This window comes from Idiomarina rhizosphaerae (assembly GCF_024159085.1).
Classification (GTDB): Bacteria; Pseudomonadota; Gammaproteobacteria; order Enterobacterales; family Alteromonadaceae; genus Idiomarina; species Idiomarina rhizosphaerae.
The window spans coordinates 398,010-513,352 of the sequence record NZ_JAMZDE010000001.1 but is presented as its reverse complement, the minus strand read 5'-3'; the positions used below and the strand labels follow the sequence as shown (position 1 = coordinate 513,352).

General features: G+C 46.8%; 106 protein-coding genes (2 of these 106 cut by a window edge). 43 read left to right on the top strand and 63 right to left on the bottom strand.

The annotated features are described in order from the left end of the window. The 3 genes in view from NJR55_RS02430 to NJR55_RS02420 are tightly spaced (each overlapping or abutting the next) and all read right to left on the bottom strand, a layout consistent with a single transcriptional unit that may run on beyond the window. Positions 1-2,243, bottom strand: the 5' portion of a protein-coding gene (locus NJR55_RS02430; protein WP_253617512.1) for an error-prone DNA polymerase. 877 nt of this gene lie to the left of the window's left edge; only the first 2,243 of its 3,120 coding nucleotides appear in the window; the start codon lies at positions 2,241-2,243; the stop codon falls past the left edge of the window. Then, the gene (locus NJR55_RS02425; RefSeq protein ID WP_253617510.1) at positions 2,227-3,630 is read right to left on the bottom strand and encodes a Y-family DNA polymerase; all 1,404 of its coding nucleotides are present in this window, start codon (positions 3,628-3,630) and stop codon (positions 2,227-2,229) included. Before NJR55_RS02425 ends, NJR55_RS02430 begins: the two co-directional genes overlap by 17 nt. Beyond that, positions 3,630-4,229, bottom strand: coding sequence for an ImuA family protein (locus NJR55_RS02420; RefSeq protein ID WP_253617509.1), 600 nt, complete (start codon positions 4,227-4,229; stop codon positions 3,630-3,632). Before NJR55_RS02420 ends, NJR55_RS02425 begins: the two co-directional genes overlap by 1 nt. A gap of 117 nt (positions 4,230-4,346) precedes the next feature. Between NJR55_RS02420 and NJR55_RS02415 the strand changes: the two genes are divergently transcribed. Further along, positions 4,347-5,258 carry an acyltransferase gene (locus NJR55_RS02415; RefSeq protein ID WP_253617507.1) on the top strand — a complete coding sequence of 304 codons (912 nt, stop codon included), beginning with the start codon at positions 4,347-4,349 and terminating at the stop codon, positions 5,256-5,258. Between the two features lie 12 nt (positions 5,259-5,270). After that, a complete protein-coding gene (locus NJR55_RS02410) occupies positions 5,271-6,509 on the top strand; it encodes a mechanosensitive ion channel family protein (RefSeq protein ID WP_253617505.1) in 1,239 nt (412 codons plus the stop codon). A 1-nt stretch (position 6,510) separates the two neighbouring features. Here NJR55_RS02410 and NJR55_RS02405 read toward each other — a convergent pair whose 3' ends face one another. From NJR55_RS02405 to NJR55_RS02380, 6 genes are all read right to left on the bottom strand, one after another. After that, positions 6,511-7,125 (bottom strand): thiol:disulfide interchange protein DsbA/DsbL, encoded by a 615-nt coding sequence (locus tag NJR55_RS02405; RefSeq protein WP_253617503.1) that lies wholly within the window; start codon positions 7,123-7,125, stop codon positions 6,511-6,513. Positions 7,126-7,137: 12 nt separating this feature from the next. Next, positions 7,138-8,142, bottom strand: coding sequence for a serine/threonine protein kinase (locus NJR55_RS02400; RefSeq protein ID WP_253617501.1), 1,005 nt, complete (start codon positions 8,140-8,142; stop codon positions 7,138-7,140). After that, on the bottom strand, positions 8,135-9,565 hold the full coding sequence (ccoG, locus tag NJR55_RS02395; protein ID WP_253617499.1) for a cytochrome c oxidase accessory protein CcoG: 1,431 nt from the start codon (positions 9,563-9,565) through the stop codon (positions 8,135-8,137). The genes NJR55_RS02400 and ccoG overlap by 8 nt, the downstream gene beginning before the upstream one ends. 66 nt (positions 9,566-9,631) lie before the next feature. Next, complete coding sequence (locus tag NJR55_RS02390; protein WP_253617497.1) at positions 9,632-10,864, bottom strand: Zn-dependent hydrolase; 1,233 nt, start codon at positions 10,862-10,864, stop codon at positions 9,632-9,634. A 128-nt stretch (positions 10,865-10,992) separates the two neighbouring features. Next, on the bottom strand, positions 10,993-11,520 hold the full coding sequence (locus NJR55_RS02385; protein WP_253617495.1) for a carboxymuconolactone decarboxylase family protein: 528 nt from the start codon (positions 11,518-11,520) through the stop codon (positions 10,993-10,995). An 85-nt stretch (positions 11,521-11,605) separates the two neighbouring features. Next, positions 11,606-12,151, bottom strand: a complete 546-nt coding sequence (locus tag NJR55_RS02380; RefSeq protein ID WP_011235799.1) for a peroxiredoxin — start codon at positions 12,149-12,151, stop codon at positions 11,606-11,608. 149 nt (positions 12,152-12,300) lie between these two features. Here NJR55_RS02380 and NJR55_RS02375 point away from each other — a divergent pair, with 149 nt between their 5' ends. After that, on the top strand, positions 12,301-13,215 hold the full coding sequence (locus NJR55_RS02375) for a hydrogen peroxide-inducible genes activator (RefSeq protein ID WP_253617493.1): 915 nt from the start codon (positions 12,301-12,303) through the stop codon (positions 13,213-13,215). On the opposite strand, the gene NJR55_RS02370 is transcribed toward NJR55_RS02375, so the two are convergent. Then, positions 13,212-14,723: an FMN-binding glutamate synthase family protein gene (locus NJR55_RS02370; protein WP_253617491.1), complete on the bottom strand. Its 1,512-nt coding sequence runs from the start codon at positions 14,721-14,723 to the stop codon at positions 13,212-13,214. The two genes, NJR55_RS02375 and NJR55_RS02370, sit on opposite strands and share 4 nt — an antisense overlap. Before the next feature lie 131 nt (positions 14,724-14,854). On the opposite strand from NJR55_RS02370, the gene NJR55_RS02365 reads away from it, so the two are divergent. Both NJR55_RS02365 and NJR55_RS02360 read left to right on the top strand, forming a co-directional pair. Then, a complete protein-coding gene (locus NJR55_RS02365) occupies positions 14,855-15,988 on the top strand; it encodes a PQQ-dependent sugar dehydrogenase (RefSeq protein ID WP_253617490.1) in 1,134 nt (377 codons plus the stop codon). Positions 15,989-15,990: 2 nt separating this feature from the next. Then, on the top strand, positions 15,991-18,024 hold the full coding sequence (locus tag NJR55_RS02360) for a TonB-dependent receptor family protein (RefSeq protein ID WP_253617488.1): 2,034 nt from the start codon (positions 15,991-15,993) through the stop codon (positions 18,022-18,024). Between the two features lie 6 nt (positions 18,025-18,030). Here the strand turns inward: NJR55_RS02360 and NJR55_RS02355 are convergent, their stop codons facing one another. The 3 genes from NJR55_RS02355 to NJR55_RS02345 all read right to left on the bottom strand — a co-directional run bounded on the left by NJR55_RS02355 (position 18,031) and on the right by NJR55_RS02345 (position 21,605). Beyond that, positions 18,031-18,717, bottom strand: a complete 687-nt coding sequence (locus NJR55_RS02355; protein ID WP_253617487.1) for a type 1 glutamine amidotransferase domain-containing protein — start codon at positions 18,715-18,717, stop codon at positions 18,031-18,033. A gap of 63 nt (positions 18,718-18,780) precedes the next feature. After that, on the bottom strand, positions 18,781-20,121 hold the full coding sequence (locus NJR55_RS02350; protein ID WP_253617485.1) for a sigma-54-dependent transcriptional regulator: 1,341 nt from the start codon (positions 20,119-20,121) through the stop codon (positions 18,781-18,783). Then, a complete protein-coding gene (locus NJR55_RS02345) occupies positions 20,118-21,605 on the bottom strand; it encodes a sensor histidine kinase (protein WP_253617483.1) in 1,488 nt (495 codons plus the stop codon). Before NJR55_RS02345 ends, NJR55_RS02350 begins: the two co-directional genes overlap by 4 nt. Positions 21,606-21,773: 168 nt before the next feature. Here NJR55_RS02345 and NJR55_RS02340 point away from each other — a divergent pair, with 168 nt between their 5' ends. Together NJR55_RS02340 and NJR55_RS02335 are read left to right on the top strand one after the other, a co-directional pair. Further along, positions 21,774-22,151, top strand: coding sequence for a DUF4168 domain-containing protein (locus NJR55_RS02340; RefSeq protein WP_253617482.1), 378 nt, complete (start codon positions 21,774-21,776; stop codon positions 22,149-22,151). A gap of 119 nt (positions 22,152-22,270) precedes the next feature. After that, on the top strand, positions 22,271-23,929 hold the full coding sequence (locus tag NJR55_RS02335) for an acetolactate synthase large subunit (protein WP_253617480.1): 1,659 nt from the start codon (positions 22,271-22,273) through the stop codon (positions 23,927-23,929). On the opposite strand, the gene NJR55_RS02330 is transcribed toward NJR55_RS02335, so the two are convergent. After that, complete coding sequence (locus NJR55_RS02330; RefSeq protein WP_253617479.1) at positions 23,926-24,498, bottom strand: glutathione S-transferase family protein; 573 nt, start codon at positions 24,496-24,498, stop codon at positions 23,926-23,928. The genes NJR55_RS02335 and NJR55_RS02330 overlap by 4 nt on opposite strands. Positions 24,499-24,510: 12 nt before the next feature. Further along, positions 24,511-25,389, bottom strand: a complete 879-nt coding sequence (locus NJR55_RS02325; RefSeq protein ID WP_253617477.1) for a cation diffusion facilitator family transporter — start codon at positions 25,387-25,389, stop codon at positions 24,511-24,513. Between the two features lie 190 nt (positions 25,390-25,579). Between NJR55_RS02325 and NJR55_RS02320 the strand changes: the two genes are divergently transcribed. Both NJR55_RS02320 and NJR55_RS02315 read left to right on the top strand, forming a co-directional pair. Further along, a complete protein-coding gene (locus NJR55_RS02320; protein ID WP_253617476.1) occupies positions 25,580-26,719 on the top strand; it encodes a hypothetical protein in 1,140 nt (379 codons plus the stop codon). Between the two features lie 6 nt (positions 26,720-26,725). After that, positions 26,726-27,124, top strand: coding sequence for a type 2 periplasmic-binding domain-containing protein (locus NJR55_RS02315; RefSeq protein WP_253617473.1), 399 nt, complete (start codon positions 26,726-26,728; stop codon positions 27,122-27,124). A gap of 31 nt (positions 27,125-27,155) precedes the next feature. Here NJR55_RS02315 and NJR55_RS02310 read toward each other — a convergent pair whose 3' ends face one another. Both NJR55_RS02310 and NJR55_RS02305 read right to left on the bottom strand, forming a co-directional pair. Then, positions 27,156-28,097, bottom strand: a complete 942-nt coding sequence (locus NJR55_RS02310; RefSeq protein WP_253617472.1) for a GGDEF domain-containing protein — start codon at positions 28,095-28,097, stop codon at positions 27,156-27,158. Next, entirely contained in the window at positions 28,090-29,082 is a 993-nt protein-coding gene (locus tag NJR55_RS02305) for a response regulator (protein WP_253617471.1), read from the bottom strand. The genes NJR55_RS02310 and NJR55_RS02305 overlap by 8 nt, the downstream gene beginning before the upstream one ends. A 209-nt stretch (positions 29,083-29,291) precedes the next feature. Here NJR55_RS02305 and NJR55_RS02300 point away from each other — a divergent pair, with 209 nt between their 5' ends. From NJR55_RS02300 to NJR55_RS02290, 3 genes are read left to right on the top strand one after another with little or no spacing between them, the layout of a single operon-like run. Beyond that, a complete protein-coding gene (locus NJR55_RS02300; protein ID WP_253617470.1) occupies positions 29,292-31,334 on the top strand; it encodes a TonB-dependent siderophore receptor in 2,043 nt (680 codons plus the stop codon). Then, complete coding sequence (locus NJR55_RS02295) at positions 31,324-32,469, top strand: acetyltransferase domain-containing protein (protein WP_253617469.1); 1,146 nt, start codon at positions 31,324-31,326, stop codon at positions 32,467-32,469. Before NJR55_RS02300 ends, NJR55_RS02295 begins: the two co-directional genes overlap by 11 nt. A 17-nt stretch (positions 32,470-32,486) precedes the next feature. Next, entirely contained in the window at positions 32,487-32,846 is a 360-nt protein-coding gene (locus NJR55_RS02290) for a MerC domain-containing protein (RefSeq protein ID WP_253617468.1), read from the top strand. On the opposite strand, the gene NJR55_RS02285 is transcribed toward NJR55_RS02290, so the two are convergent. Then, positions 32,843-34,069, bottom strand: a complete 1,227-nt coding sequence (locus NJR55_RS02285; protein WP_253617466.1) for a permease — start codon at positions 34,067-34,069, stop codon at positions 32,843-32,845. The two genes, NJR55_RS02290 and NJR55_RS02285, sit on opposite strands and share 4 nt — an antisense overlap. A gap of 281 nt (positions 34,070-34,350) precedes the next feature. On the opposite strand from NJR55_RS02285, the gene NJR55_RS02280 reads away from it, so the two are divergent. Further along, positions 34,351-37,116: a TonB-dependent receptor gene (locus tag NJR55_RS02280; RefSeq protein WP_253617464.1), complete on the top strand. Its 2,766-nt coding sequence runs from the start codon at positions 34,351-34,353 to the stop codon at positions 37,114-37,116. Between the two features lie 58 nt (positions 37,117-37,174). Here NJR55_RS02280 and NJR55_RS02275 read toward each other — a convergent pair whose 3' ends face one another. From NJR55_RS02275 to NJR55_RS02265, 3 genes are read right to left on the bottom strand one after another with little or no spacing between them, the layout of a single operon-like run. Beyond that, on the bottom strand, positions 37,175-40,045 hold the full coding sequence (locus NJR55_RS02275; protein ID WP_253617461.1) for a TonB-dependent receptor: 2,871 nt from the start codon (positions 40,043-40,045) through the stop codon (positions 37,175-37,177). 19 nt (positions 40,046-40,064) lie between these two features. Further along, the gene (locus tag NJR55_RS02270; RefSeq protein ID WP_253617458.1) at positions 40,065-41,054 is read right to left on the bottom strand and encodes a FecR family protein; all 990 of its coding nucleotides are present in this window, start codon (positions 41,052-41,054) and stop codon (positions 40,065-40,067) included. Then, complete coding sequence (locus tag NJR55_RS02265; RefSeq protein WP_253617457.1) at positions 41,047-41,559, bottom strand: RNA polymerase sigma factor; 513 nt, start codon at positions 41,557-41,559, stop codon at positions 41,047-41,049. The genes NJR55_RS02270 and NJR55_RS02265 overlap by 8 nt, the downstream gene beginning before the upstream one ends. Before the next feature lie 166 nt (positions 41,560-41,725). Between NJR55_RS02265 and NJR55_RS02260 the strand changes: the two genes are divergently transcribed. Then, a complete protein-coding gene (locus NJR55_RS02260; RefSeq protein WP_253617455.1) occupies positions 41,726-42,520 on the top strand; it encodes an NPP1 family protein in 795 nt (264 codons plus the stop codon). A gap of 115 nt (positions 42,521-42,635) precedes the next feature. Continuing rightward, positions 42,636-43,400: an NPP1 family protein gene (locus NJR55_RS02255; RefSeq protein ID WP_253617454.1), complete on the top strand. Its 765-nt coding sequence runs from the start codon at positions 42,636-42,638 to the stop codon at positions 43,398-43,400. A 50-nt stretch (positions 43,401-43,450) separates the two neighbouring features. Here the strand turns inward: NJR55_RS02255 and NJR55_RS02250 are convergent, their stop codons facing one another. After that, complete coding sequence (locus NJR55_RS02250) at positions 43,451-44,635, bottom strand: DUF5690 family protein (RefSeq protein ID WP_253617452.1); 1,185 nt, start codon at positions 44,633-44,635, stop codon at positions 43,451-43,453. 210 nt (positions 44,636-44,845) lie between these two features. Beyond that, positions 44,846-45,640 carry a DeoR/GlpR family DNA-binding transcription regulator gene (locus tag NJR55_RS02245; protein ID WP_253617450.1) on the bottom strand — a complete coding sequence of 265 codons (795 nt, stop codon included), beginning with the start codon at positions 45,638-45,640 and terminating at the stop codon, positions 44,846-44,848. Between the two features lie 226 nt (positions 45,641-45,866). On the opposite strand from NJR55_RS02245, the gene NJR55_RS02240 reads away from it, so the two are divergent. The 3 genes from NJR55_RS02240 (at position 45,867) to NJR55_RS02230 (ending at position 51,010) form a co-directional block, all read left to right on the top strand. Beyond that, positions 45,867-48,212 carry a TonB-dependent receptor gene (locus NJR55_RS02240; RefSeq protein ID WP_253617448.1) on the top strand — a complete coding sequence of 782 codons (2,346 nt, stop codon included), beginning with the start codon at positions 45,867-45,869 and terminating at the stop codon, positions 48,210-48,212. Positions 48,213-48,274: 62 nt separating this feature from the next. Continuing rightward, positions 48,275-50,314, top strand: coding sequence for a phosphocholine-specific phospholipase C (locus NJR55_RS02235; protein ID WP_253617446.1), 2,040 nt, complete (start codon positions 48,275-48,277; stop codon positions 50,312-50,314). 27 nt (positions 50,315-50,341) lie between these two features. After that, positions 50,342-51,010 carry an HAD family hydrolase gene (locus NJR55_RS02230; protein ID WP_253617444.1) on the top strand — a complete coding sequence of 223 codons (669 nt, stop codon included), beginning with the start codon at positions 50,342-50,344 and terminating at the stop codon, positions 51,008-51,010. Between the two features lie 58 nt (positions 51,011-51,068). Here NJR55_RS02230 and NJR55_RS02225 read toward each other — a convergent pair whose 3' ends face one another. After that, positions 51,069-51,971: an endo alpha-1,4 polygalactosaminidase gene (locus tag NJR55_RS02225; protein WP_253617442.1), complete on the bottom strand. Its 903-nt coding sequence runs from the start codon at positions 51,969-51,971 to the stop codon at positions 51,069-51,071. 213 nt (positions 51,972-52,184) lie between these two features. On the opposite strand from NJR55_RS02225, the gene NJR55_RS02220 reads away from it, so the two are divergent. Continuing rightward, positions 52,185-52,733 carry a hypothetical protein gene (locus NJR55_RS02220; RefSeq protein ID WP_253617440.1) on the top strand — a complete coding sequence of 183 codons (549 nt, stop codon included), beginning with the start codon at positions 52,185-52,187 and terminating at the stop codon, positions 52,731-52,733. Between the two features lie 331 nt (positions 52,734-53,064). Here the strand turns inward: NJR55_RS02220 and glmS are convergent, their stop codons facing one another. From glmS to NJR55_RS02140, 16 genes are all read right to left on the bottom strand, one after another. After that, positions 53,065-54,897: a glutamine--fructose-6-phosphate transaminase (isomerizing) gene (glmS, locus tag NJR55_RS02215; RefSeq protein ID WP_253617438.1), complete on the bottom strand. Its 1,833-nt coding sequence runs from the start codon at positions 54,895-54,897 to the stop codon at positions 53,065-53,067. A 3-nt stretch (positions 54,898-54,900) separates the two neighbouring features. Beyond that, on the bottom strand, positions 54,901-56,271 hold the full coding sequence (gene glmU, locus NJR55_RS02210) for a bifunctional UDP-N-acetylglucosamine diphosphorylase/glucosamine-1-phosphate N-acetyltransferase GlmU (RefSeq protein ID WP_253617436.1): 1,371 nt from the start codon (positions 56,269-56,271) through the stop codon (positions 54,901-54,903). A gap of 121 nt (positions 56,272-56,392) precedes the next feature. Beyond that, on the bottom strand, positions 56,393-56,809 hold the full coding sequence (locus NJR55_RS02205; RefSeq protein WP_011235841.1) for a F0F1 ATP synthase subunit epsilon: 417 nt from the start codon (positions 56,807-56,809) through the stop codon (positions 56,393-56,395). 17 nt (positions 56,810-56,826) lie between these two features. Next, a complete protein-coding gene (atpD, locus tag NJR55_RS02200) occupies positions 56,827-58,212 on the bottom strand; it encodes a F0F1 ATP synthase subunit beta (protein ID WP_253617434.1) in 1,386 nt (461 codons plus the stop codon). Positions 58,213-58,254: 42 nt separating this feature from the next. After that, positions 58,255-59,118, bottom strand: coding sequence for a F0F1 ATP synthase subunit gamma (gene atpG / locus NJR55_RS02195; RefSeq protein WP_011235843.1), 864 nt, complete (start codon positions 59,116-59,118; stop codon positions 58,255-58,257). Positions 59,119-59,172: 54 nt separating this feature from the next. Next, the gene (atpA, locus tag NJR55_RS02190) at positions 59,173-60,714 is read right to left on the bottom strand and encodes a F0F1 ATP synthase subunit alpha (protein WP_011235844.1); all 1,542 of its coding nucleotides are present in this window, start codon (positions 60,712-60,714) and stop codon (positions 59,173-59,175) included. A gap of 14 nt (positions 60,715-60,728) precedes the next feature. After that, complete coding sequence (atpH, locus tag NJR55_RS02185; RefSeq protein ID WP_011235845.1) at positions 60,729-61,262, bottom strand: F0F1 ATP synthase subunit delta; 534 nt, start codon at positions 61,260-61,262, stop codon at positions 60,729-60,731. 17 nt (positions 61,263-61,279) lie between these two features. After that, positions 61,280-61,750 carry a F0F1 ATP synthase subunit B gene (atpF, locus tag NJR55_RS02180; RefSeq protein WP_253617432.1) on the bottom strand — a complete coding sequence of 157 codons (471 nt, stop codon included), beginning with the start codon at positions 61,748-61,750 and terminating at the stop codon, positions 61,280-61,282. Between the two features lie 37 nt (positions 61,751-61,787). Further along, positions 61,788-62,045, bottom strand: a complete 258-nt coding sequence (gene atpE, locus NJR55_RS02175) for a F0F1 ATP synthase subunit C (RefSeq protein WP_011235847.1) — start codon at positions 62,043-62,045, stop codon at positions 61,788-61,790. Positions 62,046-62,109: 64 nt separating this feature from the next. Next, positions 62,110-62,907 carry a F0F1 ATP synthase subunit A gene (atpB, locus tag NJR55_RS02170; RefSeq protein WP_153849330.1) on the bottom strand — a complete coding sequence of 266 codons (798 nt, stop codon included), beginning with the start codon at positions 62,905-62,907 and terminating at the stop codon, positions 62,110-62,112. 12 nt (positions 62,908-62,919) lie between these two features. Then, positions 62,920-63,306, bottom strand: coding sequence for an ATP synthase subunit I (locus NJR55_RS02165; RefSeq protein ID WP_253617430.1), 387 nt, complete (start codon positions 63,304-63,306; stop codon positions 62,920-62,922). 169 nt (positions 63,307-63,475) lie between these two features. Next, positions 63,476-64,351, bottom strand: coding sequence for a ParB/RepB/Spo0J family partition protein (locus NJR55_RS02160; protein ID WP_253617428.1), 876 nt, complete (start codon positions 64,349-64,351; stop codon positions 63,476-63,478). 19 nt (positions 64,352-64,370) lie between these two features. Next, positions 64,371-65,162, bottom strand: coding sequence for a ParA family protein (locus NJR55_RS02155; protein ID WP_253617427.1), 792 nt, complete (start codon positions 65,160-65,162; stop codon positions 64,371-64,373). A 48-nt stretch (positions 65,163-65,210) separates the two neighbouring features. Further along, positions 65,211-65,831, bottom strand: coding sequence for a 16S rRNA (guanine(527)-N(7))-methyltransferase RsmG (gene rsmG / locus NJR55_RS02150; protein ID WP_253617425.1), 621 nt, complete (start codon positions 65,829-65,831; stop codon positions 65,211-65,213). Between the two features lie 9 nt (positions 65,832-65,840). Continuing rightward, entirely contained in the window at positions 65,841-67,736 is a 1,896-nt protein-coding gene (gene mnmG / locus NJR55_RS02145; protein ID WP_253617423.1) for a tRNA uridine-5-carboxymethylaminomethyl(34) synthesis enzyme MnmG, read from the bottom strand. Between the two features lie 393 nt (positions 67,737-68,129). After that, positions 68,130-68,579 (bottom strand): flavodoxin domain-containing protein, encoded by a 450-nt coding sequence (locus tag NJR55_RS02140; RefSeq protein WP_253617421.1) that lies wholly within the window; start codon positions 68,577-68,579, stop codon positions 68,130-68,132. 58 nt (positions 68,580-68,637) lie between these two features. Between NJR55_RS02140 and NJR55_RS02135 the strand changes: the two genes are divergently transcribed. Further along, positions 68,638-69,132, top strand: a complete 495-nt coding sequence (locus NJR55_RS02135) for a protein tyrosine phosphatase family protein (RefSeq protein WP_253617419.1) — start codon at positions 68,638-68,640, stop codon at positions 69,130-69,132. Positions 69,133-69,178: 46 nt separating this feature from the next. Here NJR55_RS02135 and gloA read toward each other — a convergent pair whose 3' ends face one another. Then, a complete protein-coding gene (gene gloA, locus NJR55_RS02130; protein WP_253617417.1) occupies positions 69,179-69,733 on the bottom strand; it encodes a lactoylglutathione lyase in 555 nt (184 codons plus the stop codon). 76 nt (positions 69,734-69,809) lie between these two features. On the opposite strand from gloA, the gene NJR55_RS02125 reads away from it, so the two are divergent. Then, complete coding sequence (locus NJR55_RS02125; RefSeq protein WP_253617415.1) at positions 69,810-70,055, top strand: GIY-YIG nuclease family protein; 246 nt, start codon at positions 69,810-69,812, stop codon at positions 70,053-70,055. Here the strand turns inward: NJR55_RS02125 and NJR55_RS02120 are convergent. From NJR55_RS02120 to rpmH, 7 genes are all read right to left on the bottom strand, one after another. Continuing rightward, complete coding sequence (locus NJR55_RS02120) at positions 70,044-71,723, bottom strand: FUSC family protein (protein WP_253617413.1); 1,680 nt, start codon at positions 71,721-71,723, stop codon at positions 70,044-70,046. The two genes, NJR55_RS02125 and NJR55_RS02120, sit on opposite strands and share 12 nt — an antisense overlap. A gap of 249 nt (positions 71,724-71,972) precedes the next feature. Next, a complete protein-coding gene (locus NJR55_RS02115) occupies positions 71,973-72,344 on the bottom strand; it encodes an Interleukin family protein (RefSeq protein ID WP_253617411.1) in 372 nt (123 codons plus the stop codon). A 315-nt stretch (positions 72,345-72,659) separates the two neighbouring features. After that, a complete protein-coding gene (mnmE, locus tag NJR55_RS02110) occupies positions 72,660-74,036 on the bottom strand; it encodes a tRNA uridine-5-carboxymethylaminomethyl(34) synthesis GTPase MnmE (RefSeq protein ID WP_253617410.1) in 1,377 nt (458 codons plus the stop codon). Between the two features lie 55 nt (positions 74,037-74,091). Further along, a complete protein-coding gene (yidC, locus tag NJR55_RS02105; protein ID WP_253617408.1) occupies positions 74,092-75,753 on the bottom strand; it encodes a membrane protein insertase YidC in 1,662 nt (553 codons plus the stop codon). Beyond that, positions 75,750-76,061, bottom strand: coding sequence for a membrane protein insertion efficiency factor YidD (yidD, locus tag NJR55_RS02100; protein WP_011235861.1), 312 nt, complete (start codon positions 76,059-76,061; stop codon positions 75,750-75,752). Before yidD ends, yidC begins: the two co-directional genes overlap by 4 nt. Beyond that, complete coding sequence (rnpA, locus tag NJR55_RS02095; RefSeq protein WP_253617406.1) at positions 76,013-76,390, bottom strand: ribonuclease P protein component; 378 nt, start codon at positions 76,388-76,390, stop codon at positions 76,013-76,015. The genes yidD and rnpA overlap by 49 nt, the downstream gene beginning before the upstream one ends. Next, positions 76,383-76,517, bottom strand: a complete 135-nt coding sequence (gene rpmH / locus NJR55_RS02090) for a 50S ribosomal protein L34 (RefSeq protein WP_011235863.1) — start codon at positions 76,515-76,517, stop codon at positions 76,383-76,385. Before rpmH ends, rnpA begins: the two co-directional genes overlap by 8 nt. A gap of 405 nt (positions 76,518-76,922) precedes the next feature. Between rpmH and dnaA the strand changes: the two genes are divergently transcribed. From dnaA to gyrB, 4 genes are read left to right on the top strand one after another with little or no spacing between them, the layout of a single operon-like run. Next, positions 76,923-78,287, top strand: a complete 1,365-nt coding sequence (dnaA, locus tag NJR55_RS02085) for a chromosomal replication initiator protein DnaA (protein ID WP_011233265.1) — start codon at positions 76,923-76,925, stop codon at positions 78,285-78,287. Between the two features lie 31 nt (positions 78,288-78,318). After that, positions 78,319-79,422, top strand: a complete 1,104-nt coding sequence (dnaN, locus tag NJR55_RS02080) for a DNA polymerase III subunit beta (RefSeq protein ID WP_011233266.1) — start codon at positions 78,319-78,321, stop codon at positions 79,420-79,422. A gap of 13 nt (positions 79,423-79,435) precedes the next feature. Then, positions 79,436-80,500, top strand: a complete 1,065-nt coding sequence (gene recF / locus NJR55_RS02075; RefSeq protein WP_253617404.1) for a DNA replication/repair protein RecF — start codon at positions 79,436-79,438, stop codon at positions 80,498-80,500. 15 nt (positions 80,501-80,515) lie between these two features. Then, positions 80,516-82,933 (top strand): DNA topoisomerase (ATP-hydrolyzing) subunit B, encoded by a 2,418-nt coding sequence (gene gyrB, locus NJR55_RS02070; RefSeq protein WP_253617403.1) that lies wholly within the window; start codon positions 80,516-80,518, stop codon positions 82,931-82,933. Between the two features lie 91 nt (positions 82,934-83,024). On the opposite strand, the gene glyS is transcribed toward gyrB, so the two are convergent. Next, positions 83,025-85,091: a glycine--tRNA ligase subunit beta gene (gene glyS, locus NJR55_RS02065; protein WP_253617401.1), complete on the bottom strand. Its 2,067-nt coding sequence runs from the start codon at positions 85,089-85,091 to the stop codon at positions 83,025-83,027. Positions 85,092-85,103: 12 nt separating this feature from the next. Then, a complete protein-coding gene (glyQ, locus tag NJR55_RS02060) occupies positions 85,104-86,024 on the bottom strand; it encodes a glycine--tRNA ligase subunit alpha (RefSeq protein ID WP_253617400.1) in 921 nt (306 codons plus the stop codon). A 93-nt stretch (positions 86,025-86,117) separates the two neighbouring features. Here glyQ and NJR55_RS02055 point away from each other — a divergent pair, with 93 nt between their 5' ends. Both NJR55_RS02055 and NJR55_RS02050 read left to right on the top strand, forming a co-directional pair. Further along, the gene (locus NJR55_RS02055) at positions 86,118-86,717 is read left to right on the top strand and encodes a DNA-3-methyladenine glycosylase I (RefSeq protein WP_253617398.1); all 600 of its coding nucleotides are present in this window, start codon (positions 86,118-86,120) and stop codon (positions 86,715-86,717) included. Positions 86,718-86,733: 16 nt separating this feature from the next. Further along, positions 86,734-87,225, top strand: coding sequence for a GNAT family N-acetyltransferase (locus NJR55_RS02050; protein ID WP_253617528.1), 492 nt, complete (start codon positions 86,734-86,736; stop codon positions 87,223-87,225). 18 nt (positions 87,226-87,243) lie between these two features. On the opposite strand, the gene tusA is transcribed toward NJR55_RS02050, so the two are convergent. The 3 genes from tusA to fadB all read right to left on the bottom strand — a co-directional run bounded on the left by tusA (position 87,244) and on the right by fadB (position 91,091). Then, on the bottom strand, positions 87,244-87,483 hold the full coding sequence (gene tusA, locus NJR55_RS02045) for a sulfurtransferase TusA (protein WP_253617397.1): 240 nt from the start codon (positions 87,481-87,483) through the stop codon (positions 87,244-87,246). Between the two features lie 267 nt (positions 87,484-87,750). Continuing rightward, the gene (gene fadA / locus NJR55_RS02040) at positions 87,751-88,914 is read right to left on the bottom strand and encodes an acetyl-CoA C-acyltransferase FadA (protein WP_253617395.1); all 1,164 of its coding nucleotides are present in this window, start codon (positions 88,912-88,914) and stop codon (positions 87,751-87,753) included. A gap of 20 nt (positions 88,915-88,934) precedes the next feature. Beyond that, a complete protein-coding gene (fadB, locus tag NJR55_RS02035) occupies positions 88,935-91,091 on the bottom strand; it encodes a fatty acid oxidation complex subunit alpha FadB (RefSeq protein ID WP_253617393.1) in 2,157 nt (718 codons plus the stop codon). 135 nt (positions 91,092-91,226) lie between these two features. Here fadB and NJR55_RS02030 point away from each other — a divergent pair, with 135 nt between their 5' ends. From NJR55_RS02030 to NJR55_RS02020, 3 genes are read left to right on the top strand one after another with little or no spacing between them, the layout of a single operon-like run. Further along, a complete protein-coding gene (locus tag NJR55_RS02030) occupies positions 91,227-93,176 on the top strand; it encodes a transglycosylase SLT domain-containing protein (RefSeq protein WP_253617391.1) in 1,950 nt (649 codons plus the stop codon). Positions 93,177-93,187: 11 nt separating this feature from the next. Further along, positions 93,188-94,546 carry a Xaa-Pro dipeptidase gene (gene pepQ / locus NJR55_RS02025; protein ID WP_253617390.1) on the top strand — a complete coding sequence of 453 codons (1,359 nt, stop codon included), beginning with the start codon at positions 93,188-93,190 and terminating at the stop codon, positions 94,544-94,546. After that, a complete protein-coding gene (locus tag NJR55_RS02020) occupies positions 94,539-95,156 on the top strand; it encodes a YigZ family protein (protein ID WP_253617388.1) in 618 nt (205 codons plus the stop codon). Before pepQ ends, NJR55_RS02020 begins: the two co-directional genes overlap by 8 nt. On the opposite strand, the gene trkA is transcribed toward NJR55_RS02020, so the two are convergent. From trkA to def, 4 genes are read right to left on the bottom strand one after another with little or no spacing between them, the layout of a single operon-like run. Then, a complete protein-coding gene (gene trkA / locus NJR55_RS02015) occupies positions 95,153-96,529 on the bottom strand; it encodes a Trk system potassium transporter TrkA (RefSeq protein ID WP_011233279.1) in 1,377 nt (458 codons plus the stop codon). The two genes, NJR55_RS02020 and trkA, sit on opposite strands and share 4 nt — an antisense overlap. Next, on the bottom strand, positions 96,526-97,854 hold the full coding sequence (rsmB, locus tag NJR55_RS02010; RefSeq protein WP_253617386.1) for a 16S rRNA (cytosine(967)-C(5))-methyltransferase RsmB: 1,329 nt from the start codon (positions 97,852-97,854) through the stop codon (positions 96,526-96,528). Before rsmB ends, trkA begins: the two co-directional genes overlap by 4 nt. Beyond that, positions 97,851-98,801 (bottom strand): methionyl-tRNA formyltransferase, encoded by a 951-nt coding sequence (gene fmt / locus NJR55_RS02005; protein ID WP_253617383.1) that lies wholly within the window; start codon positions 98,799-98,801, stop codon positions 97,851-97,853. Before fmt ends, rsmB begins: the two co-directional genes overlap by 4 nt. Continuing rightward, positions 98,801-99,325, bottom strand: coding sequence for a peptide deformylase (gene def, locus NJR55_RS02000; protein WP_253617382.1), 525 nt, complete (start codon positions 99,323-99,325; stop codon positions 98,801-98,803). Before def ends, fmt begins: the two co-directional genes overlap by 1 nt. A gap of 62 nt (positions 99,326-99,387) precedes the next feature. Between def and dprA the strand changes: the two genes are divergently transcribed. The 7 genes from dprA (at position 99,388) to polA (ending at position 106,910) form a co-directional block, all read left to right on the top strand. Beyond that, a complete protein-coding gene (dprA, locus tag NJR55_RS01995) occupies positions 99,388-100,425 on the top strand; it encodes a DNA-processing protein DprA (RefSeq protein WP_253617381.1) in 1,038 nt (345 codons plus the stop codon). Positions 100,426-100,428: 3 nt separating this feature from the next. Next, positions 100,429-100,902, top strand: a complete 474-nt coding sequence (locus NJR55_RS01990; RefSeq protein ID WP_011233284.1) for a DUF494 family protein — start codon at positions 100,429-100,431, stop codon at positions 100,900-100,902. Then, positions 100,902-101,414 (top strand): DNA topoisomerase family protein, encoded by a 513-nt coding sequence (locus NJR55_RS01985; RefSeq protein ID WP_253617379.1) that lies wholly within the window; start codon positions 100,902-100,904, stop codon positions 101,412-101,414. Before NJR55_RS01990 ends, NJR55_RS01985 begins: the two co-directional genes overlap by 1 nt. 27 nt (positions 101,415-101,441) lie before the next feature. Continuing rightward, positions 101,442-102,002 (top strand): L-threonylcarbamoyladenylate synthase type 1 TsaC, encoded by a 561-nt coding sequence (gene tsaC, locus NJR55_RS01980; protein WP_110012860.1) that lies wholly within the window; start codon positions 101,442-101,444, stop codon positions 102,000-102,002. Beyond that, positions 101,995-102,909: an oxygen-dependent coproporphyrinogen oxidase gene (gene hemF / locus NJR55_RS01975; protein ID WP_253617377.1), complete on the top strand. Its 915-nt coding sequence runs from the start codon at positions 101,995-101,997 to the stop codon at positions 102,907-102,909. Before tsaC ends, hemF begins: the two co-directional genes overlap by 8 nt. Next, a complete protein-coding gene (gene aroE, locus NJR55_RS01970; protein WP_253617376.1) occupies positions 102,906-103,745 on the top strand; it encodes a shikimate dehydrogenase in 840 nt (279 codons plus the stop codon). Before hemF ends, aroE begins: the two co-directional genes overlap by 4 nt. Positions 103,746-104,144: 399 nt before the next feature. After that, on the top strand, positions 104,145-106,910 hold the full coding sequence (polA, locus tag NJR55_RS01965; RefSeq protein ID WP_253617374.1) for a DNA polymerase I: 2,766 nt from the start codon (positions 104,145-104,147) through the stop codon (positions 106,908-106,910). 127 nt (positions 106,911-107,037) lie between these two features. Here the strand turns inward: polA and NJR55_RS01960 are convergent, their stop codons facing one another. Continuing rightward, on the bottom strand, positions 107,038-107,949 hold the full coding sequence (locus tag NJR55_RS01960; protein WP_253617373.1) for a DMT family transporter: 912 nt from the start codon (positions 107,947-107,949) through the stop codon (positions 107,038-107,040). Continuing rightward, entirely contained in the window at positions 107,936-108,556 is a 621-nt protein-coding gene (gene yihA / locus NJR55_RS01955; RefSeq protein ID WP_011233291.1) for a ribosome biogenesis GTP-binding protein YihA/YsxC, read from the bottom strand. Before yihA ends, NJR55_RS01960 begins: the two co-directional genes overlap by 14 nt. Before the next feature lie 195 nt (positions 108,557-108,751). Between yihA and NJR55_RS01950 the strand changes: the two genes are divergently transcribed. Further along, on the top strand, positions 108,752-109,378 hold the full coding sequence (locus NJR55_RS01950) for a c-type cytochrome (RefSeq protein ID WP_253617372.1): 627 nt from the start codon (positions 108,752-108,754) through the stop codon (positions 109,376-109,378). Between the two features lie 314 nt (positions 109,379-109,692). Here NJR55_RS01950 and NJR55_RS13695 read toward each other — a convergent pair whose 3' ends face one another. After that, the gene (locus tag NJR55_RS13695; protein WP_275978005.1) at positions 109,693-109,818 is read right to left on the bottom strand and encodes a hypothetical protein; all 126 of its coding nucleotides are present in this window, start codon (positions 109,816-109,818) and stop codon (positions 109,693-109,695) included. Between the two features lie 171 nt (positions 109,819-109,989). Here NJR55_RS13695 and NJR55_RS01945 point away from each other — a divergent pair, with 171 nt between their 5' ends. Genes NJR55_RS01945 through cysE form a run of 3 tightly spaced genes read left to right on the top strand, consistent with a single transcriptional unit; the run spans position 109,990 to position 111,698 of the window. Next, positions 109,990-110,403, top strand: a complete 414-nt coding sequence (locus NJR55_RS01945; protein WP_253617371.1) for a GTPase-activating protein — start codon at positions 109,990-109,992, stop codon at positions 110,401-110,403. After that, a complete protein-coding gene (locus NJR55_RS01940) occupies positions 110,403-110,861 on the top strand; it encodes a DUF2489 domain-containing protein (protein WP_253617370.1) in 459 nt (152 codons plus the stop codon). The genes NJR55_RS01945 and NJR55_RS01940 overlap by 1 nt, the downstream gene beginning before the upstream one ends. A gap of 9 nt (positions 110,862-110,870) precedes the next feature. After that, entirely contained in the window at positions 110,871-111,698 is an 828-nt protein-coding gene (cysE, locus tag NJR55_RS01935; RefSeq protein ID WP_253617369.1) for a serine O-acetyltransferase, read from the top strand. Here the strand turns inward: cysE and NJR55_RS01930 are convergent. The 3 genes from NJR55_RS01930 to NJR55_RS01920 all read right to left on the bottom strand — a co-directional run bounded on the left by NJR55_RS01930 (position 111,695) and on the right by NJR55_RS01920 (position 114,371). Next, a complete protein-coding gene (locus NJR55_RS01930; protein WP_253617368.1) occupies positions 111,695-113,266 on the bottom strand; it encodes a methyl-accepting chemotaxis protein in 1,572 nt (523 codons plus the stop codon). The genes cysE and NJR55_RS01930 overlap by 4 nt on opposite strands. Before the next feature lie 169 nt (positions 113,267-113,435). Further along, positions 113,436-113,642, bottom strand: a complete 207-nt coding sequence (locus tag NJR55_RS01925) for a cold-shock protein (protein ID WP_011233297.1) — start codon at positions 113,640-113,642, stop codon at positions 113,436-113,438. A 183-nt stretch (positions 113,643-113,825) separates the two neighbouring features. Further along, a complete protein-coding gene (locus NJR55_RS01920) occupies positions 113,826-114,371 on the bottom strand; it encodes a hydrolase (protein WP_034819335.1) in 546 nt (181 codons plus the stop codon). A gap of 199 nt (positions 114,372-114,570) precedes the next feature. Between NJR55_RS01920 and purE the strand changes: the two genes are divergently transcribed. Both purE and NJR55_RS01910 read left to right on the top strand, forming a co-directional pair. Then, positions 114,571-115,062 carry a 5-(carboxyamino)imidazole ribonucleotide mutase gene (purE, locus tag NJR55_RS01915; protein ID WP_253617366.1) on the top strand — a complete coding sequence of 164 codons (492 nt, stop codon included), beginning with the start codon at positions 114,571-114,573 and terminating at the stop codon, positions 115,060-115,062. Beyond that, positions 115,059-115,343, top strand: the 5' portion of a protein-coding gene (locus NJR55_RS01910) for an ATP-grasp domain-containing protein (RefSeq protein WP_253617364.1). It continues 804 nt past the right edge of the window; 285 of the gene's 1,089 nt are visible here — the first part of the coding sequence; its start codon is at positions 115,059-115,061; the stop codon falls past the right edge of the window. The genes purE and NJR55_RS01910 overlap by 4 nt, the downstream gene beginning before the upstream one ends.

Below are 115,343 nucleotides of genomic sequence, written 5' to 3'. Positions count from 1 at the left end.
GTCTTAAACCAGGACGACACATAAGCTAAATTTGCAAAGCTGGCAGAATGCGACTCAGGAAAGCCATATTGCCCAAAACCACAAATTTGCCGAAACAACCGTTCAGCAAACTCCTGCTTATAACCCCGCTCCAGCATGCCGTTAATAAGCTTGTCTTCAAAGCGGGTTAAATGCCCGTTTTGCCCCCACGACGCCATTGCCCGACGAAGCTGGTCCGCCTCGCCACCGCTAAAGCCAGCCGCGACCATAGCCAGCTTAATAACCTGCTCCTGAAAAATAGGTACGCCCAGCGTTCTTTCTAATACCGACTTTACTTCGTCGCTAGGGTAATCAACCTCTTCCAGACCTGCGCGACGACGTAAAAAGGGATGTACCATGTCGCCTTGTATGGGTCCGGGGCGGACTATCGCAATTTGAATAACCAAGTCATAAAAAGTTTTGGGTTTTAATCGCGGCAACATATTCATTTGCGCACGCGACTCTATCTGAAAAATCCCCATGGAATCGGCGGTTTGCAGCTGCTGATAAACCCGGCGGTCTTCCTGCGGAATGGTAGCCATGGTCAGTTGCTGGTCATAACGCGAATTGATAAGTGCCAGCATTTTCCGCAAGGCCGTCAGCATGCCCAGCGCCAGCACGTCCACTTTTAATAAGCCCAGACTTTCGAGATCGGTTTTGTCCCACTGAATAACGGTTCTGTCCGTCATCGAGGCATTTTCTACCGGAACCAACCGTGACAAATCATCGGCAGCAATAACAAAACCCCCGACATGCTGCGACAAATGCCGGGGAGTGCCCATCAATTGCTCAGTAAATTGCAAAAGGTGCTGCCCCCGCACTGAGTTTGTGACTTCGGGGTGCTGTTGCGCTAGCTGTTGCTGCCAGTTTTGCTCTTTGTCCCGCCGGTCTAAATTGCGACGAAAATACTGCAGTTGCTGCTCACTAAAGCCCAGAGCTTTGCCAACATCACGAAATGCACTTTTAAAACGGTAGGTAATAACCGTTGCAGCCAACGCCGCGCGCTGCCGACCATACTTGCGGTAAATATACTGAATGACTTCTTCGCGGCGCTCGTGCTCAAAATCCACATCGATATCTGGAGGTTCGTTCCGTTCTTTAGAAATAAAGCGTTCAAACAACACCTGAATTTGCGCCGGGTTAACCGCGGTAATGCCCAGGCAATAGCAGACCACCGAGTTTGCTGCTGAACCGCGTCCTTGAAATAAGATCCCCTGCTCACGGGCAAAACGAACTAAGTCATGAATGGTTAAAAAGAAAGGCTCGTAGCTTTGCTCTTTTATCAGGCTAAGTTCTTTTAAGTAAAGTGCTTTTACCGACTCTGGCACACCTTGCGGATAACGCCAGCGGGCGCCTTGCTCAGTTAACAGCTTTAAGTAGCCGGAGGCACTCATACCTTCAGGAACCAGTTCGGCCGGATATTCGTAACGAAGTTCAGATAGACAAAACTGACACTGCTGAGCAATAACCAGCGTTTCGGCTAGCCACTTTTGCGGATAGCACTGTTGCAGTTCACTTAAGCTTCGCAGGTGATGCTCTGCGTTGTTACTGGCTAAGCCGGGCTGATTTGCTAAAGAGCCACCATGTTGAATCGCGTTCAGAATGTCATATAGCGGCTGTTGTTCCGTGGTTGCCATACGAACGCCACCAGCGCAGGTAACTTTCACTTTAACAGCCTGTTGCAGCTCAACCATAGCCTGAAAAGCCCTTTCGTCGTCAGCCTGATAGTGCCGCTCGTATAGTAACCAAAAGCGCTGCTGCCATACCGATTTCAACTTTTCACCAATGGCCAGAAGCTGAGCCTGAGAAAAGTCTGGCTGCCACAATAAAAGACACTGAGAGAACCCTTCGAAAAAATCATCGATGTTGGCCTGATAATGACCTTTCTCGCTGCGACTACGGAACAAAGTGATTTTTTTACAAAGCTCCGCATAGGCTTCCCGGGTTGGCGCCAGCACAACCAGCGTACCTACCTCACTTACCCTGAATTCACTACCCACAATGAGTTTAATATCCCGCGTCTTTGACTCCTGATAAGCTTTTACAATACCGGCCACTGAACATTCATCGGTTATTGCTATGGCGTTATAGCCCAGCTCATCGGCGCACATCACTAACTCATCCGGTGAAGCGGCTGAGCGCAAAAAACTGTAGTGGCTTAAACTGTGTAGCTCAGCAAAAAGGGAGGCACTTAAACCTTTGGACATATCAGCTGAACCAGCCATGTAAATACCATTGCCCGGACTCAAAGTAGAGCCAGCCCACACGCTGAAACTTGTCCCGTGCAATCCAGTAATCGCGGGCTATGTTTCCGGCGTCCCACCAACCACAAACTTTACGCTCTGGCCCGTGCCGTAGCTGCCATAAATCAATTGAAGTTAGCTGCGGAGGCTGTAACAGCCAAAGAGGCCGCTTAGGTGCCGCAGATAAAACCTGAGGTTTTTCTCCTGCAGGGCGACGAAATTCATTATAACCGGGGCGAGGGTCATCATTCATAGCCGGCGAGAACACTGCATTGTTGCCGAGCTTTGCCTGTAACCGGCCAATAAGCTGCAGTGTTTCATGCCTGTGTTGCTGCACGCCAAAAAAATGAGCATTGTACTGCTCAGACTGCAATAGCTCGTTAGCCACCAGCGTAATTTCCATAACTGCTTCAGGCAAAGGTATGGATTCCATTTTTAACTGCAGTAACGACAAAAAACTCTGACCCCGCCAGCCTGGCTCAGCTAAAGCTACGGGAACAACAGAAGGAGGTTCATTGCGATGATGCAGTTCAATACTAACCTGCTGGGTTACTTTTTGCCGCTGGTAGAGAAAATCTTCCAGCTCACTGAACAGCCTTTTTAGCGGGAACAACAACCCTTGCCAGTGAGGAATTTCTGTGACCAGATCCAGGCTTTGCCGGAAACGTTCCGGTGGAGTGAAAAAATGATAGCTTTGCTGCTGCCGCCCCTGAATTTGCTCCAGGTATAACTGTGTTTCCAGGCCCAACTGCCGGCCGACTTCATCTCCCGATAACTGTATGAGCTCTCCCAGCTGCCGAAAACCTGCGGCTTTACAATGCTTCTGTATTTTGGTTCCCAAACCGGCAGCACTAATAGGTAGCTGAGCCAGCAGCTGTGCAGACTCTTGGAGGTTTAATGAAACCGGACAGTCATATTCTGCTAATAATTGAGCTGCTAAAGGGTTGTCTGCGACTGCCAGCTGAGCCTTAATCGGCAGCGCATCAACCTCGCGGGATAAAGTATTCAATACCGCATCCATCCCGCCATACAACTGCACCAGGCTGCTCAACTCAATTGCCAGACCTTTGGGTGGATACAAAACTAACTTAGCTGCCCACTGGTAAAGTCGGGTGGCTAATTGCTGCAATACCTGCTGTTCACGCTCCGGGATATATTCAACAAGCTGTAGTTGCTCACAAAGCGATATTGCCATAACCGTCTGGATAGAAGGTTTAACCCCAACCTCCCGAGCCAGAGTATTGCATTGCACTATAACCGACTGACTACCCAGTAGCTGGTAAAGTGCCAGCGGCAGGATATTGCTGTCAGGCTGTAAGCGCACCCGGTTATCCAGTAGCAGTTGGGGGAAATGACAATATAACCACATTAGTTCAGAACAACGTTTTCCAGTGGCCAGCCCACTTTGCGTTTTAGTATGTCGAGCGTGACACCCGCTTCACAAAGCTTTAACCGTACGCGGTTAGAATAAGCCCGCGCTTCTTCATTTAAAGCGGGCTCACTCAATACCACGCCCATCTGCCCGGTTTGGGCAGCTTTATACCAACGGCGAACAGATTGAGCTGTCGTTTCTTTTTGCGCAAACCAGCCTAAAGCCAGCGCATTTTTTGTCTGCAATATCTGCTCAAACGCCCAGGCAGCTTTCTCTGCATTGGTCTGAATAACCACCTGCATAGACTCATTAAGACCATAATGGTGTAAGCCAGCAGCCGACAACCAGGCCGGAGGATTTACCCAGAAAACTGACTGCTTTTGTTGTACCGCTCGCTGTATTAATGGCAGCAATAGTGCCTGCTCCGAAAACGGAGTTTGCAACTGCCACTCATGCAACCCCGGGTATTGCCAGCCACCGCCCAGCGCTGTATCTAATGACCAAAAACCGGAGCTTAAAGTTGTTGCCTGACTATCGGTAACCTGACCATGCCAAACAAGCCCTTGCTGAATAAGAGTCTGAAGCTTTGTCTGCATAAAACCTCCAAATACTGTACATATATACAGTATCATTAATTTTTACTCGTTACCAACAGACATCATTACTGGCTTCAGTTATTATTTATCTCATTGTTTCTAATTAGGATAGGCAGCATGCTGACATCAATACTCATTCCCTTCAGAGTCGTTATTAACTTTTCATGGGGATTAATCACCACCGCTATTATTGGTGTTTCGATTATTAGTATTGGTATTTTTAAAGTGTTACTGCCTTTTAAAACACCTCAGCGAATTTGTTCTTTTTTGGGTAACGCTTTATTCAGAGTCTGGGCATACTGTATGTCAATGATGTTTCAGCTGACTCAGCGTATGGAATGGCACATTAAAGGTGACCTCGATATCCACGAAAAAGGCTGGTACATGGTTATGGCAAATCATCGCAGTTGGGTCGATGTGCTGGTGTTAATGCATTTGACTCGTCGCCACATGCCTATGCCTCGCTTCTTTTTAAAATCACAGCTTATGTGGATACCCATTATTGGCTGGGGTTGCTGGGTACTGGATATGCCTTTTATGAAACGCTACTCAAAAGAATTGCTGGAGAAAAAGCCGCACTTAAAAGGCAAAGACATTACAACAACAACGCGCTCCTGTGCCAAATTCCGCCACATTCCTACAACTGTGGTGAATTTTTGTGAAGGCACGCGCTTTACCCCGGAAAAGCACGCGAAAAAACAGAGCCCTTTTCGCAACCTGCTGCCACCTAAGGCAGGCGGTACGGCTTTCTCTTTGCAAATTATGGGCGGTCAGTTTGAAGCCATTCTGGACATTACTATTGTCTATCCGGGAACCTATAAACGCCCGGTAGTCTGGCATTTATTAAGCGGACAGCTGAAAAACGTCTATGTTGATATAAAGACACGGCCTATTACGGAAGATTTAATCGGCGATTACGCCAGTGATGAAGCTTTCAGAGCTCATTTTCAGCAATGGCTGAATCAGCGCTGGCAGGAAAAAGACCAAACCATCGACGAAATGCGTAAGGAAATTCACAGCACCCGCTAAGGGAGTTTTATAATGAACTTTGAGTTCGTAAAAGAATGGCTGGCAAAGCTCGGCATTGAAGGCAAACTACCAGAGCTTGATCTGATTGTTAGTTCGTTACTGGTTTTAATTGGCTGCTATATTTCCTATGTTGTCGCTCGTTGGCTTATCAATCACGCCATCGACCGAGTACTAAGCAAAGCACCGGAACGGTGGTACAACTCCCTGGTTAACAGCGGATTCTTCAAGCGCTGTGCTAATCTAGCTCCAATTATTGTCATTCACAATTTCATCCCGGTTCTGTTTATCGATGACTTTGAGAGCTGGCAATCGCCGCTGCGCACCGTTGTTGGTGTTTACCTCACCTGGGTTATTACGAGTATTCTCACGGCTTTAGCTAACGTCGTTTCCATTGCCTATGGCTACTCTTATAAAGCCCGTGAAGTGCCTATTACCGGTGTAATACAGGTGGCAAAATTGGTTTTGGTGCTGATGGCTATTATCATTACCGTTGCCATTGTTATGAACAAATCACCCATGTATCTGTTAAGTGGTTTTGGTGCTATGACCGCCATTTTAATGGTGATTTTCAGGGACACCTTAATGGGCTTTGTCGCCGGGGTACAACTGGCAACGAACCGTATGGTCGCGATTGGCGACTGGATAGAGCTATCCGACCATGGCGTTGATGGCACTGTGCAGGAAGTTGGCCTGATTTCGGTAAAAGTTCAGAACTGGGATAAAACCATTGTTTTCTTACCAACCTATATATTGATTCACGAGTCATTTAAAAACTGGCAGGGCATGGTTAATACCGGTGGACGCCGCATGCGTCGATCATTAATGATTGACCTGGACAGCTCCAGAATTCTGTCTGATGAGGAACTGGAAGAGGTTGCCGAAAAACACTTTAATCAATCGGCAGAGGACTGGTTGAGCGAAAACGAACTGCAAAAGCCCGTCAGTAATTTAACGGTATTTCGTGTATTTGCTAATAACTACCTGAGAAACCACAAACAGGTAAGAGAAGACCTTCTGCACATGACGCGCCTGATGCAACCAACCGCCGCCGGCATACCACTGGAAATTTATGCGTTCGCTAAAGAAACCGAATGGACAAAATATGAGGCGATACAAAGCTCTATTCTCGAGTATTTATACAGTGTTATGGCGGACTTTGGACTGAAAAATTATCAATATATGAACAATAATCAGGCCTTCTCCCAACAAAGCGAAGAAGGCGCTTATAACCCGAACAAGCCGGAATCCTGAGTTATTTCTCTAACAGGTAACCGGCTAAATCAGAAAAGTCTTCCTGGAAGTTGTCGCTGTCACGGAAACCCTGTGGCAGCATTTTGTACTTACCGTTAACAATAAAAGTTGGCGTAGCATTAACTCCTAAGTTGCTTGCCCGACGATCCATTTTAGAAGCACCCGCGCGGACAGTGAAGCTCGCCATAGCTTTATCAAACTCATCACCGGAAACACCGTTAACAATAAACACATTACGAATGTCCTGCTTGCTGGTCAGCATGCTATTTTTATTAAAGTTGTAATCAAAAATAGCCGCAGCAATTTCTTCTTCCTTATTCAGCTTTTGTGCAACCACAAAAGCCTGAGTCATGGTCTCACCCATATTACGAGGCCCCAGGAACGACACGTGAGCCTTCTTAAAAGCATCCGGGTATTCAGATTTCATTTCTTTTGCAATAGGTTCAAAGCGGTAGCAGTGCACGCAGTAAAACGAGAAAAACTCTGCAATTTCCGGCTTACTGGTTGCTTCGTCGGCTATCACTTCGTAGTGAACACCTTCTTCAAAATCCTGTGCCTGTGCGAAACCGGCGGCTACCATTAAAGCTGCCGCAAAACCCATTAACCACTTTTTCATTGTCATTTCCTGTTATCCGTTAAAACCAAGGTTCAGCGGCGCTTCATCCAGCCCCGCTAATTGTTCTTTCAGTGCCAGAATCTGCTGTTCCCAATATCGGCTTTCTGCAAACCAGGGAAACGCTCGCTGAAAGGCACTATCTTGCCACCGGCGTGATAACCATGCCATATATTGAATGATTCTGAAACTGCGCAAAGGTTCAATTAATATCAATTGCGCCATATCGAATTCGCAGAAATCTTCGTAACCAGTCAAGAGGGCATCCATCTGTAAGGTTTGCTCCTGATGCGGCCCGTTTAGCATCATCCATAAGTCCTGAACCGCAGGCCCGGAGCGACAATCATCAAAATCGACAAAAGTCAGTTGCTCTTCATACTGCAGAATATTACCAATATGGCAGTCACCATGCAGACGCTGATATTCAAAGTCCTGCAAAGGTGTAGAACGTAAGCGCTCACTTAAGGGATCAAGAATGGCAAAAAAGGCGTCTTTTAATTCCACGGGTAATAAGGCTGACCGCCGTAACTCGGCAACGGACTGTTCCACAAAACCTTCGTAATCAATGGTTTCCCGGACTTTGAACTTGCCCGCCTGAGCCACTGCGTGCATACGGCCTATTTGACGTCCCAGCCGCTCCAGTTCGTCCAGGTCGTTAGGTTCAAAGGCTCTGCCGCCAATGCTTGAATACACACAAAAGCGATAGCCTTCAAATTCGTGCAGACGTTTTCCCTGTAGCTCCAGAGCCGAAACCGCCGGAACCTCGGCTTGCGCCAGTTCCTCAACAAACTCAAGTTCTTCGTTAATTTGCTCTGTGCGCCAGCGCTGCGGCCGATAGAATTTTGCCACGTAACGTTTGCGGTCATCGTCAGCAAACTGATAAACCCGGTTTTCGTAGCTGTTAAGTGCCAGCAAGCCCGATGCAGGATACAAACCGACACTTTCTAAGGCATTAACAACCAGATCCGGCGTCAGTCCCTGAAAAGCAAAGTCCGACGCGTTCTCTGTAGAATCATTCATATAAAAAGCGGCTCTGATGCGTATTAGTTATATCCGCATTATCAACCGCTGTGACCACGAAGTAAAACTCTGTGACCTGACCTTCTAATAATGATGGTGGAACTGCTACCGTTACCGGTAATGTTCCGACTTCACCCGCAGAAACCTGTTTCGTAGAATCGCCAATTAACTCGAACTCATCAAAGCCTTTAACTTCCACGCGGTAAGTCATGTCCTGTTGCGATTTATTGACCAGCTTTAAGGTAAAGACGTTTTCAATTTGCCCTTCAATGTTTTCTCTGAACAGTTGGTTGCGATCACGTAATACATCGACTTCCAGAGGCACACGAGTTGCGACGTCCCATACCAGTACACTACTCACCACCAGAACCATAATAAAGTAGCCGATGCTCTTCATCCGCCACGGATTGGTTTTCTCTTTTTTGTTTTTCGCCGCTAAGTTACGTTCGGTGGTAAAGCGGATAAGTCCTTTTGGATAATTCATTTTATCCATAACGTCATTACAGGCATCAATACAGGCGCCACAGTCGATGCACTCGTATTGCAGACCGTTTCGGATATCGATACCGGTAGGGCATACCTGCACACACATATAGCAGTCAATGCAGTGACCTAAGCCTTTTTCAGCAGGGTCGGCCTTACGCGAGCGTGGGCCTCGGGGCTCGCCTCGTTCAGCATCATAAGACACGGTGTAAGTGTCTTTATCGAACATGGCCGACTGGAAACGTGCGTAAGGGCACATATGCGTACACATAATCTCTCGCATATAACCTGCGTTACCATAGGTGCAGAAGGCAAAGAAAAGCACGCTGAAGGTTGCCCAGAAACCAGCATCCAGAGTGAAGAAATTCAGGAAAAGTTCGCGTATGTCAGTAAAGTAACCAACAAAGGTCATTGCGGTTAATAAAGACACCAGGATCCAGCCGGTCTGTTTACCGGTTTTGCGCCAGAACTTGTCAAAGTCCATTTTGCGTTCATCCAGTTTTATACGTTTATTGCGCGGGCCTTCGAACTTTTTCTCAAACCACATGAAAATAAAGGTCCAGGTGGTTTGCGGGCACATAAACCCACACCAGACCCGACCAAAAACGGTTGTCACAAAAAATAACGCAACGGCGGCCACAATGGCGAACCAGGCAACAACAGTGAAGTCCTGCGGCCATAAAGTTAAGCCGTAAATACGGAAGCGCTGATCCATAATATCGAGCAGAACCGCTTGTTCGCCCTGGTAAGTCAGCCAGGGAATGAGAGCAAAGACGGCCAGCAGCAGAAAACCAAACCCACGTCTAAAATACTCCATGGCACCTTTGGTATCACGCACGTAAATTCGGCTGCGGGGGGAATAATTATCGTTGTGTTTCTGTCCGTCTGGACGTTGAATTTTGACTTTATCGGCAGACTGAACCGTTATTTTTTGTTCCATGAGCAATACCACATAGTGTCACGGCGAGGTGCGCACAGTATAACGGATCTTAACTGTTTGCGCAGCTCACTGGGCTGAATTAATGATGCAATCAAAAAGTATGTTACAACCAGCTTCCACGTCATGCCAGTGCGACCACTCATCGGGTGCGTGACTGACCCCATTTACAGACGGGATAAATATTAGCCCGGACTCCGTAATCTCTGTAAAAAATTGAGCATCGTGTCCTGCGCCACTGGGCATTTTCAGACACGAATAATTTCTAGCTTTGGCTTTATCTTCTATTTGTTTTGTCAGCTTTTCTGAACAGGCCTGAGGGTTCAGCCAACTCACTTGTTCGTATTCAAACTTCAAACGATGCTTACGAGCTATTGCTGACAACGCCTTGTTGCAGGAGTCTGCCAGCTCTTTCATCACATCGTTGCTCATGTCACGCCCGACAATAGTAAACACGGCTTCACCCGGCACGGTATGCGGGCTACCCGGTTTCAAATCCACCTTGCCCACGGTAATACGCGTTTTATCGGTGCCATCTTCGGCAATAATGCGCTCAATTTCGTGAGCAAAATCAGCCAGCCCCATAAAAGCGTCACTGCGCATATTCATAGGAGCAGTACCGGCGTGGTCGGCTTTACCTTTTAAGTGAACTATCCATTTAAACACCCCGGAAATGCCTTCCACTGCGCCAATGGTTATCTCTTTCTGGAACAGCACCGGCCCTTGTTCAATGTGCAGCTCGTAAAAGGCTTTTAGCCGCTCCGGAGGCCAGGCAGCGTCTAGTGCATCCATAACGTCCATGCCATGGGCGGCCATTGCGTCCTTTAAGTACACATTATCGGCATCGTGAGCCGACATAAGCCAGTCCGGATTCAGCACACCAGCAATAGCCTGAGAACCCATCATGCCACCGAATCGACCTTCTTCTTCGGCTGTACCAACCACCCATACAGGATGCGCTAATTTCACGTCATTTTCTTTGATCGAGCGCAAAACTTCGAAGCCCGCTAACACTCCGAGTGCGCCATCGAAGATCCCCCCGGCGGGAACGGTATCGAGGTGCGAGCCAGTGAGAACAGCCGGTTTTTTGCTGTAGTCGCCAATACCAAAAAACACATTACCTGCACCATCCATAAAGGTCTTGAAACCTTCGGCTTTAGCTTGCTCCATCATCCAGCGGCGGGCTTCCATATCGGCATCGGTAAAACCCCAACGGTACATACCATGGTCGGTTTCGTTATAACCAATTTTGGACAGCTCCAGCACGGATTTTTTTAAACGGTCAGCATTAATGCTCAGCATAGTCACCTCCTTTGCTTTTATTATTAAGCGTAGGACATAAACTAAGGAGCACCAAAAGCGCAAAAAAAAGCCCGCACCAAAAGGCGCGGGCAAAGGTTGCACGGGGCAAAGGGGAGCCCCTAGAGGGTTTACGACAGTTTGCGTGCAGTTAAGGCTGCATTAAGTACCGCCGCCAACTTAATTGACGATTGAATCGCTTGCGCTGAAACCTCGTGTTTCAGCAAGGTTTGTACGTGCGAGTCAATGCACATACCACAACCATTCAGTGCCGATACCGCCAGTGAGAACAACTCAAAGTCGGCTTTATCCACACCCGGGTTAGCCATTGCGTTCATGCGGAGTCCCGCAGGAAGCTTAGAAAATTGTTTATCGCTCGATAAATGCAGGAAGCGATAGTAGATGTTGTTCATTGCCATTAATGACGCTGCCGTTTTTGCGGCGGTCTTAACGTTTTCTTCAATTTTGCCTTCGGCTTCTTCTTCCACTGCCTGAGTCAACTCGTCGTCCGACAAAGTGTAAACCAGCGAAAGTGCTGTACCGTAGAACTGGTCGTTGGTTAAACCTGACTGCTCGACGTTTGAGAACAAGCTCGACAGGTTAAGTTTGGTGTCTTTACTGTGATCACCCAGTAACTGTTTGTAGTCTGCAATTGCCATACTTTACTCCTGAAATCCTTTGAAAGTGCGGAACAGGCGCCGATGGCATTGCCATCAGCGCTTAGTTTTGGGAAATAAACACCGATTAAAGGGTGTCGCCGCCCAGTGCACGGTTACAAGGACACAGTTCATCAGTCTGTAAGCCGTCTAAAATACGGACGATTTCTGCCGGGTTACGACCCACGTTCAGGTTGTTTACCGATACGTGCTGGATAACGTTATGCGGGTCAACAATGAAGGTCGCACGTAAAGCAACATTCTCAGCTTTGTCACGAACACCTAATCCGTCGACCAAAGAACCGTCGTCAGCAAAAGAATACTGGTTCAAACGGTCTAGGTCAGGGTGCTCACGGCGCCATGCCAGTTTTACAAATTCATTATCAGTACTGCCACCCATAACAACGGCGTCGCGGTCGGCGAAGTCTTCGTTCAGTTTTGCGAACTCAACAATTTCAGTTGGGCAAACGAAGGTGAAGTCTTTCGGGTAGAAGAAAATGATTTTCCACTTACCTTCAAAGCTATTGTTGTCGATAGTTTCAAAAGCGCTTTCGCCGTTTTCTTCCGGCATGTTGAACTTAGGTTTTGCCGCAATTACGCTGAATTCTGGTAATTTATCGCCTACTGTTAACATAAAATGTCTCCTTGATTGGGATTTAAAATGTATTCGTTCCTTAACGAGTCGAGAGCTAGTGTACGGACGGAGACAGATTGGATAAAACGAATAAAACGGATTATGATAATCGAAAATACCAATTAAACAGATAACGCGACGGATAATCTATGAGTAAATTGCCGAGCCTGAAAAACCTGAGTTACTTACTGGCACTGCACCAGGAACAAAACTTTAATCGTGCGGCGGCCGAATGCAATGTCAGCCAGTCGACACTAAGCAGTGGCATTCAAAATTTGGAAGAACAACTCGACTGCCAACTTATTGAGCGTGACCATAAATCCTTCCTCTTTACTGCCTTAGGCGAGGAAATTGTGGAGAAAGCACGGGACATTATCAGCGCCTCAGAAGAGCTGCTTCACTACGCGCAGGGGCAGGGCAATATTATGGAAGGGCCGTTAAGACTCGGCATTATTCCGACCATAGCCCCCTTTGTGATTGGTGAGCTCAGTAAAAACTTACAGAACAAGTTCCCTAAACTGCTGCTGCAACTTTCTGAAGATACCACACAAAACTTGCTGCACCGCCTGCGTAACGGCGAACTGGATATTCTTTTGCTGGCGCTGCCGATGGATATTCAAGGGAATCAGAAGTGGATACTGGGTCGTGACCCGTTCAAGTTAGTAGTGCATAAAGAACTGGCAGAAACCGTCGGCGAACCGGTTGACTACGATAAATTGCCTGATCGCAGTATTTTCCTGCTGGAAAAAGAACACTGCATGACCGGCCATGCGGTCGCAGCCTGCCAGCTAACAGACTCGATTAAGATGAACCCTTTTACAGCAACCAGCCTGCACAGTCTGGTACAAATGGCGGACGCCCGCTTAGGTGCTACTTTCATTCCGCAAATGGCCATTGATCAGGGTATTCTGGATAACACCGACCTTGTTTCATTAAAGCCGACAGGGCAGGAAGCCTCACGCGATATCGGCCTGGTTTACCGCCCGACCACCAGCCGCCGACAAACTTTCCGTAAAGTTGCGGAAGAAATTGCCAGACTGCTGCCGGTTAACACCCTGAACTAACGACGCCTGGCCGGTGGTAACGGATAACGATCGGCCAGACTAATACTTTCCCCGTCGGGTTTAATAACCCTGGCGTGACGACGGTTCAACTGACGCGGGTCAGTCACTCCACAAGAGTGCGCAATAATATTAACGCCATACTCCATGTATTTGTGGTAGTTAGCGACACGTACCGATTTATCTTCTGGATCAAGCCCTCTCATTAACTTAGGGTCGTCAGTAGTGACTCCTGTTGGGCAAGTATTTTTATTACACTGCATAGCCTGAATGCAACCCAACGAGAACATGAAGCCTCGCGCTGAGGTGACGAAATCGGCTCCCATAGCAATAGCCCAGGCAACATCAGCAGGTGTGATCATTTTACCGGAGACAACCACGCGAACTCGTCCATGCAGTCCCGCTGCGGTGAGCTTATCAATAAGCATAGGTAAGCTTTCCGTCACTCTCAGGCCAACGTAGTCCATTAACGGTTGTGGTGCTGCTCCGGTTCCGCCATCGGCACTGTCCAGTGTAATAAAGTCGGGAGCGTATTCTTCTCCGCGAGTCAGGATGCAGTCGATCAACTCGTCAATCCAGGACGGGTCGCCCATAACAAATTTAAAGCCAGTGGGTTTGCCGGTAATTCTGCGTACCTTTTCGATAAAATCGAGCAACTCTTCATTGTTGCTGATTTCCGGGTGCCGGTTCGGGCTTATGGCATCTTCGCCTTCTACAAGGCCACGAATTTGCGCAATTTCCTTATTCACTTTTATGCCCGGCAATATGCCGCCTTTACCCGGCTTAGCCCCCTGACTCAGCTTTATTTCAAACATTTTCACACTGTCGTGGCGACCCAGCTCAGCAAGACGATCTTCATCCAGCCGCCCTTCTTTATCACGTACCCCGAACTTCGCGGTTCCCATTTGGAAAACAATATCGCAGTGCCCCATTAAATGGTAAGGCGATAAACCGCCCTCACCAGTATTCAGCCAGCAGCCAGCCTTTGCCGCGCCCTGAGACAATGACTTAACCGCAACAGGTGACAAGGCGCCATAACTCATTCCGGACACATGAAAGTAGGAAACCGGAGAATAAGGCTTCTGACAGTAAGGGCCGATAATAACAGGCTCCGGAGAGGTCGCCTGCTCAGCCATAGGGGGATAAGGAGCGTTACTGAAAATAATGGTTCCGGTGCGGCTTAAATCCCGGGTGGAACCGAAAGCCACGTTACGGTCGGCATTTTTTGCCGCACGATAGACCCAGCTTCGTTGTGCCCGGTTAAACGGCATTTCTTCGCGATCCATAGCAAAGAAATACTGACGCATGAATTCTCCCATGCGCTCGAATAAATAGCGGAAACGCCCCACGACCGGGTAGTTATGGCGAATGGTATGCTTGTTTTGGGTTTTATCGACGACATACATAACGCCAATAGAAATCACCAACGTAATAATAGCCAAAACGAAGATGGCGGCTAACCACTGCGCTAAAGTAAGTAAGGAATCCGTGCTAAAAACGTTGCCACTCATGGGTACCTGGTACATTTTCAATAATTGATAAGGGTATTAACGGTTAAAGCGACAAACAGATCAAGCACAGTGTCATCAAAATTCTGAAGAATGACGTATACTCTAAATAATTCAATAACAAGGAGAGACCTATGTTCAATCCAAAGTTTGTTTTAACGGCAATGTTAGCAGCTTCTGTAAGCGTGACGGCCACAGCCGAAGATGTCGACACCGAACGCCATAAAGTGAGTATCAGCACACTCGCTGATGGCTTCACTAACCCCTGGGGTATGACCTTTCTTCCTGACAAAAGTATTTTAGTCACTGAGCGTTCCGGCGACATCTACTGGGTATCTGCCGACGGCAGTTATCGCGAAAAGATAAGCGGGACACCAGAGGTGGTAGCACAAGGTCAGGGCGGTATGCTGGATATTACCATTGACCCAGACTTTGATGAGAATAACTGGGTTTATATTAGCTACTCTGAAGCCGCACAGGACGGGGGGAAAGGTAATAGTACTGCGGTTATGCGTGCGAAACTTGACGATAAAAAATTTACTGAGCAGGAAGTTATTTTCCGTCAGGCACCTAAATACGAAAGCAATAACCACTTTGGTTCTCGGTTAGTCTTTTCACCTGAAGGGCACTTATACATTACTTTAGGTGACCGTTATTCACGCATGGATGACGCACAGACACTGGATAACCATCACGGTAAAGTGGTACGCATATGGCCTGATGGCAGCATCCCGGAAGACAACCCTTTTGTTAACGATGACAACGCTCTGGATGAAATCTGGTCGTACGGTCACCGCAATGTTCAGGGTGCCGATATTCATCCTGAAACGGGCGAGCTATGGACTGTTGAACACGGCCCTCAGGGCGGTGACGAGGTGAACATTCCGGAAGCCGGAAAAAATTATGGTTGGCCGGAAATTACTTATGGCGTTGATTATGGTGGTGCAATTATCAGCGAAGATGCCGTCAAAGAAGGTATGGAGCAACCCTTCTATTACTGGGTACCCTCTATTGCCACGGCCGGCGCCACATTCTACACCGGCGATGCGTTTCCAGAGTGGAAAGGCGATTTCTTTGTCGCAGCTCTGAAAAGTTCACTGGTTGCTCGCCTGGACTTGTATGAAGGTCGCATGATGCACGAAGAACGACTGTTTGAAGATGCTGTTGAAGCTCGTATTCGTGACATTAACCAGGGCCCTGACGGTTACCTCTATTTATTAACCGACCAGTCTGATGGCGCCATTATTCAAATAAAACCGGCGGATTAATTATGTTGTATTCAGCTGTATTAAAAAAACTCACTTACACGGGGCTGCCTTTATTGGCGGCCTCTTTCGTTGCGCATTCCGCAGACGTAGATGAAACCGTTGTTGTTACAGCGACACAAAGCGAAACCCCATGGCTAACCACCGCGGCCAGTATAGACCGCGTAAGCGTGGAAAATACTTTACCTTCCATGAAGATTGATGCTGGCGATGCCTTAGCCGGTGTCGCAGGTATTCAGGCGGACAGCCGCTACAACTACGCGCAGGATACACGCCTGGTAGTCCGAGGATTTGGCTCGCGAGCCGCATTTGGGGTTCGAGGTTTGCAGTTAAACGTCGACGGCATTCCATTATCTATGCCGGACGGCCAGGCACAAACTTCCAGTATTTTTCTCGACAGCATTGATTCATTGGAGGTATTGCGCGGTCCATTAGCAACGCTGTACGGTAACTCCGGTGGTGGTGTGGTTGAGTGGTTCAGCCGCAAGCCAACAGAAACCGCGTTGGAATGGGGCGGACAGTTCAGCGAAAATGACACTCAGCGGTACAATGTTAATGCCCAATGGGCAACCAACACTAATCAGCTGCAAATTTTAGCCTCAGATTTTCAGACCGACGGCCCTCGCCGACACAACTCTGCTGAGCGCCAGCAACAGGCAATACGTTGGTACCATCAGTGGGATGACCAGAACCGTTTTGTTATTCGTTACGACAATAACGATGCGCCATTACTACAAGACCCAAGTGCACTAACGCCTGAAGACTGGCGCGAAGATCCGACTCAGACAGTACAACGGGCAATTGATTTCAACACGCGAAAAGATATTCACCACCGGCAGGGATCGTTTAGCTGGTTTCACGAACGCGCCAACGGTGAGGGGTTACTCTCGCTGTGGCAGGGTGACCGCGATATTGAGCAGTTTCTACCGTTCGCCGGTGACGACACAACAAGCTCGGGCGCGGTCATTGATGTTTCTCGTCAGTTTGAAGGCGCTCATGCGCGCTGGCGTCAACGCGGAGTTAACTGGTCAGCAACCGTGGGGGCGCAATTAGAACGCCAGCAAGATCACCGCTTTGGTTATGTGAATGACAACGGTGAAAAAGGAGACTTGCGCCGCAACGAGTTTAACTGGATTGAAAATGCATCGGCTTATCTGCGTTTTCAGTGGCAGTTGTCAGAAGAGCTTTCAGCAACAGGCGGGGTTCGTTACAGCGACATCAATTATGAGGTAGAAGACTATTTTACCGAACTGGATAATTCCGATGACAGCGGCAGCAGCGACTTTAGTGAGACCACCGCAGCGGTTTCAGTTACCTGGCAGTTTTTACCAACCTCAGCGACTTACCTGAGTCTCGGACAGGGTTTTGAAACGCCGACACTGACTGAGCTGGCATACCGCAATCAGGGCTCGGGTCTGAACCGCGAACTGGGTCCGTCCACGAATGATCAGTGGGAATGGGGTATCAAACACCAACTACCACAAGACTGGCGTCTGCATTTTGCGTTCTTCGGTATTAAAAGTGAAGACGAAATACTGGTGGATCAATCAAACGACGGTCGCACAACCTACCGCAATGCGTCGGAAACCTCGCGTGAAGGTGCTGAACTGAGTATTAACGGCGCATTAACGCAACAGTTAGATTTACTACTGTCATACAGCTATATAGATGCGACCTTTGATAAGGGTCCATTGCAGGGGAATCAGTTGCCCGGCGTAGCAAAAAGTCAGGGGTATTTACGTCTTAATTGGCAGCCCACAGAACAGTGGCTGGTTCAGTTAGCCGGCCAGTACCGTAACGAGACACCGGTAAATGATGGAAACGATACCTTTGCGCCGTCTTATACGACCTGGGATATTGCAGTAAGTCGTGATTGGCAATGGTCTAGGAGTCAGCTGGATGTGTGGGTACGGGTTGATAACATTACCGACAAAGACTACGTAGGAGCTGTTGTGGTTAATCAGGGCAGCGGACGTTCATTTGAACCTGCAGTAGGCCGGCAGGCAAGCGTCGGCATTAGTTGGCGCCGACGCTTTTAAGCCAAATTACAGGCTGGCTCTTAACACATCGAGCAGGCGCTGTGCCGTCTGCTCAGATGAGCCGGGGTTCTGGCCTGTAATCAGCATACCGTCCTGTACCGCGTATGATTCCCAGTCATCAACTTTACGATAATGGCCGCCTTTGGCGGTCAGTTCATCTTCAAGTAGGAAAGGAACCACTTCGGTAAGCTCAACTGCAGCTTCTTCGCTGTTACTAAAGCCAGTTACCGTGCGTCCCTGGACAATCGGGTCACCACTTGGTGATTTAGCATTTAACAACACGGCTGGGGCATGACAGACCGCAGCAACGGGTTTACCCTGACTCCAGAAGTGCTCAATCAGCTTAATGGAGTGCTCGTTATTGGTTAAATCCCATAATGGACCGTGACCACCCGGATAGAAAATTGCATCGAAACCTTCCGGATCGACTTCATCCAGCTTGCAGGTGGTTTTCAATTTATGCTGCGCCGTTTCGTCTTTATCAAAGCGTTCTGTTGCTTCGGTTTGCGCATCGGGGGTCGTGCTGTTTGGATCAATCGGCGGCTTACCACCTTTAGGCGACGCCAGAGTGACTTCCACACCAGAATCGGTAAAGACATAGTACGGAGCTGCAAACTCTTCTACCCAAAAACCCGTCTTATGGTCTGTGTCACCGAGTTTGTCGTGTGAGGTTAATACCATTAATACTTTCACTTAGTACTCCCGTTAAATGATTCAAAAACTTAGTATAGACTACGCGATAAAACGCGCGTTTGATCACTCGCCATGCTGTTCCAGCCAACGGTATAAGGTGCGCCTTGTTACTCCGAGAATTTCGGCCGCTTTAGATTTATTTCCTTCAGCATGCGTCAGTACCTTACGAATGTACTGATTCTGATATTCATCCAGAGTCGGCCACTCGGTGCCATACTCCACGTCGGGCTCATGCTCACTATCCAGGATTCTTTGCGGTAAATCTTCAACCGCTATTTTATCGTCTCTGGAAAAGGTAAAGGCACGTTCAATAGCATTCTGTAATTCACGTACGTTGCCCGGAAAGCGGTAGCGATAAAGCTGTTCCAGTGCAGCCGGAGAAATGCTGCGAACCGGCTTATCGCTGTTATTCTGCAACTGCTGCAGGAAGAAATTAGCTAAACGTTCAATATCTTCTCCCCGTTCCCGCAGCGGTGGTACCCGTAAGCTAAAGGTTTCCAGACGGTAAAATAAGTCCTGCCGAAAACGTCCGTCTTCTACCTGTTGCTCTAAGTCCTGGTGGGTCGCAGCCAGGATCCGGACATTCACCGTTTCTTCTTCGTCGCTGCCCACGGCGCGAATCGTGCCTTCCTGCAATACACGTAGCAGTTTAGCCTGCAACGCCATTGGCATTTCACCAATTTCGTCCAGCAACAAAGTACCACCGTCGGCCTGCTTAAGCAGACCCTGACGTTTTTTCTGAGCACCGGTAAACGCGCCAGCTGCATGACCAAAGAATTCACTTTCCATTAAATCGGCAGGAATGCCTGCGCAGTTCACCGCCTGAAAGCTCTGTTCAGCACGGTCACTTAATTGATGCAAAGCCTTAGCCACCAACTCTTTACCCGTACCGCTTTCACCGGTAATTAACACGCTGCCGTCTGCCGGAGCAATGCGCTCTATCTGGTCATACAGTTTACGCATTGACGGGCTTTGTCCGACTAAGCCCCCGGGGCCTTTTTGTTGCTGGCGATACCGTTTAAGCTCCCGCTGCAATGAACGATGTTCTAAGATCCGTTTGACGCTAAGCAATAAATGCTCAACATCCAGCGGCTTGGTTAGAAAGTCATCGGCTCCTTGTTTTAGGGCATCAACCGCCTGATCAACCGTACCAAAAGCAGTAATCAATAACAGCGCAGGCGAGTTATCTTCATTTTTTAAACTTTCCAGTAAAGACAGACCTGACAGCCCCGGTAAGCGGATATCGCTGATAACTAAATCCAATGGCGTTACCGACTTTTTAAAGGCTTCAATACTTCCCCAAGCGGTAACTTTATAGCCTTCAGCCTCAAGCTCTTCAACCAGCAGTTCCTGCAGAGCCGGATCATCCTCAATAACGCCTATCATGGCTTTTGCTGCGGTCATTCGCTACCTCCTTTAATAACGGTTTGCCGAAGGCATTGCGCGGGTAAACTCAAGGTGACTCGACAACCACCATTGGGGTTATTTGTTAACGACAGTTCCCCATTATGATCATTCAATACGTGTTTAACTATGGTTAAACCAAGCCCGGTACCTTTGCCCTGAGGTTTATTGGTTTCAAAAGGCTGCAAGGCTTTATCTTTCATAGACTCGGGCAAACCTTCACCGTCGTCATCAATGGTGATAATAATGCCTTCACCGGCATACTCAGCTGCCACCGAAACTTCCGATACAGCCGCCTGCAAACCATTGCGAAGAACATTCACCAACGCCAGTTCCAGTCGCTTGATATCCACTTTCAGAATAACGTCGACAAGCTCCTTAATTACCACTTTCGCCGACCCTTTATCCTGCTCAAACTCTATGCTGGTCATGGCTGTTGCTATCAGCTCACGTAAAGAAATGGCCTCGCGCTGCTGTACAGGCGTACGGGAAAATGCCAGCAACTGATTGACCAGCCCGGTTAACCGCTGCACCTGGCCTCTTACCGCTTTTAGCTGGCGCTGACTGTCTTCATCTTTATGGTTGCGCAATAAGCGGCTGGCGCGTCCGTCAATAACAGTAAGCGGAGCACCCAACTCATGCGCAACACCACTAGCAACGCTACCAATAGCCGCCATTTTTTCCTGCTCTCGTAGCGCCTGCTGCAGAGAGGCCTCGTGTTCTCGACGTTGCTCAAGCTCTTGCTCAGCCTCAGTGATACTATCGAGCATACGGTTGAAACCCTGCGCAACCTCCTTCAATTCTGACGGACCAGCCGGTGTAACCCGCGTACTACGGTTCCCTTCAGCCACCCGTAACATGGCGTCCTTAAGTGCCACCACATGCCGCCCAACACCTCGGTAATGACCAAACACCAGCACCGCAATAGTAATTAAGCCGAACGCCGCCCAGCTCAGCCAGGCGTACTGGCTTAAGGTTTCAAAAGACTCATCAAAGTCACTGGCTCGCCGGTTTATCTGCAATAAACCAATAATGCGACCACCACGATCAACAATAGGCAGGAATTGAGAAAAGACATCGCGGCCTTCCACTCGACGATAATCGTCCTGTTTTATTCCGGTCTGAACGGTTTGCAGCGCCAGCTGACTGTTGCTTAAGTCAGTTTCAGTAATGCCCGCTTCAGCCACCTGCTGCCCATACACGTTATAAACTGATGCACCATAAACCCGACCAATATTAAACACAGAATCCAGGTTAGCCTGTACTGTGGACAAGTCGTTATTCAACAAGGCGTCGCTTATAGGCAAGCTAATGGCTCGCCCGAGAAGCTCTAAGTCACTTTTTAGCCGCTCATTGGCCTCATCAGAAGCAACCTGTAACCCGACACTTATCGCTACACCAGAAATCAATAACATCGGCATAACGACATAAACCAGAAGCCGTCTTTGCAGACTGGATAGTGGCCAACTGTATCTTTTTGTCACACTACCTCCTTTAACTGTGTACTAAGGATACACATTTTTTGATTGGTTTTCTCGGCGCAGACTTCGCAAGAACAAAAACCTATAAAAATCAGACAATTGAAAAGTTGGCACAGTCTTCGCTTTAGTTAGAGCGTAAGTAAAACCGATAAATTCATCTAGGAGATTATCATGCAAAAGACAATTATCGCATTAGCAACAGTATTCGCACTGGGTAGCACAGTAGCAGTAGCTCAGGAACAACAAGCTCAGGAGCCTATGGCGCAGCAGCAACAAACTCAGGAAATTTCTGAGGGTATGCTGGTAAAATTTGTAACCGCTATGGAAGATGTTCAGGGCGTTACTGAAAAATACCGCGACCAGTTCCAGCAAGCTGAAAACCAGGAAGAAGCTCGTGAGATTCAACAGTCTGCACAGGAAGAAATGATTGCAGCAGTTGAAAACGCGGGTCTGACTCCACAAGAGTACAACATGATCATTCAGCAGGCGCAAAACGACGAAGAACTTCGTGGCCGCTTAGAAGAGCTGACTGGTGACGAAAACTCTTAATCGATTTATTCGATTGTCGCTTAAGAAGGCAGCCTTTTGGCTGCCTTTTTTGATCATCTCTCCTATGCTTTACGTAGGCCTAACTAGAAGAATATTCTTTAACGCAAGGAGAAAGCGAAGTGAAAGCATCCGATTTATTCGTAAAAGCACTTGAAAACGAGGGTGTGAAGTACATTTTCGGCATTCCCGGCGAAGAAAACCTGGACTTACTTGAGTCCCTCTCAAAATCCAGCATTGAGCTAATTTTAACCCGCCACGAACAGGGCGCAGGTTTCATGGCCGCCACTTATGGTCGTCTGACCGGCAAACCCGGGGTATGCCTTTCTACCTTAGGGCCGGGTGCAACCAATCTGGTTACACCGGTGGCCTACGCACAACTCGGCGCTATGCCTATGGTTGTGGTTACCGGACAAAAACCCATAAAGGAACGGCATCAAGGTCAGTTTCAGATCATTGATGTAGTGGATATGATGACGCCTATTACCAAATACACTCAGGCGATTATTAGCGCCAGCAGTATTCCGGCGCACATCCGTGAAGCTTTCCGTCGCGCTGAAGATGAACGCCCTGGCGCTTCTCACCTGGAGCTCTCGGATGACATCAGCCGCGAAGAGGTCAGCAGCCTTCCGATAGAAGCCAGTCATTCGCGCCGTCCCATTACCGAGCATAAATCGGTTCGCCACGTGCTGCAACTGCTGCGCGAAGCAAAACACCCGGTACTGCTCATAGGGGCTGCTGCCAACCGGAAAATTACAGCCAAAATGCTGCGCGCATTTGTCGATAAAACCGGTATTCCCTTTATTACCACACAAATGGGTAAGGGCGTTATTAACGAAGACCACCCACGCTGGCTTGGTAATGCGGCGGTTTCCGATGGCGATTACCCACACCGCGCCATCGAAAAATCTGACCTGATTCTTAATGTCGGCCACGACGTGGTGGAAAAGCCGCCCTTTATGATGAAAACCGGCGACAACGATAATCGTAAAGTTATACATATTAATTTTCAGGGTGCCCAGGTTGACTCAGTTTACTTCCCTCATGCCAGCATGATCGGCGATATTGGCAACAGTATCTGGCAGTTAAAAGAAGGGATTGAGCCACAAAGCCACTGGGACTTCGACTTCATGCTGAAAGTTCGCGATCACATGCGCGACCATACTGATGAAGGCGCTCATGACGACAGCTTTCCGATGTTACCGCAGCGTCTGGTCGAAGATGTGCGTGAAGCGATGCCGGATGACGGTGTCATTGCGCTGGATAACGGCATCTACAAAATTTGGTTTGCGCGTAATTACCCGGCTCGCCAGCCAAATACGGTACTGCTGGACAATGCCCTTGCCTCAATGGGTGCAGGCTTACCGTCGGCCATGGCCGCGAAGCTGGTTAATCCGGAAAAGAAAGTCATGGCAATATGCGGTGACGGCGGTTTTATGATGAACTCTCAGGAGCTTGAAACCGCTGTGCGCATGGGGCTGGATATTGTTGTCGTTATCTTAAACGACAGCGGCTATGGCATGATCAAGTGGAAGCAGCAGCATATGAAACTGAGCGACTACGGCTTAGATTTCGATAACCCGGATTTTGTGAAATATGCAGAGTCTTACGGCGCTAACGGTTACCGTTTAGATAAAACCGAAAATTTGATACCGCTATTAAAAGACTGCCTGAACAAACCCGGTGTTCATCTGATTGATGTACCCGTGGATTATTCACAAAATGACCGACTGCTGAACGAGGAAATCCCCGAACGCAGCCGCGCCATTAAAGATATTTAAGTGCGATTAGGATCAGTATCCGCGAAATAAGGGTAGTCGTTTAACTTGTCGACAAAAGCCTGAAGTCGCGGATACTTATCCAAATTAAAACGCTCACGGAAAAGTCCCCAGCTTAGGAAACAACCCAACCTCAGTTCACCATCACTAAAAGGGTGCGGGCCTTCATAAGCCACCGCGTGCTCTTTATCTTCCATTAGCTGCAATATGTCATCGATGCGCTGCTTCTGGCGTTTAACATACTTAACACTGTCCGCTGTTACGCCTTCTCTCTCAAGCAAAAACACGTTAATTGCCGAATCCATTGCCGTATTGACCAGACAATACTGATCAAAATCTTTTACATCGGCAAAGAAGCGCTCATCCGCTTTTTCCCGGACGTATTTGAGAATGCTGGTAGAATCGTGCAGGCGCAAGTCATTGTGGTGAAGAAAGGGAACCTTTTTCGCCGGGCTTAATTTGGCACTGGTTTCAAAATCCGTTTCGGTAAATGAAAACTTTGTCTTGGTCTCAAGCAAAGCAATACGGCAATGTCTTACGAACGGCGAGGTATAACTTCCGAACAATTCCATGATCTTCTCCTGTTAATGGTCTCGACAAGCTTCGTCAGGGTATTCCAGTTCAATGGTGGTATGAGCTAATTCAAACGCTGCCAGCTGCTGTGATATTTGCTGCTTTAAAAGTGCGCGCTCTGAACATTCCAGTTCTTTTGATACCACAATATGCGCCGTTAATACATGACGCTCGCCATCCAAAGACCAAAAATGCAAATGATGGGCGTCATCAACCAGTTCCAGCGAAGTCAGTTGCTCACGTATTTTCCGGTACACTTCAGGGTCCGGAGAGGCCTGCACAAAGAGCTTCACCGTGGAGCCCAGGTGACGAATAACGTTAACCAGAATGAACAAAGTGAAGCCAATAGATAACAGAGGATCAAGAATAGGCCAGTCGACGAACATTAAAATAATCGACACGATTAAAACCGCAACCCAGCCCAGAACGTCCTCTAGTAAATGCCAGTTAAGCACGCGTTCGTTTAACGATTTACCATGAGACAATTTAAACGCCGCATAACCATTCACAATAACGCCGAATACCGCCAGTAACGCCATACCTTCCGCCATTGGCATTACCGGGTTCCATAAACGGGGAATGGCTTCAAATAAAATCCAGATAGAGCCTGCAGTCAGTACAACCGCGTTAATAAAAGCGCCAACCAGAGATAAGCGTTGATAGCCATAGGTAAAGGTCTGCGTGGCATCTTTACGACTGAATTTATCCAGCAACCAGGCCATACCAATAGAAATGCTGTCGCCGAGATCGTGCACAGCGTCCGCTAAAATGGCTGTACTATTGGTTAATATTCCACCGATAAATTCAATAACGGTAAAGCACAGATTAAGGAAAAACGCCCAACCAATTCGCTCCGATGAGCTCTCGTGGTGATGATGGTGATGGTGCATAACGCCCTTAATTGTTTATTAATTGCGCTTTTGAAGAATGAAAAATACGCAAAAATGACAGTTTGATTATAATTTAACACTTTTTCGTAGGGCAAATGAACTATTGCCTATAAAAACTTAAACGTGCAGAATCCCGCCAAATTTAGATTCCTCTAAATTACGAAGATGTAAACTTTTCCAGGAGCTTTAAATGAAGTATTCTTTAGCGGCTTGTATAGGTGCAGCAGCACTGACTATTGGCCTCCCGTCTCAAGCACAAGAAAAAATTGAATGGAGTGGTTTTGGTAATATTGCAGCGGGTATGACAACCGGCAGCGATGACCAGCTATTCGGCTACGATAATGATCTGGATTTTAATCCAGAAACGCTTTTTGCACTCCAGGCAAAAGCAAGTTTGTCCGATAAACTAACCGTTACGACTCAGCTTATGTCCCGCGGTTCCGACGATTTCGATCTTGGCGTTGAATGGGCTTACCTGCAATACCAGTTAACCGATTCTACCAGCGTCAATATGGGTAAGTTACGTTTACCACTTTACATCTATTCAGATTCACTGGATGTAGGCTACAGCTACCACTGGCTACGCACACCGCAAAGCGTTTATCGCGTGGCCTTTGATAATTACACCGGAGTCAGTGTCCAGCACAACGCTTTTGTTGGTGACTTCATTTTCAACACGCAAGTTATTGCCGGTACCGTAAAAGACGATGTTGAAGCAGGTGGTAGTGAACTGTCTCAAGCAGAACTAAACAACCTAATTGGTTTTAATGCCAGTGCCATCTACAACAATCTGACCATGCGTATTGCGTATTATCAAACCAACGATACCAATATTCATCTTCAAGAGATTGATACCTTATTAACATCGTTGGAACAAATTGGTGCGGGTGATGTTGCTTCCGAACTCGAAGCTTCTGAAGACAAAGGCTCATTTGCCGGCATCGGTTTTATGTACGACAACTTCAACTGGTTCGTTGGAGCTGAATACACACAACTTGAAGTTGAGAACAGTTATATACCCAAACAACGTTCAAGCTACATCACGGCAGGTAAACGCTTTGAGAACTGGTCATTACACGCCACCCTTGGCCAAACCGACGATGAGATAGTTGACGCAGAGCAACGCTTCACCGTTCCTGCTCCACAATTACAGGGCATTGTTAACCAGGTATTAGGTGGCGTTGTGAACGAAGCTACTTATAGTTCTGTTGGTGTTAACTTTAACGTCGCTCCTGGCGCGGTATTTAAATTTGACGTCACGCACTCCGATGACAAGCGCACAGATGCTTCTGACGTATTGGTTTCCGCCGCTGTTCAATTTGTATTTTAAGGAATTATGATGAAAAAATTAGTCGTATTTCTCATCTTGGTAACGGCATCAGTACTCAGCGCTCCAGCTTTCGCCCAAAACGGTGTGGTTGTTTCGCAAACTGAAATTGACGAAGCCTCTGTGCCTCGTATTTACCTTGGCCAGTCTCGTGTATTAAATGGTGTGAACCTGCCGGAAGATTCTGCTGTTCGTAAAGCCTTTGAAGAAAAGCTTTTGGGGCAAAGCGGCGAGCAACTGAAGCGTCACTGGGCTAAGTTAAAATTTACCGGTCGCGCAACGCCACTCAATGAATTAAACGGTGATGACGCGGTTCTTGAGTATGTTTTAAACAACCCTCAGGGTATTGGCTATATCTCTGATAAAAGTAAAGTGACAGATAAATTGAATATTATTGCCACTTTCTAACTTCCTGAACCTCCGGCTTTTGCCGGAGGTTTTATTTCGCCACCTGGTTTCGGCCATTCTCTTTAGACTTATACAATGCAGCGTCTGCCTTTTCCAGCCAATTCTCGGCAGTCGAAAATTCATCCGAAAACTCCGCAACCCCAGCGCTAATCGTTAACTGTAATTTTTCGTTGTTATGTTCTTTACCCAGAGGCAGTAACGTGTTCTCTACTTTCTCTCTCAAACGCTCGGCCACTAAGACACCTTCATTTACTGAGGTGTGCGGTAAGAGTATGACAAACTCCTCGCCACCGTAACGCCCACAAATATCGGTTTCCCGCTGACTATCTAATATGATCTTCGCTATCAACTGAATAGCTTTATCACCCAATTGGTGCCCATAGGTATCATTAACGGCCTTAAAGTGGTCAATATCCATCATGACAACCGAAGCGGTGTCGTCATAACGCTGACAACGAAGAAACTCCTGTTCGAACATGTTTTGCCAATGCCCGCGATTAAACAACTGAGTTAAGGCGTCGGTTTGGCTGATTGTTTTCAGCTTTAATAAGTTATTGGCTTCATCACTCACATCGTAAACCAGCGCACAAATGTGGTTAATCTTCTTATCTGTGGAGAACAGCGGGAATAGCGTCACGTTCTGAAACATTAGATCAGATTTTGCGGTAAAAGGCCTGGTATTTTCAAAGTTCAGAATATGAGGTTCCTGCTGCCAGTTACAGTGCGCCTGAATACCCAGCTTTAGTACCGACTCTACTTTGTATTCAAACCAACTTTTAGGCAGAGTTGGTAGTAACTTGAACAAGTTTTTGTCTTTGGCAGCGACACTGCTTATACCACTGTGGTTTTCCATAAAGCCATTCCATACTTTAACTTCATAATCCCTGTCAAAAACCACCAACCCCACTTCGATATTCTGAAGAATTTGTAATACCCAATGTAAATTGCTGATATCCAGTTCATCTTTACTCATCGATAAAGTACCCGGCTCTTTCTTCAAGTGCGGCAATTGAAGATTCAGTAAAAATAACAAAGAGATCGCAATTAAGATTGTAATCAGGGATCTCGTAATCAATGGTGATTATTAAAACCTGCTTATCCTTAACGTCCTCTTTAAAGACATTATTGATCGTTTCGCTCATTCCCAGAAAAGCTGGTTGACTAATGTTTAGCTCTAAATCGAGTTGAGAAGAGAAGCTTTTCAGAAAAGCCGCTATAAGGGTCGAAGCAACATCCAAAAAGACACTTTGGCTATCATCCTGAAATTCATAACCGTGGTAGTCCGAGAGTTTAGATGGCAAGTCGTTAAACGTGCGGTTGTCGACGCATAAAATGGCTTCTCCCGCGATGGCATTACCAACGAAGCCTTCAGACACCATATTAATGCGGTAATCTTCATCATGAAGTTCATTAATAAGTTTATCGTAGGGGCGCTTAGCCACATCAGGAACAGGCAACTGAATGAAAGATCCCAACATATCGCCTAATAGCTTAGCTGCATCACCAAGAGCAATATTGCTCATTTCTTTTAAAATATCGGTAGGTTCAATGTGCCCGGTTTTAGCTTCTTCGCGTTGATGGTTTTCGGGTAACAGTTCTTTAATGAGCCCGTAGCGCTCAAGCAAACTGTGCAACTCCTCAATAACTATCGGCTTTTTTATAAAACCTAAGGCGCCTAATTTTTCAACCTCTCGCTGGGAGGCTTCTTGTATATCACCGGAAACAACAATGGTGAGACAGTCCAGCTGCTTTTCCTTAATCCTCCGCAATACTTCAAAACCATCCATTACAGGCATGGTTAAGTCCAGGAAAAGCAGTTCTGCCAACCCTTGTTCGACTACGTCGAGTGCCTCTTGCCCATTCTCAGCAAAGCGCACCTCAATATTCCAACCCTTCGGTAGAGCAAGCTCGATACTTTTACGAGCAACTTTCGAATCATCACAAATAAGAACTTTCATAATCTAAACATGGCATATGAGAGCCCAATGGTTAAGATCTTTTACGGTTTTCTTATCATTAAATTTTAGAAACTTTATACCTCACACCACTTTAGAGCTTTATAGGGTCTCGACACGAAAAAATTATTGTTATAATATAACATTACATTTTAATTGAATTGTGTTGCCCCATGAAATACCAAGCAATTACCCTAAGTTTACTCTCTATAATGAGTACGGGCTCGTTCGCGCAAGAACAGGAGTCTTTCGAACACGTTGAAGTCAATTATCGTCAGGCGTATCGCGGAGATGTTCCTGTTTCTGAAATTCCTCAGGCAATTACTACGCTGGACCGCAGCCTGGTAGATGATATTAATATCTCCCGTTTTCGCGATGTTTTGTTGTTTTCTCCGTCAATTGCTTTGCAAAACGACGGCGGTAACTTATGGGACAGCTACTCTATGCGCGGATTCCCGGGTAACGAAAACGTACCGACCGGCTACTTAGTTAATGGTTTCTCCAGTGGTCGCGGTTTCGGCGGGCATCGGGACGTTTCTAATATTGAGTACGTAGAAGTACTGAAAGGCCCAGGCTCTGCTTTGTATGGTCGCTCGGACCCGGGAGGGGTAATTAATGTGGTTACCCGTAAACCACAATACGCGCCGGAAGGTTACTTAAAGACCTCCTTTGGCAGCGACGACCGTTATCGTCTTGAAGGTGACTACACCAGCGGTCTTAGCGATAGCGTCTCCATGCGGATAAACGGCGCAATACAGGACGACGACAGTTTCCGGGATCATGTCAGCAGCAAGAAAAAAGTCATTAACCCGTCGCTGCGTTGGCAACTGGACAAAGACACTTCCATACTTTATGCCTTTGAATTCATGCAGCAGGAGCAGCTCTTTGACCGCGGCATCGTAGTTTTAGATAACAACATTAGAACCGTTCCAAGAGACCGCTTTCTGGGCGAACCAAGCGATGACCCGACTAAAATCAGTTCACAAGGCCACCAGCTAACCTTTGAGCATTACCTGCAAAACGACTGGTTTTTAACCGGTGGTATTAATGCCAGAAGTACAAAGTTAGACGGCTACTCGTCGGATGCCGAGCTGTCTGGCTCGCGCCAGAAACTGTTTGAAGACGGCCGCACTCTGACCCGTCAGCACCGCCGTCGTGACTACGATTCCGATGATCTATCATTAAGGCTGGAATTAAGCGGTAACGCGGAATTATTCGGCATGACCCATCACTTATTAATGGGAGCCGACGCATACCGTTATGACTTATACACCTTACTGGCTCGTGCTCGTCCGGAACCCGGTACTTACGAGCTGGATATTTTTAACCCTCAATATGGTGCAGCTAAACCCGAACTTCAGACCCAATACATTAACGACGAGAATCAAAAAGGCTTCGGTTTGTACGTGCAGGATCAGCTTGAGCTTAATGACCAGTGGCACCTACTACTGGGATTAAGACTGGATCAGTACACACAAGAAACCCTGGAGCTGGTGTCAGGTACGGAATCTGAACAGGATGAAAGCCGGGTTAGCCCGCGCGTCGCACTGAGCTACCTGCCAACTGATAACCTAACCTTGTACGCCAGTTATTCAGAAGGCTTTGTTCCTATTAGCGGCACCGACTTCGAAGGTCAGGGTTTTGACCCGGAGGAGAGCGACTCGGTAGAACTGGGGATGAAATATTCCGCCAATGGTTTTCGTTTAAATGCTGCTGTTTTCGATGCCACTAAAACCAATATTCTTACGGATGACCCGGCTCACCCTGGCTATCCGGCCACGCTGGGCGCTGCAACCAGTAGCGGGTTTGAAATAGAAGGGGGCATGTCGCTGGGCAGTTACACAGACTTACGGGTTGCCTATAGCTATATCGATAGTAAGACGAAAAATGACATTACCGTTTACGACTGGGGCGTGAATGTTCCTGCCGGCAGTGACCTGGTAAATATCCCTAAAAACACCTTTAACGCCATGGTTAAACACGACCTCAGACACTGGCAAATTAATGCGGATATAGGGCTTACCGCTCGCTATGTGGATGACCGTTTAGGCGCTACGGTCGATCAGTCGTATCGTCTGCCCAGTTATCAGGTTTTCGATTTGTTCTATACACACCGGTTAACCGACAACACCGAATTACAGATAAACGTTGATAATCTTTTTGACGAGTATTACATGTCGAACGCCTATTCAGCACTTTGGACAACACCAGGAGCCCCAAGACAGTTTTCAGTGAGCCTGACTTATGAATTCTAAAACTATCACGCAAAGAATTAACAGTATTGATGCATTGCGTGGCCTGATCATTATATTAATGTTGCTGGACCACGCACGGGAACGGTTCTTTTATAACCATCCGGTTGCAGACCCTATGATACTGGAAACTACGGAGCCTGGTTTATTCTGGAGCCGTTTTGCGGCACATTTTTGTGCACCAATATTCGTGTTTCTGACCGGCCTTTCAGCCTGGTTGTATCAGCAAAAACATGACGGTTCCCCCAGTGTCACCCGTGAGTTTTTATGGAAGCGCGGACTGTTCCTGGTGATATTAGAATTTACGGTCATCAACTTTTTATGGTTTGGAACCCACCAAACACTGTACCTGCAGGTAATATGGGTTATTGGTCTGTGCATGCTCATTCTGGGGGCCTGCGTCAATTTACCATACCGGCTTCTGTTGGTGCTGGGCCTGCTTATTGTCGCAGGGCATAACGCGCTGAACTTTATCCAGCTGAACCCGGGTGAGTGGGGTTATACAGCCTGGACACTTCTTCATGACCGCGGCTATATTCTGCAGTCCGACGCGTTATCAATACGAGCCAGCTACCCGTTACTGCCGTGGATAGGCGTTATTTTGCTGGGTTACGCAGCCGGACCTTTGTATTCCAAATCCTTCTCGTCTGAGCGCAGAGCCTATTGGTTGTTAGGGCTAACAGCGTTTTGTCTCACCGGTTTTCTGCTACTGCGTGGTTTTAATATCTACGGCGAGACACAAGTCTGGTCTCAGCAAGAGAGTTTAGCCGCCACCGTGCGGGCTATATTCAATGTGACCAAGTACCCGCCATCGCTGAATTTTCTGCAAATAACCTTTGCTGGCATGTTCGCCATGTTGTACCTAATGGAGCGCTTACAGGGAAAATGGACTGAGGTTTTAACCGCTTTCGGTGGCGCACCCATGTTTTTCTACATAGTCCACCTTTACGTTTTATTGCTGCTTTATACTCTGGCTACCGCAATTTTAGGGGCGCCGGAGGAAGGCTTTATGAGCCTGCCTAACATTTATTGGGTGTGGCTAACCACCATTGTGCTGGCCGCTTTACTGTACAAACCCACGCAGATGTTTAACCGATACAAACGTCGCAGCAATAAAGCCTGGGTGAAATATTTATGATGGTTAAGGAGAAAGGAATGAGTGACCGCCTCGGTATGTTTTTCTCTGGCCTGTGTTTTGTCCATTGTCTGGCAACGCCAATACTGCTTATTTTTCTGGGAACCAACTCGTTAGTAAGCACTCTGGAAACGCCTTTGTTTCACCGGTTACTATTGCTGCCGGTGTTAACAATGGCGATATTTCAGGGATATTATGCCTGGAGAAACCCGCAAGCTAAGCTCAGTCGGGTACTACTACCGCTTGGTTGTTTAGCAGTAGTTATTGCCCAGTTTTTTCATGGCACAGTTGAAATCTTACTCACCGTTATTGGCTCGCTGACTTTAATTAGTGGTCACTTTTTTCACTTAAAACTCGAGCATTGCGCCGGTCAGAGCTAACCGGCGCTACTTGTAAGATAAAAGCCCATTCCGCCTAGCAGCCAAAGAACACTGATACCACACAGTCCATTCATAACCTTGTCACCTAAAGACGAACCGCCTCCGTGGTCATGATGATGGTGATGTTCGTGTTCTTTTTGCTTCTGCCGCCAAAGCACAACCATAACCACGCTCAGCAGTAAGAAAATTAGGTTCAGAACAAAACCGTAGTCCAGCTTGAAATGCTGCTGTTCGGCCGGTGATGACCACTGCGACGCATCCGGCAGTAAATCAAACGCCAGTAAGCCATAGTGCATGGCTAACGACGCGGCAACCAAGCAGATAAATAGCATAGAGGTTATATACAATGCCATTTTCCAGCCATAATAACGCGCATTAATTTTCACCACCGGCAGTACAATTAAGTCGGAGAAAATAAACGCCATAACACCGGCAAAAGCGACTCCTTCACCAAACAAAACAGCAGCCAATGGAATGTTGCCCATAGAGCCAATAAAAGTGAAAAATGCAGCCACAGGGCCCACTACGGCTTGTTGTAGTAGCGACCAAAACCCAGGGTCACCCTCTGTACCCACACCAATAAATAACCATTCAAAAAACGCACTAGGTACAAAGGCGGAAATAACGCCAGCGACCGTAAAACCAATAAGTACATCTTTCCAGACCATCTGCCATTCCATTACGTACTTTTGGCCGACCTGACGCCAGGTGTCTATGTTGAGTAAATCCGACAACGTACTTTCGTGATGATGTTCGTCGTCCTCTTCGTCTTCTTTTCGCGCATTTTTAATTAGGTTTTTAGGGTTGGTTAGCGTAATAAAGAGCCAGACGAATAAAATCAGCAACAACCCGCCAACGTATTCACCAACCACAAATTGCCAGCCAAGAAAAATGGAAATAACAAAACCCAGTTCAATAACCAGGTTAGTCGAGGCCAGCATAAACGCCATCGATGCACTGAACGCCGCGCCTTTGTTAAACAAAGCTCGTGTGGTTGATAACGCAGCAAAACTGCAGGAACTGGAAATAAAACCAAAGAATGTGCCAAGCGACACCGACTTCAAGTCATTGCCCCCCATAGCCTTGCGCATTCGACGTTTAGTAATAAGCACTTGGATTAAGCTACTGATCAAATAACCTAATACAAACGCCCATAACGCCATCCAGAAAAACCCCAGGCTGGTGTAGGCCGACTCGCCCCATAGTGATAAGAAGTTCTCCATGCTGGCTCCTTGATCTGGTTAAATTATTTTAGAATTCAGGCTACTAAAATAAAAATATGACTACATTCAAAATAGTAGCTTACGTTAAGCCTGTCCAAAATTGATCAAAACGCCTTGTTTCGTGACAGTCTCGTGACGTTTTCTTTAAACCTTGGCTTTCCGCCGTTTTTGCGTGTCCCCTTTCGTTAGCAATCCATGTCATTACGGGTAGTTCTGAAAACTATTTACACAACTAACTGTGTTCATTCTTTTTATTAAGGTCGTTACTCATGGAGTTTTTTATGTCGAAAGCTGTATTTCCTAAAGCTAAGCTGGCCATTGCTCTGGCTGCTGCTCTGACGTCTGTATCAGCGCAAACTTTAGCTCAAGAGCAGGGCGCAAGTGATGCTAACAACGCGGATATCGAACGCATTCAGGTCGAGGGCTACCGTGGTAGCCTTATTAAAGCCAAAGACATTAAGCGTGAATCGGTTGGCTCGCAGGATACGATCCTAGCCGAAGATATTGCCGATTTTCCTGACTTAAACTTAGCTGAATCGTTACAACGTATTCCCGGCATTACCATTACTCGCGAGGCCGGCGAGGGACGCCAAATTTCCTTGCGAGGTCTTAACGCCGACTTTACCCAGGTTCAGCTTAACGGCATGGAAGCTTTAGGCACTTCGTCATCACCTATGGACAGCCGCGGTGGCGTAAATTCTTCGCGCTCATTCGATTTTAATATTTTTGCTTCCGAGCTTTTTAATCAAATTGACGTTAAAAAATCTTATTCTGCCAATATGGATGAAGGCGGCATTGGTGGCACAGTCAATTTACGTACAGCCAAGCCTTTTGACTATGATGGTTTCAAAGGAGCGGTTAACCTGCAGGCGGGCAAAAACTCATTGGCTGATGACACCAGTCCCCGCTTTGCCGGCTTGCTGTCAAACACCTGGGGCGATTTCGGCGCACTGGTTTCCTTTGCCTATAGCAACAGAGATACCGTCGAGCAAGGCTATAACACCTATCGCTGGCGCCCGCTGGACGCAAATGGTTCAGATATTTCCGCATTAACGCCGGAGCAGCAAGCGAAAGTTAACAGCGGTGAATTACGTTTCTCCCGCGGCAGTCGCTATACCCAGTTCAACAGCGACCAAACCCGTCTTGGTACTACACTGGCTTTACAATATCGTCCGTCTGACAGCTTTAATGTCGGTTTTGATGGGTTATACGGAAAACTCGATAATGACCGGGGAGAATTTCATCTGCAAAGCCGGGGCGCCAGCTTAACCGCATTAGGCTGTACAGGGCCTGATTATAACGGTGGTGCTCGCGCTAAATGCTCGAAATTAACAGACATTGAATACAACGCGAACAATGAAGTGATTTACTCTAAGTGGCAGGACACTTCGCTGCACACGGAAAGCCGCGACCAATACGCTGAAACCGACATCTATCAGGCGGTTCTGACTATGGACTGGCAGTTAAGTGATGCCTTTGGAGTTGACCTTAAGCTGGGCACCATGGCAAGTGACTTTAATTCAGGTAGCGCAAAGGTTTATCTTGAGTCCTTCGCCGACATGGAAATTGATTACCGCAAGGATAAGTTCTATGCAACAAACCGTTTTTACAACGACTATGACCCAACGAATATCGATGAGTTTCGCTTCCACGAAATCGATTTATCGGAAACCGAAGTTGAAAACAGCTTTGATATTGCTGAGCTAAACACGAGTTTTATTATTGGCCAGTACGGTACGTTAAATTCGGGTGTCTCTTACAAAAAATATTCTCACGAAAACAATAATGTTAACCAGAATAACTTACTGCAAGATGAATGGCAGAGCGGCGAGTTATCGGACATTATTGACCCAGATTTAACTTATACGAATACCAGCCACGAGCGCCAGTCCTGGTTAAGTGTTGATGTTGATGGCGTACTGCGCCAGTTTAACGTTGACCGAAACCTGTCTCAGCCGCAGCGACCAAACAAAGTTGAAGAAGAGACCTTCGCCGCCTACCTGCAATACGATTTCGAAATTCCGTTGGGTAACACCTACCTGAGGGGTAACGCCGGTGCACGCTATTACGATACGGAAATCGCATCATCGGGCGTTGTTAACGGCGAGAATTATGTCACTTTAGATAGCGCCTATGACGGCATACTTCCGGCGGTTAATTTAGCCTGGGATGTCGCAGAGAAGGTTGTTCTTCGCGCCAGCGCCGGCAAAAACGTAACGCGCCCTACACTGGCCAGCCTGTCCGTTTCCGGTACGGTCAATACTGACCCGTTAGCCGGCTCAAGTGGTTTAAGTATTGGTGCGGGAAACCCGGCTTTAGAGCCCTTTGAGTCTACTAACTATGAGGTTTCTGCCGAATATTACTTTGATCAGGTAGGCTACGCTTCGGTTTCATATTTCCGCAAAAATATTGATAACTTCATTAGCAATAAAGTGGTCGAAACGCCTTACGGAGAAACCGGCTATCCGCTGGAATGGATTGAGGGAGAGGTAGATGAGCAGGGTAATGCTCAAACACCGGAAACACTGTATAGCTTCTCGCAACCACAAAACCTTGAAGACAGTGACTTCTCCGGCTGGGAGTTTGCCTTACAACGTGACTTCGACTTCTTACCTGCGCCATTTAATAACTTCGGAACCGTCGTCAACTATACAATTGCAGACGGTGATTCACTACATAACATATTGGTTGACGGTGAAATGGTTCCGGTTTACCGCCCGTTCCTTGGCTTGTCGGATAAAACGGCTAACGCCACGCTGTATTTCGAAACAGAGAACTGGGGTGCCCGCGTATCGGCGTCCTACAGAAGTGATTACCTGCAGGGAGTGGAAGTTGCGAGCAACGATCAGGACGAGTCCGGTTTTCACGGTACCACTTACTGGGACTTTTCTGCATTTGTTAACTTAAGTGAAAACCTCAAACTGACCTTTGAAGGGGTAAACTTAAGCAACGAACGCGAAGAACAATATTCTGACTCAGATGACCGCTTATACAACACCACCGTTAGTGGGCGTACTTACTACGTTGGGGTTAATTACAGCTTCTAAGAACGCATTGTTATAAAAACGACAAAGGCCTCCTGTATTGAACCGGAGGCCTTTTTAATTAGTGCCGGTAGGTTATTCCGAGAAAGACATTTCTTCCGTAAGAGGTTGAGTTGTAGGCGCGATGAGTGCTATTGCTGTACTGCTCTTCGCGCTCATTGGTAAGGTTGCTGAATTCCAGACCCAGCTCCCAGGAAGAATTAAAAGCCCAGCTCACACTCGCATCCACATAGGTAGACGCATGAAACCCCGTCTCATCTTCATCTGACAGTGTCTGACTGTCTACGCGAGCAATGTAGTCGTCCCTGTGGGTAGCTGAAATACGCGCGAGAAAGTTCGCGTCCTCATAATAAAGCGCCACAGCTGCAGTGTGCTCTGACAAATAGGGAAAGTCTTTTTTAAACAGCTTATTGCCTGTGTTTTCATCATAAAAAGCCACCTCGCCCTTATTCAAGGTTCCCTGTAAATTAACACCCAGGTTATTAAAAGGCGCAGGCAAGAAAGACCAGCGCCACTGCAACTGAGCTTCAAGTCCGCTAAGCCAGGCCGATTCGCTGTTCTTCCTCTCAATAATATTCAAAGCCGGTTGATCGGTGCCGGCATTAAGACGCTCACTGGCAATATAATCATCAAGGTCTTTATAGAACCAGGCTGCACTGAAAAACAGAGCGTTATCGCCGTAATAAGCTGCCGACAGGTCAAAATTACTGCTGACATAAGGAGATAACTCATCACTCGCTTTGACTAAAGTTTGAGACGTTCCTTGCTGAATTAATCGCGGCGTTAAGTCGGAGAACAAAGGGCGGGCAATACTTCGACTTAGCGACGCCCTTAGCTGCCAGCTGTCCGAATAAAAATAGGTGGCATTAATTGCTGGCAGCACGTTCGAGGAGCTCAACTTTTGTTGCAGTATGGGCTCGTTGCTATTAATGTCGGTACGACTTTCAACCACCCGGGCGCCAGCCAGCAACTGCCAGTTTTTCCAAAGCCAGTCAGTTTGAAAAAAAGCTTCCCAATTGGTTTCCTGAATAAGGTTCCGGGTTGTTTCAATAGGGGGTGCGTTACTGCTTAGCTCCGTTCCGTTAACTGAAAAATGGTTAAGAACCGCGGGAACATCCAGCTCTGTCCAGGGTATTTTTGAGTGACGGCTGAACCGGTAACTCAGCGCGTTTTCCAACACCACATCGCTGTTTTTAAAATACCCGGACAGAACATCATTCTGCGTTGACCAAATGCGCTGACTCTCTTGTTGATTCACTTCAATACCCAGTTGATAACTCGCCCCGGCATTGGGAGAATATTCAGAAAAGAATTTCAATTGTTTTTGCTGAGTGAAAGAGTCGTACAGCTCAAGGTCCAGTTCATCGAAGAACCATTGCTCCGGTTGGGTTAAGTCACTGGCGTAATTGATGTGGGCAAAGTACCTGTCCTTTCGGTAATCAATGCTTACATCGCCTTGCTGGCGGGTAAAGACTTTTGCACTAAAAGGAATACTGTAGTCAGACTGCTGAAGCCCCAGCTGCCAGCCAATATCCAGCACCCGGTTTAACTCAAAAAGACCACGGGTTATCCATTGATTATAGTCGGTTTTAACCTGTTGCTGACGGCTTTCAGCGGCAATAGAGGCGTTCTCATAACGCGCATAAACCAACTCATTCCGGGCATTAATCTCTGCCGTCGTAACTTTGGTGATACCTTCTATTATCGGCGTCATTGCCGAACCTCGTGGATAAAGGTGGTTCTCCCGCCGGGTGCCCTCAAGCGTTGCTGAAACCCAGTCAAAGCTTAGCTCAAGACCTTCTCGTTGATATTGCAGCGCAAGGTTCCCGCCAAAGCGGGTTTGGTCTATTTGCCATACGGAATAACGGTTGCCGCGGGGCATAACAATGTCACCAGAACGCCATTTATCCGCAAGATCTTCATCAATGCCACTTAAGTCAGCATTGGGAGATAAAGGGCGCCAGCGAAAAGTATTGGCGCCTTGCTCCTGCACATTTCTTTCACCCCAGTTAACCGAAAGCAGCGCGCCCCAGTTATTCCAGGTATTTGAGAGAACAGCTGACAGACGCTTATCCGGGTTGTCACGAAACTGATTACGCCCAAGCCCCGCGTCTAACTCAAACCTTGCCCCCGGTTTTTTGAACGGTTTATCGGTTTGCAGCGCAATAGTTCCGGCCAGCCCGCCTGAGGTTTGTTCGGACGAGTAGCTTTTACGTACCTGAACACTTTCAAATAGTTTGGGCGAGAAAATATTGAAATCAAAGGATCGGTTCTGCTCTTTCTGCAAACGACTGTCCATGGGTAAGTCATTATTAGAAAGCGCCGGCATGCCATTTAAGGTCACCAGAGTGAAATCGGGGTATACGCCTCTCAAACTCACCTGACGCCCTTCGCCCAGCGCCCGGGTAATGGTAATGCCCGGAACCCTTTGTAACGACTCAGCCACAGTCACATCGGGGTAGCTGGATAAATCCTGACCCGCAATAACATCACTAATGTGTTTGCTGTTTTGTTTGTACTGCAATGACTGGCTGGCCGCTTCGTAAGAGCCGGTTGTGGTAATTTCGTCAATATCATCCAGAGCAGCTTGTTGCTTGTTGGCGTCATCAACACGAACAACGAAACCATTGTCGGTTACATAAGCGGTCAAATTATTATTTAAAAACAGCTCATCAAGAGCTTGTTGCAGGGTGTAGCGACCTTTTAACTCAGAGCCTTTTTTTGCCGTTAAATGATCACTTGGCGCAATAAAAGAACAATCAAAAATTTTAGAAATTTCTGCCAACTGTTCCGCTAGCGCCTGCGCCGGTAGTTGAATAAAACGCGCTTTTTCGTCCGCGATAATCCCGCCTGATGAAAACAGGCTAAGCAAAAGAAAAATACCGGTATAAAGCTTGTTGTTCTTTATACCGTTTGGTTTGCCGTAGCGCATAAAAAGGTTCAACGAAAAGTTACATAGGGCGCATATAAAGTACGTCGGGCTGTTTATCGACCTTTAATTGATAAGCGTCGCTAATAAGCTGTATGGCTTGTTCAGGCTTATTGAGAGGGAAGCGCCCTTCAATAAGAAGGTCAGCAACCGATTCGGATTCAAACTTTATAGGCCGTTCTGAATAGCGTTGCAGCTTTGCCACAACCTGAGAAAGCGGTATGGCGTTGGCCTCAAGCCAGCCGGTTCGCCAGTCCGGGAGCGACTCAGTGCGCACATCCGTAACCACGCCCTGGCCAGAACTATCCAGTTTTAACTGCTGCCCGCGCCGTAAACTGTACTGAGCGCCCTGAGTTACCTGAACATTACCGGAATACACAGTAATTGTTGTGGTCGTCGGTAATTGCTCAATATCAAAAGACGTACCGAGCACTTTAACCTCAGCCTCCCCAACCTTAACAATAAAAGGCGCCTGCTTATTGTGAGCAACGTCAAAATAAGCCTGGCCACGAGTCAGTACAACGGAGCGTTGATTTTGTTCAGGTATCACTTCCAACTGACTGTCTGCGTTTAAATAAATAAGCGTGCCGTCGGCTAATACCTCGGACTGTGGCTGCGCCACATTAGCCGAAAGTTGCTGATTTTTTACAAAACCAGCGGACTGAGCAACTTGAGGCTCCGGCGATATTGGCTGGTGTGGAGTTTTGGTCAGTTGGAATACCAAAACAAAACAAGCCACACTGGCCGCAACCGCCCACAGACCCCAGAAAGCGTTCTTCGATTGGGTATCTGCCGAGAAGTCGTCATTGGCTGCATTTTTGGGTTCGCTTTGTTGCTGTTCTATCGCAAAGTCCACTTCCGGAGCCTGCATAGCGCCACTGACTCGCTTATAAGCGTTGCGGTTGTCCTTATCGCGCATCCACAGAGTAAACTCCTTGCGCTCTTGGGGAGAGAGTTCTTCCTGGCGATCGAGCCAGTCTGCGGCCTGCAGTAATCTATGGTGCTCAGTCATCCAGCCATCCTTGCTGTTCCGATGCCAGCGTAATATCAAGCATAGCGCGGGTAATATGCTTTTTAACGGCTTCTTCGTTCAAATCCAGCTGAGAGGCTATTTCACTGCGCGTTAAGCCTTTAAAGCGTCTTAGCATAAACACTTTTCGTCGCAACGGCGGCATAGAGTCAAGCACGCCGGATATCGCCACCAGCTTTTCCTGAACAATATATTGCGCTTCAAGGCACTGATAAGGCTCCGTAACTTGTTCAGGTAATTCGCCACACTCATTTTTATCGTGCCGCCAGTAGTCAGCCAATACCGAGTTAGCCACCGTAATAAGATAAGCAAGTGGCTTAATCATTGTACTGAAGTCCGCACTTTTATAGGTCCGGGCTAATGTTTCCTGAACAACATCGTCAATAACATCGGGCTTAGAGACACGGCTTGCGACAAAAGAGCGCAAACTGGGTATTAGCTCTAAATAGCGATGTTTTTGTAACGTACGAGAAGGCAACACTTTCATGTTTAATAAACAAAGACGATGCTTTGCTATGTTTCCGTTTAGTTTTTGTTCATCGCATCATAACGGGTAATTGTTACGCTTTTACTAAAGCCATTTTAATGTCCCCTCTTGCGGAAAATAACACTCTTTATTAGCAATGTTTGGTTATCAAAGTCAGGAATTAAGCGTGTTAAAAAAACTATCCATAGCCTTAGGTCTCATAGCCTGTTCCACAACCTTCAATGTGCAGGCACAGCAAGAATACAGACCCATATTCCCGGCCGCTTCCCAGGCTGTTCTGGAAATAGCTCCGGTGTTCGACTTTCATAATAATGGCTGCCTGCCTGATGTCGGCGTTGACCGTTATGGCCAGATGAACCCCGGAATTGAGCCGGTTGGCGGGCTGGGGGAGAATTGTCGTAATAAACAATTCCTGAAGCAGTCAAATACTCTGCACCGCACGCTGTGTATGAACAAGACAACCGATGCCGACGAGTCGCGTTATTGCGGTCATATCTATTCACTGTACTTTACTAAAGACCAGTCCATTAGTGGTGAGAGAAGTGGCCATGCACACGACTGGGAGTTTGCCGTTATTTATACAAAAGACGGGAATATAACCCATGCCGGTTACAGCGCCCACGGAAAAGTTATTACGGCCCCCATTAACGAAATAGAAACCCAGGGCAAGCAGGTTAAAGTCGTTTACCGCAAAGACGGTAACAAAACCCATGCCTTTTCCTTTGCTGAACCAGGAGAAAAAGCGCAAAATCCTTACAACCGTTTTGTCACTCCGGCTGTCGTTAGCTGGTTTGAAATGCGCGGCGAAAACCTCAGCAACGAGGAAATGCGTTACGCCTTTAATAATCATGATTTTAAGGCAGGAAACGTGCCTGTATCTGATGATAACTTTGTCAGGAATCTGAATAAGGGAAAACCGGAGAGTTATCCGGAGTTTTACTTAAACAAAGATGCAGATTAAATATTTCATCCTGATGAATTTATTATGATTTAAAGCCTAAGGGTGTCCCCATTTATTTCGAGAACGTCTCTATAACAATAGCGCCATTTGGGAGCGCTAAAATGAGGAGATGATCATGAAATATTTAACCGGAATTTGCTTAGCATTGAGTACGATAACAGTAGCTAATATCGCTAACGCCGATACTTTTTTAGCCTTAGATCCAGCACTTCCAAAATCTGTCGATGCAGAATCAATTGCACCTGTATTTGATTTTGATACTGATGGTTGCTTGCCCAGCGCCGGCATCAGCCGGACTGGAGAGAAAAATGGAGGACTAAAACCCTCAGGCGATTTGGCTGGAGATTGCAGAGACGCGAACTTTCTGGAAACCTCAAATACAGTCCACCGCTATACATGTAAAAGTACGACAGAAGGCAGCTTCTGTGGCCACATCTATTCTTTGTATTTCCAGAAAGATCAGCTCTTTAATCTTATCGAAAGCGGGCACCGCCACGATTGGGAATTTGCAATTGTTTATACAAAAGATGGCGTTGCTACTCACGTGAGCTATAGCTCTCATGGCGATATCTTTACAGCAGCGTATCAGCAAGTTCCGGCCGTGGGAGGGAAAGCAAAATTTGTTTATCATAAAGATGGGATAACGACGCATGTATTGCGGTTTGCGAAAGCGAACGAACCCGCAGAAAATGAATACGGTCAATTTGTTACACCGCCAATTATTAGCTGGTTTGAAATGTATGGTGATGGCGTTAGTAACTCGCAGCTACGTCAGTACTTTAATACCTATAACTATGGCTCAGCAAACGTACCGGTATCCGACGGGAACTTCTTGAACAATTTAAACGAAGGAAAGCCAAACGGGTATCCGTCATTTTAAGTCTATCGGCCTGGTTGAAAAGGGGTTCCACAGCCTCTTTTCATTTCCGGTTAAGCCGAGCTTTTAATAAAAGCCTTTGAGTATTCTTTATAGAAGCGCTGGCGGAAAAACCAAGCGGAACATACCATCAACACGCTACCCAGAAGAGCCGTAAAGTAAGCGCTCTCTAATAGAAAGTTTAGCCAACTGAGCTTTATTTCAAAGAAGTTACGGTACAGCAGTATACCGACGGTTCCCGCATAACCCAGAGCATCCGCGATATAAATAAGAAACCCGGCATTAGCTTTGTCGTTTATCATCGATAACATGCGATCGAAAATAAGACAGTTAAAAGGAACATAAGCCAGATAGATCCCAATGGTTAGCGCTATCATCCATGATGAACCTGAAATTCCGCCGCTTTGATAGAATAAGCTGCTAACACCTAAGAGTAAAAATCCCCCAATAACCATCAAATGGTTAACCATAAATGCCCGAAAATTGTTTTTAATCCACATTATCGAGCTTAGCAAAAGTAGAACAGCCAATGACGTATACAGCGCAACGGAAGAAAATATTGCGGGTCTGTCGCCATACCCTAGTTCTATCCATATTTCTGCTGCAAAATTGTCACTGAAGTCACGCATAGCGGTCAATAACATATAACTGACGACCATGCAGCCCAAGCCTATCGAGTATTTCCTCACTAATTGGATCCTATCTTCGGATGTCATGGGCTCCCGTTTATGCCGTTCAGCTTTATCTTGCTGTGTCGGCGGGGGGATCCTGGAAAGAAAATATACGGAAATGAATAATGGGATAGTAAAAATACCACCGGTAGCAGCCGGCATCCAGTATTCGCTGATTTGTAAGTCCAGCATCAGGTATTTACCGACGGTTTTTACGACACCAGAAGACACAATGAAACTAATAGATAAAATAGCACCCAACACTTCAGTGGTTCTTCTACCCTCTAAGTAACTGAAGACCAAGCCCCAGATTATGCCTAACGGTAAACCGTTAAAGAATAGTGCGACTAGCTTCCAGTTCCCGGGAACAACAGCAAAAACCATAAGTGAGCACTGTGCTGCCATTACCAGAGTGAGAATCGCAACGCTGCGATGATTCGCCGTCATTTCCGATACGACTTTAATACCGACAAATTTGGATAGGGCGTAACCTAATACCTGCGCAATAATTAATGCACTTTTAAAATCTATCCCAGCGACAAACTGAGCCTGTTCATAGCTTGCCACTGCAAAAGGTTTCCGAAACGCATACATACAAAAGTAGGTCGAGAAAGCGGCACTTGAGGCATAGAGGATAAACCAGAAGGTGTTGCTACGCCTTGTATTCTTAGTGAGAGAAACCATAAGTGCCATTCCTACCATTGTGAGAACGGCAAATATTACGCGCAGAATATGAAGAATTTATGTTACTACCCGACGCTAACCTAATAGCGGGGGTTAACGGCTACAAATAACCTCCACCTGGGCATTATCGAGTGCAGATTTCAAAGGGTCTTCAGGAGGTTTATCACAGACTAACGTATCAATTTGGTCAAAATCGGCCAGGTGAACGGAGCCTGCCCCACTAAACTTTGAAGAGTCGGTTAGTACTACTTTTCGGCGAGCTCTATCAAGTAGCGAACGCTTAAAATTAGCCTCATCAATACTAAAATCAAGTAGCCCTATGTCGGAATGAATACCACCGATAGACAGAAATAATAGATCGGGGGTGAACTGCCGAGCCTGAAGAATCGCTTCTCGCCCGAAAGCGGCCCGGTAGTCTGGATCAATTTGCCCGCCAGTGAACGCTAACCGCCAATCATCGCGACCAATGACTTCATTTGCTACATCCAGTGAATTTGTCACTACCAGTAACTTTTTAGGTTTGGTCAACATTCGTGAAAACCAATAACTGGTTGAACCACAATCAATGAAAACCGTCATCCCATCTTCGACTAATTCGGTAGCTTTCTCTCCAACTTCTTTTTTAGCGGCAGAATTCAAACTCACACGCCCTTGGTATGGGGGTTCTAGAGTTGAAGAGGAAAGACGGACTCCACCATGCACTTTAACCACTCTGCCGGTAGCTTCTAACTGCCGTATATCACGTCGTATGGTTTCTTCCGACACCTCAAAACGCTGTGAAAGATCGACAATAGACATTGACCGATTAAGCCTAATCAACTCCAACATAGTGATTAAACGCTCAGACATATTCACATCCATCTCCACACGTTTATTGGTTGCGCGCATGTAATTCAATGAGTTAACAAGTTGCTACTTTAGAGCAGAAGTAAATCTTAATCCACTTCCAACATTAAAAACCACATAAACTCACATTATTAATAATTAATACAACAAAATATCACATCACTGTCACATTTTAATTCTATATTGGCCTCGCTCAAAACCATAGCTGGGGGTGAAAGGTCATTTTGGCCCTATTACTTCCACGTTTAGCATACCTGGGGAGATACACATGAACGGCTACAAACGATTTGCACTTTCACCATTAATACTGGCAATAGCCTCAGCATCAGCGATAGCTGATCAGGATAAGGAAGAAACGAATAAAAAAGACGAGCAAATGGAAGAAATCATTGTTGTAGGTAAGAGACAGACCTTCGCCTCAAACACGGTTTCAATGGACATGATTTCACGTCGTCCAGCCAATGCTTCAGTAAACACTGTTGTACAGGAATTACCTGGCGTTATTGTACAGGAAGCTGACACCTTCGGTTCATCTGACTGGATGACAAACATCCGAATGCGTGGCTTTAATACCAATAATGGTCAAATTGGTACAACGCTTGATGGCTTGCCAAACGGCGGCTCAAACTACGGCGGCGGTAGTAAGGCAAATAGATTTATTGACGTGCTCGATCTTGAAACCGTGGAAGTCAGTCAGGGAACGGCGGATATCAGCTCGAGATCAAATGAGGCATTAGGTGGAACGCTGAATTTCATTACTTCCGACCCATTAATGGAAGAAAACCTAAGCTTACTCTATATGGCAGGCGACCAGGACGCGAGTAAGTACCGTTTCCGTTACGACTCTGGTGAAATTAGTCCAGATACCTACTTCTACCTCAGCGGCTCATCTTCGCAAAATAAGGACGTTTGGGATAACGAGGCTATCACGGAGAAAGATTATCTTACGGGTAAAATCACAACCATTATTGATGGGTTCCACCTTACGGGCTTCGCTACCTACAATTCGGCTAATGAAAACGAATATGAATATGTTTCTTTAGAAGATTATTATGAAAACCCTCGTCACGACGGCTTGCACATGAATTGGACTGGTATCCCCGGCCTTGATGAAAACTATCGCGATGGCTGGCGTGCACTGCGTGATAATTCATTTTATAGTTTTCAGGTCGAAAAAGATTTTGGTGACTTCTCATTCAACACGGCCGTTTATTATCACAGAATGAAAGGCCGTGGTGACTGGATCCCTCCCTACATTACCGATGTCGATGGAGATGGAAACCTGGATAACGAACGCTCCGGAGAAACAATCTACGGCGACTATCTTGGCGACGATATCTTTTTCGTTAACGCTGGTACAAATCAACCGGGCACAATGATTGATTCTTGCACTGGTCGATATGGTTTAGACGCTGAAAAGGATCCCAATTGTTATGAAGGCAATGTCGAAGGAGTGGGCTCATATCGTACTTCAAATTATGCCAATCATCGTTATGGCATAACGGGTGATGTTTCCTACGATTTTGAAACTGGCAACATCCAGCATACCTTACGCAGCGGGTTTTGGTATGAAAACTACGATGCTGATGTAACGCGCTCATGGCATTTAGTTGAGAACTCGGCAATCAGTCTGGAATTTAATGAGACCCCTTACTGGATTCAATATAAAACCGAAGCAAATACTAAAGAGCTAATGTACTACGCTCAGGAAAAAGCCGTTATAGGCCCGCTGAGTGCAAGTATTGGCGTAAAACAATATCAGGTCGATACTACTGTTGATCACTTCTATAACGATGACAGAACGGGTCAACTAGACTCCACTTCAGATCCGTTACTCTACGCAGGGTTAACCTATACAACACCGGTTAATGGTTTAGAGTTATTTGCCGGCTACTCTGAAAACTATAAATCTATTGTTCCTGGTATCATTGACTCCGGTTTATCTAATTCAGAACTGGGTGGCATTGACCCTGAAACTGCTGAGAACATTGAGCTAGGCTTCCGTTATATCAACAATGGCTTTAACGCAGCGGTTACCTTATACGACATTAAATTCGATAACCGAATTGTACAATTGGATACTAGTGTATTGGATGGTATCGATTACAAAGAAGAAGTCGACGGCAGCTATGTGAACGTCGGTGGTCAGAAGAGTCGCGGCGCTGAACTGCTCACGTCATATCAAGTTACCAGCGGCCTGAGAGTTTCTGGGTCTTATACCTATAATGATGCTGAGTACCTTAGTACAGGTGATACCGGTCTTGACCAAGATGCAGAAATTCGGGCTGGGAATCAAGTATACGGCGGACCAAAAACTTTCTTCACCATTGCAGCTGATTATGTCGGTAGCAACATAACGAGTGGAATCTCTTTGCGCCATATTGGAGATAGATTTATCAACTTCGAAAACTCAGCCACAGCGCCTGAGTATGAAGTGGTAGACGCCTACATTGGTACTGATATCCAGGGGCTTTCTTCCAGCATATCCGCTCTTCGCCTGCGTTTGAACGTTAATAACCTGCTTGATGATGAGTATATATCGGCTGTTGGCAGTAACAGTGTTTATCCCGGTTCACCAAGAACCGTGACTTTCTCTGTTAGCGCTGATTTTTAACCAGATGTTAGGTAAGAGGCATTAGGTTTCGAAATCTAATGCCTCTTCAAGGAGTTACTTCTATGGTCGATATTAGTCGGCGTCGATTTCTTTTAGGAGCAGGAGCCGCAGGTCTAATGGCTTCTTTTCCGGCAATATCAAGAGCTTTGGCTATTCCCGCTGCGGTACGTACTGGCACAATAAAGGATATTGAGCACGTGGTTATTCTGATGCAGGAAAACCGCTCTTTTGATCATTACTTCGGTACCCTGTCAGGAGCACGAGGTTTTTCCGATCCTTATCCTGCACCAGCAAAATCGTTTGACCAAGCCAAAAACCGTACGATATTCACGCAATTAAACCAAACTGAAATCGGCCCTAAATTTGTCACCCCATTTGCGTTAAATACACGCCAAGCATTCGAACATATGCGCGTAGAAGGCACCCCTCATTCCTGGCCAGATGCGCAAGCAGCCTGGGATAACGGGCACATGGATCGCTGGCCAGAAGCAAAGAACCTGCATTCTATGGGTTATTTCGAACGCGCGGATATGCCATTTCAGTACGCCTTAGCCGATGCTTTTACACTTTGCGATGCTTACCATTGCTCTATGCATGCGGGAACCAACTCTAACCGTTTATTCCTCTGGTCTGGAACCAACGATGGACAAGCCCAATTTGGCGGCCCAAGTATTGGTAACTCACATGACCGTTTACCTGAAAATGGTGGTGCAGCCATTCCATACACCTGGACAACTTACGTGGAAAGGTTACAGGAAGCAGGCGTGAATTGGCGTATTTATCAGGATATGTCCGATAATTTTACGGACAACCCGCTTGTTGGATTCGCTGCGTTTCAGGAGTCACTGGCAGGTAAACCCGGTTCAAATCCAGAGCTCGCAAAAAGGGGTTTAACGACTCAGGCTTTAGACCAGCTCCGGAAAGACAGTTTAGAGAATAAATTGCCTTCCGTATCTTACATTATAGCGACAGCGGAAGGTTCAGAGCACCCGGGACCATCTAGCCCGGCACAAGGGGCTGCATACACCTCAGAAGTATTAGACGCTCTGACGGCTAACCCTGAGGTTTGGGCTAAAACAGCATTATTCATCATGTTTGATGAAAACGACGGATTTTTCGATCACGTTCCGCCACCGACGCCGCCTTCAGAAGATCCGGCATCACTCGGCGAATATGCGGGTCATTCTCAGGTTTCCACGCGCGGGGAATACCATGTCCATCGATCCGAGGCGGATTCGTCGTTGGAAGTGCAAGACTACATGGGAAGGCCATACGGTTTAGGCCCGCGTGTTCCGGCCTATGTCATTTCTCCATGGAGCCGGGGCGGGTATATTAATTCGGAAGTTCTCGACCACACCTCGATTATTCGTTTTCTAGAACAACGTTTCGGTGTTTTAGAACCCAATATTAGCCCCTGGCGACGGGCTGTTTGTGGTGATTTCACAAATGCTTTTGACTTCGTAAATCCAAACAGGGATTTGCCGTTAGCTTTTCCTGACCCCACAGCTGACGCAAAAAGGGCAGCAGCACTGCCAAAAAGAACAACGCCTAAACTTCCGATTCAACAGTCGATGCCTGCCCAGGAACCGGGTATGCGTCCACACCGGCCTAGCCTCTATAAGCTGGATTTAGAGTGGGATGAGCTGCCGGAAACCAATAGATTGAAGCTGACCTTCATTAATAAAGGCAAGCACGCTGCTGTATTCCATGTTTACAACCGACTGAATCTGGACTCAATTCCGCATCGATATACTGTTGAAGCCAAAAATAAAACGAGCAGAGAATGGACGCTAATTGAAGATGCTTATGACTTGCAGGTTATGGGGCCAGAAGGGTTTCACCGCCGCTTAGTGGGAAAACATTCTGAAATACAACCCGAAAGAGATATTAGCTTTATCAGTGACGGCAAATACTGCGGTCTATTGGCTCGTAGTGACGGCTTTACCTACTATCTTGGTCAAGACGTTGATACGAGAAAAAGACTGCCTCAAGGACAGGTAGTTCATATACCTACGAACAGTAATCAACGCTACGATGTCTCTGTGACGAGCACTTCATCTGACTCTTTCCTTAGACAATTTGCCGGCCGCCTGAATCGTTAAAGGTGTACTTAAGGACGTACTTTAATAATGACAAAACCAAAACTTATTGTATTTGACCTTGATGGCACCCTGGTTGATTCGGACAGTGCACAGGACTGGATGTACTTTTTACGAAAAAACTCATGGCCTTACAGCAAGGAAGCAACTGAGATTTGCAGCGAAATCATGCAGGACTACAGTAGTGGACGAATGAATATGAAGGATTATATGCAGGCATGGGTTTTACCCATAAAAGGCAAGCGGGTTACTGAAATCAGAGCTCTGGCTACCGAATTTGCTGAACAATATATTAAACCACGCATTTATACACAAGGTATGCGTAAAGTCCGGGAGCATCAGAAAGCAGGAGACATTCTTCTGGTCATTTCTGCCAGTCCCACCATTATAGTAGAGCCCATTGCTGCTCTTTTTGGTATCCAGCATGTTATTGGAATCGATATTGAAGTTTCTGACAGTAAAATCACGCAGAACGTGATAGAGCCATTTAGTTTTGGTAATGGAAAGGTGGCTCTTTTAAAGCTGTGGCAAAAACAGCACGGCTTAGAAGACTTACCGTTAGGCTGCATATATAGTGACTCAATTAACGACGTACCATTACTGGATTACGCGCTTAACAGCCATGTTATTAATGGTAACGAACAAATGCGCTCAATTGCGAAAGAGAACGGCTGGTGCACCCACGAATGGAGTGTATAAGACTCACAGGCCAGTTTCGTTTCTTTCCTCAAATGAAACTGACCTTTTCTTTAACGCTTTATTCGCCGCAACTTAGAACGTTTTCCCCATCCAGGTTAAAACCCTCTTTCCATAAAGCGGAAATTCCAGCTTCAAGGAAATAAGGGCAGGCATTGTTTTCGAATTCCTGCCGACTGATTTCGCCTTCGGAGCCGTCTTCATAGTATTCTTGTACGAACACCGCTTTGTTATTTTTCAGGAAAGTGTCTTCGTAACTGACGCATTCATTCCCGTAGGCATAACACTGTTCGTTTACGGCAAAATCAAAATCATTAACCAGTTCATTCAGTTGGTCTAAATCGTTCTTTAAACCAATGCCTAATCCCCGCGAGTGTGCGGCATTTGCTAACCATTTATTGTAATTTAGCTGATCATCGTAAGTGATAATGCCTTTTGTCTCGTCAGTGTTGATATAGCCGTCGACATTGTCGGGTTCAACCGCATCACAGCCCGCAGATTGAGCTAAGTCCAGACGCGCTTCCATAATAGGTTTGATGTTTTCATTCAGGACAACCTCATTATTTATGTCCAGCCAGACCTCGCCCGGCCAGTCTGCCATTTCACCATCGGCAATAACCGCGTCGTCCGAGAACTCACTCGCATCGGGTCGCCAGTCTTCTCGGGTTCCTGCACTGAAGTAACAAATAACCCGCTTACCGTTGGACTTTAATGAGCTAATGATGCTTGCGTTACCGCCCTCTGCACCTTCAAATAAATCGATATCGAACACCTCGACGTCCTTGTTTATATCCAGGTTGTCGTAGTTCTCGAGCTGCCAATGCCAGCTTGTCCCTGGTTTGGGTTGCCATATGCCAGATTCCCCATTATCCGTACTTTCTGACGACGAATCGGAGTTACAGGCTGTCAATTGCGAACAGGCTAAAACCATTAAACTTACAGCAGTCCAGTTTCGGTTAAACATTGGAGTAATTCCTTAAGTGATCCCTTGGGGATTATCAGGCTTTGTTGGGTGGTCGGCAACTCTATTCGCACAACTCTGCCAGGAACTTAATTTAGTCGGTACTGTGCAACGGATTTTAACTCGCAAACAAATCTCGTTGTTATTATATTAAAAACACTGAATTACAAATTGATTACGAGCACAACTGAACGCGAACTTTCGGAAGGACACATTATGTTAGCTAGAATTTTTTCTATCCATTTTTTAGCCACCAGTGTGCTGTTGATATCGGCATCGGCAGAAGCCCAATCAGTTTCCTCAAAAACCGATATGCTTCCCAATGGATCAGATACGCCCGCTTGTGAGCTCCTGACAGAGAAAGAAGTTCTGGGTCACATCCCTACCGGGGAAGGAGTACATATCGCAGAAGATACTGCCGAGCCAGGATATTCAACCTGTGTTTGGGTAAGAAACGATCTTGACCCCAACCTGGCCGTTAAAGAACCATTCCAATTAACCGTTACTTGGAACTACCACGACCATGAAAATGACAACATGGGGGGATACTCAATAAACCAAGCTCGTCGCTTAGGGGAGTCCGTTCTGGGCATTGGTGATGAGGCATACTGGATTAAAGGCACAATGCCAATGCTGATCGTCTGGTATAAAGAACAAAGCCTGGCTATTCAAATTGCTGGCGGCGAATCTCAACGCAAAGGCAGCAAAATTCTGGCCAGCAAGGCATTGCATCAGATAAAGACCAATGCCACTCAAAGGAATTAATCATACTTTTATCAGCGGAGACCCTGTCTTTTTAAGTAGCATCAATGACTTCACATCACTTTTCATAAATACCTGAATAATTTGAAGACTAATCTTCTTGGCCTTTCGATTTCAGGAATACGTATATAAAAACGAACAAGCCCAAACTTACAACAAACATCAGAATCCATAATGGAACTTCAAAGTACAAATTAAGCATAGCTGTCCCAGAAAGAATTAATGACATTAAAGTTACAACATTGCTCTGAGTCTCATTTTTCATAAACTTCCCTTGTTAAAATGCTAGTTCCCTCAAGGGTATTTTAACAAAAAAGGGCCTTTCGGCCCTTCCTTATTCGACTGTGACGCTTTTTGCTAGATTACGAGGCTGATCCACATCGGTACCTTTTATCAGAGCTACGTAGTAGGAAAGCAACTGCAAAGGAACGGTGTAGACAATAGGCGCTATCACTTCGTCGCAATGGCAGACGTTAAGTACGGTTAACGAGTCATCGCCTTTGAAACGGGCGTTTTTGTCAGCAAAAACGTACATCAGGCCGCCGCGGGCACGCACTTCTTCAACGTTGGACTTCAGTTTTTCCAGTAAGTCATTGTTCGGAGCCACGACAATAACCGGCATTTCTTCATCAATAAGTGCCAGTGGGCCGTGTTTTAACTCACCGGCGGCATAGGCTTCGGCATGAATGTAGGAAATTTCTTTCAGTTTTAACGCGCCTTCCATAGCAATAGGGTATTGGTTACCACGCCCCAGGAACAAACTATGCTCTTTGTTGGCAAAGTCCTGCGCTAACTCTTCAATTTCATCCGCTAATGATACCGCTTCTTCCAGCTTCGCCGGCAATGCCTGTAACGCATGAACAACGGCTTGTTGTTGCTGCTCTGGCATGCCTCGGTATTTGCCAATACCCAATGTCAGCATCAGCAAGCCCGTTAACTGGGTGGTAAAGGCTTTGGTCGATGCCACACCAATTTCTGCACCGGCGCGGGTTAAAAAGGCCAGATCAGATTCGCGCACCATAGACGAGGAGCCCACATTACAAATGGTCAGGCTGCCTTTATAGCCCAATTCTTTCGACAAGCGCAGCGCGGCCAGGGTATCTGCTGTTTCACCACTTTGTGAAATAGTCACAAGTAAGCTGTTCGGGTGAACATAGGACTTGCGGTAACGAAACTCTGAGGCAATTTCAACGTTGCATGAAACGTTTGCCATAGACTCTAGCCAATAGCGCGCCACCATACCTGCATGGTAACTGGTACCGCAGGCAACAATTTGAACGTGTTCAATGTCTTTTAAAATACTCGCCGCATCTTCACCAAAAGCGTTATCCAACACCGTAGTTTCGGACAAACGGCCTTCCAATGTATTACGCACTGCAATAGGCTGCTCGTAAATTTCTTTCAGCATAAAGTGGCGATACTGGCCTTTACCGCCGGCGTCGTAACTTACGTCAGATTCAACAACTTCGCGTTCTACAGCGTTACCTTCAGAATCGTAAATGTCGATTTCTGTGCGGTTAATGTCCGCAACATCACCTTCTTCCAGGTAAATAAACTGACGGGTAACCGGCAATAAAGCGAGCTGATCAGAGGCAACAAAGTTCTCACCAATACCCACACCAATAACCAGAGGGCTACCTGAACGGGCAACCACTAAACGCTCAGGATATTTGGTATCCATAACCACGGTGCCGTAAGCTCCTTCCAACTGACGTACTGCTGATTTAACCGCAGCCAGTAAGTCGCCATGAGTTTTACGCTCATGATGAATTAAGTGAGCGATTACTTCGGTGTCAGTCTGCGAATTAAAGACATAACCTTCCGCTTGCAGCTCTTCTCGCAGGCGTTCGTGGTTTTCGATAATGCCATTATGCACTACGGCAATTTCGTCTTCAGAACGGTGCGGGTGAGCGTTAGCTTCCGTAACCCCACCATGCGTTGCCCAACGTGTATGCGCAATACCAATAGTGCCGTCTAAGGGGTTCTGGTCTATGGCGTCTTTTAATTCCTGTACCTTGCCGGTACGGCGTACGCTTTTAAGGTGATTATCAGCGTCGATAACAGCCACACCAGCCGAGTCATAACCCCGGTATTCCAGTCGTTTTAAACCTTCCAGCAAAATACCTGTTACCCGACGTTCCGACGTGGCACCAACAATACCGCACATAAATTAACTTCCTTTTTTCGACTGTGGACGTTGCCATCCGCTGATATTACGCTGCTTGCCGCGGGCAACAGCCAGTTCTTCGTCCGCTACCGCCCGGGTAATAACCGAGCCGGCGCCAACGGTTGCATTCTTACCAATGGAGACAGGCGCAACCAGAGAGCTGTTTGAGCCTATAAATGCGCCATCACCAATTTCGGTAAGTGCTTTATTCACACCATCGTAATTGCAGGTAATGGTACCTGCACCAATGTTTGCGTATTCTCCCACCTGAGTGTCGCCTAAATAAGTCAAATGGCTGGCTTTAGAGCCTTTACCCAGGCGGCTTTTTTTCATCTCAACAAAGTTTCCGACCTGCGCTTCATCCGCAAGTTCCGCCCCGGGTCGCAAACGCGCAAAAGGACCTACTTTACAGCCTTTCGCCACTTTTGCGTCTTCAATATGTGAGTTTGCGCGAATAACGGTGTCATCACCAATAACGGAGTTTCTTATGACGCAGTTTGGTTCAATGACAACCCGGTCACCCAGAACCACATTGCCTTCAAACACCGCATTAATATCAATAGTGACATCGCTGCCGGCGCTTAGTTTACCGCGGCAATCAAAACGAGCAGGGTCAATTAAGGTGACGCCCTGAGTCATGAGCTCTTCAGCCTGACGCTGCTGCAGTGCTCTCTCTAAAGAGGCTAATTGCTGACGGTTATTGGCACCTTCCACTTCCTGCGCGTTGTCAGGCTGTGCAGTGGCAATATTAACGCCTTCCCGTGCGGCCATTGCGACAATATCGGTCAGGTAATATTCTTTTTGCGCATTATCGTTACTCAGTTGTTCAAGCCAGCTTTTAAGTTTATCGCTGTCGGCAATCATAATGCCGGTATTCACTTCTTTAATAGCTAATTGCTGCGCATTTGCGTCTTTTTGCTCAACAATGCCGGTAACGCTGCGACGTTCATTACGCACAATACGGCCATAACCTGTAGGCTCAGCAAGCGTCATCGTCAGCAAACCAAGCGAGGTGTTTGCGCTCGCTGTTACCAGTTTAATTAAGGTGGATTCTGTCAGCAGCGGCACGTCACCATACAAAATAATGACTTTTTCACTGCTTTTCAGGTGCGGGATAACCTGTTGAACGGCGTGACCGGTACCCAATTGTTCGCGTTGTTCAACCCAGGTTAAGTCATCGCCTGCTATCGCCTGTTTAAGCTGATCACCACCATGACCATAAATTAAATTAATGGCATCTGGCTTCAGTGATCTGGCTGTATCGATAACATGCTCTACCATAGGTTTATTCGCCACTTTATGCAGCACCTTAGGTAGCTCCGATCGCATGCGGGTTCCTTTTCCTGCGGCCAGAATAACAACGCGTAACTTCATATTAATGGATCCTTAATTCAGTATCGCTGGCGTAAGCCTTATGACATTAGCTTATTGTAACGACAAAAAAGGCCCTGTTGCACTAACAACAAGGCCTTTTACGTATTTTAACGCAGAAGTTTTAGCGCTTAAGCTTACGAATAATATCGATTTGAGCTAACGCACGCGATAACTCAGCAATAGCTTCTGCATAGGTCACATCAGAACCTGAATCGGCAATGGCTTCTTCAGCGCGTTTCTTCGCTGCTTCGGCTTCCTGCAAGTCAAGCTCGTCACCACGAACAGCAACGTCCGCAAGAACAATAACGTGACCAGGCTGTACTTCTAACACACCACCGGCAACATAAAGAAGCTCTTCGTCACCCGCTTCGCTGACATAACGAACCATACCTGGTTTGATTTTAGTCAGTAGGGGCGCGTGACCTGGGTAAATACCCAGCTCACCTTCGCTACCAGTGACCTGAACCGTTTGTACAACGCCTGAGAACAATTTGTCTTCAGCGCTGACAACGTCCAGATTTAATGTTTGTGTTGCCATTCAAACCTCCCGGTCGGTTACAGGTTTTTGGCTTTTTCTACCGCTTCTTCGATGGTACCAACCATGTAGAAGGCCTGCTCTGGCATATCGTCGTATTCGCCATCCAAAATGCCTTTAAAGCCGGCAATAGTATCTTTCAAAGATACATATTTACCTGGAGCACCAGTGAATACTTCGGCTACGAAGAAAGGCTGCGACAAGAAGCGCTGAATTTTACGAGCACGAGATACTGACAGTTTGTCTTCTTCAGACAGCTCGTCCATACCCAGAATCGCAATGATGTCTTTCAGCTCTTTATAGCGTTGCAGTACTTCCTGAACACCCATTGCTGTGTCGTAATGCTCGTCACCGATAACCTGTGGGTCCAACTGACGTGACGTTGAATCCAACGGGTCAACCGCAGGGTAGATACCCAATGACGCGATGTCACGGTTAAGTACAACGGTTGCATCCAAGTGAGCAAAGGTTGTTGCCGGAGATGGGTCGGTCAAGTCATCCGCTGGTACGTAAACGGCCTGTACAGACGTGATTGAACCTGTCTTAGTAGAGGTGATACGTTCCTGCAGAACACCCATTTCTTCGGCCAGGGTAGGCTGATAACCAACCGCTGAAGGCATACGGCCTAACAGTGCTGATACTTCAGTACCGGCCAGAGTGTAACGGTAGATGTTATCAACGAAGAAAAGTACATCGCGACCTTCGTCACGGAATTTCTCAGCGATAGTCAAACCAGTTAGTGCCACACGTAAACGGTTACCCGGTGGCTCGTTCATCTGACCATAAACCAATGATACTTTATCCAGAACGTTTGAATCGTTCATCTCGTGATAGAAGTCGTTACCTTCACGAGTACGCTCACCAACACCGGCGAATACTGAGTAGCCGCTGTGCTCGATAGCGATGTTACGGATAAGCTCCATCATGTTAACGGTTTTACCAACACCAGCACCACCGAACAGACCAACTTTACCACCTTTAGCAAACGGGCAAATCAAGTCGATGACTTTGATACCGGTTTCTAACAGTTCGTTAGTATTTGACTGTTCTTCGTAGCTAGGTGCCGCACGGTGAATAGACATTTTCTCTTCTTCACCGATAGGACCCGCTTCATCAATTGGGTTACCCAATACATCCATAATACGGCCCAGGGTTTTCTTACCCACTGGAACCATGATTGATTCACCGGTATTTTTAGCGGTGATACCACGACGCAGACCGTCAGTTGTACCCATTGCGATGGCACGTACGATTCCGCCGCCCAGCTGCTGCTGAACTTCAAGAACCAAACCTTCTAAGCCACCTTCGGTCACTTTCAGTGCGTCGTATACTTTTGGTACAGCGTCTTGTGGAAATTCTAAATCCACAACGGCGCCGATAATTTGTACGACCTTACCTTGACTCATGACGTTTCCTCTAACTCTTCAATTCTGTTAACCGTTGCCGCGTTATACCGCTTCGGCGCCGGACACGATTTCCGAAATTTCTTGCGTAATTGCTGCCTGACGAGCCTTGTTATATCGCAATTGTAATTGGTCAATAATATCTTCGGCATTGTCGGTTGCAGCTTTCATAGCAATCATCCGAGCGGCTTGCTCACTAGCAAAGTTATCCACTACGCCTTGGTACACTTGCATTTCTACGAAGCGACGAATTAGCGTATCAAGAATACTTTCCGGATTCGGCTCATACAGGTAATCCCAGCTACCTGTCTGCACATCTTCTTCCGATCCTGCTTGCGGCAATGGCAACAATTGATGAATGGTCGGCTCCTGGGTCATCGTATTCACAAATTTGTTGAATACAACGTACAAGCGATCGATTTTGCCTTCTTCAAAAGCATCCAGCATAACCTGGATTGAACCAGTGATTTCTTTCAGTTCTGGCTTATCACCCATACCTGAAACCTGCGCTTTCAACTTACCAAAACGCTTGAAGAAACTGGTTCCTTTGCTGCCTATAGCGGCAAAATCTGCTTCAACATCCTGCTCTTTCCATTCGTTAGCGTGCTTAACGACTTTCTTGAATTCATTACCATTCAAGCCGCCACACAAACCACGATCGGTAGACACAATGATGTAACCCACACGCTTAACCTGACGTTCTTCCATAAATGGATGACGATATTCGAGGTTACCGCGCGCCACATGACCAATCACCTTGCGAATGGTGTCCGCATAGGGGCGACTTGCCTCCATACGTTCCTGCGCCTTTTTCATTTTCGACGCAGCGACCATTTCCATAGCACTGGTGATCTTCTGAGTATTACCGATACTCGAGATCTGAGTTTTTATCTCTTTACCGCTGGCCATGACGATTCTCCTGTTAACTCAACGACAAATGGCCGCTACTGCGGCCAGGTGCGATTACCATGATTGCGTTTGCTTGAATTTCTCAAGCGCGGCTTTCAGTTGCGCATCGATGTCGTCGTTATAGTTGCCAGTCTTATCAATCTCAGCCATTAGCTCGGCGTATTCGCTCGCCATGAAAGATTGCAGTGATTCTTCAAAATCCATGATTTTGTCGATTTCTACGTCTTTCAAGAAGCCTTTTTCAACGGCATAAATTGATACAGCCATTTGAGCCACGCTCATAGGCTTGTACTGTTTCTGTTTCATCAGTTCAGTAACACGCTGACCGTGCTCTAACTGTGAACGAGTCGATTCATCAAGGTCAGATGCGAACTGAGCGAACGCCGCCAATTCACGGTACTGAGCCAGGGCAAGACGAATACCGCCACCCAGCTTCTTGATGATTTTCGTTTGTGCTGAACCACCAACACGTGAAACCGAGACACCCGCGTTAACCGCAGGACGAATACCTGAGTTAAATAAGTCAGTTTCAAGGAAGATCTGACCATCGGTGATAGAGATAACGTTAGTCGGTACGAATGCCGATACGTCACCTGCCTGAGTTTCAATGATAGGTAAGGCTGTTAATGAGCCGGTCTGGCCTTTCACTTTACCGTCAGTGAATTTTTCTACGTAGTCAGCGTTAACACGCGCAGCACGCTCAAGTAGACGAGAGTGAAGGTAGAAAACGTCACCAGGGAATGCTTCACGACCCGGTGGACGACGCAACAACAGTGAAATTTGACGGTAAGCAACAGCCTGTTTAGACAGGTCATCGTATACAATCAGAGCGTCTTCACCACGGTCACGGAAGTACTCACCCATGGTACAACCAGAGTAAGCTGCCAGATATTGCAGGGCTGCTGATTCAGAAGCAGAAGCTGCAACTACAATGGTGTTTTCCATTGCGCCGTGCTCTTCTAACTTACGTACAACCGCTGAAATGGTTGAGTTCTTCTGACCAATAGCTACGTAAACACACTTAATACCAGAATCTTTCTGGTTGATAATAGCGTCTACTGCTAAAGCCGTTTTACCTGTCTGACGGTCACCGATGATAAGCTCACGCTGACCACGACCAACCGGAATCATCGAGTCGATTGATTTGTAACCAGTTTGTACTGGCTGATCAACTGACTGACGTTCGATAACGCCCGGTGCGATTTTCTCGACTGGCTCATAGCCGTCAGCTTCAATTGGACCTTTACCGTCGATAGGCTGGCCCAGTGTGTTAACCACACGACCCAACAGTTTTTCGCCAACTGGAACTTCCAGAATACGACCTGTTGATTTTACTTTGGTGCCTTCCTGCAAGTCTGCATAAGGGCCCATAACAACCGCACCAACAGAATCACGTTCAAGGTTTAGTGCGATAGCGTAACGATTACCAGGTAGCTCAACCATTTCACCTTGCAGACAGTCTGCAAGTCCGTGGATGCGAATGATACCGTCTTGAACAGACATGATGGTACCTTCGTTGCGAGCTTCGCTGGTGACTTCGAACTTCTCAATTCGCTGTTTGATCAGTTCTGCGATTTCATTTGAATTCAATTGCATGCTCAAGTCCCCAATTAGGATTGCAGTGCGTAAGCAAGTCTGTCGAGCTTGCCGCGCAAGGTGCCGTCAATAACGGTATCACCAGCTTCTATAACAAGTCCGCCAATAATGGACTTGTCGACACTGCAGTTCAGCTTAATTTTGCGTTGCAGGCGCTTCTCAAGTGCTTTAATCAAAGCCGTTTGTTGTGCTTTCAGCAGTTTAACTGCCGATTTCACATCTACAGTGACTTCTTTGTCATGTTCAGCACGAAGCGTCTGATAGAGCTCACTAACTGCTGGTAACACTGGCAGACGTTCATTTTCAGCCAGTACTTTAACGAAGTTCTTAGCGTTGTCGTCGAGCTCGTCGCCGCAAACACCCAAGAAAACCTCTGTTGTTTTCCCAACAGTCGAGGAGCTACTCAAAAATGAGGCAATAGTCTCGTCTTGCGCTACCGCAGCAGCGAAGCTAAGCATTTCTGCCCACTTATCGAGCGCTCCCTGTTCTAAAGCAAAATCAAAAGCTGCTTTTGCGTAAGGGCGAGCGACCGTAGTCAGTTCTGACATAAGCTCAAACCCCTTTATTAAAGTTCAGCGACCAGTTTTTCAACAATGTCACTATGAGCGTCTTTATCAATTTCACGCTCAATGATTTTTTGAGCCCCAGACACCGCAAGTACGGCAACTTGCTTACGCAGCTCTTCGCGAACGCGATTGCGTTCAGCAGCTACTTCTTCATGTCCAGCCGCAACGATTTTTTCACGTTCTTCGTGGCCACGTTGAGTTTCTTCCTCAACAATTTTAGCACCACGTTTTTTCGACTGTTCAATGATTTCAGCGGCTTGCTGTTTCGCTTCTTTAAGCTGCTCGGCAATTTCTTGCTGGGCTTTCTCTAAATCTTTTTGAGCACGTTCACCGGCATTAAGGCCGTCAGCAATTTTCTTCTGACGTTCCTCAATAGCGTTGATGATCGGTGGCCATACAAATTTCATGCAGAACCACACGAACACGATAAACGCGATCGTTTGTCCAATTAGAGTAGCGTTGATATTCACAACGGACCTCCTTCAGTTGGTGACCGTCGAATAACGATTAGCCTGCTACCTGGGTTAAGAATGGGTTCGCAAACGTGAACAGCAATGCAACAGCAACACCGATCATCGCGATAGCATCGATAAGACCTGCAACGATGAACATTTTAACTTGCAGCTGTGGTGCCAGTTCTGGTTGACGAGCAGCAGCTTCCAGGAATTTACCACCCAGAATACCAAAGCCCAGGGCAGTACCCAGTGCAGCCAGACCGATCATGATTGATACAGCGATAGCAGTAAAAGCAACTACAGTTTCCATTGATTTCTCCAGTTTTTCAGTAGATTAAAGTTAAAAGTAAAGCTAAAAACTTTTGTTTCGAACACTAGTGTTCAGATGACGCCATGCTTAAGTAAACAATGGTCAGCATCATGAAAATAAACGCTTGCAATGTAATAACCAGAATATGGAACACTGCCCACGCAAAGTGCGCCGGTAGCTGCCAGAATCCAATCATTGCAATAAGAATAAATATCAATTCACCTGCATACAGGTTACCGAACAAACGCAGTGCCAGTGACGCTGGTTTTGCTAATAACGTGATACTTTCCAGTACAAAGTTCACTGGTATTAAAGCCCAGTGATTAAACGGAGTGAAAGTCATTTCTTTAGCGAAACCTTTCACGCCTTTGTATTTGATTGAGTAGATAATAATTAGCGCAAATACGCTTAAACTCAATGCAAAGGTTGTATTCAGGTCTGTTGTTGGTACCACTTTCATGTACACATCATGCGGGTCGTCAACAAAGCCTAACCAATAACCACCATACATAGCAGCTGTTGGTAACCAGTCAACCGGAATTAAGTCCATCAGGTTCATCAGGAATATCCAGACAAAGATGGTTAATGCCAGAGGTGCTATCAGTTTATCTTTACCGTGAAAGGATTCTTTGACGCTGTTGTCGACAAACTCGACAATCATTTCGACAAAGCATTGCCATTTACCAGGTACCCCAGCAGAGGATTTTTTAGCTACTCTGCGGAAACTCCACAGAAACAGCACACCCAGTAACACGGACCAGAAGATAGTATCGACGTTCACCGCCCAGAACCCTTCACCAACCGTCCAATTTTGGAGGTGATGCTGGATATACTGAGTCGGAGTTTGTTCTCCACTTATCATGTTGTTTCCCAGTTAGGTTGATTTTAAAAATAAAACCGGTGCTATCCACTGCATGGTGACGGCGATGACAAAACCGACCAATAACCACACAGGATATAAATTTGTTACCAGCAATGCGATTGTTAACAACACTGCTGTAAGCAGTAGCTTAACGCCTTCGCCTAAAAAGAAACTTTGTACAACTTTCTGATTAGCGCGCGCTCCTGCGTGTCTAAAAGCGATAAGTGCAAATAGAGCGCTTGGTATTACGACGGTTAATCCGCCACACAGAATACCCAAAGCCGACTGTGTATTTGAAACTGCTATCGTGACAAGTGCGGCTATCAAAACCACTATAAATTGTGTACCTACAACTTTTCCTGCCAGCTTTTTACCTACCGCATTAAGTGCCTGTGTCACGACTAAAACCTTTTAACTGGCGGCTATTTTTTTGAGGCTTTCAACCAGCCACAACGAAACTCGCGCTAGTATAAAGATCTGCCATGTAATTGCAAACAAATTTGCCTGTAGGCGACGGTTTCTATGCCATTTAACAAAAGTTCTACAACAATCAATGCATTGGAAATTATTATTTGATGTGAGTCAGAATTCCATCCAGTTCGTCCAGGTTGGTGTAACTGATAACCAGTTTACCTTTTCCTTTACGACCATGATTAATGGAAACTTTGGCTCCCAGGGTCTCAGACAACTTGGTTTCTAAATGCTCAATATTGGCGTCTGGCTCTGGTTTTTCGGTTTCTTTGGGAGGGTCAATTGTACGTCTGACGAGTTTTTCTGCGTCACGTACGGTCATATCTTTTGCGACAATCTGTTGTGCTACGTCGGCTTGTTGTTCGCCTTCCAGCGCCAATAACAACTTGGCGTGGCCAAGTTCAATATCACCACGCTCCAGTAACACTTTAACGCCGTCCTGCAAGTTATTCAGGCGCAATAAGTTGGTCACCGTAGTCCGCGATTTACCCACCGCCTGCGCAACGTCCTGGTGAGTCATCTGAAACTCGACCAACAAACGTTGTAATGCGGTTGCTTCTTCCATCGCGTTTAAATCTTCACGCTGAATGTTCTCAATTAACGCAATAGCTACTGCGGCTTCGTCGGGGACGTCTTTGATTAAACAAGGAACCAGTTCAAGTTTCGCCAGCTGCGCCGCACGCCAGCGACGTTCACCCGCAATAATCTCATATTCGTCGTTGCCAACAGGGCGTACAACAATGGGCTGTATTATCCCCTGGGCTTTTACCGAAGCGGCTAAGTCTTCTAAGGCTTCGGGTGACATGTCTTTACGAGGTTGGTAACGGCCGGGCTTTAAAAACTCAACCGGCAGCTTCTGTAACTCACCTTTAACTTCTTCCGTCACTTGCTCTGATTGACGGTCAGAGTTTTGCTGATTACTGGTCAGTAAGGCATCCAGACCGCGACCTAAACCTCGTTTTTTTGCCGACATGATTCGCTTTATTCCCTTGTTATGATTCTTTTGCTACTTCTTTACGATTTTCAGAACGTCGGATAAGTTCACCCGCTAAGGCTAAATAGGCTTTTGACCCGGTAGATGACTTGTCGTAGTACATAGCCGGCGCACCAAATGAAGGCGCTTCGGCTAAACGGACGTTGCGTGGAATAACGGTCCGGTAAACTTTCTCACCAAAGTGGTTTTTAAGCTGTTCTGAAACATCGTTAGCCAGACGATTACGCGGATCGTACATAGTCCGCAAAATACCTTCAATTTCCAACCCGGGGTTAACCACATCGGCCAGCTGGCGAATGGTTTCCATTAATGCGGTAAGACCTTCCAGCGCATAATACTCGCACTGCATGGGCACCAGAATTGAGTCAGCGGCAGCCATGCCATTAACGGTCAGCATATTCAGCGATGGCGGACAATCGATAAAAATATAATCGTAGCTGTCCTGAACGGCTTTAAGCGCATTACGCAAACGCAGCTCGCGCGCAAAGACTTCCATTAACTTAATTTCTGCGGCGGTAGCATCGGCATTAGCCGCAATTAAATGGTATTTACCGTTGGTGTCTTTTACTGCAACGTCGCTGACTGGCTTTTCTTCAATCAGCAATTCGTAAATGGTATTTTCAACATCGTACTTATCAACGCCACTACCCATAGTCGCGTTACCCTGAGGGTCCAAGTCAATCAACAACACTTTGCGACGGGTAGCAGCCATGGACGCAGCTAAGTTAACTGCTGTCGTTGTTTTTCCTACTCCGCCTTTTTGATTCGCAATAGCAATGGTTCTAGCCACGGGTTTTATAACCTCTTGTTGTTGTCGGATAGTCGACTGTCGGTTGTTTTATGACCGTTTGCTTATAATGACGATATGCCGGCTCGCGTCAATGCCGGGAACGTTAATTTGCTCAATACTTTCAATTTTATAGTGCCCGGGCAGCTGTTCCAGTTCGTCTTGCGGATACAGCCCTTTCAACGCATAAAACCGACCGTTTTCAGCCGGTAAATGTTTACACCAGGAAAGCATATCATTAAGCGAGGCAAAGGCTCTACTGATTACACCATCAAACTGCTTTTCATCCTGATAGTCTTCCACCCGCGCCTGCACAGCCGTGACATTGCTTAGTTTTAGCTCATGACAAACCTGACGAATAAAACGGATGCGCTTGCCTAAGCTATCCAACAAAACAAATTCTTTATCCGGTTCGGCTATGGCTAAGGGTAAACCCGGTAGCCCTGGTCCTGTACCGACATCGATGAAGCGCTGCCCGTCTAAATACTTACGAACAGCCAGGCTATCCATAACATGTCGGGTCAGCATATCCTTCGGGTTTCTCACGCTGGTCAGGTTATAGGCTTTATTCCACTTATCCAGTAAGCCTACTAACGCCAGTTGTTGATCAATTTGTGCTTCTGACAGGTTTATTTGTGCCTGATCTAATAATCCCTTTAACTGCTCTTTCACATTTCTTCCTTAAGCACTTTTACGCAATAAACCCTGTTTTTTCAGGTGAACCAATAACATTGAAACAGCCGCCGGAGTAATTCCGGAAATACGCGCTGCTTTACCAACGGTCTCAGGCTGATGATCATTTAATTTTGCAACCACTTCGTTCGATAAGCCTTTAATTTTAGCGTAATCGAAAGGCGAGGGCAGCAAGGTATTTTCATGACGCTGTTGTTTTGCGATTTCTTCCTGCTGACGCGTTATATAGCCCGCGTATTTAATTTGGATCTCAACCTGTTCTGCCGCTAAAGGATCGTCTAACCCCGGCGCAAAAAAGTCGGTTAAGGCTAAATCTTTATAATGAATTTCTGGCCGGCGTAACAGTTCTTCTCCACTGACTTCTTTGGTGACAGGGCTTTTTACCAGCGCGTTAATTTGCTTTACAGACGCATGATCTTTATGCACCCAGGTGGTTTTTAAGCGTTGTTTTTCCTGCTCGACTGATTCCATTTTCTTATTAAATGCAGCCCAGCGTTCGTCATCCACTAACCCCAAATTACGGCCAATTTCAGTTAATCGCATATCGGCGTTATCTTCACGCAGCAACAGACGATATTCGGCACGCGAAGTGAACATACGGTAGGGTTCCTGAGTGCCCAGAGTCGATAAGTCATCGATCAACACGCCCATGTAGGCCTGGTCGCGTCGTGGTGCCCAGGATTCTTTGTCCTGCGCCTGCAATGCTGCATTCAAACCAGCAATAAGCCCTTGTGCACCGGCTTCTTCATAGCCTGTCGTGCCGTTAATCTGGCCGGCGAAGAACAAACCGTTAATGACTTTGGTTTCCAGAGACTGTTTAAGATCTCGTGGATCAAAATAATCGTATTCGATCGCATAGCCAGGACGTGTGATATGCGCGTTTTCAAACCCTTTAATTGACTGAACCAGACGCTGCTGAACATCAAACGGCAAACTGGTTGAAATGCCGTTAGGGTAAATTTCGAAGGTATCTAAGCCTTCTGGTTCAACAAAAATTTGATGCGAGCCTTTGTCAGCAAAACGGACAATTTTGTCTTCAATTGACGGACAATAACGTGGTCCAACGCCTTCAATCACACCAGAATACATGGGTGAACGATCAAGCCCTGAACGAATAATTTCGTGGGTATTTTCGTTGGTATGCGTGATGTAACACGGAATTTGCTGTGGGTGATCAGAACGAGAACCCATGTAAGAAAATACCGGAGTCGGATTATCGCCCGGTTGTTCCTGCATAACGGAAAAATCGACACTGTGACTAGCTATACGCGGAGGTGTGCCGGTTTTTAAGCGTTCAACTCGTAATGGCAATGCACGTAAGCGTTTAGCTAATGCGTTTGATGGAGGATCGCCTGCGCGTCCGCCCTGGTAGTTATCCAGACCAATATGAATTTGTCCGCCGAGGAATGTTCCTACGGTTAGCACCACGGTTTTTGCCGTGAATTTAAGACCCATTTGGGTAACAACGCCGGTAACGCGATCGTTCTCGACGATCAGATCGTCACAACCTTGTTGAAATATTGACAGATTCGGCTGGGTTTCCAGTGCGTAGCGGATCGCTTGTTTGTAAAGCTGTCGGTCAGCCTGAGCTCTGGTTGCACGCACTGCCGGGCCTTTGGATGAATTCAGTGTTCTGAATTGAATTCCGGCTTTGTCAGCTGCTTTGGCCATAACGCCGCCAAGTGCATCGATCTCTTTTACTAAATGACCTTTTCCTATTCCCCCAATGGCTGGGTTACAGGACATTTGCCCTAAAGTATCAATATTATGCGTAAGCAATAGGGTTTTAACACCTAAACGAGCGGCGGCTAACGCAGCTTCTGTTCCGGCGTGTCCTCCACCGACAACAATAACGTCAAAGTGTTGTTGGCTCTGTTGTGACATGCAAAGTGACCTTTGTTTGAAGAATAGGAAGTTAGCCGATTATTTTAACGCGATTTCACTTAAATCTAAATGGTTAAATTTCGTTCAGTGCTGTTAAAGATCTTAAAGAAGATCAGTAAAGGATCTTATTTAGATCTTTTATTACTATTACTACTAGTCAGCGGTTTTCTGTGAATAGATCGCTGAAGCCCTTTTTTTATGTATTCTAGAGCAAGATCACTCTTTGTAGATAAGTGGCCTTGAACTGGGATCATAGATCGTGGATAAGTAGGGTAGTTATACACAGATCAGTTTATCCCCAGTGTTATACCCACTTCACTGACAGTGCTTAAGTGATCTTATTCCAACCTTAATCACAAGCTGAAATCCTTGTGCACAAGCCTGTGGGTATGATCACAGAGCCTTTACAGCGTCAGCGATCGCGGGCAACCAATTTAATGCCTTCTCTTCTGGATCGTCTTCCAGCATGTCTATTTCTAAACGATCGGTCATTTGTGTCCCGCCTAATTCCTGTAAGCGTTTATCGCAATGTCGACCGGCTTCGCAGAAGGTGTCATAACAGGATTCACCAACAGCCACTACGGCATAGTTCAGTCCGGCTAAATCTGGGCTTTGGGGATCGTTTATTTCGTCGTAGAAATCGAGCATGGAGTCGGCATAATCGCCCGCACCATGGCTGGCAAGAAAAATTAACCAGGGTTGATCGCTGGGTAACTTCTCAAACTCCGGTTCGTAATGCAGCTCGGTTTCAATGCCCTGCTGATTTAACTTTTCGCTGACGGTATCGGCTAAAAACTCGGTATTTCCGGAAGTTGTACCCACTAAAAGATGTAAGACAGTCATAAAATTTCTAACTCATTTGCTACTATTAAAAACACAAGAATCATACAGGAGAACCCAAATGGTAAAAGCTCTGGTTAATGTATTAGTCGCTTTTAGTGTAGCAATAGTTTCAACGAATGTTTTTGCTGGTATTGAGTCACCTAAGCTAGTGTCGGATAAGTTATGGGTGATGGGCACACCATCAAACGAGCAATTGGCTGACTTTGCTGATGAAGGTGGTGATGTGGTGATTAATTTGTTGTCGCAGAAAGAAATGACCGACAGTGAGGAAGCGGCGGTGGTTACCCGTAATGGTATGGCGTATTACCATGTTCCGGTCAATGGAGCCGATGGAGTAACGCTTGCTAATGCACGCCTGGTTGACCGTATTTTATTAAAGAACAGCGATAAAACCGTGCTGGTTCATTGTGCTTCCAGCAACCGTGTTGGTGCGTTAATGGCATTGCGCGCTGGCTGGTTAGATGGCATGTCGGTAGAAAACGCGTTAGAAGTCGGGCGGGAGCATGGAATGACGTCTCTGGAAGGTAAAGTGAAGTCGATGCTTTCAGAGTAGTAAAAAGTAAGGCCAGCTCATGCGGTGAACTGGCCTTTTGTCGTCGTTATTTTAAATGCTCTTTCAGCAATTCCGGTTGACGTTCTGGCGTGAATATTTCAATCCAGTAGCCATCCGGGTCTTTGATAAAGGCAATCCCCTTCATTTTCCCGTCGTTCGGACGTTTTTGAAACTCTACGCCCATTTTCTCGAAACGCTCACAGGCCGCATCTATATCCGGAACGGCGAAGCCAATGTGACCAAAGCCTTTGGGCTCTTCATTGCCACTGTGGTATGACACGGAGTCGTCGTTCTCGTCGCCCCAGTTGTGAGTTAGTTCCAGCATGGCCGGCCGACCAAAGGTTTGTTCAATGCGTTTGTCGTTATCGGTTGACCAGTCTTTACGTTGTTCCGGCGACATGGCAGCCATGAAATACAGCGTGAACTCCATTTCCGGAAAGTCGAAACGCTTAACCAGAGTCATACCCAAAACCTCACTGTAAAACTTTAAGGTGCGTTCCGGGTCTTTAATGCGAAACATGGTCTGGTTAAACACAAAGTCGTGTGTTGCCGGGTCGTGTTGTTCAGACAAACCCTTGGCTTCATCAAAATGTCTGCTCATAATGTCATCCTTAGTCGGTTCATTGAGTAACTGTTGTTACACTATGTATTGGGTTTAGCAGGAGAGAGTTCAAGCCGTGAGCTGGTCGGTTTATCTAATTAAATGTGCAGACAATACGTTTTATACCGGTGTCACAACGGACATTGAACGGCGTGTGACTGAGCATAATACGAACGATAAAAAAGGCGCTAAGTACACGCGAGCCCGTCGTCCTGTGGTGCTTGTCTGGAGTGAGAAACATCCGAACAGAGCGAAAGCATGCAAACGGGAATATGAAATAAAGCGTTGGCCGCGCGCTAAAAAGGTTGAGTTAGCCGGTTGAATTTAATCGTTTCTGACCGGTTAAAAGGTGCCCGAGAATAGCGTCTTTGTCTTTAATTCCCAGTTTGTCGCTAATTTGCGTGAGCTTTATAACGCGATGGTAGAAACGTGCTTTACGTCGTTTGTACTGGCTTTCGGTGAGTTTTGTTTTGTTCAGCTGGTCAATTTCTTCAGTTAGAGTTTGCAGTAAGCTTTGATAACGCGCTTTTAAATTGGTTGGATAAATAAGGCGATAAGCAATTAACGAAAGCAGGGGAGCAGCAATCACGGCCAGAGCAATACTCGCTGAATGACCAAGGTGGAACGAATAACCGATAGAGGGCTGCATTAACAGTAAAAAGACCAGGTTGAAGTCCATACTGCCGTTCGCCGTTTTTTGATGAGCCATAGGAAAACCCGCCAGCAAAATAACCGGCATTAAAGCAACCAGCATCCATAAAATGGAGTCCTGGTACTGCCAGACTGTTGCCTGTATAAGCACCGCTGTCAGCGCGCCGGCGCACTGCCCGAAAAACACATATCTCATGGTTAATGCCGGGTTGTCTGCGGTGGAAAACAGCGTCAACATAACCGATGCGCCCAGCATTAAATAAGCGAACTGAAATAATCCGGTATACCACCAGCTTGCGCCAATGAGCCCCATAATAACTAAAGTGCGTATGGCCGCCTGGCGTGCACCCAACCAGTCACGATGCAAAATGGTTTTGCTGAGTAAGGTGGAAGTGGCGGTTTTGCCTGAATCACGAAAAGATAACCGGTCATTGGTCGCTTCAACAAATTCATTAAAGCGCTTTTTCAACGCAGCGTTTTTAATGGTTTGTAGCGCATTTCTGAGAGGCTCTACAATTTCAGTTCGTTTAGCGGATGCATTTAATTTATTTGACGCTTCGAGTAAGTAATTGCTTACTTCTTGGCTTTTTTCTGGCTCCTGAATATTCAGTTCGGCCAGAAAACCCAGTTGGCTGTTAATGACCACGCGTAATGTTTTAGCCGATTCGTGAGCACTAACAGAGCCGGTACCGTGATCGAGTAATTTAGATTCCAGTGCTGCCAGTTTTGATAACTTATCGGCAAGGTTTAAATCGTTATTGTCCGGATCGGCGAAGTAGCGGCTAATATCTTGTAAATTAGCCGCGGTTTGTCGGCGAAGTTGGTTAATTAAGCTTTGTTCCGCTCTTTTATAAGTAAAAGCCCAGCCAATAACGAGTGATGTCATAATGCCGACAAAAACCGTGAGTAAACGGTCAATCCCCAGGGGCATGAGTGCGTCTGAGCTTTGTGTTAGCAAAACCACCATGGACGCTGAATATCCGGCAAGTATGGTGCCGTAAGAAATAAGCCCGTGCAGCAAATTACCCGTGTAGACACAAAGCGATACCCACAGAGTTAATCCTGCCACCAGCCAAATGACCTCGCTACCGGCAGAAACCACCAGCACCATTCCGAACATAGTCCCTAAAAGAGTGCCTAACGCCCGGTATGCGGCTTTTTCTATAAGAAGACCACGAGTTGGCTGGGAAACGGCCCAAACCGTCATAGCAGACCATTGAGGATGCTCTAAGCCCATAGCCCAGGCAATGACAAGAGATAAGCAGGCAGCAACGCCGGTTCGAAAGCCAAACCGCAGGCGAACATAGTCAAACCCCCATTGCGCTAACTTGTCTTTCACTGATGTCCCTTACCTTATGGAAACTTGGTTATTTACTATATTGCCGTTGATTATAATGGATCGGATTATGGATGACTTGCCAGTAATATCTCGGAATTTGACGGTTGATGTTATTGCAAAAGTAAGTGAGCGTAAAATTACAATAGTAATGCCGCTAAGCGATTCATTGAAAAGGTGGTATTGAAGCACTGAAATGGTAGGAAACACTAAACATCAGACGTAAAAACTGAAAGTGCAGTGGTGAAATATTTAAGATTTTGTTGAAACGTATTCACCAGAGGGATCGTCCAGATAAGATTGAATATCTCCAGAATGGCTATAACTCAAGCGGGTTTTATCTTTCTTAGTTTCCTCAAGCTCTTCAAGAGAAAGTGGCTGACCTAATTTCCCATCTTCTAATTTTAGACTTTTTCCTAAACTATCCAATTGCTCCCTAGCTTTGGGGAGGTGGTGTTCTTTAATATCCTTAACTGCCTGAGCATATCGTTCTCTCATTTCAGGTGTTTGACCGTTCTGTGCGTAGTCAGCGAATTTCGTTATCGCCTTTTCCAATGACGATACATTACCCACCTCACGATTGTAGGCGAAAAATAAATCCATGGTTGAATGGCTAATGTTCATGTGCTTTGTACCCATAACTTTATCGATTCACATAGACTAAGAGTAATTATAGATATCAAAGTAGCAAGTGTATTTAATGTTAAATGTAAAAAATAATTATACGAACCGCTAATTGAAAGTCAGGATGAGATAAGCTCAGGGTTTCTTATAGTTATGGACTATTTTTTGCGTTACACCAGTTTGGGAACTCGCCTTTAGTTTCAAGTGCGGCAGACAGTACTTCCGGCTCGGTGCAAATGCGGAGAATCAGATGTAGGCAATTGATCTTTTGCGGCGTGCTCGTCGGTATTTTCAGACTCGTATTGAGGTACTGATCTATTTACCAATACAAAACGAACCAAAAATCTGGCCGAGGAGGTCATCAGAAGTGAATTCACCGGTGATTTCATTGAGGTGTTGTTGCGTCAGACGCAGTTCTTCGGCGAGTATTTCGCCGGCCATATTGGCTTCTAACTGTTCCTGACCTTGCAGTAAGTGGAGTTTCGCTTTTGCCAGGGCCTCTAAATGGCGGCGTCTTGCCATGAAACTGCCTTCGGAGGTTGCGCTGTAACCAACACAATGTTTTAGGTGCTCTCTAAGCAATTCAATGCCATGCCCGGTTTTGGCGGAGAGATGAATAACTGGAATGCCGTTATGTTCATCTATACCTGTAGGCTCTTCCGATAAATCGACTTTATTGCGAATAACGGTGTAGGGCATGTCGTCTGGTAACTGAGTGAAAAACTCTGGCCAAATATCGTCGGGATGAATGGCGGAGGTTTCCTGACTATCAACCATAAACAGCACGCGGTCTGCCTGGCGTATTTCATCCCAGGCGCGTTCAATACCTATTTTCTCAACGTGGTCGGGGCTTTCGCGTAAACCAGCGGTATCAATAATATGCAGTGGCATGCCATCTATTTGAATGTGTTCACGCAGAACATCGCGTGTGGTTCCTGCTATTTCCGTCACAATGGCAGACTCACGACCCGCCAGCGCGTTAAGCAAACTGGATTTACCCGCATTGGGGCGTCCGGCAATAACAATGCGCATGCCTTCGCGCATAAGCGTGCCTTGTTTGGCTTCCTGTTCTATGTGGAACAGTTGGTCGATAATTTCAGCTAAGTCGCCAGAGACCTTACCATCGGTAAGAAAATCGATTTCTTCATCAGGGAAGTCGATGGCCGCCTCAACATACATTCTCAGATGAATAACGGCGTCTACCAACTGATCAATTTTGTGAGAGAACTCGCCTTTTAGGCTTTGTAAGGCGGCTTTTGCGGCTTGCTCTGAATTGGTATCAATTAAATCGGCAATAGCTTCCGCCTGGGTGAGATCGAGCTTGTCGTTTAAGAATGCACGTTCGCTAAATTCACCGGGACGAGCAGGGCGAATTCCGGGAATTTCCAGAATCGCCTTAATGATCATATCGATAAGAACTGGCCCGCCGTGGCCTTGCAGCTCCAGGACATCTTCTCCGGTAAAGGAATTCGGACCCGGGAAAAAGAGGGCAATACCTTCGTCCAACAGTTGTTTCTGTAAATCGTAAAACGGCAGGTACTCTGCTTTACGAGGCTTGGGGCAGTGACCTAACAGCTTTTCTGCAACCTCTTTACAGGCTTTTCCGCTCACGCGAACAATACCAACACCACCGCGTCCGGGAGGCGTTGCCTGAGCTACTATGGTGTCGTCAAAATCTGTTTCAGTTTGCATTTTTGCTGCTCCCAAACGGACTAAAGCCCGGCATTAGCCGGGCCTTAATGCTGGATTACTTCTTGTTTCGAACGTTAATCCCTTTCTTTTCCAACCCACGGTAAATGATCAGCATTTGTGCAATGGTAATCAAGTTACTGACCAGCCAGTACAGTACCAGACCCGATGGGAACCACAGGAAGAAGACGGTAAAGATAACCGGCATATACTGGAACAGTTTCTGCTGCATCGGGTCAGCTGTCGGTGTCGGCTGCAGTCGCTGCATCAGGAACATACTGGCACCCATTAAAATAGGCAGGATGTAGTATGGATCTTTGGTTGACAGATCCTGTATCCAGAACACAAAAGCAGAATGGCGCAGTTCAACACTTTCCAGCAGAACCCAGTACAGTGCCAGGAATATTGGAAGCTGTAAAAGCATGGGCAGACAACCACCCAGAGGATTCACTTTCTCCTCTTTATAAAGCTTCATCATGGCGCCGGACATTTTCTGTCTGTCGTCGCCATAACGCTCACGCAGAGCCGTCATTTTTGGCTGCAACATGCGCATCTTAGCCATTGAAACGTATTGTGCCTTAGTTAGCGGGAACAATAGCGCTTTAACAATAACGGTGGTCAGAATGATAGCCAGACCCCAGTTAATAACGATGCTTTGTAAGAACTGCAGCAGTTTGAATATAGGTTGGGCTAACCACCAAAGAAAACCATAGTCGACGGTTAAGTCCAAATGCTCAACAACTTGTGCCATGGCATCTTGGTCTTTTGGCCCTAAATAAAGCTGTGACTCAATGGTTTCCGAACTGCCTGCCTGAACTTCAGTCATTGGATAAATAACGCCAATGATTGCCTGGTTACCATTGGCTACACGAGAAAACAGGCGGTTTTGCTGGCCTTGTTTTGGCACCCATGCAGAAACAAAGTAGTGCTCAAGCATACTGACCCAACCAGTTTGCGAGGTAACGTTAAGTTTTTTGTCCTGCATTTCGTCGAAGTCATATTTTTCGAACTTATCTTCGTCGTATGAGTAAGCTGCCCCAAAATACGTCGGCATCATCATGTTGCCGCTTTCGCCCGATGTCGCTGAACGTTTTAGCTGCCCGTAGAACTGTGCGTTAAGCGTTTTGTCGGTGTTATTTTCCACTTCGAAACGAACATCGACGGTGTATTTGCCCGGAGTGAAAGTGAATATTTTACGATAAACAGCGCCGTTCTCTGCCGTGTAGGTTAAAGGAACCTCAATAACCTCGGTTGTAGACTCGTAACTTTCTTGTTCGTAGTTATAAGAAGGGCGACCTTCTTTGCCGTCGATTCCGTCTGGGCCAATTAGACCTGACTGAGCGACGTAGACGTTGTTTGAACTGTTTTGCAGAAGCTGAAAGCGTTCTTCGGAGCCCTGAGTTTTGGCAAACTTCAGTAAGTGAGTAGAAACAACATCACCACCGCGGGTATCTATCTCAACATCTAGCACGTCGGTGCGGACACGAATTGTGGTTTCAGACTGTTGGCTTATAACGGGCTGATCACTTTCCGGAACGTCTGCCGAAACGGCTGAACTGCCTGAGGGCACATCGCTGTTTTCAGCGTTATTGCTCGATTGTGTTGAGGTAACGTTTTCGGGTGCTTTTGTTCCGGGTGCGGTTTCCACCATCCAATTCTGGTATAGGAAGAAAGACACCACTAAAAAGGCAATAAATAATATCGTGCGTGGCGAATTCATAGTGATTTCGTCTCTGTTGGCTGATTTAGTAAAGATTCGGATTCGCTGTTATTTTCTGGCTTGGCGTCTTGCTTAGCAAGTGGAACCGGGTCATAGCCACCCTCGTGAGCGGGATGACATTTACTGATTCGCACTGCAGCAAGGCCAATGCCACGGATTGTACCGTGTTTTTGTATGGCCTCACAGGCATAATGTGAGCAAGATGGATAAAAACGACAACGCGGGCCCAGCAGTGGACTGATAAACCACTGATAAACCTTTATGAATGCGATTGGTATTGTTCGCAACGCTTTGCTAATTTTCGCCATAAATAATTCAACGTATCCCGTAATGCGGCGTTATCCTGCTCGACAATACCCTGCTTAGCAATAATTACAATGTCGAAAGCGGGAATTTTATGTTGCCTTAAACGGAAGGTTTCACGTATTTGTCGTTTTATGCGGTTTCGGTCAACGGCGCGCTTAGCCCGCTTTTTGCTGACGGTAACACCAATACGTGGATGGCCTAACTCATTGGGGGTTGCCAACATAGTGACATGAGCAGTAACGGCTTTTACAGGAGGGTTTGAGAATACAGTCTGGAAATGAGAGGGAGTTAACAGACGTAACTCCCTTCCGTATGAGATACTTTTATGCACTCAGTACTTTACGACCACGTGCACGGCGACGAGCCAGTACTTTGCGGCCATTTTTTGTTGCCATGCGAGCACGGAAACCGTGTGAACGCTTGCGCTTTAATACGCTTGGTTGAAATGTTCTTTTCATAACTAATATTCCATCGGTCAGTTTGCTATTTCCCACGCTGGCCGAATAAGTTGAAACCAAACGTGAACGGAATTTTTTAGAGCGCGGATCTTACCGATCTTTTCTCATTGAGTCAATGACCAGAGGCTTTTTTAGGCAATAAATCCTAAAATAATATCATCCACAATCTGTTGAGATTATAACATTAATAATGTGGATAAAATAACAGTTATTCACTATTTGCTTTGTTTTCCGATTTTGTGGCAATGTGAGCTTTTAAGCAATTTATGCGCCAGTTTTGGTTTGAATGGCTATTTTTTAACTCCTTTATTCACGCCGTTTTCAGGCAGTTTGTGCTAGCGAATATTAGCTGAGTGAAGTACAATCTTTGGTTATGTTTATAAAGAAACGATCCAGGAGAAGAGTGTGAATAATTCGCTTTGGCAACAATGTGCAGAGCGACTGCAATCGGAGTTACCGTTACAGCAGTTCAACACGTGGATCAGACCCCTACAAGCCAAACTAAATGGCGAAACATTAACCTTGTTTGCTCCGAATATTTATTCGGTCGACTGGGTGCGTGATAAATACCTGAAAACCATTAATACCTATTTAGAAGCTTTGTGTGATGACAAAGTACCTAACGTGGTTTTAAAAGTTGGGGAAGCTTCGCCAACACAACGTGATAGCGGCTCACCGCAACGCGCGGCAGCAACCCGTAGAAAAACACCTAATTTCTCGTCAGGTAACACCGATGTGGAAGTTCCTTTTGAAAGCAATATTCACCCCGAATACACCTTTGATAATTTCGTAGAGGGTAAGTCAAACCAGCTTGCGCGTGCGGCGGCTATTCAGGTAGCAGAGAATCCTGGTGGCGTTTATAACCCTCTGTTTGTTTATGGTGGTACCGGTTTAGGTAAAACTCACCTTTTGCATGCGGTTGGTAATGGCATTATGGCGCACAAAAAGGACGCCAAGGTGTTTTACATTCGGGCCGAACGTTTTGTGCAGGACATGGTGAATTCCATACGTAACAGTTCAACCAATGAGTTTAAGCGCTACTATCGTTCTGTCGATGCGTTATTGATTGATGATATTCACTTCTTTGCGAATAAAAAAGGCTCGCAGGAAGAGTTTTTCCATACCTTTAATGCGTTGTTGGAAGGTAATCAGCAAATCATTATGACCAGCGATCTTTACCCGAAAGAAATAGACGGAGTGGAAGATCGACTGAAGTCTCGTTTTGGCTGGGGCCTTACTATAGCCATTGAGCCGCCGGAATTAGAAACCCGGGTGGCTATTTTAATGCGTAAAGCGGACGAGCGTGGTTTGCATATGCCCCACGAAGTGGCTTTTTTCATTGCTAAACGTTTGCGCTCAAACGTCCGTGAGCTGGAAGGCGCATTGAACCGGGTTGTCGCAAACGTGCAACTCACTGGCCGGCCTATAACTATTGATTTTGTGCGTGAAGCTTTGCGTGACCTAATTGCCGCCCAGGAAAAATTAGTTACTATTGATAATATTCAGAAGACGGTAGCGGAATACTATAATATTAAGTTAGCCGATATTTTATCAAAACGCCGTAGCCGCTCGGTAGCGCGCCCGCGCCAGTTAGCAATGGCGTTAGCTAAGGAATTGACCAATCATAGCTTACCGGAAATAGGCGACGCGTTCGGCGGTCGTGATCACACAACGGTTTTGCATGCTTGTCGGAAGATACAAGAATTAAAAGATGCGCAGCACGACATTAAAGAAGATTATCGAAATCTAATTCGTACATTGTCGTCATAAAAGTATGTCGTTATAAACAGGGGACTCAGTCATGAAATTTTCAATTAACCGCGATGCTTTTTTAAAGCCGCTGCAGGTTGTAAGTGGCGCTGTTGAACGGCGGCATACCTTACCTATTCTTTCGAATTTGTTGCTCCAGGTCGATAACGGTCAGCTTAAACTAACCGGAACAGACCTTGAGGTTGAACTGGTTTCGGCTGTACCGCTCGAGTCAGCCGATATGGATGCGGCTGTTACTGTACCAGCGAAGAAGTTGCTGGATATTGTGCGCAGCTTACCTGAGGGTTCGACCATCGAGTTTACCTCGCAGGAAGACAGTGCCACGGTTAAATCTGGTCGCAGCAAATTTAAATTGAGTACCCTGTCTTCAGATGACTTTCCAAATATCGACGACTGGAAAAGCGACATTCATTTGGTAACAGAGCAGGCGGTGTTAAAAGATTTAATGTTAAAAACGCATTTCTCCATGGCGAATCAGGACGTGCGTTATTATCTAAACGGCATGTTGTTCGAAACCGATAACGGCATGTTGCGTTCCGTAGCGACCGATGGCCACCGTTTAGCCATGAGCACTTGTGCTATTGATCAGCCAGGTTTGGCTCAACGCCAGGTGATTGTTCCGCGTAAAGGTGTGGTCGAGTTACTTCGGTTGCTAGGTGATGACGATCAGGAAGTGTCGGTGTCGATAGGAAACAACCATATTAGAGTGGAAACACCAGAGCTTGTTTTTACAAGTAAGCTGGTAGATGGCCGTTTCCCTGATTACCGCCGTGTCTTACCGAGCGGTGGAGACAAGGTCATTGTTGCCCATCGTGATGCCTTGCGTCAGTCTTTTGGGCGGGCATCCATTCTTTCTAATGAGAAGTTTCGCGGTGTGCGTTTGAACTTGAGTAGTGGTGAACTTTGCATTACGGCGACGAACCCCGAGCAGGAACAAGCGGAAGAAGTGATAGAAGTGGATTATCAAGGCGATGATCTGGAAATTGGCTTCAACGTTAGCTATTTACTAGATGTCTTAAATAATATTGATGACGAACAAGTTTCTTTTACTCTGTCTGATTCAAACAGCAGTGCTTTAATTGAACCTCAGCACGATGAGTCTTGCTGTTACGTTATTATGCCGATGCGTTTGTAACCCTGCCTCATAAATGTTCATTGAGACGTTGAATTTAAGCCACTTCCGAAACTTTTCAGAAGTGGTTCTATCTCCCAGCCCAAAAATTAATGTGATTACCGGCGATAATGGTTCCGGTAAAACGAGCTTGCTTGAAGCTATCTATTTGCTCGGCTTTGGGCGTTCTTTTCGGCCGGGTGGTTTTCGTCAGTTGATTAAAGAAGGAAACCAGGGCTTTACTGTATTTTGCCGTTCCCAAGATTACGCTATAGGTGTAAGACGCAGCGCCGACGGTGAGCAGTCGCTTAGGTTGAATGGCGGCAATGTTCAGCGTATGTCCGATGTCGCCCGCTTGGTACCGGTACAACTATTAACGCCCGAGTCCGTCGATATTTTATTGGAAGGTCCGGGGCAGAGAAGACAGTTTATAGACTGGGGAGTGTTCCACGTGGAACACTCCTTTTATTCCGACTGGGTTGCGTACACTCAACTCCTCAAACAAAGAAACAGTTTACTCAAGCAACGCTCGCTTCCTGTAAGAGAAGACAGATATTGGAAGGAGCAGTTGGCTTATTATGGTGAACGCATTAGTAAAAGTCGCGAAAAATACCTAGAAGAACTGAATGATTATATACAAGAACTAGCGAAATCTTTTCTCTCCGATGTTACAATGGAGGTTCGATTAAAATCGGGCTGGGATACTAGCCAAAGCTTATTTGGCGCCTTAGAAAGCCATACAGAGAAAGATAAGAAATACGGCTTTACCTCAGTTGGGGCACATAAGGCAGATATAAAAGTGATAGCGGACGGGGTGGAAGTAAAACATCGCCTGTCTCGCGGACAATTAAAGACCGCGATAACCGCTTTAAAGTTAGCGCAAGGGAAGCATTACCAAAAAATAAAAAGGCAACCCTGCATTTATTTAGTCGATGATTTAACGTCAGAGCTTGATTCAAGAAACCAGGCGTTACTCTGTCGTGAGTTAGAAAATCTAGACGCACAAGTGTTTATCACCGCAATTACTGGAAAGCAGTTGTCGGATAAATTTCAAAAATCACCCCGAATGTTCCACGTGGAACATGGGGTAATAAACGAATGATATCGAGATAATACTATGGAAGAAAATAATTACGGTTCATCGAGTATCAAGGTTCTGAAAGGGTTGGATGCGGTTCGCAAACGCCCGGGTATGTACATTGGTGACACGGATGATGGAACTGGTCTGCACCACATGGTTTTTGAAGTTGTCGATAACTCTATTGACGAGGCCTTAGCGGGTCACTGTTCAGAAATTATGGTTATCATCCACTCTGATGGTTCTGTCAGCGTGAAGGATGATGGTCGCGGAATTCCAGTTGATATACATGAAGAAGAGGGTGTTTCCGCGGCTCAGGTTATTATGACCGTACTGCACGCCGGCGGTAAATTCGACGACAACTCTTATAAAGTATCTGGTGGTTTACACGGTGTTGGTATCTCTGTTGTAAACGCACTATCTGAGAAGCTGCAGTTAACAATTCGCAGACAGGGTAAAGTTTACGAGCAAACCTACCACATGGGTGAACCTGATAGTGATGTAAAACCTGTTGGCGATACCGATACAACAGGTACAGAACTGCGTTTTTGGCCTAGCCATGAAACTTTTACCAATACTGAATTCCACTACGATATTTTGGCTAAGCGCCTACGCGAACTTTCGTTCCTTAACTCTGGTGTTGGTATTCGGTTGCGCGATGAGCGTGACGACCGTGAAGATATATTTAAATACGAAGGCGGTATTGCTGCCTTTGTTAATTACTTGAATAAGAACAAAACGCCAATTCACCAAAAAGCTTTCTATTTCACAATACAAAGAGAAGACGGTATTGGTGTTGAAGTCAGTATGCAGTGGAATGACTCATTCCAGGAAAACATCTATTGTTTTACCAATAACATTCCTCAGCGTGACGGTGGTACACACTTAGCCGGCTTCCGTGCCGCTTTGACGCGTACATTGAACACCTACATGGAAAAAGAGGGTTATAATAAAAAATCCAAAACCTCTGCAACAGGTGACGACGCGCGTGAAGGCCTGACTGCTATTATTTCGGTTAAAGTTCCTGATCCTAAGTTTTCGTCTCAAACAAAAGACAAGCTGGTTTCATCAGAAGTGAAATCTGCTGTTGAGCAGACAATGAACGAGCAGTTAGCGGATTATTTATTAGAAAACCCGGGCGAAGCGAAGCTTATCATCAATAAAATTATTGATGCAGCAAGAGCTCGTGAAGCCGCTCGTAAAGCACGTGAAATGACACGCCGTAAAGGTGCTCTGGATATTGCGGGCTTACCCGGTAAATTGGCAGATTGTCAGGAAAAAGACCCGGCACTGTCTGAACTTTATATAGTGGAGGGTGACTCTGCAGGCGGCTCCGCTAAACAGGGTCGTAACCGTAAAAACCAGGCGATTTTGCCACTTAAAGGTAAAATTCTTAACGTAGAGAAAGCGCGTTTTGACAAAATGTTGTCTTCCGTCGAGGTTGGTACACTAATTACTGCTATGGGCTGTGGTATTGGCCGTGATGAGTACAACCCGGATAAAACACGTTATCACCGTATTATTATTATGACGGATGCGGACGTTGATGGATCACACATTCGTACTTTGCTGTTGACGTTCTTCTATCGTCAAATGCCTGAAATTATTGAGCGCGGATATATCTATATTGCTCAGCCTCCACTGTACAAAGTGAAGAAGGGCAAGCAGGAAGTTTATATTAAAGATGACCCTGCGTTGATTCGCTACTTAACCAGTCTAGCCCTAGATAATGCGTCTTTACATGTTAATGAAACTGCTCCAGGTATTTCTGGTGAGAAGCTCGAAACTTTGGTTAACGGCTATCAGATGGCACAGGAAAATATTAAGCGCTTAAGCCGCCGTATGCCTGAACGTTTCTTACAGCGCCTGTTCTATGCGCCTCGTTTAACGGATGATCGTTTGAAAGATAAAGATTACATGGAGAAGTGGGTTAAAACGTTAAATGATGACCTAACCGCCCGTGAAATTAACTCGGCAACTTATACCGTTTCTTTGCATGAAGATACCGAACGTAAGATGTGGTTACCGTCGACGACGATTCGTCAACACGGTGTCGACACGGATTACCCGCTGAACTATGAGTTCTTAATGTCTAAAGACTACGAACAAATAGTGACTCTTGGCGAAGAGATTGATTCTCTGGTTGAAGCGGGTGGTTATGTTCTCCGTGGTGAGAAGAAGCAACCGGTGAATCACTTTGTTGATGCGGTTGAGTGGCTAATTAGCGAATCTAAACGAGGTTTATACGTTCAGCGTTACAAAGGTCTGGGCGAAATGAACCCTGACCAGTTGTGGGAAACTACGATGGATCCTGATACTCGTCGTATGCTTCAGGTAACGATTGAAGACGCTATCGGCGCTGATCAACTGTTCACCACGTTAATGGGTGATGAAGTTGAACCGCGTAGAGCCTTTATTGAATCGAACGCTCTTAAAGTTGCTAACCTGGACGTCTAAGGCTTAACAGCGATATTAAGTAATAGGCAACAAAAAAGCCGGCTCATGAAAATGAAGCCGGCTTTTTATTTATTAAAAATCAAAGTGTTAGTTACTGAAGCAAAGAAATATCCGCTATTTCCAAGAAGAGCTGACGCAAGCGGAACAACAAGTTCAGGCGGTTAATACGGACTTTGCCGTCATCTGCGTTAACCATGACATGCTCAAAAAACGCATCCACAGGCTCTTTAAGCTCTGATAAATGCGTTAGGGCGTCACTGTATTTACCATCAGCAATAAGCGGCTTAACAACGTCTTCCGTTTGTTTAACTAACCGGTAAAGTGCTGTTTCAGGCTCCTCCTGCAAAAGAACTTCATTCACGTTACCGGATATCTCTTCGTCTGATTTTGCCAGGATATTACCCACCCGCTTATTGGCTGCGGCAAGGCTGGCAGCAGAATCCATAGACTTAAATGACTGAACAGCCTTTACCCTTTGGTCGAAGTCCGTTGGCTTAGAGGGTGAACGGGCAAGTACCGACTGGATAACATCGACGGAAATGCCTTGATCCTGGTACCAGGGACGAAAACGACCGAGTAGAAAATCGAAAACATCAGTAGCGACAGTGTTATTTGATAGCTTGTCACCAAAGCCTTCGACGGATGACGCTAACAGTTCATGTAAGTCTAATGAAAGCTCTCGTTCTACCAGAGTACGCAACAAACCTAGAGCGGCACGGCGCAAAGCAAATGGGTCACGGTCACCTTTAGGTACCTGACCAATACCGAATATACCAACCAACGTATCCAGTTTGTCCGCTAAAGCGACGGCACAAGCCTCTTTAGTTAAAGGCAGTTCGTCACCGGAAAAACGAGGCCAGTAGTGCTGTTCTATTGCTTCGGCTACTACCGGGCTTTCGCCGTCGTTTAACGCATAGTGTTTACCCATGACGCCCTGGGTTTCAGGGAACTCAGAAACCATATCGGAAACCAAATCGGCCTTGCACAGCAGACCGGCTCGTTCTGACGCTTTTACGTCGGCAGTTAACTGGTTTGCAATTTTCCCTGCTAACACCGATATACGACGAGCTTTGTCGCCAATACTACCCAGTTCTTTTTGGAACAGAACAGAGTCCAGTGCAGCAACTCGCGATTCTAAAGTCGTTTTCTTATCAGACTCAAAGAAAAACTGTGCATCCGCCAGGCGAGGGCGAACGACTTTCTCGTTACCCTTAATGATCTGCTGAGGGTCACGGCTTTCAATATTGGTAATGAAAATAAACTGTGGCAGTAAGTTACCTTTGCCATCTTCCACCGGAAAGTAACGTTGGTCATCTTTCATGGTAACGATAAGCGGTTCTTTTGGTACCGCGAGGAAACCTTGATCGAAACTTGCCGTTAAAGCAACGGGCCATTCCACCAAGGCTGCAACTTCCTCAACTAACTCGTCATCCTGAATAACCTGGCCGCCGAGTTCTGAGGCAAGACGTGATACTTCTGACTGAATGGTTTCAATACGCTCTTCGAAGTTAGCGATCACTTTCGCTTCAAGCAGCTTAGATAAATAATTGTCGACATGATCGAGCTCAAAACCTTGGGGCGAATGAAAGCGGTGGCCCTGGATAAAACGAGCACTCTTGGTTTCCAGAATTTCAGCTTCAATAAGTTCGCTTCCCAGCATGACAGTGAGCGTGTGCACAGGGCGAATAAACTGTGCGGTGCTATCGCCCCAACGCATCGGCTTCGGAATAGGTAGGGTTTTGATTGCCGCTTCCAGAATACCCTGAACTAAGTCAGAGAGCGTCTGACCTTTTACGGTGGCCTTATGCAGCAGCCATTCGCCTTTGTCTGTTTTAAGGCGGTCAGCCTGCTCTACAGTAATACCGTTTGAACGTGCCCAGCCTTCGGCAGCTTTAGTTGGCTTGCCGGTATCGTCAAAGGCCACATTTACTGCTGGCCCGCGCTTCTCGACTTCTTTGTCCTGCTGTTCGGTTTCAACTTGTTTCACCAGAACGGCTAGTCGGCGAGGGGTTGCATACGCCTCGATGCTATCAAAACTGAGTTCTGCGCCTTTTAAGCCTGACTCAACACCCGACTTTAAGCTGTCACGCAGCGACTTTAAGGCTTTTGGAGGAAGCTCTTCAGTACCTAACTCAATTAATAAGTTTTCTTTTTGCACGCTCTGCTCTCCTTAGTTCGCTGCTGGTTTGTTTTTATCGTCGGCTAAAGGGAAGCCAAGAGCTTCACGCGTCTGGTAATAGACTTCGGCAACGGCTTTTGCCATGGTTCTGACGCGCAGTATGTAGCGCTGCCTTTCGGTCACAGAGATAGCGTGTCGGGCATCCAGTAAGTTAAAGGCGTGAGATGCGCGCATAACCTGCTCGTACGCGGGTAAAGCCAGGGACTTCTCTATTAACAGCTCACATTCTTTTTCGCAGTCGTCGAAGCGACGGAAAAGTACATCAACGTCAGCGTATTCAAAGTTGTAAGTCGATTGCTCAACTTCATTCTGATGAAAAACGTCGCGATACAAGATCTTACCGCGAAGGCCGTCGGTCCAGACCAGGTCGTAGATGCTGTCCACACCCTGAATGTACATGGCCAAACGCTCCAGGCCGTAGGTAATTTCTCCGGCCACAGGGCGACATTCGATACCGCCTACCTGTTGGAAGTAAGTAAACTGAGTGACTTCCATACCGTTAAGCCAAACTTCCCAGCCCAGGCCCCAGGCACCCAGAGTAGGAGATTCCCAGTTGTCTTCTACAAAGCGTATGTCGTGAGTTAGTGTGTCAAATCCCAGCATTTCTAAAGACCCCAGATAAAGCTCCTGAATGTCCTTAGGCGATGGTTTCATAATGACCTGAAACTGATAATAGTGCTGCAGGCGGTTTGGGTTCTCACCATACCGGCCATCGGTAGGGCGGCGGCAGGGTTGCACATAGGCAAAACTGGCTGGCTCCGGGCCTAATGAGCGCAGAAAGGTCATTGGATGAAAGGTACCCGCACCAACCTCCATATCTAGTGGTTGAACCACGGCACAGCCTTGCTGAGCCCAGTAATCCTGAAGAGCAAGAATAAGCCCCTGAAAGGTTTTCACATCGTACGTCGACATACGCATTCTCTGCTTTGTTATTTGTGGTTGACCGAAGGTCGAAAAATATGCGTAGATTATACCCTCTGAATCGCCTTGGTTATAGGGGAAGGCATGACAAATAATCAGCCAGAACGGTGTTCCTGGTGTGAATCTACTGACGACTACCGCGCTTATCATGACAATGTGTGGGGGCGTCCGGTAAGCGACCCGATAGAACTTTTTGCTAAATTGTGTCTGGACGGGCAGCAGGCGGGGCTTAGCTGGTTAACCATTCTGCGTAAACAGGCCGGCTATGAGAAAGCCTTTTTAGGTTTTGACCCACAAGCTATTGTGGCAATGAGTGACGCTGATCGTGAATTGTTGTACAGCAACCGTGATATTATCCGCAGCAAGGCCAAAATTGATGCCATTTTTACTAACGCTGAAGCGTATATAAGAATGGAAGAAAAGGGCGTTAAATTTGAGCAGTGGCTGTGGGAGTTTGTAGGTGGCTCACCGATTATTAATGCGTACCCAACGCAAAGTGAGATCCCAACAGAAACCAAGGCTTCCCAAAGCATGGCAAAAGCGTTAAAAAAGGAAGGCTTTAAGTTTGTCGGTCCGACCATTTGCTATGCTTTTATGGAAGCAGTTGGTATGGTGAACGACCATGTTACTAGCTGTCATTGTTATCAGCCTGTTGCTGACCAAATGAAACAGTTTACGTTGTAAAATGAGCGAAGGAAGAATGATAGAAATTACTCTTGCGGACTACAGCAACCCCAAACACCGTAATGCCGTTATTTCCATGCTGGACGCTTATGCCAAAGACCCAATGGGTGGTGGCGAGGGCATATCAGATGACGTCAAAGAAAGCTTAATAGACGAAATGGCAAAACGAGACCATGTCTTTTCTTTACTGGCCTACGATGGTGACACTCCGGTTGGCGTTGCAAACTGTGTAGAAGGCTTCTCAACCTTCGCAGCAAAACCGTTAATGAATATTCATGACATAGCCGTTATTCCCGAATACCGGGGGCAGGGCGTTGCTAAAAAGCTTTTAGAAGAAGTGAAAACGCTGGCGGAATTTCGCGGCTGCGTAAAATTGACTCTGGAAGTGCTTGAGAACAATGACCGGGCGAAAAAAGCCTATGAGAACTTCGGCTTTGCACCTTATGAATTAGGTGACGTAGGTAAAGCGGAATTTTGGGAGTTGTATCTGAATAAAGAAAACGCCTGACGCACCCGCGTCAGGTTATTAATGTGACTTCCTAACCCAGTAACGGTAAGGCGTTTCTTCTGTTTCAGAGCCCACCAAATCATGCTCCATAAATTCGCAAAAGCCCGGAATATCCCGGGTTGTTGCGGGATCATCCGCAATAATCAGTAAAACCTGACCAACATCCATTTTACGAATAGTCGCACGCACCAGCATAACGGGCTCCGGGCATTTAAGGCCTAAGGTGTTCAGCTCTTTGTCGCAGTTAATTTGAGTCATTATTTTTTTAAAGACGTTAAGTGTAATTACTGGATAGTTTAGCACTTTGCTTGCGTAAGAGTCAGGGGAGTGGGGAGAATTGACCCGCTGCTTGTTGGCGGGAAATACTCAGAAACTGTCTGCAGCCATGGATGGCTGCAGTCAAGCCCCCAGGGATGGGTTTACGGCGTGTTTCTGAGTCTTTCCTGACAATAAAAAGGGGCGAGCCTTCCCGGCCCCTTTTTCGTAGGGCAGAAAGGTAAACTACCCAGCTGCCCCCGTTTCTTTCTAGACGCGCTCGAACACAGTCGCAATACCCTGACCTAAGCCGATACACATGGTCGCTAGGCCAAGCTTCGCATCTTTTTCTTCCATCAGGTTAATCAGCGTGGTTGAGATACGTGCGCCAGAACAACCTAGTGGGTGACCTAAAGCGATAGCACCGCCGTTCAGGTTCACTTTCTCTTCCATCTTGTCGAACAGTTTTAAGCCTTTAAGAACAGGCAGTGACTGTGCGGCAAAGGCTTCGTTCAGTTCAACAACATCGATGTCGTCCATAGACACGCCAGCACGTTTCAGCGCTTTTTCTGTTGCCGGAACCGGACCGTAGCCCATAATGGATGGATCGCAGCCCGCAACCGCCATTGAACGAATTTTAACACGTGGCGTCAGGCCAAGCTCTTTGGCTTTGTCAGCGGACATAACTAACATGGCAGCAGCGCCGTCAGACAAGGCTGACGAGGTGCCTGCTGTCACTGTACCGTTGGCCGGGTCAAACACCGGGCGAAGCTGTGACAGACCTTCAGCAGTGGTTTCCGGACGTATTGTTTCGTCTTCTGTGACACGAACCAGTTCGCCGTCAGCGTTATGGCCATTTATTGGCAGAATTTCTTTAGCGAAGCGACCTTCAACTGTGGCTTCGTGCGCTTTCTTATGTGAGCGTGCGCCGAATTCGTCTTGTTGCTCGCGAGTAATACCAAACTTACGTGACAACAACTCAGCGGTCATACCCATGCTGCCGGAAGCTTTCGCTACCGACTTGTTCATTCCCGGGTGAAAGTCAATTCCATGAGTCATTGGTACGTGACCCATGTGCTCGACACCACCGGCCATAAAGATGTCGCCGTCGCCGTTCATAATAGCGCGCGCTGCGTCGTGCAGAGCCTGCATTGATGAACCACACAAACGGTTAACCGTTACACCGGCCACTTTATGCGGAATACCAGCAATGAGTGCCGAGTTACGCGCAATGTTAAAGCCTTGCTCTAAGGTTTGTTGTACACAACCCCAGTAAATGTCTTCCAGTTCTTCCGGGTTAACTTCCGGGTTACGCTCAAGTAAGCCCTTCATCAGCGCAGCTGAGAGGTCTTCGGCACGAGTATGGCGGAAAACACCATTTTTTGAACGCCCCATTGGCGTACGAATACAATCTACAATGACGATGTCTTTCATTTTAATAACCTCCTCAAGCCTTACTTCGCGCTGGTTGTGTCAAAGTAAGATTTACCGGCTTTAGCCATTTCGCGCATGCCGTCAGTGACCTGATAGATTTCACCCAGGTGCGCGTACTTGTCTGCCAGTTGAATAAAGTTTTCCATGCCCAGCGTTTCCAGATAACGGAAAGGACCGCCGCGGAATGGAGGGAAGCCTAAGCCATAAAGCAATGCCATGTCTGCTTCGGCAGCAGAGCCTACAATGTCTTCTTCCAGGCAACGAACCACTTCGTTCACCATAGGGATCATGCAGCGGGCAATGACTTCGTCAGCATCCAGTTTTTTACCTTGCTCACAGCCTAATAGCTCGTAAGTGGCTGGATCTGCTTCTTTGGTCGGCTTACCTTTTTTGTCGGTACCGTAAACATAGAAGCCTTTGCCGTTTTTCTGACCGTAACGCTCAGCGGCTGCCAGCTTAGCAATAGCGCTGGACTCATCGCGTTTCATACGGGTCGGGAAGCCAGCTTCCATAACAACGGTACAATGGTCAGCTGTGTCGATACCGACCACATCGCTCAAATAAGCAGGGCCCATTGGCCAGCCGAATTGCTTCTCCATAACCTTGTCGATGCCGACGAAATCAACGCCTTCATCAACCATGCCGGCAAAGCCTGCCAGGTAAGGGAACAATACACGGTTGACTAAGAAGCCCGGGCAGTCGTTAACAACGATAGGAGTTTTTCCTAGCTTAAGCGCGTAGGCGACTACTGCATTAACGGTGTCATCTGAGGTTTTCTCACCACGGATAATTTCAACCAATGGCATTTTGTGTACCGGGTTGAAAAAGTGCATGCCGCAGAATTTCTCAGGACGCTTCAGGTTCTTTGCCAGCTCCGTAATAGAAATGGTCGAGGTATTTGAAGTCAGAATAGCGTCATCACCAATCACACCTTCAATTTCAGCCAATACCGAACCTTTAACTTTCGGGTTTTCAACAACGGCTTCTACGACAATATCAACGTCTTTAACGGCTTCATTTAGCAACGTAGGCGTAATAGAAGACAAGATTTTAATCATCTTCTCGTTGTTTACCTTACCGCGCTCAACACCTTTTTTCAGGATCTTGCCGGCTTCTTTCATGCCTAAGTCTAAAGCGTCTTGCTTAATGTCTTTCATAACAGCCGGTACGCCTTTAAGCGCTGACTGGTAAGCGATACCGCCGCCCATAATGCCTGCACCTAAAACACCTGCCGTTTTAATCTCTTTGGTTGCGGCTTTAGCGTACTTCTTAGACTTACTTTTAACTGCCTGATCCGCCAGGAAGATACCAACTTGTGCCTGACAAGCGTCGGTTTGAGTTAAGTCGAAAAACGCGTTGTTTTCTGCTTTCAGTGCGCCTTCGCGATGTTCGCGCGCGCCGTTCTCAATCGCTTCTAAAGCTTTGTGAGGAGCCGGGTAGTGTTTGCCTGCTTTGGCTGCAATTAAGCCTTTAGCTGTCACCAGGGTCATCATCAACTCGGTGTCGTTAGCTTTCAGCGGCTCTAACTTAGGCTGGCGCTTGGCTTTCCAGTCCTGCTGGCCGGCTGCTGCCGCTTTAGCTAAGTTGAGTGCTGCTTTTGTCAGGTTTTCTGGCTCAACAACGGCGTCAATTGCACCGACTTTAAGCGCGTCTTCCGCTTTGTTGTTTTTACCCGTAGTGATCCACTCAAGCGCGTTGTCCGGACCAATTACGCGAGGTAAACGCATGGTGCCGCCAAAGCCCGGAATAAGGCCCAGTTTAACTTCTGGCAGGCCAATAGTTGCTGTGGTATCCGCTACGCGGTAGTCACAGGCTAATAATGCTTCACAGCCTCCACCTAATGCGAAACCTTTAACCGCACCAACGGTTGGTACTGGCAGGTCTTCCAACTGGTCAAATACGCGCGATGCTTTTGCTACCCAGCTGCGGGTTTTTTCCTGATCAGAGAACAGTGTCAGGAACTCAGTAATGTCAGCGCCGACAATAAAGGTCGACTTGCTGCTGGTAACAATGACGCCACGTAAATCGTCAGTGTTTTGTAATTTTGTCAGTGCTTCACTGAATTCTTCTAATGTTGCCTGGTCGAATTTATTAACCGAGCCTTTCGCATCAAATTGTAATTCTGCGAAACCTGGTTCGATAAAATCGACCCGAATGCTTTCACCTTGATAGATCATCTTGGGTCTCCCACGACTTCCATTAATTTGTTGCTATAAAGAAACTGATTCTGCTATAGCTTTGGGTTAAGGTAGAGAGAGTTTGGCGCGAATACGCCAATTTTTCAACGGTTATTTAAACATGCGTTTGAATTAATGAAAAAGCAGTCGTTTATCATACGTTACAGTGCGTCATTGTTTTTCGTGTTGTTCCTGTTAAGCAGTGGTGTGGTTCAGTCTGAACCTGTTGATACAAAACAACGGGAGCAGCAGCGTGAGCTATTCAGAAAAGCAGAGTACGCGGCTAAACGCGGTCGTCTGGCCGAGTATCAGTTACTACTTCAAAAGCTGAAGGGTTATCCTTTAGTGCCGTATCTGGAGTTGGCCCGGCTTGAGCAAGTTGGATATCTGGCTAATGAAGACCGCGTGCTGGCTTTTCTTGAAAAGTATGAAAAGACACCCCTGGATTGGCAATTAAGACAACCCTGGCTTACCTATCTGGCGGGACAAAATGAATATTCACGCTTTATTCGGGATTTCCGGCATCCAGGAACTCTGACTCATCGTTGTCAATTTATAGAGTCGCAACGTAAAACGGGTTTGGGAGACGGACCTTTTAAACGTCAGGTGGATGCTATCTGGAAGCACGGGTTTTCGCTTCCGTCGGCTTGTGATCCGATTTTGGACGAATGGACGGAATTGGGTGGGCGCACCGAAGAAAAAGTGTGGGAACGATTGGAATTGGCCGCTGAGCACGGCAACCCTACTCTACTTCCGTATTTAACCGGCTTATTACCCGAGTTACAGCAATATCTGGGGGAGTTTTATCATAAAGTGAGGTATTCACCGGCTGCCATTGAAGACGGCTCCTGGTACAAAGGGCGCTACCCCGGAAAAGAGGCGCAAATTGTGACCTATGCTTTAACAAAGCTAGTTTGGCGTGATGAAAACATTGCTCTGCGAAGTTATAAAGAACTCAGTTCGCAACTGCCGTTTACCGAACAGCAAGAGGGGCGTATCGCGGAAGAGTTCGCTGTTGCATTAAGCTTAAATTCTCACCCCGAAGCCCGTGTGTGGCACGACAGGGTTCCGGTCAACGCATTAAATGAACGAGTTTTACAGTGGCGCCTGGCGAGTTATCTAAAGGATAATGATTATGAAGGCCTGAGAGACGCAATTCAAAGCCTGCCTGTTGCCATTCGACAGGGCAACCAATGGCGTTACTGGCTGGCTCGCTCACAGGAGGTAACCGGTAATGCTTTGGCTGCACAAGAGCTGTATGAAGATTTATCAGATGAGCGACATTACTACGGTTTTCTGGCGGCTGCGAGATTGCAAAAGCCGGTGAGTCTTGAACAAGAGAAACTTGAAGTCAGTGTTGTTCAGCTCGAGCAAATTCGTAATCATCCTAGCGTGCAACGTGCCTACGAACTGATTCAATTGGAGCGTTGGGTCGACGCCCGGCGCGAATGGAACCATTTACTAACACAGCTCGATGGCGAAGAGCAAAAAGTTGCGGCGTATCTCGCCAGCGAGTGGGGATGGCACGATCAGGCTATATGGACGTTAGCGCAAATAGGGCACTTTGACGCTGTGGGCATTCGTTTCCCCTTAGCCTACAAAGATATATTAGGACGGGCGTCACAGGCCGCAGGAATAGATGAGAGCTGGGCTTTAGCTGTTACGCGCAGGGAAAGTAACTTTCGGCACGACGCGTATTCCAGTGCGGGCGCCAGAGGGCTAATGCAAATTCTACCTGGTACCGCAAAGCAACTGGACACTAAAAATAATAGTTGGCGACGCTTGAACGACCCTGCCGTCAATGTACGTCTGGGTACTGACTATTTAAGCCGGTTGAAACACCGTTTTGAGAATAATTGGTTATTAGCTACGGCAAGCTATAATGCAGGCTACTATAGAGTTAAAGAGTGGTTACCTGATGAGCCTGTTGCTGCCGATGTGTGGGTTGAAACTATTCCGTACCACGAAACCAGAGATTATGTAAAAGCAGTATTGAGTTATCAGCAAATTTATAGGATGTTGGGTGGTAACGAGGATAATTTGTTTGAGCAAGTTGTTGATATGACAATTGTTGATACTGAATAAGGCGATCCAATATGACTGCGACAGCAGATTTGTGGCCGTTGTTTCCTGACCATATAAAGCAGCTTCAGACTCGTGCTGAACGACTTTTTAAACGAGAAAACTTAGATCTACTTGCCATTCATTCGGGCCAGCAAAAGCGCTGGTTTTTGGATGATATGAATTATCCTTTTCGTGCTAATCCTCACTTTAAGGCTTGGTGTCCGGAAACCCAGTTGCCTAATGCCTGGGTTATTTTAAAGCCAAACACCCGACCAACTTTAGTTTTATTAAGTTCTCCCGACTTTTGGCATACGACGGCAAGCCTCGAGGGTGCTCCCTGGCTAGAAGAGTTCCACGTGGAACACATCAGTTCGCCTGAGGCTATTGAAAAACTGCTTCCGTACGATAAGAAAAATGCGGCTTACCTTGGTGAACATATTGAGGTCGCCAAGGCTTTGGGTTTTGAGAATATAAACCCAGATCCTGTGCTTCACTTTTTTCATTATCATCGCTTGTTTAAAACTGACTACGAAATTGCCTGTTTAACTCAGGCAAACCATATAGCGGCTGAAGGCCATGTTGCGGCCGCTGACGCCTTTTTTAACGGCGAGTCGGAGTTTGATTGTCTGCTGAAATATATGGCGGCGACTCGGCAAGGGCAGAATGAAGTGCCTTATAATCACATTATTGGGCAAAATGAAAACGCCAGTGTTTTGCATCACTGGATGCCCGATAAAAAAGTTTCTGGCTCACTCAAGTCGATGCTGGTTGATGCTGGCGCCGAGGTTTGCGGTTATGCTGCCGACATTAGTCGCACCTGGTCTAAGCAACACAATGAGTACGAAGAGTTGATAGCCGCGCTTGACCAAATTACATTGGCTTTAATTGATAAAATGAAGCCGGGCGTTGAATTCCCGTCATTGCATCAGCTCGCTCATGAACAAATTGCTAATGTACTTTTTGCTTTTGGTTTTGTTAGTTGTAGCCCGGAGCAAATGATTGAAGACGGCATAACCACCGTATTCCTTCCGCATGGCTTAGGGCACCCCTTGGGCTTGCAGGTGCACGACGTTGGCGCGGCGCAGGCTGACGAAAGAGGCACACCAATAGCGCCTCCCAGTGGTCACCTTACGTTAAAAACCACTCGTACCGTAGAGCCGCGACAGGTTTATACCATTGAACCCGGAATCTACTTTATTGAGCCGTTGCTACAGAAACTCGCGAATTCACGCAATAAGCATTTAATTAACTGGCGCCGAGTGGATGAGTTTAAACCCTTTGGTGGCGTGCGAGTTGAGGATAATATTGTGGTTTACCGGGAGCGAAATGATAACCTTACACGCCAAACTGCTTTAGATGCTTACGTGAAAAAGGTTACCCGTCTTGCATGATCAGGATTACGACATTCCTGCTTCGGAAACGGAAGTCGAAATAGAAGTTAAAGGCAGCCGCTTTATTGCGTGCCTGGCACATACGCCAAACGCCGATAGCGCCGCTGAGTTTCTGGCTGTTATAAAAAAACGTTGGCCAAAAGCCTCTCACTATTGTTCAGCGTCGCTATTTTCAGCGCCTAAAGACAGCCAGAGTATGGCGTATAGCGACGACGGTGAGCCTTCGGGAACGGCGGGGCGACCTATGCTTATGGCGCTAAAAAATAGTGGTGTAGGCGAGGTTTCCGCTATAGTTGTACGATATTTTGGTGGAGTGAAGCTAGGAACTGGCGGACTTCAGCGAGCCTATACCGACGCGATAGTCGCCGCACTAGCTGAGCTTGAAAGAGAGCAACGGGTTTTTAAACAACGTTTTCAATTAAATTTTGCTTATACCGATCAGGGCGATGTTGAACCGCTTTTGCTTGAGGCCAATGCTGAAATGGAATCTTCGGAGTATGAAGAGAGTGTTCGGCTTAAGGTGTTGCTACGCCCCGTGAATGTTGGGGCGTTGCAGAAGAAGCTACAAGCTGCCACCCGTGGCCGGGTGCAGTTAAAAGAGCTGGATTAGAAGAACATCGCACTTGGCTGGAAGACTTTTTCAACCTGATCAATGTACTTTTTATCCAGCAAGAAAAGAATAACGTGGTCGTCGGAGTGAATAATGGTTTCACTGTGCGCCATAAGCACTTCTTGTCCGCGAACAACCGCACCAATAGTGGTTCCCGGCGGAAGCTTTATATCTTTAATGGCTTTACCCACCACTCGGGACGTGTCTTCATCACCATGTGCAATTGCCTCAATAGCTTCGGCGGCACCTTTTCGCAGTGAGTAAACGTTAACAATATCGCCACGGCGTACGTGAGTTAGTAGAGCTGAAACGGTGGCGCGTTGTGGTGAAATGGCAATATCAATTTCGCCCCCCTGCACCAAATCGACGTACGCGCTACGCTGAATGAGCACCATGGTTTTACGGGCGCCCATGCGTTTAGCCAGCATGGCTGACATAATGTTCGCTTCGTCGTCGTTGGTAACCGCAATAAATACGTCGATATCTTCAACGTGCTCTTCTTCCAGCAACTTTTGGTCGGACGCGTCACCGCGGAAAATTAAGGTATGCTCAAGGCTTTGTGAAAGCTCTTCTGCGCGGGTTTCTGAGCGCTCAATTAGCTTAACCCGGTGATCAACTTCCAGTTGTTTGGCCAGACCGGCACCAATGTTCCCGCCACCGACAATCATTATTCTGCGGTACTTGTCTTCCAGCTTTTGCAGTTCCTGCATTACGGTACTAATGTGGCGGGTGTCGGCAATGAAGAAGACTTCATCATCGGCTTCGATGATTGTGGTTCCGGTAGGGCGTATAGGCTTACCCTGACGATAAATAGCCGCAACCCGGGTGTCGATATTGGGAATATGCTCCCGCAGTGTCGAGATAGCATGACCAACCAGCTTTCCGCCGTAGTAGGCCTTTACCGCGACCAAACTGGCTCGTCCGTTGGCAAACTCCATAACTTGCAGAGCGCCGGGGTAGTCGATAAGCCGACGAATATAGCTGGTTACCAGTTGTTCCGGTGAAATGATGTGGTCAACTGGCGCATCCTGATTATGAAACAGCTGATCTTTATAGCGGATGTATTCTTCAGAGCGAATTCTGGCGATTTTCTTTGGAGTGTTAAATATCGAGTAAGCAACCTGACAGGCAATCATATTTGTTTCGTCGCTGCTGGTTACTGCAATAAGCAAGTCGGCATCGTCGGCACCCGCGCGACGTAAGACATCAGGATGGGCTCCGTTACCAACGACGACTCGCAGATCATACTTATCCTGCAAATCGTCCAGTAAATCGTTATTGGTATCAACTATGGTGATATCGTTGCGTTCGCCAACCAGGTTTTCCGCTAATGTGCCGCCAACCTGGCCAACACCGAGTATGATAATTTTCATTCGACTTTTTTCAATCTCGCGTAAAAGAAACCATCCCCGTTATGTTCACCCGGGAGTAGTTGCAGAGTTTTCTGCTTTTCATCAATAGGTATCAGACTAGCACTCGATTGCTGTTTTAGAAAAGACTCAATTTGAGTTTGGTTTTCCTGGCTTAGAATAGAGCAGGTTGCGTAAAGGAGTTCTCCGCCGTTTTTAAGTAAAGGCCAAAGCGAATTTAGTATCTGGTTTTGCAATTGTGCGAGCTCATTAATGTCCTCAGCGCGACGCAGCCATTTAATATCAGGGTGGCGGCGTATTACGCCTGTTGCAGAACATGGGGCATCCAAAAGTATGCGGTCAAACTGCTCGCCGTCCCACCAGTCACCAGTTGCAGCAACATCGGCGCAATGAACTATGGCACTTAAACCGGCGCGCTCCAGGTTTTCGTCCACTCGCTCAAGACGTTTAGCATCGATATCAATAGCCTGAACCGGTTGCTCAAAGTCGTTTCGCTCTAGTAAATGCAGCAGTTTGCCTCCCGGAGCGGCGCAACAATCGAGTACGCGGTGAGAAGCCTTTACGTTCAGGTAATCCGAAGCCAACTGCGCCGAGCGGTCCTGAACTGATGCGTGTCCCCGGTCAAATCCCGGAAGCCTTTCAACCGGAACAGGCGAATGCAGCCGAATCGCATCACCAGCCAGGGTGTCGGCTTCGGCAGCAATACCACTGTCTTCCAGTTGTCTTAAATAGTCATCGCGATTGAAAAAACGACGGTTCACGCGTAACCACATGGGCGGGTGAGCGTTGTTCTCTAAAAGAATGTCGCTGGCTTGTTGCGGGTGGTCTGCCTGAATTGCATCAAACAACCAGCGCGGATGATTTTGCATCGCGTCAACAGGCAGTTCTCGCTGTTGCGACTCATCTGCGGTTGGCGCTTCGCGCAGCAATTGACGCAGTATACCGTTTACCAGGCCTTTGTGATTACGTTTGCCCAGAATACGCGCCGCTTCTACTGTGGCGCTGACGGCAGCGTGGTCTTTAATGCGCAGACAATAAAGCTGATAGGCACCTACCAGTAGCAAGTAGTGCAATACTTTAAGCTTACCTTTAAGTGGCTTATCCAGTTTAGCCCCAACCAGCTTGTTAAGGCTGGGCAGAACTCTTAAAACACCGTAGCTAATTGCACTGGCAAGACGTTTATCTGCATCGGAGAGCTTGCCGGTGGCGTGGGGTAAGGCCGCGGAAAGCGACTCGCCTTTCTCTAATACATGAAAGAGGGCGGTTGCAGCGGCGGCCCGGCTAGTTGCTCCCTGACCGCCGTTTTCTGACTTTTTCTGCTGGCTCATTGTAATTCCAGTCCCGGGCTAAAGACATTGCTATAGCCGTTAACCAATGTACTGGCTGGCTGAGCCTTTTTCCCCGGCATCTGCGCTTGAGTGATACGTAAAATACCGTCCCCGGTCACCACGTCGATGCCTTCGTGGGTGCTATTAATAATCGTGCCCGGACCTTTACTGCTGGCACCCTGAATGAGTTCAGCGGCGTGAATTTTTAGTGTGTTCTGTCCGGCTTTTAAATGTTCTGACTGGCACCAGCTCATTGGCCAGGGGTTAAACGCTCGTACGCAGCGTTCGATAAAGGCCGCCGGTTGTGTCCAGTCTATTTTACCTTCCTGCTTGGTCAGCTTTTTCGCATAAGTGGCATTGGCGTCACTTTGCGGCTTAGCCTGGCTCTGATAGCCGTCGAGATCTTTTAATACTTTAATTAACGCCTTAGGTCCCAGGCTTTCAAGCTTGTGATAAAGCGAAGCCGAGGTTTCGTCCGGAGTGATGGCGCAGCGCTCTTCGTGCAGCACCGGACCGGTATCCAGCCCGGCTTCCATTTGCATAATGCAGACACCAGATTCTAAATCGCCAGCCCATATCGCGCGTTGAATTGGAGCGGCACCTCGCCAGCGGGGCAACAAAGAACCGTGCACGTTCAGGCATCCTTTTGCGGGAATATCCAATACCGCTTGCGGAAGCAGTAAGCCATAAGCCACCACAACCATGACGTCAGGTTTCAGCTCGGCTAGTGCGGCCTGATCCTCATCTGACTTTAAAGACTCGGGCTGATAAACCGGAAGCTGGTGCTCAAGCGCGAGCTTTTTAACCGCACTGGGTTGTGGCTTTTTGCCTCGCCCTGCAGGTCTGTCGGGCTGTGTATAAACGCCCACTACCTGATGAGATTCATCAAGCAATTGCTGTAAGTGTTGTGCTGCAAAGTCCGGAGTCCCGGCAAAGACAATTCGCATTATTGTGCTTCCGCCGCTTGCTTCTCGGCTAAACGTTGCTCTTTCTCAAGCTTTTTGCGAATGCGTTCGCGTTTCAGCGGCGATAAATAATCAACAAAAAGTTTACCATCTAAGTGGTCAATCTCATGCTGAATACAAATGGCCAGTAGCCCTTCGGCGGAACGGCTGAAACGCTCACCGTTTTTATCCAGTGCTGTAACGGTAATTTTCTCGGCACGTTCAACTTTTGCGTAAACGCCGGGAAACGACAGACAGCCTTCGTCGTTTTTAAAGTGGCCTTCTGCTTCAGTAATTTCCGGGTTAATGAACACCAGCGGCTCGTTTTGATCTTCGCTGCAATCAGCAACAAATAGCCGTCTGTGCACATCAACCTGGGTTGCCGCTAGGCCTACACCTTGTTCTTCGTACATGGTTTCGAACATATCGTCGATAACCGAGCGGATATTGTCATCTACCTTTTCAATCTTCTGTGCGACTTTGCGCAAACGTTCGTCCGGATATTGCAGAACCGTCATTTTTGCCATTAGAACCTCCAATTCTTCATCTACCCTTAGTTTACCTTAAATTGGTAGGTCAAGGACAGTCTGTGAACACACAGGAATTATGTGTATTAATGGGGATGACACGCGCATCAAACAAGGTGCAGAAAGCTGCCCGGGAATGTGAGAACTGGGAAGCTATTTTTGAGCGATGGGGGCAATCGTTAAAATCGGTAGAGGTGCGTTGGTTAAACGCCGCTGAAAACTGGTGCCGTAGTGACTATCAGGGCGTTATTTCTTACTTTAGTGAAGATTACCCAGCTGCGTTAAAAACCATAGCTAATCCGCCCTGGTTACTTTATTACCGGGGGCGTAAAGAGCTGCTGCAGGGTGTTAGTGTGGCTATTGTTGGTAGTCGCAAAGCCACTCACAGTGGTTTACAAATTGCTGACTGGTTTAGCGAGCGCTTAGTGGCGGCGGGTATTGTGGTGGTTAGCGGTCTGGCTATGGGCATTGACGCTCAGGCACATAAAACCGCAGCCGATAAAGGAAAAACCATAGCGGTTTTAGGTACCGGCATCGATCAATACTACCCAAGAAGAAACAAAGCTTTACAGGATTTTATTGCGCATCAGGGGCTGCTGATTTCGGAATTTCCACCCGGGCAGACCGCGCGAATCGATCATTTTCCCCGCCGTAACCGTATTATTAGTGGTATCAGTCAGGCCGTGGTAGTGGTTGAAGCAGCACGCAAAAGCGGTTCGCTTTCAACGGCAATACACGCGTTGAACGAAGGGCGTGAAGTTGGCGCGGTTCCGGGGTCGGTGTTGTTGCCGGAGCATCAGGGCTGCCACTGGTTAATCCAACAGGGCGCTAAGTTAATTAATACGCCGCAGGACATTCTCGACTGGTTCTCGGTTGACGATACCGAGGTTGCCATAGAAGGTGATACAGAATGTCGCGATGAAAGCTTGGCAAACAATCGATTGTTCGCTAGTCTGAGTTCAGAGCCACGAACAATTGATGACATGGTACAATTGTCCGGACTCGAGGTTGCTGAAGTCATGGAGAAAGTAGTGTTACTCGAATTAGAAGGGCTAGTGGCAGCCGTACCAGGCGGTTATATCAAAGTGGGGAGGCGCTAAAGTATGTTTGATATCCTCATGTACTTGTTTGAAAACTACATTCATTCGGAAATGGAAGTTGTAGTTGATCACGATGAGTTAACCAATGAACTTACCCGGGCTGGTTTCCGTCATCAGGAAATCCAGAAGGCTTTGGCGTGGCTAGAACGCCTGGCAGATTTGCAGCAAATGGAAACCAAGTCTTATCTGGATGTTGCCCCGCAGCAGTCTACCCGTATTTATACCGCGGCAGAGATGACTCGCTTGGACAGCCAGAGTCGGGGTTTTCTGATGTACCTGGAAAACTTGGGTGTGCTTGATTTTGCTACACGAGAAGTGGTTATTGATCGTGTGATGGAATTAGAAACACCGAACTTTACTCTTGATGACCTGAAATGGGTTGTACTTATGGTGCTGTTTAATGTTCCGGGCCAGGAAGCCGCGTACGACCAAATGGAAGGTTTGCTGTTTGAGGAAGCTGAAGGACCCCTGCATTAATGTCATCAGATGAGCGCTGCCCCCGTTGTGAGCGACCACTGGTTATTAAACATGTTGGGCATAACAGCTTTTTAGGCTGTACCGGTTACCCGGACTGCGATTATAAACGAGGCCTTCGGGAGCAATCTGAAATTGAGCCCGAAGATCTCGGCGTTCCCTGTCCTGAGTGTGGTAAAGAATTGCAGTTAAAGAGCGGTCGTTATGGCTTATTTGTTGGCTGCAGTGGTTTTCCGGAATGCGAGTTCGTTACTGAGCCGAACGTTGAGGAAGAAGAGACTATTCGCTGCCCTGAATGCGGCAAAGGCCAGTTACACCAAAAAACATCGCGACGCGGTACTGTATTCTACGCTTGCGACCAATATCCGAAATGTGAATTTACCGTGAATCAGCCGCCGGTCGATGAAGCCTGTCCCAAATGCCAGTACCCGCTGCTGGTGAAAAAGAAAACCGCTGCCGGAATTCGCAAAGTCTGCCCGCAAAAGCAATGCGACTATAAGTCGGACGCGTTATAATCTGACTCATTGAGTTGAGGAGAGATTATGGCAGATACATGGGAAGCAGCGCACAGCGCTATAAAAACGGGCATTATTGCCTATCCGACCGAGGCGGTATTTGGACTGGGATGCGACCCTCGCAATGAGGTTGCTGTGCAGAGGTTGTTAAGCCTGAAACAGCGACCCGCCGAGAAAGGTCTTATATTAATTGCCGCCGATTACAGTCAGTTACTTCCCTATGTTGAAGACTCCGCTATTGCGCAAGATAAACGTTTCAGCGTTTTGTCACATTGGCCGGGGCCGGTTACATTAATTCTGCCGGTAAGAAAGGGCGTATCCACCTTATTGACGGGCGGCCGCGATACCATAGCTGTGCGCGTGACTGCGCATGAACCTGCCAGAGCGCTGTGCCGCGAACTGGGCCATGCTTTAGTCTCTACCAGCGCTAATTTAACCGGTCAGGAACCTGCCCGGACTGCAGCAGAAGTTCGTCAGCAATTTGGTGACAGCGTCGACTGGATAATGGATGAAAGCACCGGTGGAGCAGCGAACCCTACTCGAATCATAAACCCACTAAATAATCAGGTTCTCAGAGACGATGCATAATGATTACTTGAAGCAGGTAAAAAGCTACCTGATGTCGTTGCAGGATGCTATTTGTCAGCAGTTGGCGCAGGCGGACGGTGAGCAGAGCTTTCAGGAAGATAGCTGGGATCGGCCGGGAGGCGGCGGTGGTCGCTCGAGGATCATAAAAAACGGTGCGGTTTTTGAACAGGGTGGTGTGGGTTTTTCTCATGTGTACGGCGAGAAGATGCCCGCCTCGGCAACGGCACACCGACCAGAGCTGGAAGGCCGCGACTTTAATGCCTGTGGCGTTTCTCTGGTGATGCACCCGGAAAACCCTATGATACCCACGGTGCACATGAATGTGCGTTTTTTCATTGCGCAAAAAGAGGGTGAAGAACCGGTCTGGTGGTTTGGAGGCGGCTTTGATTTAACGCCGTTTTACCCTTTTGACGAAGACATAATCGAATGGCATCAACAGGCGAAAAACGCGCTCGATAGCGTGGATGAGAAGCTTTATCCGGAATACAAAGCCTGGTGCGATGACTACTTTTTCCTTAAGCATCGAGATGAAGCGCGTGGTGTGGGTGGTATATTCTTTGACGACCTTAATGACCGTTCATTTGAAGAGTGCTTTTCGGTTATAAAGGCGGTGGGAGATGCTTTCACCAAAGCTTATCTGCCTATCGTCGAGCGCCGCAAAAACCTAGCTTATACTCAGCAACAAAGAGACTTCCAGCTATATCGCCGCGGGCGTTATGTGGAGTTTAACCTGGTCTGGGATAGGGGAACTTTGTTTGGTCTGCAAACCGGTGGCAGAACCGAATCTATTTTAATGTCGATGCCACCGCTGGCGCGCTGGGAATACGACTGGCAGGCTCAGCCGGGTTCTGCGGAAGAGCAGCTTACCGAGTATTATTTAAAACCCAGAGACTGGCTGTCAGTATGAAATCCGTGACCAGCCTGGGCGTATTCGGGAACCCCATAGCGCATAGCCTGTCTCCGCGTATTCATGCGTTGTTTGCGCAGACTCGGCAGGACTCAATTAACTATCAACGCTATTTATCCACGCCTGCGCATTTTCCCCGCCGGGTTGCTGAATTTTTTCGCCATGGCGGGCAGGGTGCCAATGTTACCTTGCCATTTAAACAACAGGCCGCATCGCTGGTTACTAAATTGTCCGATCGTGCGCGGTTAGCGGGGGCGGTGAACACCTTAATTCCCTACGGCAATGGTCAATTGTTAGGTGATAATACTGACGGAGAAGGTTTGATTATTGACCTTAAAAACAAAGGATTTAAGGTAAGTGAGCGTTCACTTGTTGTTTTTGGTGCCGGAGGTTCAGCACGTGGCATAATACCTCTTCTGCTGGAGCAAAAGCCGCGGTGTCTGTATTTGATTAATCGAACAGCAGAGAAAGCTGAAATGCTTAAGTCTCAGCTAGAGACCTTGGGACTGGTTGCAGCGAACCGAATTCAGGTACGTTCGTCTGCGACTGAAATTGACGAGCCCATAGATCTGCTAATTAATGCAACCAGCAGCAGCTTGAATGGGCAGCGTTTAACGCTCCCCTCGGTGCTATCCGAAAATGCCTCTGGCTATGACTTAATGTATGCAGACCAACCAACGGTATTTATGGATCAACTGACGCAGGCCGGCTGTAAAAATGTCAGCGATGGGTTTGGTATGTTGATTGAGCAGGCCGCATCATCTTACCAACTTTGGATGGAAGGCGAACGTCCCGATACTGCATTTGTTATGGCTGAAATGCGAGCTCCTAGTTGATTGATTGAAAAGGGGTTTTCTTTGCTTTTTATAAGTAAAGAAAAATGAGGAACAAAAGGTTATAAAAAAACTGAATTTGTCAGTAGATCATTGCTGATTTTATGGTAATCTGTCTGACCTGCTTTTGAGGCATTTCCTTCCATTTCAGGACAAGAGCAGAATAGTTTCCACAGTGAAACATAATAATAAAAAGTACTAGGTATTTCGGGAAACCTGCCGTTTTAAATCCCATACTATCAATAACTTAAGTAAATTTTGGACACGGGGAAATTTAAATTTCCGGCTGTGGCATGAGTCGTTGTTAACAGAGTTATTAACAGGTTATGCACACTCTGTTCAGTGGCCTGAATTGCCGTTCTGTGGCATCCTATAGGTAACGCTTAATTTAGGTTCTTAACTATGGCCATATCTGTTCCAGAAAATCCTTTTATCCTTGTCGATGGTTCTTCTTATTTGTTCCGCGCTTTTCATGCGCCGCCGCATTTAACGAACTCTAAAGGTGAACCGACCGGAGCTATTTACGGCGTCGTTAATATGCTTCGAAGCCTGCTAAAGCGCTATAAACCGAGCCATATGGCGGTAGTTTTTGATGCCAAAGGCAAAACTTTTCGTAGCGACATTTACCAGGACTACAAAGCAAACCGTCCGCCTATGCCAGACGATTTGCGAAGTCAGATTAAACCTTTGCATGACATTGTCCGGGCTATGGGTTTACCGCTGCTTTGCATTGACGATGTTGAAGCCGATGATGTGATTGGCACGCTGGCGCGACAGGCTGGCGAGAAAGGTCGCTTTACGCTGATTAGTACCGGCGATAAAGACATGGCTCAGCTGGTCAATGAACATGTCATGCTAATTAACACTATGACCGATACTTTAATGGACCCTGAAGGGGTTGAGAAAAAGTTTGGGGTTAAGCCAAACCAAATTATCGATTATTTAGCGCTTATGGGTGACAGTTCGGACAATATTCCCGGGCTGCCCAAAGTGGGCGAGAAAACAGCACAGGCGCTGCTGCAAAGTATTCCCAGCATTGACGCTATTTACGAAAATGTGGATGCGGTAACTGAGCTCTCTTTCCGTGGCGCGAAGTCTATGCCGGCTAAGCTTAATGAATATAAAGAACAGCTGCTGATGTCGCGCGAGCTGGCAACGATAAAGCTCGATGTGGCAATGGACTTACAACCGGAAGAGTTGAATATACAGACGGCAGACAGTGAAAAACTGCAGGAGCTTTACAGTCGTTGTGAATTCCGCCGGTGGCTTGGTGAGCTGATGGAAACTGGTGCGGCAACGGATCAGGCTTTGGGTGAAACCGATGGTGAAAAGCCGACCAGTGATATAAACAGAGATGCGTACCGTGTATTGATGACTGAAAAAGAGGTCAGCGATTACATAACGCAACTAAAGAAAAGTGATTACTTTGCTTTTGACACCGAGACTACCAGCCTTAATTATATGGAAGCTGAATTGGTCGGTGTGTCATTAGCGATGGCCCCGGGTGAAGCTGTATATATACCTGTCGGGCATGATTATATGGAAGCGCCGGAGCAGGTTGGGCGAGACTGGCTACTGGAGCAGTTAAAGCCTTTGCTTGAAGCTGAAAAGCCGCAAAAAGTCGGGCAAAACCTGAAGTACGACTCGCATATTCTGCGTCGCTATAAAATTCGCCTGGCGGGAATTTTAAATGACACCATGCTTGCCTCCTACGTGTTTAACAGCGTTGGTTCACGGCACGATATGGATACCTTAAGCCTTCATTACCTGAACCATAAAACCATAAGTTTTGAAGACATTGCAGGTAAAGGCGCGAAGCAACTGACGTTTAATCAGATTGCTTTAGAACAGGCCTGGCCCTACGCGGCTGAAGATGCCGACATAACGTACCGACTGCATGATGTGCTCTGGAATAAAGTAAAAGAAACCGGCAGCGAGCTGCAAAGTGTTCTGACCGACATTGAAGTGCCGTTAGTACCAGTCTTGTGCGATATGGAACAATACGGTGTACGCATTGACGCAAACTTGCTTGGCAAACAAAGCCAAGAAATTGCTGAAAAGCTCGATGCTCTGGAGAAAAAAGCTTTTGAAATTGCCGGCGAGGAGTTCAACCTGGGCTCACCGAAACAACTGCAACGCATATTCTTTGAAAAGCTTGAGTTGCCAATTGTGAAGAAAACACCAAAAGGCGCGCCGTCAACGGCTGAGGAAGTTTTGCACGAACTGGCTCATGACTATCCTTTGCCGGATGTGATCCTGCAGCACCGTGGCCTGTCGAAGCTTAAATCAACCTATACCGATAAGTTGCCGAAGATGATTAACCCCGATACGGGACGAGTACACACCTCGTATCAGCAGGCGGTTACCGCAACCGGACGTTTGTCCTCAACAGACCCGAACCTGCAGAATATCCCAATCCGCACCGCCGAAGGGCGCAGAGTGCGTCAGGCTTTTATTCCTGAACAAGGCTACAAGATTGTCGCTATCGACTACAGTCAGATTGAACTGCGTATTATGGCTCACTTGTCGCAAGATGCATCTTTACTTAAAGCTTTTGCTGAAGGACTGGATATTCACCGTGCGACAGCGGCCGAAGTGTTTGGCTGTAAGGCTGATGAAGTCACTAATGACCAGCGCCGCCAGGCAAAAGCGGTGAACTTCGGGCTAATTTACGGTATGTCAGCATTTGGGCTTGCGCGGCAACTGGGTATTGCTCGTCATGAAGCTCAGCACTATATGGACAAGTACTTTGAACGCTTCCCTGGAGTTCTGCGTTACATGGAAGACACTCGCAAACAGGCAAAAGAGCAGGGCTACGTTAAAACCTTGTTTGGACGTCGTTTACCCTTGCCGGATATAAAAGCCAGTAATGGAGCCCGTAGAAAAGGGGCGGAACGTGCTGCTATTAATGCGCCAATGCAGGGCACTGCAGCCGACATCATTAAGAAAGCCATGCTGAAAGTTGCTGACTGGATTGACAGTAATAACTGTCAGGATGATGTGCGAATGCTAATGCAAGTTCACGATGAACTGGTGTTTGAAATAAAAGAGTCAAAATTAACGGATTATATTGAACAATTAACTGAAGTAATGGAAAAGGCTGCAAGCCTTGATGTGCCTTTAATAGCGGAAGCTGGTAAAGGTAATAACTGGGACGAAGCCCATTAATTTTAAGAATTGTCTGAACTTTTTATAAAGGGTCTAGTCACAACAAGTGAGGGCATTAATCCTCCCTCAAAAAATTGTTCTCCCTGGATTACTTTTCGCCCGGCTTTTTAGTCGGGCTTTTTTCTGCCTATTTTTGCGGTATGCCGGCCAGACCGGAGCGGCCTCTGCGGTTAGCGAACCAAACCCCAACTAAAATGGCAAGCATTCCAAACCCTTGCTGCAACCAAAAGTCTTCGCCATCAAGTATCCCCAATATAAGAGCGACAATGGGAATTAGGTAGGTGACCGAACTGGTAAAAACAGTATTGGTGAGCTGCACAACATGGTTAAAAATAACTAAAGCGCCTGCCGTTCCGGCAATACCCAAAGCCAGAACAGAAAACAGCGACAACATTGCGCCTGGCTGCTGAACCTGAGTCATAAACTCCGTTCCTGCAAACAAGTAGATGGTTGCCGGAACGGCAGCCATAAGTAAAGATATGCCGGTAATGGTTAACGGCGATAAGTCGCTGATTTTATGCTTAATGAGGTTCAGGTTGACGCCATAGCAAACGGTTGCGGCCAGGACTAATAAGGCGTACAGATTAAAGTCCCAGCTGCCATTAGCCGAGGCGGTTACCAGAAGCAAAGTACCAAACAAGCCAATGGCTACGCCAATAACCTGCGCTAAGCGCGTTTTCTGATGAAAGAACAGCGCACCAATAACCAGTGTTGCGATAGGGGTTAACGCATTAAGAACTCCGGTAACGCCGCTTGCCAGCTGTGTTTGTGCAATGGCAAACATAAAAGCCGGAATAAGACTGCCAACCAGACCGACACTGGCAAGCTTTAACCAATGTTTGCGGGTAATTTTATTCAGTCGACGGGCAATGAAAGGGGCAAGCACAAGCCCTGCTGAGCTGATGCGTAGTGCGCCAACTTCCATTGGACCAAAAGCCAGTAACCCTTTTTTAATCAACAAAAAAGAGCTACCCCAGATTAAAGCGAGCAGCCCTAATAATAACCAGGCGCTAAGTGGTGGCGTGTTATTCGTCGTCATACTCTTTGCTATACCACTGGTTGAGTTTCTCTTCGACTTGCTCGACACCTATGCGCTTTAAAGAGGAAAAGGCTTCAACCTGGACGTCGCCGTTGAAGGCAATTGCCGCCTGTTTGGCTTTTAAAACGGTTGATTTGCGCGCGCCTTGCTTGAGTTTGTCTGCCTTAGTCAATAAAGCCAGTACCGGCAGGTCACAGTCGACAGCCCAGTATATTAATTCCTGATCGGTTTCGCGGAAAGGGTGGCGGATATCCATTAATACCACGATGCCCTTTAAACTGTCCCGTTGCTGAAGATATTCGCTTAAAGAACGTTGCCACTTTTCTTTGACAGCTAATGGAACCTTCGCGAAGCCGTAGCCGGGTAAATCTATCAGTCGCTGACCTGTGGTAAGTTCAAAAACGTTAATTAACTGAGTTCGTCCAGGCGTTTTACTGGTGCGGGCCAACGCTTTTTGACGAGTCAGAGTGTTTAACGCGCTGGATTTACCCGCGTTAGAACGGCCGGCGAAAGCAACTTCAATGCCCGAGTCCGGCGGCAGCTTACTGATATCTGGTGCACTGGTCACAAATTTTGCCGATGCGTAATCTAATTGCTGATCTGCCACTATTAAGGTCACTTTTATTAAAAAAACGGAACATCTATGCGCATTATGAAGTATCCGGACAGTATCTCCAATGATCATTTAGCAATTGATTCGGTTTTAATCGTTTAATCCACACAAGTTTTGTGTAAAATAGCAACCTGCTTAAGGTGATTTATTGGGGCGCGTGGCGCCATCCAGAACAGAAGAGAAGCAAACATGAAAAAATTCGCAATCTTTTTGGGACTTTTCTTCGGTACCGCCGGTATCGCAGTAGCACAAAGCGGCGACGCTGAAGCCGGAAAAGAGAAATCGCAAGTTTGTGCGGCTTGCCATGGACCCAATGGTGAATCTCCGACCGATATGTATCCGCATTTGGCCGGTCAGCACGAAAAATATTTGTTGAAACAGCTGAAAGATTTCAAACGGGCCTCCGAAACTGGCGGCGAAGAAGGCCGTAATAACCCGATTATGATGGGGCAGGTTGCTTCATTGTCGGAACAAGACATGGCCGATCTTGCTGCGTTTTATGCAGCGAAGGACTCACCGAAAGGCGAAACGCCTAAAGATCTTATTGCCAAAGGTGAAGACTTGTTCCGCCGCGGAAACCCAGAAACCAATATGCCTTCATGTGCGGGTTGCCACGGTCCTCGTGGAAACGGCATGGGGTTAGCTGCTTTTCCTGACATTTCAGGTCAGCATGCTGCATACACCAAGTCTCAGCTAGAAATGTTCCGTAGTGGTGAGCGTGCAAACGACCCGAATGGAATGATGCAGGGCGTTACAGAGAAAATGACAGATGAAGAAATAGAGTTGCTGTCTAAGTTCTTGAGTGGCTTGTATTAAATTCGTATTTGCGAATAGAAAAGCGACTTCGGTCGCTTTTTTTATGGCTATGAAAAATGTTATGAGTAACGTGTTTTTTTGTGCCTTGTTAACAAAAAGTAATAAAAAAGTGGTTTTTTAGATCAATAAAATCATTGAATTAATATTTGGTTCAAGTAGTCTTAACAACGCTCGGGGAGCTTCCAGACAGAAAAAAACAAAAAAAAGATGTTAAAAGCCCTTGAGAAAATAATAAAAAGACTGTAAAAATACAGCTGACTCGACACAAAAAAATAACAAGAGGTCGAGAGGTTATCGAAAAGTCAGATGTTATCTTATTTCTCGATAATCCAGGGAGTAAAGCCAATAGGCTCGCGGTTGCTCCACTTAATAATAACAATAATAAAAAGCAGACAGGTTACGGAAAACCGCAATAAAAACTCGGAAACAGTGACAACCATTCTCATAGTTGCAGTGCGCTGCCAATTTTATGAGAGAATCAGGCGATGTGAAAGCATCGCCTTTTTTCTTGCCTAAAATTCATCTCAGACTTGTAATTCGTTGCTCCCCACTGACGTAATCCATGTTATTGCGTTACAATAGACCACATTAGTTGTTATTCAGGAGCGACCATGACTCGCCGCAAAAAGACACGCAAGGCCGGACCACTGGCACAGCCTAAAACTCCGAGAGACGCACGCACAACAGATGCGGCATCCAAGGGCAAGAAAAAAGGAAAAGGACAAGCACCGGGTCAGCGACATTCATCAGCTAAAGTTCTGCAACAAAGCAAAACAAAAGGGGATGAGAAAGATCCCCGGCACGGAAGTCGCCGTAAAATAGCTTTGGTGATGACACCTGAACAGGAGCTGAAGCAGTTGCAGGAAGATACCAAACTGCAGCTACTGGCTGAACGTTTTGAAAACGATGAGTCTCTGACAGCAGAAGAGCAAAGCTACCTTGACGAAAAATCTGAGCGTTACGAGCAGCTGATTGCCAAACTGGGTTATGAACTCGATGAAGAATGGGACGACGAGGAGAGCTAATGTCCAGCGAACTCTATTGGATTATCGCCATTGTAGGCATAGTGATTATTGTCGCTCTGGGTTGGTACGCTGCAACTTTGCTGCTGCGCCTGCGCACTCAGACTCAAGTTCGCGAAGCTGCGGTGCAAAAACGCGTTGACCGTATTGATGAAAGCATTATTACCATAGCCAAAGCAATGCAGCAGGAGCAATGCCCGCTGTCTGAAGGATGTCTGAGAATTGTGGTGTTGCTTGACCATCGGCCTGAAGCGGTTGATTACGATTACTCTATTGATTACCCGGCAATGCATGATATGTATGAGAAAATTAAGCATATGCCGACGCATGAGTCGCGTAAGAAGTTTCCTAAGAAAAAAGTGAAGGAAATGGACGACGAACGAGAAGGCTATGAGAAGTCTATGCGCGATATTATTCTTGCTGACGTTGATAAGCTATTAAAGCAATTTCCGGCGGCCTGAGGAGGCGGCATGGCGTTTTTTAAAGGTGTAAAAGAAGATATAGCCAGCGTTTTTGCAAGAGACCCGGCCGCGCGCAACACCATGGAAGTGTTATTTCACTATCCGGGGCTTCATGCCACCTGGTTTCATCGCATAAGCCATAAACTTTGGGGCTGGAAACTGTACTGGCTTGCTCGCTTTGTCTCTAATATTTCACGCTGGCTTACCGGTATTGAGATCCATCCCGGAGCTAAAATTGGTCGTCGCTTCTTTATCGATCACGGTATGGGAGTGGTTATTGGTGAAACTGCGGAAATTGGTGACGATGTTACTCTTTACCATGGTGTCACTCTTGGTGGCACAAGCTGGAATAAAGGTAAGCGACACCCGACATTAAAAGACGGTGTGGTCATTGGTGCCGGCGCTAAAGTACTGGGTCCGATTACGGTTGGAAAGTCGGCCCGTATTGGTTCTAACGCTGTTGTTGTTCGCGACGTACCAGAGTTAACAACGGTCGTAGGCATTCCGGCTCGTGTGGCTCAGTCTGGTGTTGATAAAGAAACGACTGAACGACGCAAGAAAATGGCTCAGGAGTACGGTTTTGATGCTTATGCTATCTCGGCAGATAATCCTGACCCGGTGGCAACAGCAATAGGCCGGATGCTGGATCATGTGCAGATGCTGGATAACAAGGTGTCTGACCTATGTCAGGCGGTTAATAAACTAGGTGGCGATGTCTGCAGTGAGATCCCTGAAGTTGATATGGATGACGTCGAGTTTTTAGAAGAAAGCGAACGCGCCGCTAAACGACGCGCTTACAAAGATGATGCTTCTGCATCCGATGAGCAGAACCATTAACTTTTTAAGTTAAAGCGCTCAATCAATGAATACAGCTCTTTGCTGGTATTTTGCAGTTCATTGCTTGAGTGCTGAGTTTGCTCTGCCGTCTTCTGGGTATCGCGAGCGGTATCAGCAATCTGAGTAATCTGTTCACTGATATGGTCTGCAACCCCGCTTTGCTCTTCGACAGCAGACGCCATTTGCGCTGACATGTCAGAAATCTCCTGAATTGCCACTGATATTTCACCCAGAGCGCTGTCCGCAAGACGAACTTTTTCCACCCCTTCAGATGCTGCCTGTTCGCCTTGTTTCGATACTTCTACAGCATTACGGGCGCGATCGCGCAGTTGCTGAATAACTTTGTGAATACCCTCGGTGGACTGAGTGGTTCTTGAGGCCAGCGAGCGAACCTCGTCAGCGACCACGGAAAAGCCACGGCCATGTTCACCGGCACGAGCGGCTTCAATGGCGGCGTTCAATGCCAATAAGTTGGTCTGGTCAGCAATAGATGAGATTAAATCAGCTGCTTCGCCGATAGCTCCGGTAGATTGATCAAGCTCCTCAACCGTTTTGGCTATTTCTTTTACCGCGTCATGCAGCCTGATAATAACTTCACTGGCTTCTCTCGCCAGCCCGACACTTTCGTCAATGTTGGTTTTGGCTGATTCGGCCTGCTCCGCATTACGCTCTATTGTGTCGGCAACCTCCTGAATGGCGGTCGCCATCTGGTTCATTGCGGTTGCAGTTTGCTGAGTAGAGGCGGTCTGTTTATCGACATACTGACTGCTCAGCTGCGCCTGATTGTATGTATCTTCGGTGACTTTCAGAAGACCACCGACCGCGTCTTTCATTCGACTTAATGCTGTGCGATTACGAGCTCCCTCACTTACTAACTGCATAGCGAGTTGAGCTTCACGACCTTTTTTGTCGAAATAGGTCATGCCAACTAACTCGGAATCAAAAGCGTCTGGTCGCAAAGCTAATAATCCCTGCAGCATTCGACCAACATAGGCACCATAAGCTAAAGTTGTTACCGCGGTACTTGCTAAGGCGATAAGTGCTGCCAGTGGTTCGCCCAATAAAGCGATAACACCACTGGCAATTAGACCCGGAACAATCACGGGAATTAAGTCTTTACAGCTTAGCCATAACCGTTTGCCGAATGAGATTGCTTGCTTACCGGCGTTAATTCTGTTGTAGACGTCCTGTGCGCGTCTTTTTAGTTCATCTGAGGTGGCAACCCGCACCGATTCGAAACCCACCGGCTTATCGTTCTCCATTATTGGCGTGACATAAGCACTGACCCAATAATGGTCGCCATTTTTACAGCGGTTTTTAACTAAGCCCATCCAGGGTTTGCCGCGTTTAATGGTTTTCCACATATGTTCGAAAACGCTGGCGGGCATATCGGGGTGGCGCAGAAGGTTATGCGGGGAACCGATTAACTCTTCTCTTGTGTAACCACTGATACTCACAAAGTCTTCGTTGCAATGCCTGATGACTCCTTTGAGGTCGGTTGACGATATCAGCCGATAGTGGTCTGGGAAGCGACTTTCATTCCCCGTAACCGGACCATTATTTTTCATAAGCGCCTTTGTTCTGTTTGATTAATATCAATATATTATTTACATATCGTCATTTTCTAAAAAAAGTTTACTTTTGTAGGCATTTAGGCATAAAAAAACGCCGCTAAAAGCGACGTTTTTGAAATTCTTTGTGTAAACGTTCGGTACCCTAAAGGGCAACGAAGGTTCCTTACATAGGAACTACGTTTTCAGCTTGTGGGCCTTTAGGACCTTGAGCTACGGTGAAAGAAACTTGCTGGCCTTCTGCCAGAGTTTTGAAACCGTCAGACTGAATAGCGCTGAAATGTACGAAAACGTCTGCGCCGTTTTCTTGTTCGATGAAACCGAAGCCTTTAGCTTCGTTAAAGAATTTTACTTTACCAGTAGTAGTAGACATGCTGATATTCCTCGTAGTGCATGTTGAAATCAATGTATTGCTCAAAAAACTTAGGTATTACTTGGACTTACAAAACGAGGTACAGCAAAAAGGACTTCGTAAAAAATCTCAAATCAATAGCCGAAATTTTCTCAGCGGTTTCGAGTATACGCTTAATATGGGCCGAGTCAACAATACCTTGTTTTATTTTAACCAGTTACGGCTGATATGCCGAAATGTGTCGGTTCCGGACTTTTCTAACCATTCAAATGCCGCCATTTCAGACGTAATAATTTCAACGCCGGCGTTTCGCATTCGTTCAATGGCACTGTCCTTATCTGTGGGGCGGCGCGAGCCGACGGTGTCAGCTGGTAAGAAGACCTGATAACCCGAAGCCTGAAGCTCTATTGCGGTTTGTAAGACACAGACGTGGGTTTCCATGCCCATAATAACCACATGCTTTTTATTGTACTCGGAGAGCACATCGCGGAACGTGTCGTCGCGTAGCGCGCTAAAGTGTGTTTTTTCAACCACTCGCGCCGCTTCAATAATATCTTGCAGACTATCGACGGTGTAGCCTAAACCTTTCGGATACTGTTCGGTAATAAGAATAGGCAAATCCAGCTGCATGGCAATTTCACCTAGCCAGCGCATACGAGAAGTAACCACATCGCGTTGGTGGATGGCAGGCAGTAACTTTTCCTGAGCATCAACAATCAGTAGTAAAGAGTCTTTCGCAGAAAGTAGCATTATGTATTCCTGTTGGTACTAAGTGATAACAGATACTAACTCTAGCCGATTAACACTACCATCAGCAAAAAGTCTAAACTGAGTTAATAAATTTGGTTAATAATTATGCGTGAAATTTGCAGTTAGGGCGGTCAATGGCTACAATCCCCGCCTTTCCAAATGCAGATGCACATCCAAACAGTAAATAAAAGGTGACACCATGGCTCCGGTATTGATTCTAATGGGTTCCCAGTCCGATTGGCCGGTAATGCAAAAAGCGGCAGAAATGCTCGAGTCTCTGGGCATTAAATGGCAGGCGAAAGTGGTCTCTGCACACCGCACGCCGGACTTACTTAAATCTACCATGGAACAAGCGGAACAAGATGGTGTGCCTGTGGTTATCGCCGGTGCCGGGGGTGCTGCTCATTTACCGGGTATGCTGGCGGCTTATACGGCCATTCCGGTGTTTGGTGTGCCGGTTCCGAGCAAGCAGTTAAAAGGTTTAGACAGCTTATTGTCTATTGTGCAAATGCCTAAAGGTGTCGCTGTAGGTACTCTGGCTATTGGCGATGCTGGAGCTGCAAACGCAGGTTTACTGGCGGCACAGGTTATTGGCAGCTTTGACAGCGACGTGCGCAAACGGGTACACGAATTCCGCAGCGCGCAAAAAGAAAAAGTGATGGCTAATTCAGATTTGGAACTACCAAAATGAAAATTCTGATCCTTGGTAACGGACAGTTAGGACAAATGCTGGGTAAAGCGGTTATTCAGCAGGGTCATGAATGCGTTTTATACAGCGACAGACTAGATCTGGTCATGGCATTGGGTAGCCAACAGCCATTATCAATGAATTTAGCGGAAGCAAATGAATGGGCTGATGTAACGACTTGGGAGCATGAGCACTTAGGTGAAGAGCTAGTCGCTAAAACCGCCGACAAGTTTCTGGTTCAACCCGAGCGTTTTAACCGTCTGGTTGATCGCCGTACCCAAAAA

Excerpts from the sequence above, each read along its gene's own strand:
- NJR55_RS02365 (WP_253617490.1), top strand. The coding sequence starts at position 14,855 with ATGTTCAATCCAAAGTTTGTTTTAACGGCAATGTTAGCAGCTTCTGTA.
- NJR55_RS02390 (WP_253617497.1), bottom strand. The coding sequence starts at position 10,864 with ATGCTGAGCATTAATGCTGACCGTTTAAAAAAATCCGTGCTGGAGCTG.
- hemF (WP_253617377.1), top strand. The coding sequence starts at position 101,995 with ATGCATAATGATTACTTGAAGCAGGTAAAAAGCTACCTGATGTCGTTG.
- NJR55_RS02360 (WP_253617488.1), top strand. The coding sequence starts at position 15,991 with ATGTTGTATTCAGCTGTATTAAAAAAACTCACTTACACGGGGCTGCCT.
- NJR55_RS02255 (WP_253617454.1), top strand. The coding sequence starts at position 42,636 with ATGAAATATTTAACCGGAATTTGCTTAGCATTGAGTACGATAACAGTA.
- mnmE (WP_253617410.1), bottom strand. The coding sequence starts at position 74,036 with ATGCAAACTGAAACAGATTTTGACGACACCATAGTAGCTCAGGCAACG.
- NJR55_RS02135 (WP_253617419.1), top strand. The coding sequence starts at position 68,638 with ATGGTAAAAGCTCTGGTTAATGTATTAGTCGCTTTTAGTGTAGCAATA.
- NJR55_RS02275 (WP_253617461.1), bottom strand. The coding sequence starts at position 40,045 with ATGCGCTACGGCAAACCAAACGGTATAAAGAACAACAAGCTTTATACC.
- NJR55_RS02230 (WP_253617444.1), top strand. The coding sequence starts at position 50,342 with ATGACAAAACCAAAACTTATTGTATTTGACCTTGATGGCACCCTGGTT.
- NJR55_RS01985 (WP_253617379.1), top strand. The coding sequence starts at position 100,902 with ATGTCATCAGATGAGCGCTGCCCCCGTTGTGAGCGACCACTGGTTATT.
- NJR55_RS02205 (WP_011235841.1), bottom strand. The coding sequence starts at position 56,809 with ATGGCAACACAAACATTAAATCTGGACGTTGTCAGCGCTGAAGACAAA.
- NJR55_RS02235 (WP_253617446.1), top strand. The coding sequence starts at position 48,275 with ATGGTCGATATTAGTCGGCGTCGATTTCTTTTAGGAGCAGGAGCCGCA.
- NJR55_RS02330 (WP_253617479.1), bottom strand. The coding sequence starts at position 24,498 with ATGGAATTGTTCGGAAGTTATACCTCGCCGTTCGTAAGACATTGCCGT.
- NJR55_RS02050 (WP_253617528.1), top strand. The coding sequence starts at position 86,734 with ATGATAGAAATTACTCTTGCGGACTACAGCAACCCCAAACACCGTAAT.
- gyrB (WP_253617403.1), top strand. The coding sequence starts at position 80,516 with ATGGAAGAAAATAATTACGGTTCATCGAGTATCAAGGTTCTGAAAGGG.
- NJR55_RS01990 (WP_011233284.1), top strand. The coding sequence starts at position 100,429 with ATGTTTGATATCCTCATGTACTTGTTTGAAAACTACATTCATTCGGAA.
- NJR55_RS01960 (WP_253617373.1), bottom strand. The coding sequence starts at position 107,949 with ATGACGACGAATAACACGCCACCACTTAGCGCCTGGTTATTATTAGGG.
- NJR55_RS02220 (WP_253617440.1), top strand. The coding sequence starts at position 52,185 with ATGTTAGCTAGAATTTTTTCTATCCATTTTTTAGCCACCAGTGTGCTG.
- NJR55_RS02240 (WP_253617448.1), top strand. The coding sequence starts at position 45,867 with ATGAACGGCTACAAACGATTTGCACTTTCACCATTAATACTGGCAATA.
- NJR55_RS02400 (WP_253617501.1), bottom strand. The coding sequence starts at position 8,142 with ATGAATGATTCTACAGAGAACGCGTCGGACTTTGCTTTTCAGGGACTG.
- NJR55_RS02290 (WP_253617468.1), top strand. The coding sequence starts at position 32,487 with ATGAGTGACCGCCTCGGTATGTTTTTCTCTGGCCTGTGTTTTGTCCAT.
- NJR55_RS13695 (WP_275978005.1), bottom strand. The coding sequence starts at position 109,818 with ATGGTTGTCACTGTTTCCGAGTTTTTATTGCGGTTTTCCGTAACCTGT.
- NJR55_RS01940 (WP_253617370.1), top strand. The coding sequence starts at position 110,403 with ATGTCCAGCGAACTCTATTGGATTATCGCCATTGTAGGCATAGTGATT.
- tsaC (WP_110012860.1), top strand. The coding sequence starts at position 101,442 with ATGGCAGATACATGGGAAGCAGCGCACAGCGCTATAAAAACGGGCATT.
- rpmH (WP_011235863.1), bottom strand. The coding sequence starts at position 76,517 with ATGAAAAGAACATTTCAACCAAGCGTATTAAAGCGCAAGCGTTCACAC.
- NJR55_RS02055 (WP_253617398.1), top strand. The coding sequence starts at position 86,118 with ATGACAAATAATCAGCCAGAACGGTGTTCCTGGTGTGAATCTACTGAC.
- mnmG (WP_253617423.1), bottom strand. The coding sequence starts at position 67,736 with ATGTCACAACAGAGCCAACAACACTTTGACGTTATTGTTGTCGGTGGA.
- NJR55_RS01930 (WP_253617368.1), bottom strand. The coding sequence starts at position 113,266 with ATGAAAAATAATGGTCCGGTTACGGGGAATGAAAGTCGCTTCCCAGAC.
- glmU (WP_253617436.1), bottom strand. The coding sequence starts at position 56,271 with ATGAAGTTACGCGTTGTTATTCTGGCCGCAGGAAAAGGAACCCGCATG.
- NJR55_RS02425 (WP_253617510.1), bottom strand. The coding sequence starts at position 3,630 with ATGTGGTTATATTGTCATTTCCCCCAACTGCTACTGGATAACCGGGTG.
- atpA (WP_011235844.1), bottom strand. The coding sequence starts at position 60,714 with ATGCAATTGAATTCAAATGAAATCGCAGAACTGATCAAACAGCGAATT.
- atpD (WP_253617434.1), bottom strand. The coding sequence starts at position 58,212 with ATGAGTCAAGGTAAGGTCGTACAAATTATCGGCGCCGTTGTGGATTTA.
- NJR55_RS02245 (WP_253617450.1), bottom strand. The coding sequence starts at position 45,640 with ATGCGCGCAACCAATAAACGTGTGGAGATGGATGTGAATATGTCTGAG.
- rsmB (WP_253617386.1), bottom strand. The coding sequence starts at position 97,854 with ATGAGCCAGCAGAAAAAGTCAGAAAACGGCGGTCAGGGAGCAACTAGC.
- atpG (WP_011235843.1), bottom strand. The coding sequence starts at position 59,118 with ATGGCCAGCGGTAAAGAGATAAAAACTCAGATCTCGAGTATCGGTAAT.
- cysE (WP_253617369.1), top strand. The coding sequence starts at position 110,871 with ATGGCGTTTTTTAAAGGTGTAAAAGAAGATATAGCCAGCGTTTTTGCA.
- atpE (WP_011235847.1), bottom strand. The coding sequence starts at position 62,045 with ATGGAAACTGTAGTTGCTTTTACTGCTATCGCTGTATCAATCATGATC.
- NJR55_RS02340 (WP_253617482.1), top strand. The coding sequence starts at position 21,774 with ATGCAAAAGACAATTATCGCATTAGCAACAGTATTCGCACTGGGTAGC.
- NJR55_RS01945 (WP_253617371.1), top strand. The coding sequence starts at position 109,990 with ATGACTCGCCGCAAAAAGACACGCAAGGCCGGACCACTGGCACAGCCT.
- fadB (WP_253617393.1), bottom strand. The coding sequence starts at position 91,091 with ATGATCTATCAAGGTGAAAGCATTCGGGTCGATTTTATCGAACCAGGT.
- pepQ (WP_253617390.1), top strand. The coding sequence starts at position 93,188 with ATGACTGCGACAGCAGATTTGTGGCCGTTGTTTCCTGACCATATAAAG.
- NJR55_RS02160 (WP_253617428.1), bottom strand. The coding sequence starts at position 64,351 with ATGTCGGCAAAAAAACGAGGTTTAGGTCGCGGTCTGGATGCCTTACTG.
- aroE (WP_253617376.1), top strand. The coding sequence starts at position 102,906 with ATGAAATCCGTGACCAGCCTGGGCGTATTCGGGAACCCCATAGCGCAT.
- NJR55_RS01925 (WP_011233297.1), bottom strand. The coding sequence starts at position 113,642 with ATGTCTACTACTACTGGTAAAGTAAAATTCTTTAACGAAGCTAAAGGC.
- NJR55_RS02410 (WP_253617505.1), top strand. The coding sequence starts at position 5,271 with ATGAACTTTGAGTTCGTAAAAGAATGGCTGGCAAAGCTCGGCATTGAA.
- NJR55_RS02310 (WP_253617472.1), bottom strand. The coding sequence starts at position 28,097 with ATGAGTAAAGATGAACTGGATATCAGCAATTTACATTGGGTATTACAA.
- atpB (WP_153849330.1), bottom strand. The coding sequence starts at position 62,907 with ATGATAAGTGGAGAACAAACTCCGACTCAGTATATCCAGCATCACCTC.
- tusA (WP_253617397.1), bottom strand. The coding sequence starts at position 87,483 with ATGACTCAAATTAACTGCGACAAAGAGCTGAACACCTTAGGCCTTAAA.
- NJR55_RS02380 (WP_011235799.1), bottom strand. The coding sequence starts at position 12,151 with ATGTTAACAGTAGGCGATAAATTACCAGAATTCAGCGTAATTGCGGCA.
- NJR55_RS02385 (WP_253617495.1), bottom strand. The coding sequence starts at position 11,520 with ATGGCAATTGCAGACTACAAACAGTTACTGGGTGATCACAGTAAAGAC.
- NJR55_RS02415 (WP_253617507.1), top strand. The coding sequence starts at position 4,347 with ATGCTGACATCAATACTCATTCCCTTCAGAGTCGTTATTAACTTTTCA.
- NJR55_RS02265 (WP_253617457.1), bottom strand. The coding sequence starts at position 41,559 with ATGAAAGTGTTGCCTTCTCGTACGTTACAAAAACATCGCTATTTAGAG.
- atpH (WP_011235845.1), bottom strand. The coding sequence starts at position 61,262 with ATGTCAGAACTGACTACGGTCGCTCGCCCTTACGCAAAAGCAGCTTTT.
- NJR55_RS02320 (WP_253617476.1), top strand. The coding sequence starts at position 25,580 with ATGAAGTATTCTTTAGCGGCTTGTATAGGTGCAGCAGCACTGACTATT.
- fmt (WP_253617383.1), bottom strand. The coding sequence starts at position 98,801 with ATGCGAATTGTCTTTGCCGGGACTCCGGACTTTGCAGCACAACACTTA.
- ccoG (WP_253617499.1), bottom strand. The coding sequence starts at position 9,565 with ATGGAACAAAAAATAACGGTTCAGTCTGCCGATAAAGTCAAAATTCAA.
- NJR55_RS02315 (WP_253617473.1), top strand. The coding sequence starts at position 26,726 with ATGATGAAAAAATTAGTCGTATTTCTCATCTTGGTAACGGCATCAGTA.
- NJR55_RS02350 (WP_253617485.1), bottom strand. The coding sequence starts at position 20,121 with ATGACCGCAGCAAAAGCCATGATAGGCGTTATTGAGGATGATCCGGCT.
- NJR55_RS02140 (WP_253617421.1), bottom strand. The coding sequence starts at position 68,579 with ATGACTGTCTTACATCTTTTAGTGGGTACAACTTCCGGAAATACCGAG.
- NJR55_RS02270 (WP_253617458.1), bottom strand. The coding sequence starts at position 41,054 with ATGACTGAGCACCATAGATTACTGCAGGCCGCAGACTGGCTCGATCGC.
- yidD (WP_011235861.1), bottom strand. The coding sequence starts at position 76,061 with ATGGCGAAAATTAGCAAAGCGTTGCGAACAATACCAATCGCATTCATA.
- NJR55_RS02420 (WP_253617509.1), bottom strand. The coding sequence starts at position 4,229 with ATGCAGACAAAGCTTCAGACTCTTATTCAGCAAGGGCTTGTTTGGCAT.
- dnaN (WP_011233266.1), top strand. The coding sequence starts at position 78,319 with ATGAAATTTTCAATTAACCGCGATGCTTTTTTAAAGCCGCTGCAGGTT.
- recF (WP_253617404.1), top strand. The coding sequence starts at position 79,436 with ATGTTCATTGAGACGTTGAATTTAAGCCACTTCCGAAACTTTTCAGAA.
- glmS (WP_253617438.1), bottom strand. The coding sequence starts at position 54,897 with ATGTGCGGTATTGTTGGTGCCACGTCGGAACGTCGGGTAACAGGTATT.
- def (WP_253617382.1), bottom strand. The coding sequence starts at position 99,325 with ATGGCAAAAATGACGGTTCTGCAATATCCGGACGAACGTTTGCGCAAA.
- NJR55_RS02370 (WP_253617491.1), bottom strand. The coding sequence starts at position 14,723 with ATGAGTGGCAACGTTTTTAGCACGGATTCCTTACTTACTTTAGCGCAG.
- NJR55_RS02285 (WP_253617466.1), bottom strand. The coding sequence starts at position 34,069 with ATGGAGAACTTCTTATCACTATGGGGCGAGTCGGCCTACACCAGCCTG.
- purE (WP_253617366.1), top strand. The coding sequence starts at position 114,571 with ATGGCTCCGGTATTGATTCTAATGGGTTCCCAGTCCGATTGGCCGGTA.
- gloA (WP_253617417.1), bottom strand. The coding sequence starts at position 69,733 with ATGAGCAGACATTTTGATGAAGCCAAGGGTTTGTCTGAACAACACGAC.
- trkA (WP_011233279.1), bottom strand. The coding sequence starts at position 96,529 with ATGAAAATTATCATACTCGGTGTTGGCCAGGTTGGCGGCACATTAGCG.
- NJR55_RS02325 (WP_253617477.1), bottom strand. The coding sequence starts at position 25,389 with ATGCACCATCACCATCATCACCACGAGAGCTCATCGGAGCGAATTGGT.
- NJR55_RS02295 (WP_253617469.1), top strand. The coding sequence starts at position 31,324 with ATGAATTCTAAAACTATCACGCAAAGAATTAACAGTATTGATGCATTG.
- polA (WP_253617374.1), top strand. The coding sequence starts at position 104,145 with ATGGCCATATCTGTTCCAGAAAATCCTTTTATCCTTGTCGATGGTTCT.
- NJR55_RS02225 (WP_253617442.1), bottom strand. The coding sequence starts at position 51,971 with ATGTTTAACCGAAACTGGACTGCTGTAAGTTTAATGGTTTTAGCCTGT.
- glyQ (WP_253617400.1), bottom strand. The coding sequence starts at position 86,024 with ATGTCGACGTACGATGTGAAAACCTTTCAGGGGCTTATTCTTGCTCTT.
- NJR55_RS02280 (WP_253617464.1), top strand. The coding sequence starts at position 34,351 with ATGTCGAAAGCTGTATTTCCTAAAGCTAAGCTGGCCATTGCTCTGGCT.
- NJR55_RS02375 (WP_253617493.1), top strand. The coding sequence starts at position 12,301 with ATGAGTAAATTGCCGAGCCTGAAAAACCTGAGTTACTTACTGGCACTG.
- NJR55_RS02300 (WP_253617470.1), top strand. The coding sequence starts at position 29,292 with ATGAGTACGGGCTCGTTCGCGCAAGAACAGGAGTCTTTCGAACACGTT.
- NJR55_RS01950 (WP_253617372.1), top strand. The coding sequence starts at position 108,752 with ATGAAAAAATTCGCAATCTTTTTGGGACTTTTCTTCGGTACCGCCGGT.
- NJR55_RS01920 (WP_034819335.1), bottom strand. The coding sequence starts at position 114,371 with ATGCTACTTTCTGCGAAAGACTCTTTACTACTGATTGTTGATGCTCAG.
- NJR55_RS02030 (WP_253617391.1), top strand. The coding sequence starts at position 91,227 with ATGAAAAAGCAGTCGTTTATCATACGTTACAGTGCGTCATTGTTTTTC.
- NJR55_RS02305 (WP_253617471.1), bottom strand. The coding sequence starts at position 29,082 with ATGAAAGTTCTTATTTGTGATGATTCGAAAGTTGCTCGTAAAAGTATC.
- NJR55_RS02115 (WP_253617411.1), bottom strand. The coding sequence starts at position 72,344 with ATGAACATTAGCCATTCAACCATGGATTTATTTTTCGCCTACAATCGT.
- NJR55_RS02405 (WP_253617503.1), bottom strand. The coding sequence starts at position 7,125 with ATGAAAAAGTGGTTAATGGGTTTTGCGGCAGCTTTAATGGTAGCCGCC.
- yidC (WP_253617408.1), bottom strand. The coding sequence starts at position 75,753 with ATGAATTCGCCACGCACGATATTATTTATTGCCTTTTTAGTGGTGTCT.
- fadA (WP_253617395.1), bottom strand. The coding sequence starts at position 88,914 with ATGAAAGACATCGTCATTGTAGATTGTATTCGTACGCCAATGGGGCGT.